At 49.2% G+C, this 115,343-nt stretch carries 102 protein-coding genes and 3 riboswitches (1 of these 105 running past the window's edge); of the genes, 59 read left to right on the top strand and 43 right to left on the bottom strand.

What is annotated here, in order from left to right:
• The first annotated feature begins 434 nt into the window (after positions 1–434).
• The 3 genes from AC58UW_RS25115 to AC58UW_RS25125 all read left to right on the top strand — a co-directional run bounded on the left by AC58UW_RS25115 (position 435) and on the right by AC58UW_RS25125 (position 3,334).
• On the top strand, positions 435–1,139 hold the full coding sequence (locus tag AC58UW_RS25115) for a response regulator transcription factor (RefSeq protein ID WP_497423307.1): 705 nt from the start codon (positions 435–437) through the stop codon (positions 1,137–1,139).
• Positions 1,133–2,527, top strand: coding sequence for a sensor histidine kinase (locus AC58UW_RS25120; protein WP_497423308.1), 1,395 nt, complete (start codon positions 1,133–1,135; stop codon positions 2,525–2,527). Before AC58UW_RS25115 ends, AC58UW_RS25120 begins: the two co-directional genes overlap by 7 nt.
• 87 nt (positions 2,528–2,614) lie before the next feature.
• Positions 2,615–3,334 (top strand): hypothetical protein, encoded by a 720-nt coding sequence (locus AC58UW_RS25125; RefSeq protein ID WP_497423309.1) that lies wholly within the window; start codon positions 2,615–2,617, stop codon positions 3,332–3,334.
• Between the two features lie 280 nt (positions 3,335–3,614).
• Here AC58UW_RS25125 and AC58UW_RS25130 read toward each other — a convergent pair whose 3' ends face one another.
• A complete protein-coding gene (locus AC58UW_RS25130; protein ID WP_497423310.1) occupies positions 3,615–4,724 on the bottom strand; it encodes a winged helix DNA-binding domain-containing protein in 1,110 nt (369 codons plus the stop codon).
• An 89-nt stretch (positions 4,725–4,813) separates the two neighbouring features.
• On the opposite strand from AC58UW_RS25130, the gene AC58UW_RS25135 reads away from it, so the two are divergent.
• Positions 4,814–5,308, top strand: coding sequence for a CBO0543 family protein (locus AC58UW_RS25135; protein ID WP_497423311.1), 495 nt, complete (start codon positions 4,814–4,816; stop codon positions 5,306–5,308).
• 73 nt (positions 5,309–5,381) lie between these two features.
• Here AC58UW_RS25135 and AC58UW_RS25140 read toward each other — a convergent pair whose 3' ends face one another.
• Together AC58UW_RS25140 and AC58UW_RS25145 are read right to left on the bottom strand one after the other, a co-directional pair.
• Positions 5,382–6,587, bottom strand: a complete 1,206-nt coding sequence (locus AC58UW_RS25140) for a glycosyltransferase family 4 protein (RefSeq protein WP_497423312.1) — start codon at positions 6,585–6,587, stop codon at positions 5,382–5,384.
• Positions 6,577–7,542, bottom strand: a complete 966-nt coding sequence (locus AC58UW_RS25145; protein ID WP_497423313.1) for a lysylphosphatidylglycerol synthase domain-containing protein — start codon at positions 7,540–7,542, stop codon at positions 6,577–6,579. Before AC58UW_RS25145 ends, AC58UW_RS25140 begins: the two co-directional genes overlap by 11 nt.
• Positions 7,543–7,731: 189 nt before the next feature.
• Here AC58UW_RS25145 and AC58UW_RS25150 point away from each other — a divergent pair, with 189 nt between their 5' ends.
• The gene (locus tag AC58UW_RS25150; protein WP_497423314.1) at positions 7,732–8,586 is read left to right on the top strand and encodes a DUF72 domain-containing protein; all 855 of its coding nucleotides are present in this window, start codon (positions 7,732–7,734) and stop codon (positions 8,584–8,586) included.
• Positions 8,587–8,656: 70 nt separating this feature from the next.
• Here AC58UW_RS25150 and AC58UW_RS25155 read toward each other — a convergent pair whose 3' ends face one another.
• Entirely contained in the window at positions 8,657–9,109 is a 453-nt protein-coding gene (locus AC58UW_RS25155) for a MarR family winged helix-turn-helix transcriptional regulator (RefSeq protein ID WP_497423315.1), read from the bottom strand.
• Positions 9,110–9,308: 199 nt separating this feature from the next.
• Here AC58UW_RS25155 and AC58UW_RS25160 point away from each other — a divergent pair, with 199 nt between their 5' ends.
• From AC58UW_RS25160 to AC58UW_RS25180, 5 genes are read left to right on the top strand one after another with little or no spacing between them, the layout of a single operon-like run.
• Positions 9,309–9,746: a MarR family winged helix-turn-helix transcriptional regulator gene (locus AC58UW_RS25160; RefSeq protein ID WP_497423316.1), complete on the top strand. Its 438-nt coding sequence runs from the start codon at positions 9,309–9,311 to the stop codon at positions 9,744–9,746.
• On the top strand, positions 9,743–10,402 hold the full coding sequence (locus tag AC58UW_RS25165; protein ID WP_497423317.1) for an HlyD family secretion protein: 660 nt from the start codon (positions 9,743–9,745) through the stop codon (positions 10,400–10,402). The genes AC58UW_RS25160 and AC58UW_RS25165 overlap by 4 nt, the downstream gene beginning before the upstream one ends.
• Positions 10,403–10,423: 21 nt before the next feature.
• A complete protein-coding gene (locus tag AC58UW_RS25170; protein ID WP_497423318.1) occupies positions 10,424–11,740 on the top strand; it encodes an efflux RND transporter periplasmic adaptor subunit in 1,317 nt (438 codons plus the stop codon).
• An 11-nt stretch (positions 11,741–11,751) separates the two neighbouring features.
• On the top strand, positions 11,752–13,317 hold the full coding sequence (locus AC58UW_RS25175; protein ID WP_497423319.1) for a DHA2 family efflux MFS transporter permease subunit: 1,566 nt from the start codon (positions 11,752–11,754) through the stop codon (positions 13,315–13,317).
• 47 nt (positions 13,318–13,364) lie between these two features.
• Entirely contained in the window at positions 13,365–15,710 is a 2,346-nt protein-coding gene (locus tag AC58UW_RS25180; RefSeq protein WP_497423320.1) for an S-layer homology domain-containing protein, read from the top strand.
• Between the two features lie 112 nt (positions 15,711–15,822).
• On the opposite strand, the gene dgoD is transcribed toward AC58UW_RS25180, so the two are convergent.
• The 10 genes from dgoD to AC58UW_RS25230 all read right to left on the bottom strand — a co-directional run bounded on the left by dgoD (position 15,823) and on the right by AC58UW_RS25230 (position 28,988).
• The gene (gene dgoD, locus AC58UW_RS25185; RefSeq protein WP_497423321.1) at positions 15,823–16,971 is read right to left on the bottom strand and encodes a galactonate dehydratase; all 1,149 of its coding nucleotides are present in this window, start codon (positions 16,969–16,971) and stop codon (positions 15,823–15,825) included.
• A 32-nt stretch (positions 16,972–17,003) separates the two neighbouring features.
• Positions 17,004–17,636 (bottom strand): bifunctional 4-hydroxy-2-oxoglutarate aldolase/2-dehydro-3-deoxy-phosphogluconate aldolase, encoded by a 633-nt coding sequence (locus tag AC58UW_RS25190; RefSeq protein ID WP_497423322.1) that lies wholly within the window; start codon positions 17,634–17,636, stop codon positions 17,004–17,006.
• 17 nt (positions 17,637–17,653) lie between these two features.
• Complete coding sequence (locus tag AC58UW_RS25195; RefSeq protein WP_497423323.1) at positions 17,654–19,270, bottom strand: response regulator; 1,617 nt, start codon at positions 19,268–19,270, stop codon at positions 17,654–17,656.
• Positions 19,267–21,027, bottom strand: coding sequence for a sensor histidine kinase (locus AC58UW_RS25200; RefSeq protein ID WP_497423324.1), 1,761 nt, complete (start codon positions 21,025–21,027; stop codon positions 19,267–19,269). The genes AC58UW_RS25195 and AC58UW_RS25200 overlap by 4 nt, the downstream gene beginning before the upstream one ends.
• A 117-nt stretch (positions 21,028–21,144) precedes the next feature.
• Positions 21,145–21,960, bottom strand: a complete 816-nt coding sequence (locus AC58UW_RS25205) for a carbohydrate ABC transporter permease (RefSeq protein WP_497423325.1) — start codon at positions 21,958–21,960, stop codon at positions 21,145–21,147.
• Positions 21,957–22,841 carry a carbohydrate ABC transporter permease gene (locus AC58UW_RS25210; RefSeq protein WP_497423326.1) on the bottom strand — a complete coding sequence of 295 codons (885 nt, stop codon included), beginning with the start codon at positions 22,839–22,841 and terminating at the stop codon, positions 21,957–21,959. Before AC58UW_RS25210 ends, AC58UW_RS25205 begins: the two co-directional genes overlap by 4 nt.
• A 93-nt stretch (positions 22,842–22,934) precedes the next feature.
• On the bottom strand, positions 22,935–24,284 hold the full coding sequence (locus AC58UW_RS25215) for an ABC transporter substrate-binding protein (protein WP_497423327.1): 1,350 nt from the start codon (positions 24,282–24,284) through the stop codon (positions 22,935–22,937).
• A gap of 695 nt (positions 24,285–24,979) precedes the next feature.
• On the bottom strand, positions 24,980–26,752 hold the full coding sequence (locus AC58UW_RS25220; protein WP_497423328.1) for an ABC transporter ATP-binding protein: 1,773 nt from the start codon (positions 26,750–26,752) through the stop codon (positions 24,980–24,982).
• Positions 26,745–28,508 (bottom strand): ABC transporter ATP-binding protein, encoded by a 1,764-nt coding sequence (locus tag AC58UW_RS25225; RefSeq protein WP_497423329.1) that lies wholly within the window; start codon positions 28,506–28,508, stop codon positions 26,745–26,747. Before AC58UW_RS25225 ends, AC58UW_RS25220 begins: the two co-directional genes overlap by 8 nt.
• 33 nt (positions 28,509–28,541) lie before the next feature.
• Complete coding sequence (locus tag AC58UW_RS25230) at positions 28,542–28,988, bottom strand: MarR family winged helix-turn-helix transcriptional regulator (RefSeq protein WP_497423330.1); 447 nt, start codon at positions 28,986–28,988, stop codon at positions 28,542–28,544.
• A gap of 373 nt (positions 28,989–29,361) precedes the next feature.
• On the opposite strand from AC58UW_RS25230, the gene AC58UW_RS25235 reads away from it, so the two are divergent.
• The 7 genes from AC58UW_RS25235 to AC58UW_RS25265 all read left to right on the top strand — a co-directional run bounded on the left by AC58UW_RS25235 (position 29,362) and on the right by AC58UW_RS25265 (position 37,473).
• Positions 29,362–29,724, top strand: a complete 363-nt coding sequence (locus tag AC58UW_RS25235) for a Na-translocating system protein MpsC family protein (RefSeq protein ID WP_161407062.1) — start codon at positions 29,362–29,364, stop codon at positions 29,722–29,724.
• Positions 29,725–29,737: 13 nt separating this feature from the next.
• Entirely contained in the window at positions 29,738–30,394 is a 657-nt protein-coding gene (locus AC58UW_RS25240; protein ID WP_497423331.1) for a hypothetical protein, read from the top strand.
• 467 nt (positions 30,395–30,861) lie between these two features.
• Positions 30,862–33,219 carry an FdhF/YdeP family oxidoreductase gene (locus tag AC58UW_RS25245; RefSeq protein WP_497423332.1) on the top strand — a complete coding sequence of 786 codons (2,358 nt, stop codon included), beginning with the start codon at positions 30,862–30,864 and terminating at the stop codon, positions 33,217–33,219.
• Positions 33,216–34,085, top strand: coding sequence for a formate dehydrogenase accessory sulfurtransferase FdhD (fdhD, locus tag AC58UW_RS25250; protein ID WP_497423333.1), 870 nt, complete (start codon positions 33,216–33,218; stop codon positions 34,083–34,085). The genes AC58UW_RS25245 and fdhD overlap by 4 nt, the downstream gene beginning before the upstream one ends.
• Before the next feature lie 95 nt (positions 34,086–34,180).
• Positions 34,181–36,691, top strand: a complete 2,511-nt coding sequence (locus tag AC58UW_RS25255; RefSeq protein ID WP_497423334.1) for a S1C family serine protease — start codon at positions 34,181–34,183, stop codon at positions 36,689–36,691.
• On the top strand, positions 36,688–37,152 hold the full coding sequence (locus tag AC58UW_RS25260) for a VanZ family protein (RefSeq protein WP_497423335.1): 465 nt from the start codon (positions 36,688–36,690) through the stop codon (positions 37,150–37,152). The genes AC58UW_RS25255 and AC58UW_RS25260 overlap by 4 nt, the downstream gene beginning before the upstream one ends.
• Before the next feature lie 66 nt (positions 37,153–37,218).
• A complete protein-coding gene (locus AC58UW_RS25265) occupies positions 37,219–37,473 on the top strand; it encodes a hypothetical protein (protein WP_497423336.1) in 255 nt (84 codons plus the stop codon).
• Between the two features lie 664 nt (positions 37,474–38,137).
• On the opposite strand, the gene AC58UW_RS25270 is transcribed toward AC58UW_RS25265, so the two are convergent.
• Complete coding sequence (locus AC58UW_RS25270) at positions 38,138–38,917, bottom strand: pirin family protein (protein ID WP_497423337.1); 780 nt, start codon at positions 38,915–38,917, stop codon at positions 38,138–38,140.
• A 163-nt stretch (positions 38,918–39,080) separates the two neighbouring features.
• Here AC58UW_RS25270 and AC58UW_RS25275 point away from each other — a divergent pair, with 163 nt between their 5' ends.
• The 3 genes from AC58UW_RS25275 to AC58UW_RS25285 all read left to right on the top strand — a co-directional run bounded on the left by AC58UW_RS25275 (position 39,081) and on the right by AC58UW_RS25285 (position 40,975).
• Complete coding sequence (locus tag AC58UW_RS25275) at positions 39,081–39,500, top strand: BlaI/MecI/CopY family transcriptional regulator (RefSeq protein WP_497423338.1); 420 nt, start codon at positions 39,081–39,083, stop codon at positions 39,498–39,500.
• Between the two features lie 2 nt (positions 39,501–39,502).
• Positions 39,503–40,345: a M56 family metallopeptidase gene (locus tag AC58UW_RS25280; RefSeq protein WP_497423339.1), complete on the top strand. Its 843-nt coding sequence runs from the start codon at positions 39,503–39,505 to the stop codon at positions 40,343–40,345.
• Between the two features lie 87 nt (positions 40,346–40,432).
• A complete protein-coding gene (locus AC58UW_RS25285) occupies positions 40,433–40,975 on the top strand; it encodes a DUF2231 domain-containing protein (RefSeq protein ID WP_497423340.1) in 543 nt (180 codons plus the stop codon).
• Positions 40,976–41,262: 287 nt separating this feature from the next.
• Here the strand turns inward: AC58UW_RS25285 and AC58UW_RS25290 are convergent, their stop codons facing one another.
• Positions 41,263–41,439 carry a hypothetical protein gene (locus AC58UW_RS25290; RefSeq protein ID WP_497423341.1) on the bottom strand — a complete coding sequence of 59 codons (177 nt, stop codon included), beginning with the start codon at positions 41,437–41,439 and terminating at the stop codon, positions 41,263–41,265.
• 537 nt (positions 41,440–41,976) lie between these two features.
• On the opposite strand from AC58UW_RS25290, the gene AC58UW_RS25295 reads away from it, so the two are divergent.
• From AC58UW_RS25295 to AC58UW_RS25305, 3 genes are all read left to right on the top strand, one after another.
• Positions 41,977–43,722, top strand: coding sequence for an ABC transporter ATP-binding protein (locus AC58UW_RS25295; protein WP_497423342.1), 1,746 nt, complete (start codon positions 41,977–41,979; stop codon positions 43,720–43,722).
• A 49-nt stretch (positions 43,723–43,771) separates the two neighbouring features.
• Positions 43,772–45,826 carry an ABC transporter ATP-binding protein gene (locus AC58UW_RS25300; protein WP_497423343.1) on the top strand — a complete coding sequence of 685 codons (2,055 nt, stop codon included), beginning with the start codon at positions 43,772–43,774 and terminating at the stop codon, positions 45,824–45,826.
• A gap of 353 nt (positions 45,827–46,179) precedes the next feature.
• Positions 46,180–46,491 carry a hypothetical protein gene (locus AC58UW_RS25305; protein WP_497423344.1) on the top strand — a complete coding sequence of 104 codons (312 nt, stop codon included), beginning with the start codon at positions 46,180–46,182 and terminating at the stop codon, positions 46,489–46,491.
• A 49-nt stretch (positions 46,492–46,540) separates the two neighbouring features.
• On the opposite strand, the gene AC58UW_RS25310 is transcribed toward AC58UW_RS25305, so the two are convergent.
• Positions 46,541–47,161 (bottom strand): NAD(P)-dependent oxidoreductase, encoded by a 621-nt coding sequence (locus AC58UW_RS25310; protein WP_497423345.1) that lies wholly within the window; start codon positions 47,159–47,161, stop codon positions 46,541–46,543.
• A gap of 154 nt (positions 47,162–47,315) precedes the next feature.
• Between AC58UW_RS25310 and AC58UW_RS25315 the strand changes: the two genes are divergently transcribed.
• The 3 genes from AC58UW_RS25315 (at position 47,316) to AC58UW_RS25325 (ending at position 51,268) form a co-directional block, all read left to right on the top strand.
• On the top strand, positions 47,316–47,801 hold the full coding sequence (locus AC58UW_RS25315; RefSeq protein ID WP_497423346.1) for a hypothetical protein: 486 nt from the start codon (positions 47,316–47,318) through the stop codon (positions 47,799–47,801).
• A 239-nt stretch (positions 47,802–48,040) separates the two neighbouring features.
• Positions 48,041–48,769, top strand: coding sequence for a 23S rRNA pseudouridine(2604) synthase RluF (gene rluF / locus AC58UW_RS25320; protein WP_497423347.1), 729 nt, complete (start codon positions 48,041–48,043; stop codon positions 48,767–48,769).
• A gap of 141 nt (positions 48,770–48,910) precedes the next feature.
• Complete coding sequence (locus tag AC58UW_RS25325) at positions 48,911–51,268, top strand: S-layer homology domain-containing protein (RefSeq protein ID WP_497423348.1); 2,358 nt, start codon at positions 48,911–48,913, stop codon at positions 51,266–51,268.
• 329 nt (positions 51,269–51,597) lie between these two features.
• Here AC58UW_RS25325 and AC58UW_RS25330 read toward each other — a convergent pair whose 3' ends face one another.
• Positions 51,598–51,759, bottom strand: coding sequence for a hypothetical protein (locus AC58UW_RS25330; RefSeq protein WP_497423349.1), 162 nt, complete (start codon positions 51,757–51,759; stop codon positions 51,598–51,600).
• A gap of 170 nt (positions 51,760–51,929) precedes the next feature.
• Between AC58UW_RS25330 and ilvA the strand changes: the two genes are divergently transcribed.
• From ilvA to AC58UW_RS25365, 7 genes are all read left to right on the top strand, one after another.
• Positions 51,930–53,186, top strand: a complete 1,257-nt coding sequence (ilvA, locus tag AC58UW_RS25335) for a threonine ammonia-lyase IlvA (protein WP_497423350.1) — start codon at positions 51,930–51,932, stop codon at positions 53,184–53,186.
• Between the two features lie 69 nt (positions 53,187–53,255).
• A riboswitch (cyclic di-GMP riboswitch) is annotated at positions 53,256–53,344 on the top strand.
• 85 nt (positions 53,345–53,429) lie between these two features.
• Positions 53,430–54,959: a putative bifunctional diguanylate cyclase/phosphodiesterase gene (locus tag AC58UW_RS25340; protein WP_497423351.1), complete on the top strand. Its 1,530-nt coding sequence runs from the start codon at positions 53,430–53,432 to the stop codon at positions 54,957–54,959.
• A gap of 266 nt (positions 54,960–55,225) precedes the next feature.
• Complete coding sequence (locus AC58UW_RS25345) at positions 55,226–56,296, top strand: BMP family lipoprotein (RefSeq protein ID WP_497423352.1); 1,071 nt, start codon at positions 55,226–55,228, stop codon at positions 56,294–56,296.
• A gap of 126 nt (positions 56,297–56,422) precedes the next feature.
• Positions 56,423–57,964, top strand: coding sequence for an ABC transporter ATP-binding protein (locus tag AC58UW_RS25350; protein WP_497423353.1), 1,542 nt, complete (start codon positions 56,423–56,425; stop codon positions 57,962–57,964).
• Positions 57,957–59,036: an ABC transporter permease gene (locus AC58UW_RS25355; protein ID WP_497423354.1), complete on the top strand. Its 1,080-nt coding sequence runs from the start codon at positions 57,957–57,959 to the stop codon at positions 59,034–59,036. Before AC58UW_RS25350 ends, AC58UW_RS25355 begins: the two co-directional genes overlap by 8 nt.
• Position 59,037: 1 nt before the next feature.
• A complete protein-coding gene (locus AC58UW_RS25360; protein ID WP_497423355.1) occupies positions 59,038–60,021 on the top strand; it encodes an ABC transporter permease in 984 nt (327 codons plus the stop codon).
• A gap of 82 nt (positions 60,022–60,103) precedes the next feature.
• A complete protein-coding gene (locus AC58UW_RS25365) occupies positions 60,104–60,271 on the top strand; it encodes a hypothetical protein (RefSeq protein ID WP_497423356.1) in 168 nt (55 codons plus the stop codon).
• Between the two features lie 88 nt (positions 60,272–60,359).
• On the opposite strand, the gene AC58UW_RS25370 is transcribed toward AC58UW_RS25365, so the two are convergent.
• The gene (locus AC58UW_RS25370) at positions 60,360–61,217 is read right to left on the bottom strand and encodes an AraC family ligand binding domain-containing protein (RefSeq protein WP_497423357.1); all 858 of its coding nucleotides are present in this window, start codon (positions 61,215–61,217) and stop codon (positions 60,360–60,362) included.
• A 200-nt stretch (positions 61,218–61,417) separates the two neighbouring features.
• On the opposite strand from AC58UW_RS25370, the gene AC58UW_RS25375 reads away from it, so the two are divergent.
• The 7 genes from AC58UW_RS25375 (at position 61,418) to AC58UW_RS25405 (ending at position 68,988) form a co-directional block, all read left to right on the top strand.
• On the top strand, positions 61,418–62,599 hold the full coding sequence (locus AC58UW_RS25375) for a galactokinase (RefSeq protein WP_497423358.1): 1,182 nt from the start codon (positions 61,418–61,420) through the stop codon (positions 62,597–62,599).
• Positions 62,600–63,586 (top strand): UDP-glucose 4-epimerase GalE, encoded by a 987-nt coding sequence (gene galE, locus AC58UW_RS25380; protein WP_497423359.1) that lies wholly within the window; start codon positions 62,600–62,602, stop codon positions 63,584–63,586. It abuts the gene before it with no gap.
• A 27-nt stretch (positions 63,587–63,613) separates the two neighbouring features.
• Positions 63,614–65,194 (top strand): UDP-glucose--hexose-1-phosphate uridylyltransferase, encoded by a 1,581-nt coding sequence (locus AC58UW_RS25385; RefSeq protein ID WP_497423360.1) that lies wholly within the window; start codon positions 63,614–63,616, stop codon positions 65,192–65,194.
• A 478-nt stretch (positions 65,195–65,672) separates the two neighbouring features.
• The gene (locus AC58UW_RS25390; RefSeq protein WP_497423361.1) at positions 65,673–66,665 is read left to right on the top strand and encodes an acrylyl-CoA reductase family protein; all 993 of its coding nucleotides are present in this window, start codon (positions 65,673–65,675) and stop codon (positions 66,663–66,665) included.
• Positions 66,666–66,706: 41 nt separating this feature from the next.
• Positions 66,707–67,564, top strand: a complete 858-nt coding sequence (locus AC58UW_RS25395; protein WP_497423362.1) for a carbon-nitrogen hydrolase family protein — start codon at positions 66,707–66,709, stop codon at positions 67,562–67,564.
• A 27-nt stretch (positions 67,565–67,591) separates the two neighbouring features.
• Positions 67,592–68,299, top strand: a complete 708-nt coding sequence (locus AC58UW_RS25400; RefSeq protein ID WP_497423363.1) for a GNAT family N-acetyltransferase — start codon at positions 67,592–67,594, stop codon at positions 68,297–68,299.
• Positions 68,300–68,316: 17 nt separating this feature from the next.
• Entirely contained in the window at positions 68,317–68,988 is a 672-nt protein-coding gene (locus AC58UW_RS25405; RefSeq protein WP_497423364.1) for a GNAT family N-acetyltransferase, read from the top strand.
• 59 nt (positions 68,989–69,047) lie between these two features.
• Here AC58UW_RS25405 and AC58UW_RS25410 read toward each other — a convergent pair whose 3' ends face one another.
• Positions 69,048–69,497, bottom strand: coding sequence for an SRPBCC domain-containing protein (locus tag AC58UW_RS25410; RefSeq protein WP_497423365.1), 450 nt, complete (start codon positions 69,495–69,497; stop codon positions 69,048–69,050).
• Between the two features lie 92 nt (positions 69,498–69,589).
• On the opposite strand from AC58UW_RS25410, the gene AC58UW_RS25415 reads away from it, so the two are divergent.
• Together AC58UW_RS25415 and AC58UW_RS25420 are read left to right on the top strand one after the other, a co-directional pair.
• Positions 69,590–70,393: a DUF6597 domain-containing transcriptional factor gene (locus AC58UW_RS25415; RefSeq protein ID WP_497423366.1), complete on the top strand. Its 804-nt coding sequence runs from the start codon at positions 69,590–69,592 to the stop codon at positions 70,391–70,393.
• Positions 70,394–70,413: 20 nt separating this feature from the next.
• Positions 70,414–70,557 carry a hypothetical protein gene (locus AC58UW_RS25420; protein WP_497423367.1) on the top strand — a complete coding sequence of 48 codons (144 nt, stop codon included), beginning with the start codon at positions 70,414–70,416 and terminating at the stop codon, positions 70,555–70,557.
• 132 nt (positions 70,558–70,689) lie between these two features.
• Here AC58UW_RS25420 and AC58UW_RS25425 read toward each other — a convergent pair whose 3' ends face one another.
• Complete coding sequence (locus AC58UW_RS25425; protein ID WP_497423368.1) at positions 70,690–70,914, bottom strand: sigmaY antisigma factor component; 225 nt, start codon at positions 70,912–70,914, stop codon at positions 70,690–70,692.
• 33 nt (positions 70,915–70,947) lie between these two features.
• On the bottom strand, positions 70,948–71,508 hold the full coding sequence (gene sigY, locus AC58UW_RS25430; protein ID WP_497423369.1) for an RNA polymerase sigma factor SigY: 561 nt from the start codon (positions 71,506–71,508) through the stop codon (positions 70,948–70,950).
• A gap of 158 nt (positions 71,509–71,666) precedes the next feature.
• Here sigY and AC58UW_RS25435 point away from each other — a divergent pair, with 158 nt between their 5' ends.
• Positions 71,667–72,566 carry a GNAT family N-acetyltransferase gene (locus AC58UW_RS25435; RefSeq protein ID WP_497423370.1) on the top strand — a complete coding sequence of 300 codons (900 nt, stop codon included), beginning with the start codon at positions 71,667–71,669 and terminating at the stop codon, positions 72,564–72,566.
• A gap of 304 nt (positions 72,567–72,870) precedes the next feature.
• On the opposite strand, the gene pyrH is transcribed toward AC58UW_RS25435, so the two are convergent.
• The 3 genes from pyrH to AC58UW_RS25450 all read right to left on the bottom strand — a co-directional run bounded on the left by pyrH (position 72,871) and on the right by AC58UW_RS25450 (position 78,200).
• Positions 72,871–73,611 carry a UMP kinase gene (gene pyrH, locus AC58UW_RS25440; protein ID WP_127456781.1) on the bottom strand — a complete coding sequence of 247 codons (741 nt, stop codon included), beginning with the start codon at positions 73,609–73,611 and terminating at the stop codon, positions 72,871–72,873.
• A gap of 226 nt (positions 73,612–73,837) precedes the next feature.
• On the bottom strand, positions 73,838–75,133 hold the full coding sequence (locus AC58UW_RS25445; RefSeq protein WP_497423417.1) for an MFS transporter: 1,296 nt from the start codon (positions 75,131–75,133) through the stop codon (positions 73,838–73,840).
• 184 nt (positions 75,134–75,317) lie between these two features.
• Positions 75,318–78,200: an ATP-binding protein gene (locus tag AC58UW_RS25450; protein ID WP_497423371.1), complete on the bottom strand. Its 2,883-nt coding sequence runs from the start codon at positions 78,198–78,200 to the stop codon at positions 75,318–75,320.
• Between the two features lie 216 nt (positions 78,201–78,416).
• Here AC58UW_RS25450 and AC58UW_RS25455 point away from each other — a divergent pair, with 216 nt between their 5' ends.
• Complete coding sequence (locus tag AC58UW_RS25455; RefSeq protein WP_497423372.1) at positions 78,417–79,604, top strand: EAL domain-containing protein; 1,188 nt, start codon at positions 78,417–78,419, stop codon at positions 79,602–79,604.
• 842 nt (positions 79,605–80,446) lie between these two features.
• On the opposite strand, the gene AC58UW_RS25460 is transcribed toward AC58UW_RS25455, so the two are convergent.
• Positions 80,447–83,320, bottom strand: coding sequence for a DEAD/DEAH box helicase (locus AC58UW_RS25460; protein WP_497423373.1), 2,874 nt, complete (start codon positions 83,318–83,320; stop codon positions 80,447–80,449).
• On the bottom strand, positions 83,308–84,900 hold the full coding sequence (locus AC58UW_RS25465; RefSeq protein ID WP_497423374.1) for an SWIM zinc finger family protein: 1,593 nt from the start codon (positions 84,898–84,900) through the stop codon (positions 83,308–83,310). Before AC58UW_RS25465 ends, AC58UW_RS25460 begins: the two co-directional genes overlap by 13 nt.
• A 191-nt stretch (positions 84,901–85,091) precedes the next feature.
• On the opposite strand from AC58UW_RS25465, the gene AC58UW_RS25470 reads away from it, so the two are divergent.
• The 3 genes from AC58UW_RS25470 to AC58UW_RS25480 are packed head-to-tail and all read left to right on the top strand — an operon-like array spanning position 85,092 to position 87,559.
• Entirely contained in the window at positions 85,092–85,385 is a 294-nt protein-coding gene (locus AC58UW_RS25470; RefSeq protein WP_497423375.1) for a hypothetical protein, read from the top strand.
• Between the two features lie 35 nt (positions 85,386–85,420).
• The gene (recQ, locus tag AC58UW_RS25475; protein ID WP_497423376.1) at positions 85,421–87,229 is read left to right on the top strand and encodes a DNA helicase RecQ; all 1,809 of its coding nucleotides are present in this window, start codon (positions 85,421–85,423) and stop codon (positions 87,227–87,229) included.
• A gap of 21 nt (positions 87,230–87,250) precedes the next feature.
• The gene (locus AC58UW_RS25480) at positions 87,251–87,559 is read left to right on the top strand and encodes a 4a-hydroxytetrahydrobiopterin dehydratase (protein WP_497423377.1); all 309 of its coding nucleotides are present in this window, start codon (positions 87,251–87,253) and stop codon (positions 87,557–87,559) included.
• Here AC58UW_RS25480 and AC58UW_RS25485 read toward each other — a convergent pair.
• The gene (locus tag AC58UW_RS25485) at positions 87,556–88,059 is read right to left on the bottom strand and encodes a GNAT family N-acetyltransferase (protein WP_497423378.1); all 504 of its coding nucleotides are present in this window, start codon (positions 88,057–88,059) and stop codon (positions 87,556–87,558) included. The genes AC58UW_RS25480 and AC58UW_RS25485 overlap by 4 nt on opposite strands.
• Positions 88,060–88,098: 39 nt before the next feature.
• On the opposite strand from AC58UW_RS25485, the gene AC58UW_RS25490 reads away from it, so the two are divergent.
• From AC58UW_RS25490 to AC58UW_RS25510, 5 genes are all read left to right on the top strand, one after another.
• Positions 88,099–88,767, top strand: a complete 669-nt coding sequence (locus AC58UW_RS25490) for a hypothetical protein (RefSeq protein ID WP_497423379.1) — start codon at positions 88,099–88,101, stop codon at positions 88,765–88,767.
• 59 nt (positions 88,768–88,826) lie between these two features.
• A complete protein-coding gene (locus tag AC58UW_RS25495; RefSeq protein WP_497423380.1) occupies positions 88,827–89,300 on the top strand; it encodes a GNAT family N-acetyltransferase in 474 nt (157 codons plus the stop codon).
• A gap of 476 nt (positions 89,301–89,776) precedes the next feature.
• Entirely contained in the window at positions 89,777–90,229 is a 453-nt protein-coding gene (locus AC58UW_RS25500) for a MarR family winged helix-turn-helix transcriptional regulator (protein WP_497423381.1), read from the top strand.
• Positions 90,222–91,724, top strand: coding sequence for a DHA2 family efflux MFS transporter permease subunit (locus AC58UW_RS25505; protein ID WP_497423382.1), 1,503 nt, complete (start codon positions 90,222–90,224; stop codon positions 91,722–91,724). The genes AC58UW_RS25500 and AC58UW_RS25505 overlap by 8 nt, the downstream gene beginning before the upstream one ends.
• Positions 91,725–92,089: 365 nt before the next feature.
• The gene (locus tag AC58UW_RS25510) at positions 92,090–92,929 is read left to right on the top strand and encodes a sulfurtransferase (RefSeq protein ID WP_497423418.1); all 840 of its coding nucleotides are present in this window, start codon (positions 92,090–92,092) and stop codon (positions 92,927–92,929) included.
• 224 nt (positions 92,930–93,153) lie between these two features.
• On the opposite strand, the gene AC58UW_RS25515 is transcribed toward AC58UW_RS25510, so the two are convergent.
• Positions 93,154–93,732 (bottom strand): TetR/AcrR family transcriptional regulator, encoded by a 579-nt coding sequence (locus AC58UW_RS25515; protein ID WP_497423383.1) that lies wholly within the window; start codon positions 93,730–93,732, stop codon positions 93,154–93,156.
• A gap of 375 nt (positions 93,733–94,107) precedes the next feature.
• On the opposite strand from AC58UW_RS25515, the gene AC58UW_RS25520 reads away from it, so the two are divergent.
• Positions 94,108–94,914, top strand: a complete 807-nt coding sequence (locus AC58UW_RS25520) for a VOC family protein (protein ID WP_497423384.1) — start codon at positions 94,108–94,110, stop codon at positions 94,912–94,914.
• A 65-nt stretch (positions 94,915–94,979) separates the two neighbouring features.
• On the opposite strand, the gene AC58UW_RS25525 is transcribed toward AC58UW_RS25520, so the two are convergent.
• Both AC58UW_RS25525 and AC58UW_RS25530 read right to left on the bottom strand, forming a co-directional pair.
• Positions 94,980–95,735, bottom strand: a complete 756-nt coding sequence (locus AC58UW_RS25525; RefSeq protein WP_497423385.1) for an exodeoxyribonuclease III — start codon at positions 95,733–95,735, stop codon at positions 94,980–94,982.
• A gap of 344 nt (positions 95,736–96,079) precedes the next feature.
• Positions 96,080–96,757: a hypothetical protein gene (locus AC58UW_RS25530; protein WP_497423386.1), complete on the bottom strand. Its 678-nt coding sequence runs from the start codon at positions 96,755–96,757 to the stop codon at positions 96,080–96,082.
• 224 nt (positions 96,758–96,981) lie between these two features.
• Between AC58UW_RS25530 and cysK the strand changes: the two genes are divergently transcribed.
• Positions 96,982–97,914, top strand: a complete 933-nt coding sequence (gene cysK / locus AC58UW_RS25535; protein WP_497423387.1) for a cysteine synthase A — start codon at positions 96,982–96,984, stop codon at positions 97,912–97,914.
• A gap of 67 nt (positions 97,915–97,981) precedes the next feature.
• Here cysK and AC58UW_RS25540 read toward each other — a convergent pair whose 3' ends face one another.
• From AC58UW_RS25540 to AC58UW_RS25560, 5 genes are all read right to left on the bottom strand, one after another.
• The gene (locus tag AC58UW_RS25540) at positions 97,982–99,835 is read right to left on the bottom strand and encodes a putative bifunctional diguanylate cyclase/phosphodiesterase (RefSeq protein ID WP_497423388.1); all 1,854 of its coding nucleotides are present in this window, start codon (positions 99,833–99,835) and stop codon (positions 97,982–97,984) included.
• 174 nt (positions 99,836–100,009) lie between these two features.
• Positions 100,010–101,539 (bottom strand): MDR family MFS transporter, encoded by a 1,530-nt coding sequence (locus tag AC58UW_RS25545; protein WP_497423389.1) that lies wholly within the window; start codon positions 101,537–101,539, stop codon positions 100,010–100,012.
• A 100-nt stretch (positions 101,540–101,639) separates the two neighbouring features.
• On the bottom strand, positions 101,640–102,146 hold the full coding sequence (locus tag AC58UW_RS25550; RefSeq protein WP_497423390.1) for a hypothetical protein: 507 nt from the start codon (positions 102,144–102,146) through the stop codon (positions 101,640–101,642).
• Positions 102,143–102,613, bottom strand: a complete 471-nt coding sequence (locus tag AC58UW_RS25555) for a hypothetical protein (protein WP_497423391.1) — start codon at positions 102,611–102,613, stop codon at positions 102,143–102,145. Before AC58UW_RS25555 ends, AC58UW_RS25550 begins: the two co-directional genes overlap by 4 nt.
• A gap of 87 nt (positions 102,614–102,700) precedes the next feature.
• Complete coding sequence (locus AC58UW_RS25560) at positions 102,701–103,480, bottom strand: lipase family protein (RefSeq protein ID WP_497423392.1); 780 nt, start codon at positions 103,478–103,480, stop codon at positions 102,701–102,703.
• Between the two features lie 136 nt (positions 103,481–103,616).
• On the opposite strand from AC58UW_RS25560, the gene AC58UW_RS25565 reads away from it, so the two are divergent.
• The 3 genes from AC58UW_RS25565 (at position 103,617) to AC58UW_RS25575 (ending at position 107,528) form a co-directional block, all read left to right on the top strand.
• Positions 103,617–105,332 carry an ABC transporter ATP-binding protein gene (locus AC58UW_RS25565; RefSeq protein ID WP_497423393.1) on the top strand — a complete coding sequence of 572 codons (1,716 nt, stop codon included), beginning with the start codon at positions 103,617–103,619 and terminating at the stop codon, positions 105,330–105,332.
• Positions 105,333–105,498: 166 nt separating this feature from the next.
• Positions 105,499–106,575, top strand: a complete 1,077-nt coding sequence (locus tag AC58UW_RS25570; protein WP_497423394.1) for an ABC transporter permease subunit — start codon at positions 105,499–105,501, stop codon at positions 106,573–106,575.
• Complete coding sequence (locus tag AC58UW_RS25575) at positions 106,572–107,528, top strand: hypothetical protein (RefSeq protein ID WP_497423395.1); 957 nt, start codon at positions 106,572–106,574, stop codon at positions 107,526–107,528. Before AC58UW_RS25570 ends, AC58UW_RS25575 begins: the two co-directional genes overlap by 4 nt.
• Before the next feature lie 138 nt (positions 107,529–107,666).
• On the opposite strand, the gene AC58UW_RS25580 is transcribed toward AC58UW_RS25575, so the two are convergent.
• Positions 107,667–108,242, bottom strand: coding sequence for a hypothetical protein (locus AC58UW_RS25580; RefSeq protein ID WP_497423396.1), 576 nt, complete (start codon positions 108,240–108,242; stop codon positions 107,667–107,669).
• Positions 108,243–108,440: 198 nt separating this feature from the next.
• Here AC58UW_RS25580 and AC58UW_RS25585 point away from each other — a divergent pair, with 198 nt between their 5' ends.
• Positions 108,441–109,334 carry a methyltransferase domain-containing protein gene (locus AC58UW_RS25585; protein ID WP_497423397.1) on the top strand — a complete coding sequence of 298 codons (894 nt, stop codon included), beginning with the start codon at positions 108,441–108,443 and terminating at the stop codon, positions 109,332–109,334.
• 37 nt (positions 109,335–109,371) lie between these two features.
• On the opposite strand, the gene AC58UW_RS25590 is transcribed toward AC58UW_RS25585, so the two are convergent.
• From AC58UW_RS25590 to AC58UW_RS25610, 5 genes are all read right to left on the bottom strand, one after another.
• Positions 109,372–109,692: a DMT family transporter gene (locus AC58UW_RS25590; protein ID WP_497423398.1), complete on the bottom strand. Its 321-nt coding sequence runs from the start codon at positions 109,690–109,692 to the stop codon at positions 109,372–109,374.
• Positions 109,693–109,781: 89 nt separating this feature from the next.
• Positions 109,782–109,884: riboswitch (guanidine-I (ykkC/yxkD leader) on the bottom strand.
• 67 nt (positions 109,885–109,951) lie between these two features.
• Positions 109,952–110,563: an MSMEG_1061 family FMN-dependent PPOX-type flavoprotein gene (locus AC58UW_RS25595; RefSeq protein ID WP_497423399.1), complete on the bottom strand. Its 612-nt coding sequence runs from the start codon at positions 110,561–110,563 to the stop codon at positions 109,952–109,954.
• A gap of 131 nt (positions 110,564–110,694) precedes the next feature.
• Entirely contained in the window at positions 110,695–111,168 is a 474-nt protein-coding gene (locus AC58UW_RS25600) for a C40 family peptidase (RefSeq protein WP_497423400.1), read from the bottom strand.
• Between the two features lie 3 nt (positions 111,169–111,171).
• Positions 111,172–111,310: riboswitch (cyclic di-AMP (ydaO/yuaA leader) on the bottom strand.
• Between the two features lie 167 nt (positions 111,311–111,477).
• Entirely contained in the window at positions 111,478–112,296 is an 819-nt protein-coding gene (locus AC58UW_RS25605) for a hypothetical protein (RefSeq protein WP_497423401.1), read from the bottom strand.
• Positions 112,297–112,353: 57 nt separating this feature from the next.
• Positions 112,354–114,309, bottom strand: coding sequence for a M1 family metallopeptidase (locus AC58UW_RS25610; protein WP_497423419.1), 1,956 nt, complete (start codon positions 114,307–114,309; stop codon positions 112,354–112,356).
• A gap of 251 nt (positions 114,310–114,560) precedes the next feature.
• Here AC58UW_RS25610 and AC58UW_RS25615 point away from each other — a divergent pair, with 251 nt between their 5' ends.
• Positions 114,561–115,052: a YwhD family protein gene (locus AC58UW_RS25615; RefSeq protein WP_497423420.1), complete on the top strand. Its 492-nt coding sequence runs from the start codon at positions 114,561–114,563 to the stop codon at positions 115,050–115,052.
• A gap of 182 nt (positions 115,053–115,234) precedes the next feature.
• On the opposite strand, the gene AC58UW_RS25620 is transcribed toward AC58UW_RS25615, so the two are convergent.
• A protein-coding gene (locus AC58UW_RS25620) for a transglycosylase domain-containing protein (protein ID WP_497423402.1) crosses the window boundary here: on the bottom strand, positions 115,235–115,343 show its 3' end. It continues 1,994 nt past the right edge of the window; 109 of the gene's 2,103 nt are visible here — the last part of the coding sequence; its start codon lies beyond the right edge, outside the window; the stop codon is at positions 115,235–115,237.

The raw sequence follows: 115,343 nt of genomic DNA on the forward strand, positions 1-115,343 counted from the left end.
GTCTCAGCGCCGAGAAGGTGGCAATAGTGAAGCGAGAGGACCCAAAAGGCCGTCTCGAATGAGAAAGCCATACGTGAAGGCTGGATGTTGGCGTGAGAGATCCGAAAAGGCTGTCTCAGCGCCGAGAAGGTGGCAATAGTGAAGCGAGAGGACCCAAAAGGCCGTCTCGAATGAGAAAGCCATACGTGAAGGCTGGATGTTGGCGTGAGAGATCCGAAAAGGCCGTCTCAGCGCCAAGAAGGTGGCGGTAGCGAAGCGAAACGGCTCAAAAGGCCGTCTTGAGCGAGGAAACCGCACGGGGAAGGAAGAAATGCAGAGCACATGAACCAAGCCTCGCCAGGAGTCATCCCGTATTTCCACGATTAATAAATTTTTTGTTCACAAATATCCAGTATGATGGTGTCATAGATTCTAAGTTCAGGGGAGTGTGCCTTGTGAAAACCGTTTTGGTGGTAGATGACGATTTAAATATTTGCCGCATTACGAAGCTATATTTAGAAAAAAGCGGCTATGCGGTGGTGACCGCAAATGACGGCGAGCAAGCGCTCACGCAGTTCGAAGAGCTGCAGCCCGACTTCATCGTGCTGGATATTATGCTGCCGAAGCGGGACGGCTGGTCCGTATGCCAGAAGATTCGCGCGATGAGCGACGTACCGATTCTGATGCTGACAGCCAGAGCTCACGTGGATGAGCGGATTGAAGGCTTGCAAATGGGCGCAGACGATTACTTGGTCAAGCCTTTTGACCCGAACGAGCTGGTCGCCCGCGTGACCACGATACTCCGTAGAACACTGATTCGAACGGAAGCGGCAGCTCCCTCAAATATGTATGAAGTCGGCAGTCTGCGTGTAGACGCCTTGTCCCACGATGTCACCGTTGAGGGTCAACTGGTCGCTTTGCCCAAAAAAGAGTACGAGCTCCTCCTGTTTTTCGTGCGCAATCCGAATCAAGTATTCACCCGCGAAGATCTCATCGCCAAGATATGGGGATGGGATTTCGAGGGGGAGGACCGTGTTGTTGACTTATACATCAAACGTCTAAGACAGAAGCTAACGGCACATACGGAAAGAAAAGTAGATTGGAACATCCGAACGGTATGGGGGATTGGCTACAAGTTCGAGGGGCCGGAGTCATGCTGAACTCTTTTTATCGCAAGCTATTATTTATTTACATGTCCATTACAGTTGTGTCCATTCTTGCTATTTCAGGGACCATAGGCTATTCCATGAAACAGAAGACGTATGACCGCAGTGAAACGCTCTTGTTGGAAAAAGTTGAACAAGTCGACGAGCTAGCGAAGGAGCTATTCGATGGTTCCACCTTGCTGAAGGATTTCCGTAAGCAAATAAGCGCCATAGAGAAATCGTCCAACGTTCGCGTCGCTCTGATTAAGCATCCAAAAGTAAATGTGGATAAAATCCAGTCTATCGGCGAGTCCCCGGCACGCAAGGAATGGCTGGACAAGGTGCTGGCAGGGAATCAGGTGACGGTACGGAGCAATTTTGCCCAAAATAGTACGGTGAAAATGTTGATTGTCGGTCGCCCTGTCATGTTGGAGAACCGCGTGGTTGGGGCTATTTTTCTATATACACCTATTATGAATATTCAAGGGACAATCAACGATATTAATCGGGCGATCTATGTCTCGGCGGTGTCGGTTGCGCTGCTGGCGATGGCTGTGCTGTACTTTGTCTCGCGGCATTTTGTGAAGCCGATTCAGCTCATGAGTAAGACAGCCGAGGCGCTGGCTTTGGGGGATTTTAGCGGAAGGGTCCCTGTTCGAGGAAAGGACGAGATTGCATCGCTGTCGGGATCGTTGAATCGTATGGCTGGCAAGCTGCAGAAGGTTGAAGAGGGGCGCAAAAGGTTTCTCTCTGAGATTTCACATGAGCTGCGGACACCGCTGACGACGATTCGGGCCTCCCTGCAGGGGATAACGGACGGTGTCGTAGAGCCGGAGGATGCCAAGGAGTTCATTCAAGTGTCTCTCCAAGAGACGCTGCGACTGAGCAGTTTGGTGGATGATTTGATGGAGCTGTCTTCTTTTGAGGAGAAGCAGGTGAAGTTGAGTTTTCAACCTATGGACGTATCCGATGTCATTGCTCATGTGGTCACGCAGCTGAAGATGAAAGCCAAGTCCAAGCAGATCGAACTGAGCTCGGAGGCCGAGATGCCGTATAGGGTGCAAGGGGATGCCGATCGGCTGAGGCAGGTTTTCATCAATTTGCTGGATAACGCGATTAATCATATCCCAGTTGGGTCAGAGGCGGGAATTCGGGTGAAAGCGGTCAGAAATGAGCGCTGGATCGAAGTCTGGGATAACGGTCAGGGGATCGCGCCTGAGAAGCTGCCGCATCTGTTTGATCGCTTCTATAAAGCGGATGAAAGCCGCAATCGCTCCGGCGCCGGTCTCGGATTGACGATCTGTAAACATATCATTGATGCCCATGGAGGCTCCATTCGCGTCGAATCGAAGCTTGGGGCGGGGACGGTTTTTAAAATATTTTTGCCAACTGTACAAGCTTAGCGCCATGACAAACTTATGACATAATTATCCGCTAAGATAGGGTTTGTAAGGTAAACATAACCATAGACCAATCGAGGAGTGATACTTATGTTGAAAAAATTAACAGGATTAGCTTTGGTAGGTGCAATCGCATTAACTGTTCCGGTGGCGGCTTTCGCAGCGGAATCGCAGAGCAGCACATTTCATCCGATCAAGCAATTATTACAGGATAAAGCACAAGCTTTTGGCATATCGACGGACGGTAAAACGAACAAACAGATCAAAGCTGAACTGAAAACGGCAAATACCGCTCAAAACACAGAGCGCTTGAATAAAGCCGCAGCAAAATTGGGTATTAGTACAGAAGGCAAAACTCCAGATCAGCTCAAAGCGGACATCCAAGCAGCCGTTCAGGTAAAATTGCAAGCGAAAGCGACTAAGCTCGGCATTAGCGCGGATGGGAAAACGAATAAAGAGTTGAGAGAGGCGCTGAAAGCGGCAGTACAAACGAAACTGCAAGCGAAAGCGACTAAACTCGGCATTAGCACAGAAGGCAAGACGAATAAAGAGATCAAAGCAGCGTTGAAAGCAGCGGAATTGACTAAACTGCAAGAAAAAGCAACTGCAGCGGGCATTGCAACGGACGGCAAAACAGCGAAAGAGATTCGTGCTGCGCTCAAAGCAGGCAAAGATGCGAAAAAATCCACAGCATTAAATAAAAGAGCTGAGAAACTGGGTATCTCTACGGATGGTAAAACAGCGGATCAAATTTTTGCGGAAGTGGAAAGCGCACTGAAAGCGAAATGGGCTGAAAAAGCAGCGAAATAGGCCACAGGAGAATACTAGCTAGCTAGGGGAACTACAGGGTCTTAATTGAGCCAATTGGGCTCTTTTCAGGGTGAGACGGAACTACAGGGCACTATTTGGCCCAAATAACTCGCATGTAGGCCGAATTTGATCGAATAGCGGAACGTAGTTCCCATCAACTTGAAGAATCACCCGTTTGTTGGAAAATAGAGGACCATAGTTCCTACTCGTTTAATACTCACTCACATAGCCCAGAGGGGCTGTCTCAAAGGTGGTTTCTGACCTTTTGAGGCAGCCTTTTTTAGTTATAGTGGATTTCCGTGGATTCAGCCTCAGGAAAATGAAAGGCGAAGAGCCCCTCCGCTTCCGCTTCAACATCAGCGCGCTCAGCGTCGGATATCTCCCGGAATAACGTGACCGTCAACACGGCCGCTTTTCGTTTATGCATCGCGATAGACCAAATGCCACTGACGAAACCGTCAACAAGCAGCGCGGCGCGTATGATGCCGTTGTCAGTAAACACACGCTGCTTCACCTCCTCCGCCATGATGCGCGAGCGATCATCGTAGGAGAGCAGCATGTTGTCGAACTCCCCCAAGAAGCGAGGGGGAGCAGGGGGGCTAGCGTCCGGCCGCGGCGCCTCCGGCAGGTCGAACAGCTCATTCCCCTGCTCGTCGCGGAAGGTGAGCAGGCTGGGGCGCAGCCGCTCCACGACCTCGCGCAGCCGAGTCAGCCCGGACCACACCTGCATATCCTTCACGGATGCAGGCCCAAATGCCGCCAAGTAGCGCAGCAACATGGCGTCCGCGCTGGCCTCCTCCGCTAGCGCGCAGCCAAGCCACGCCTCCGCGGTGGTATGGGCCGCCTGCCCGGAGGCGCCCCAGATGCCTCGCGGAGGCACCTGAACCAGCGGCAAGCGGCAGCGCACCGCTTGCGCCAAGGCCGTGGCGTCGCGCTGCGGCCACTGGGCTTCGAGGCGCTTGCCGAGCTCACCTAGCGTGAGCGGCTGCGCCTCGAGCAGCGCTCGCCCGGCCGCGGCGAGCGCATCCAGGTCTAGTTCGGCAAGCTTCTTGCCGAACGCGCCTTGCAAGCCGCGATCCTGCACGGCTTGCAGGATCGGGCGCAGCGTCACGCAGTCGTCTGCCGTGACGAGGTGGATCGTCGAGCGCATCATGGCGATGCGCACGATGCTTCGATCTAGGATGAGCTGCGACAGCTGCTCATGGTGAAAGCTTTGCAGGCGGGTCCACAACCCCACGTAGGGTGGGTTGGGGGCTTGTGCCTGCAGCCCGACTAGGTGCCGGACTGCCGCGAGGACGGGCATGTCCGATCGCCGCAGCAGGAACTGCCGGGCCAGGAGGGCTCGGTTGAGGTCGCGGCGGCTGAGGATTTTATCCGTATGATCAGTCATGTGAAGGCCCCCTATAGCGTTAACTTATTTGTATATAATTGTAAATTATTTGTATAATAGATACAACGCGAGAAGGAGACATGTTGTTTATGCATTTATTTGTGGCTATTTTCATTATTTGGGCGTCGTATCGATGGGGCGATTGGCGGAACTGGCAGAAGTATCAACCTACGATGATGTACTTCGCTATAGGTAATTTATTATACAATTATTTATGCGCTGAGCGTATGCTCTGGACGTTGACTCCGGACTGGTTCGGGGATACAAGTCTGACGGAATTGTTATATACCTTTATCATTTTCCCGGCTACAGCTTTGCTGTTTCTGACGAATTACCCGCAAGGCCGGCTGAAGGTCTTTTTTCACTATGTCCAGTGGGTGTTGATCTATGGCGGGGTAGAGTACATGTACTCTCTGACGGGTCGAATTGAGTACCAATACGGTTGGTCCTTAGGATGGTCGATCATTTTTAATATCATCATGTTTCCTATGCTCAAACTGTTTTCTGTAAAACCGCTGTTAGCGTATGGTTTTTCTGCGTTGTTGACGGTGTTTTGGATGAAAATGTTTTATGTTTCGTTTTAGAAGCCTTAGTTGTTCTAAACCATAAAAAAGGCTAGAAGCCACCTGAGGTGATTTCTAGCCTTTTTTGTAACCTCTAACGCATATCCTGCTTCATACGAGGCTGTTTCCTGACGAACTTGCTGTTGGGCCGAGGGGTTGCGCACAGCTCTTCCACGTATTGATCAAACGTCTCTGCGAGCACTTCATACTGGAACTCTATCTTCGCACGTTTATAGCCATCTGTTACTAAACGCTCTCTAATCGCCTGATCTTTTGCCAAAAGGACGATACTCTCTACAATTTCGGCATGTGAATCTGGATCAACGAGCAGCCCCGTCACCCCATCAAGCACCGCTTCCAAAGCCCCGCCGGACCTTCCGGCTATAACAGGCACTCCTGCCGAGGCTGCTTCCAAGTAGACGATTCCGAACCCTTCGGCATCCCCCTTCTCCAGCTCTCGGCACACCATAATAAACTGGTTTGCCAAACTGTAATACTCATTCATAATTTCACTTCCACGGATACTGCCAATGAACTTAACCGCATCCGCAACACCGTTCACCCGTACAAGCTGTTCGAGTCGTGCACGGTCGGGACCATCCCCGATAATCACATACACAGCATTGGGAATCTGCTTGAGGATTTCGGGCATGGCCTCAATGACGCGGTCCTGTCCTTTCCTCTCGACAAGTCGGCCCACAGATAAAATGACGTACTTATCTTCAAGTCCATGCCGCCCTATCAACTCTACATTTGCAGGACTCTGATCAAACTCGGCCTCCACGCCAGGATGCACAAGACTAATACGAGAAGGATTGACTCCATAACTTTCTACCAGTTTTTGGGTAAAAATACTATTGGTCAGTACACCGTCGGCATGAACTAATATTAGCTTGACGATCTGATTTAAGCCGAAGAACCGACGAAACATCAGCATATCCATGCCATGCGTGGAAATCACATAACGGCGCTTTCCGAATACTCGAAACAGCAGACCGATGAAACCGATAAGCACATATCCGTAGACGGTAACATCAGGTTCTTCCACCACCATCATTTTTCTCACATGACGGAAAAGTCGCCCCCAGCTCAAAATGTGTGCGCGCTCATTGCGCATGAATGCCCCACGCACTGTCCGAAAGGATTGTTTGCCATCGAAGGCTTCACTGCCCGGATACTCAGGAGCAAGAACGGTAATATCATGTTTCGTATGCTTGGAAAGGTTATAGTAATAACTTTGCATGCCACCAATTCCAGGAGGGAAAACACCAGCAACAAGTACGACTTTTTTACGATTCATAGCTTCTCACCTTTCGAGCTAGTCTGTAGGCCATTTGAATTAAGGTCCAGAATGTAATTTCAGCCATCATGTTCCATAACCGTGCTATGATCGAAATGTGCAATGCGGCCTCCGCACCTAGTTTATGCGATAAAAAGTAAACCAAGAAGCCCTCTCTAACACCAAGCCCACCGGGAAGCGGACTCAACAATCCGAGCAGCCAAGAGGTGGCGAAAGTACCAGCCGCATAGAAAACGCTAATTTGGCCGGCTCCGAAGCTGTTTGACAACATCCAGAAAGCGACCCCCATCACGAAATGGCTGCCTAGAAAACAAATAAAATAACCGAAAAATTGTTTGCGAGACAAGGTGGCTCCCGAACTTTTATTCGATGGGGAGTAGGCTGAATTAGTCATTCGCTGTAGCAGCCTTAGGAGCAACTTCCACCCAGAGACTTGGACGAATACTCGGCCTATCCAAGTTGTTATATTCGAATAATATATAAATACCGTGCCCGCAATAGCAGCAATGAATATGGAAATAGGAACTGACACAACGTCAAGGCTAAAAGCAAGTAGAAGGGCATACGAAAGCGCCGCGGACACCAAGAGAACGTTTTCGTAAACAATAGCTGCTAACTGTGCAGCAAGCGATACACCTGCCCTAGTCGCGAGTACGATGCGGCCCGCATAGTTCCAGAAGCCGCCAGGTATGTACTTAGCGAATTGCGAGTTAATAAAAATAAGCAAACCTGATAATAAATCTAGACTTGTATGATTGCTGGTTTTTGCTCCAACGGTATTAACAATGAGCACCCAGATACCCGCTTGCAGCATTAAAAATACGGTGAAAAGGACCATAGACACATAAAAACGGTAATCTGCATCCATCAGATAGGTTACCAAGTCCGCGGGCTTTAGCGCTAAGCTTCTATTGGCGAAATACAAAATGACCACCACGAGTAAGACTTTCAGCATCAAAGGAAACCATTTCCGTAGCACCTCCTGGCTTCACCGTCCCTTAAAATAACTTAATATGATTATATCATTATTAATTTATAATCATTTTTAATTTATGGAAAATCACCTCATTTGAAAGTTTCGATTTATAAATATATGCCGATAAAATATAGTAGGAGTAATAACTTTTTAAAGAGTGGTGGAGATATGATAGCAATCGGGCTTGCTGGTTGGGGAGACCATGACGAATTATATAAAACTGGAGTCAGACCGCAAGAAAAGCTAAAAGAATACAATAAATATTTTTCAGTTGTTGAGGTAGATAGCTCGTATTACGCCATTCATAAAGACAGTTTATATCATAGGTGGGTTTCAGACACTTCAAATAACTTTTCATTTTTGATAAAAGCTTATCAGGGCATGACCGGACATACGCGGCAGCATTATTCCGATGCAGAAACAGAAGAAATGTTTCGGAATTTTATTGAATCTATACAGCCGGTTATTGAAGCTAGTAAATTAAAAGCAGTTCTTTTCCAGTACCCTCCTTGGTTTGATTGCAATCGTGAGAATGTTAAACTGTTGCGATTAACAAAGGAAAGAATGGGTGATATTCCAGTAGCCCTTGAATTTCGTCATCAAAGTTGGTTTAGTGCTGAAATGGCAGATAAAACAATCTCCTATATGGTTGAAGAAGGCTGGATTCATAGTATCTGCGATGAGCCTCAAGTATTTCCTGGATCGATTCCGATCGTTTTAAGACCAACCAATGAAGCATTAACCATTGTTCGTTTTCATGGCAGAAATACTTCTGGTTGGACATCGAGCGGAACTACGAATTGGCGAGAAGTGCGATACCTCTATCGCTACAAGGAAGATGAATTGCTTGAGTGGAAAGAGTATCTGGTGAAGCTCGAGAAAGAATCAGACGAGGTTTGTGTGATTTTTAACAACAATTCTGGCGGGGATGCTGCTTCTAATGCTTTGCAAATGATGAATCTTTTGGGTATGGAGCAAAAAGAGTTGCCATCGCCACCTCAGCAAATGGATATGTTTGATTGAAGCTTTTAAATCTTCGCAAAATAAGAGGTCACCGGAGCTTTCTGGTGACCTCTTATTTTATTTGGCCCAACTAGGATTTGTTGGGTTCTTTTGCGCGTATTTCATTGATCGAGAGATTAAATTTTCTTAATAATTGTGCGAATGTTTGGCATTCGTCATCTGACCACTCTTTTAACACTTCTTTGAGTCTGACCGATCTTGCCTTTTTATACTCATCTAATTCATGTTTGCCCAAATCCGTTATTTGTAAGGTGTATGCTCTTCGGTCTTGTGGATCAGGGATTCTGTACACGTATTCTTTCTGTTCTAATGAAGCTGCTTGTCTACTGACAGTGGAGATGTCCAATTGGAATATATCCGCTAAGGCTTTTACGCCAGCGCAGCCATGAGCCGATATTTGGTGCAGCAAAAGATAAGCCGATCGATCGATATTTCCGAATTTTTTGTCAGATGACAAGGATGTGAGGCGCCGAACAAATATGGCCATTTCAAGTTCTATGATTTCCAATGCATCTATTTTCATACTGCTTCACCTCATTAGCTATATGACCTATGGTAACATACCCCACTCTAATTTTGAATCTGACATGAGGGTAGATTTGGATTGTTGACAACCACTTTTAAAGTTGTATAATACAACAATGTAGTTTGATGATACAACTTGTTTTTGAGGGAGTCAATGTCGGCTCTTCAAATTTATTTGTACGAAATGAGGTGTGTGGATGTATCTGGAGACGAACATTGCTAGACTTTTGAGGCAATTGACGAGATACCATAAAGATTCATTAGCTAGAAGGATTCATTGTTTGGGTTTAACACCTCCCCAATTCATGACGTTGCATCAAATTAAGAGGGAGCCGAAGACGATCGGGCAGATTGTCGACGCCGTTGATTTATCATACAGTACCGTCTCGGGAATCATTGATCGGCTTGAACGCGATGGTTGGATTGAACGTGTGAAAGACGAAGTAGATCGCCGCGTGACTTGGATTTATATGTCAGAGAAAAAGCTGGCAAGGTTTGAAGAAAATTCCTTATTTCAAGAAAGCAATTATTCTAAATTTTTAAATGGATTCTCAGAAGAAGAATTAGTAACCATTTATCATTCTTTCGATTTGATTACAAGACATCTGGAAAAGAAGGTTGAGGAGAAATTATGAAGCGTAAAGTAATGTTGTATATCATATTGACAGCTTTGGTCATCGTCGGTGGAGGAATCGGCGGTTATTTTTGGTATGAAGGCCAAAACTATCTTTCAACGGATGATTCCAGACTTGCCGGAGACATCTACAAAGTAATGCCGCGAATTACCGGAAAAGTGACTTCGCTGCAGGTTAATGAAGGGGATCATGTTCTGGCTGATCAGATTATTGGGCAGCAAGACAACAATAATTTGCCCACAAGCAGCCTTGATCAAGCGGCACTGCGGTCACCAATTGAAGGAACTGTCATTAAAACACTGGTTAAAGCCGGAGAAGTCTCCTCACCGGGGCAAACCGTAGCGATGGTTGTAGATACGAACAAATTGTATGTATCTGCTAATGTCGAGGAAACAGAGATCCATAAGGTCAAGGAAGGCGAAGTCGTAGAAATCAATTTGGATAATATTCCAGGCAAAGTGCTGCTAGGCAAAGTGAAAGAGATTAGTAAGGCCACTGCGTCGACCTTTTCGCTGCTTCCTTCTACCAATACCAGCGGGAATTTTACGAAAGTAACCCAACGTATCCCTATCAAAATCTCGATCGATGATAATCAAGGGCTTGATTTATCACCCGGAATTAGTACTTCGATCAAAATTCATTTGAAGGGCAACTAAAAGAAGAGGAGTTAGTCGACGATGAGTAAAAGAAATCAATTAATCGTTCCAGCGATTCTCATATTTGCGGCCATTGCAATCCTTCCTGGATGTGGCGCCAAAGTTTCAGGACAAGTGGATTCTACAGCCGTTCCGATCCAAGTTATCAAAGTGGGACAACCTGCATCTGCAGGCTTAAGCGGGAAAGTTATTCCCGATCAGGATATTAAAATAGTATCCAAAGTGGCTGGTAAAGTTGCCAGCGTAAATGTACAAGAAGGCAGTAAAGTCAAACAAGGCGATGTGCTGGTTCAACTGGAAACAAGTGATCTGACGCAACAAGTGAAGCAAGCTGAATCTGGTCTTCTTGCGGCGCAAGCGAAACTTGTGGATACGAAAGCCGGTGCCCGTTCCCAGGAAATTCAGGGACTGCAAAGCGCCGTCAACGCAGCTCAAGGGGCGTATCAACAAGCTACCGCGGCTATGGAGCAAGCCAAAGCAGGATTAGACCTGGCTACAAGCACTTATAATCGTTTAAGAAATGCATACGACAGCAATTCCGGTGTGACTCAAGAGGATTTGGATAAAGGAACACTTGATTATGAGAAGGCGAAAGCAGGCTCTGAACAAGCACAGGGTGCGCAAAAAGCGGCCCAAGCCCAGCTGCAAGGAGCAGAGGCTAAGCTGCAGTTGGCCAAAGTCGGGCCAACGGATAACACCATTTCAGCGCTTCAAGCGGATGTTGATCGTTTGAATGCAGGATTAGAGCTTGCTAACAGCGGATTGAGCAATGCCACGATTACGGCGCCAATAGATGGACTTATTGTTAAAAAAGGCATTTCGGTGGGTGAACTTGCTCAACCTGGTGTGCAGATCCTCTCTCTTGTGAATATGGATCAAGTTCAGGTGGAACTTAGCGTATCCGATAGCCAAATCACGCAAGTGAAGGCGGGCATGCAGGTCGACGTTACGATTCAAAACTTGCCGAATCAAACTTTTAAAGGTGAGATATCTTTCGTAAGCCCAGTTGCTAATGCAAACAGCAATACCTTCCCTGTCAAAGTGAAGGTTGACAATAAAGATGGTTTACTATTTGCAGGCATGGTGGCAGAAGTTAAACTGAACGCAGCTCAGGAGAGCCGTTTGGAAGTTCCGAAAAGCGCCGTTATTAAAAAAGATCAAAAAGACTATTTGTTCACAGTAAACGACAATACAGCCCACCTCGTTGAAGTAAAAACGGAGGAGAAAAACCAGGATTGGTTGTACGTGCTGCCTACCGATAAACTAAAAGCTAATGAACAAATTGTCGTGAATCCTGCAGATAAGGTTGTTGAAGGTACGAAGGTAAAAGCCGAATAGGAGGCGCAGCTATGGCCGATGCATCGGCAGTTAAACAACAAGAATCAGAAGGCTCCGGCAAAATGTGGCTGTCGCTTATCGCCATCGTCATGGGTACCTTCGTTGCCGTTTTGAACAGCAGCTTAATGAATGTAGCCATGAACAAATTCGTTGCTGTATTTGGCTCCGATATCAATACGATGCAGTGGGTCATTACGGGATATACCTTGGCATCTGCGATGGTTATTCCGATGAGCGGCTTTCTGGGTGCCAAATTCGGAAATAAAAATATATTTATCTACTCTGTAGCCGGGTTTACCTTGTTTTCCGTGGTTTGCGGTTTGGCTTGGAGCTCTAGTACGATGATCTTGTTCCGGATCATACAAGGATTTGCCGGTGGATTTATTATGCCAATCGGGATGTCAATTATTTATACCACGTTTCCCCGTGAGAAAACCGGTACGGCCATTGGCTTGTGGGGGGTAGCAGCAATGTGTGCTCCAGCACTCGGGCCGACGTTTGGTGGATATCTCATCCAGAATTACAGCTGGAGATTACTCTTTTTCATTAATGTACCTATTGGGATTCTTGCCGTCATACTTGGAAAGGTCCTGCTGAAAGAATCTCCGAGAAGACAAGGATTGAAATTCGACTTAACCGGGGCCATTCTGTCCATGCTCTTCTTCGGAAGTTTGCTTTTGGCGCTAAGTAAAGGGCAGCAGCAAGGATGGACTTCTTTATTCATCATTAGTTTGCTGTTTATTGCGTTCTTCAGCTTGCTGCTGCTGATCTGGGTGGAGCTCGGAGTCGAGCAGCCAGTGCTTGACTTGAAGCTTTTTAAAAATTTAAAATTTGCCATTAGTGTCATTGCGGGGAGCTTGGTCATGATGGGGATGATGGGCGGCACGTTCTTGACTCCGTTATATTTGCAAAATATTCAGGGGCTCTCCGCGATGCAGACCGGCCTTGTGATGATGCCTCAGTCCATTGCGATGGCACTAATGATGCCGATCAGTGGAAAACTGGCGGATAAATTCGGGATTGTCCCCTTGTGTATCACGGGTCTCACCATCCTGGGTGTCACTACACTCGATCTGCACCATCTCACGACGGATACGCCTAACCATTGGTTAAATACCATATTAACGATCCGCGGTATTGGAATCGGGCTTTGTATGATGCCACTGACCACTGCGGGAATGCGTGCGGTATCTCCACAGCAGGTCGGCAACGCCTCGCCGCTATCCAACGTAGTTCGTCAGGTTGCTGGTTCCCTAGGGATTGCCATGTTTACGGCGCTTATGAGCAACCGTCAAATTACTCACTATCAACACATCAGCGATAGTGTACCGGTTGATTCAGTTACAGCAAATAGTACGATATCCATGCTTTCAGGCTCGATTTATTCCTGGTCGGTGGATATGACAACAGCCTCAGGAACTGCGGCTACTTATCTAGCTGGGTTTATGCAAAAAGAGTCATTGGTCAGGTCAATCGCTGACACTTTCTATATTTCTGCGATTCCTGCTTTCATATGTATTCCTTTCGTCCTTTTCTTTATCCAAAGAAAAAAAGCGCCAACCGAAGTTAAAAAGTAATTGATATCTATCCTATTTCAACATCTAGCTTTTGAGAGGAGTACAAAATGAAGAAAAATTTATCCGTTATCGTGAGCACAGCTATGGCCCTTACTTTGTTTTCATCTGTAGCTCTAGGTGCGACTGCCCCTAAATCCTCTGCGGATTTCAGTGATTTAAATCAGCTTGATGCGGGGACCAAATCGAAGTTTGATGCGATGATTTCCGCAGGTATCTTTGATGGAGTAAGTAATGGCGTTTTTGGCCTTCATGATAAAATGAACCGTGCGCAATTCGCCAAAGTGGCAGCTCTAATCTTCGGATTGAAGGTAGATTCTTCTTTACAGGTATCTAGTTTCAGCGATGTGAGCCCTACAGATCCGGCTAACGGCTATGCCCTGCCTTACATCGAAGCGCTGAAAGCTGCTAACCTTACCGAGGGCTTCGGTCAAGGCACATACAACCCAGCAGGTGAAGTTACAAAAGAACAGCTAGCCGCATTCCTAATTCGGGGACTGAACAAGGATGCTGAAGCTAAAGGGACTGCAGCGGTAAATGATAGCACTGTTTCGAGTTGGGCCAAAGGCTATGCGGCTTTGGCTATTCAATTGAACTTGTTAGGGAACCAGGCTGACGGTACATTCGGGGGAATCCAACCTGCGACGCGCGATCTGTTGGTTACTTCTTCTTATGCAGCGAAGCAGCAATTTGCAGCTAACGGGGGGAATTCGTCCTCCGGCCAGCATACAGAAATCCATGCTGAGGATTTGAAAGCTTACAGTCTCCCAGGTGGTTCACAGGCTCAAGTCAAGAGTGTCCTGCAGGAAAAAACAACAGATGGTTGGAGAGTCGGAACTGTCGTTAAGCTGACCAATTCGTCCAATTCGACGATACGGATTCCCGATTATGAACTCCGTGTCAAAACGGCAGACGGCACGGACTATACGCTATTGCCAAGCGCAAGCAATGCTCGTTCGATTTTGCCGCAGAGCGATGTGACGCTTAGCTATATGACCGATATCAATGTAAAGTCGGACGTGAATTTGACAGATATCCTTTGGATCGATGTGAATCAAAAAGTATATCCTAAGCAGGAGACGCTGCTTGCAGATTCTCCCGTTAATTCGATTGTATGGCGCGGTAATGATGCTGTCATTAAGGACTCTGCTCTCTTGGGAGGGTGGGGAGCCACCTTCACCATTCCAGGTGTGACTTCATCTCTGAAATATTCCGCTACGAGTTTGTCCAAGCAGTTCACTGGGCAATCACCAACCTATATCGTACAGGTTAAAGTCCAGAATGCAGGTAGTTATGCAGAAACCGTTCCAGACTTTACGCTCAGCGGGAAATCGGATGGGCAATCTTTTATTGGTAAAAGAGTTGAAGAATCCCCGATAAGTCTCAATGCCGGCGAGCAGAAATATATTCATTTTGCGATTACCGCGGATACGAATGCGAAGTTGAATGCTTTCTATGTTCTTACGCCTGAAAGCTTCTTGAAACAAGGCCAGACAACACCGATTCAATATTACACAGGTCGCATCGGATTCGGACTTCCAGCTAATGGAGGAACAGATACAAGCACAGTCCCATCTGGAGGCAATTATACCTTTGGTACACCGATGGTATTCGAGCAAGGCAATGAGTTCATCAATCCCAATCTGGCTGTCTCACTGGAAGAATTGCATGTAACGAATAACGAAGAAACCGGAAATAAAACGGGCCTTGCTAAGTTCAAACTGATCAATAAAGGCGATAAGCCAATTCCAGTACCGGCTTTTGCCGCGGAATTAGCAGGGAAAGATGGCCACACCTACACAGGAAGCCGTCAAACCATGGGCACTTCGGATATTGCTCCCGGAACAGGAGTCGTAGTTAGCTATGGCTATACCATTCCATCGACTGACCAAAGTGAACAGTATATATTGAATGTGCAGGGAGTCCTGTCAGGGGCCGCACAAGGACAATCGGCTAATGGTTCTTCTACTTATAAATCTACGATTGCCAGCTATACTGTCAGCACGCAAAGCGATAATGATCATAACAATATATCTTTATATCCATTCAAGTTGAACATCAAAAGCTGGACATTATCTCAACTGACTATGACGACTCCGGCCATATCTTATATGTATAAATTAAGTTTAGATATGGACATTACACGTGATCCTGAAGTCCTTGTAGATAATAACTTCTCCAAATTGAAATTTGAATTGGTTGATGGTACTGGAAGTTCATTGGGCTCGAGTTCCTTCCCTTTCACCGGAACAAATCGTTTGGTGAGCGGTACTCAATCGCTGAGCTTCAGCAACTTGTCCCAAGACCAAATTAAAAATAATGTGTCCATCAGAGTCTACGAATTGGTGACTACACCAAATGGTGAAGTAGAGAGATTCATTGCAGAGTTGAAATAACACTTCCAAGCAATATATAAAAAAGGAGCCCGCAAACTTTGCGCGGCTCCTTTTTCGATATGTGCCTATTTTTTTCTCTCACGCAACGTTCAACCTTAGCTTTGGAAAGGGCCTACCACTCAGCCACCGTACCATCCGCTTGGCGCCAAACGGGATTCTTCCAATTGTGCCCGATAGCGGCCATCTCACGAACTTTCTCCTCGTTGATTTCGATGCCGAGACCCGGAGCGGTTAGATTTTTGACGAAGCCGTCTTCATATTGGAACACCGCCGGATCCTTCAAATAATCGAGCAGGTCGCTGCCCTGATTATAATGGATACCCAAGCTTTGCTCCTGTATGAAAGCGTTCGGGGAGCAGGTGTCAAGCTGCAAGCAGGATGCCAGAGCGATAGGGCCTAACGGGCAATGCGGCGCAACCGCAACGTCGTAGGCTTCTGCCATCGCGGCGATTTTGCGGGTCTCCAGAATGCCTCCAGCATGGGAAAGATCGGGCTGGATAATGTCCACATATCCTTGCGCCAACAGATCCTTGAAGCCCCAGCGCGTGTACATACGCTCGCCGGTTGCGATCGGGCATGAGGTATGGCGCGCGATCTCTTTAAGCGCTTCATTATTCTCCGGCAAGACAGGCTCTTCAATGAACATCGGACGGTAAGGCTCCAGTTCTTTGACGAGGATTTTGGCCATGGACTTATGGATGCGACCGTGGAAGTCGATGCCGATACCAACATCTCGGCCGACAGCCTCGCGGACAGCGGCAATGCGAGCGATAGCCTCGTCCACCTTGCTGAGCGAGTCGATGTAATGCATTTCCTCCGTGGCGTTCATCTTCACGGCTGTAAAGCCCGCGGCCACCTGCTGTTTGGCCGCCAGCCCGACGTCGCTCGGACGGTCGCCGCCTATCCATGAATAAACGCGTGTGCGCTCACGGCACGCACCGCCTAGCAAATCATAAATAGGGGCATTGTAGAATTTCCCCTTAATATCCCAAAGCGCTTGCTCGATCCCGGAGATCGCGCTTGTCAGGATAGGCCCTCCGCGATAGAAACCGCCGCGGTACAGCACCTGAAACATGTCTTCGATCCGCATCGGATCTTTGCCGATGATTTGTTCGCTCATTTCCATGACAGCGGCTGCGACGGTATCCGCTTTCCCCTCAACGATCGGCTCGCCCCATCCAGTAATGCCTTCATCGGTTTCGATTTTCAAAAACAACCATCTTGGCGGCACCTTAAACAGTTCTAACTTCGTAATCTTCATGGTCTATTTCCTCTCCCATAACTTAGAATGTCTTACTGGTTTACTGCCGCCATGAGCTGCTCGGCATATAGTGTAATCGCTTTATAATTCTCTCTTTGGATTTCGCTAATTGAAACCAAACTTCCTCCTACGCCGATAGAAAAAGCGCCTGCTTCGAGATAAGCGGCAGCATTGTCCTTCGTGATCCCGCCAACAGCGAGGAGGTTCACATCGTTCAGCGGCCCTTTTATCTCCTTCAGATAAGAAGGGCCAAGGCTAGAGCAGGGGAATAATTTCACGGTCGATGCGCCGAAGTTCATAGCTTGAACAATTTCAGTCGGGGTAAAGGCTCCTGGAATCGGAAGCACGCCGCTAGCCAAAGCCTTTTCAATCATACCCTGATCCACATTCGGGGAAATCAGGAACTGTGCGCCGGCCCTAATCGCTTCATCCGCATATGCGGCGTTCAGCACGGTTCCGGCACCAATCACCATGCGGCCATCATACTCTTTGCGCATCATCTGGATGATCTGCAGCGCATTCGGCGTATTCAGTGTCACTTCTGCCAGCTCGATACCGCCGGCAGCAAGCGCCTCAAACAGAGGCTGTGCCTGCGCGGACTCAATGCCGCGAATAATCGCAATGACTTTAGATTTTATTAGCTGCTGCAAAACATCTGAGCTCATTCACCACACCTCCGTTTCTAAGAATATTGATCGCGATACTCCTGTGGGGTCATGCCGTAATGCTTTTTGAAAGCATGATTGAAGGAGTGGGGACGTTGGTACCCGAGCTGTGTAGCAATTTCGTATATTTTATCGTGACCGTTCTTCAGCAAATAGGCGGCGCGATCCATCCGGACGCGGTTGACATAATCGCTGAGGTTATCGCCGGTTTCCAGCTTATAGATTTTAGACACGTACACGGGATGCAAAAAGACATGATCGGCAATGGATTGCAGCGAAACGTCACTGGCCAGATGCTGATCGATAAAGGATCTGATGTCATTAATCAGGGTGACTCTGCTGTTTTTCCGCTCCTGATCCATGTCTTCCCTCATCCGATGCAAGGAACGAATCGTCCATTCGCGCAGCTGGTTGACCGTACGAAAGGGGATGCCTTCGGTCATCCGGTCGTAATCACCGCCAATGAGCTGGTGCAGAGGCCGGCCATTTTTATGAGCAATATAGGCAAAGGCAGACGCTACAGAGAAGTAAACCTCCAGCAAATGCTCCTGCGATTCGGAGAATTTCGCCTCCATTTCGTCGAAAATCAGAGTCAGCTTATCCTCGGTATCCTCCCAACGGGCGGCTTCCAGAAGATGATTGAGCGTAGGCGGTTCATACAGTCTTTGGAGCGCTGAGAGCTCTGGCTGGACAGATTCATCCCCGAGCCGTATCAACAGCTCATGTTCGCTGCCAATTTGTTTGCGAAAAGCGCTCAAAGAGGCGTTGTACAGAGTTGTAATTTCACTGGGAAATGGTCCCCAACTGCTTAGCAGAATGGAGATTTTCCCTTTTAAATAGTTTTTTACAGCAGATTGCAGCACAGAGGCGGTTCGTTCGAGCCAAGAGGAGTCCTCTTGATCCGCAGTCAACGGCTTCTTTTTCATCACAAAAATCAAATAATCATGAGCATCCTTCGTATGCCAGCTATCAAATTTCTCCGCAAACAACTCCTCGACCATGTTGCTGATGGCATATTCCATAAGAGATAGGTGGCTCATATCGTACTCCAGAAAATCCGACTCCAGCCGAATCATCATCAGCACGCAGGGGTGCTCTTGGAAATCCGGAAGCTCCAGCATCTGCATTTTGTCCCGCAGGGATTGCTCAGAGAGCTTGCGCCCTTGGAGGAGGTCGCTCAGTAAGTTGCCGCGCAGCAAAGGGAGGTTCTCTTTGACCGTATAGCTAAGACGTTGCTTAGAAAAAACTTCCTGCCACTCGTTCTGAAGCTTCTCCATGACCCGACCGACAGCAGCTAGCAAATCCTGTTCGGTAACAGGCTTTAGCAAATAGTCTTCGGTTCCTTGGAGAATCGCTTCCTTGGCATAGTTGAAATCGGAGTAACCCGATAAGAGAATGCATTTTGTTTTCTGCCATCTGCGGTTAATTTCCGCAATAAGCTGCAGGCCGGATATCCCCGGCATCTGAATGTCGGTAAGGACGATATCGATGGAGAATTGCTCGAGCAGCTCTAACGCCTCTTTGCCTGAGTAAGCTTTGAACACCTGTTCAATCCCAAGGGATGCCCAGTCAATGGTGGCATGAAGCCGATCTACAACATGAGCCTCGTCATCGACGATCAAAAGTTGAATCATCGTTTGCTCTCCCCGTCAGCTTCTGGAAGGTTCATCTGCGCACAGCGCTTCCAAGTTAACACAGCCTTCAAGCCTCCTTTTTCACCGGGAAAGAAAGTAAGCCCTGATCCTTCTCCGAATTGGTAATACAGCCGGTGGTGGACATTCCAAGTGCCGCAGCCAATATCATCCGACATCGGTGAATGCAGCTGTTCCAGCAGCCTAGCTAGTCCCGCCTCGTTAAGCCCCGCGCCGTTATCTTCAACAATGACGCGGTTCCAGCTCTCATCCTGCTCACCGGTTATGGTGATACGGTCGCCTTCCACGCTGCGTTCGATGCCATGGAGGATAGCGTTCTCTACCAATGGCTGAAGGATCAGCCGGGGAACCCATTCTTCCAGCATGTTCGCGGGAACCGAGATATCATATTTCAGACGATGGATGCGCAGGTGCTGAATATTCAAGTAGTGGCCGACCAAGTCGAGCTCGTCTGCCAGCTTAACGGCTTGCTTCTCAACCCTGGTCGTATAGCGGTAGAATTCGGCCAAATTTTGCGCCATAGCCACGACAGACTCTTTGTCCTCCATCTCGGCTGAATTGATAATGAAAAACAAGGAGTTATACAGAAAGTGCGGATGAATTTGCGATTGCAGCTGCTTCAAGGTCGCCTCGCGGGACCGGATTTTCTCGGCATAAACATCTTCGACCAGCACTTGAATTTGTTCGGCCATTTCATTGAAACGTTGAATGAGAAAATCAAATTCATTCTTGGCCTTGTAGTGGATGCGGGCAGATAAATCACCGCGCTTCACCTTTTGCACACTTTGCATCATTTTACCAATCGGGATTTGCACATTCCGGTACAGCATGAAAGAAGCTAGCACGCTCATAACGAGTAGAAGCCCAATAGTGATGTAGAACAAATTACGCGTCATGGTAATGGGCGAGAGTATTTTCTCAACTGGCACATAATCCACTAAATACCAACCTAGCTGTGTGGACTTCACATAGCTAATCAAATACTGCTGGCGATTGATCTCAAACTGGATTTGACCGGAGTTGGGAAGGTCCGCATCTAGGGCAAGCCGCTCTCGAATTACATTCGTAATCTGCTGGTTGGAAGAGCTGTTCACAATCAAGGCGTTCCTGCCATCCACCAAAAAGGGATCGCTTCGTTTGTCCTGCTTGTACACGTCCATCAGATTCACCATGTTTTGAACGCTGAACCTTACTTGATAGAGCACATTTGCTTGATCTACCGTCTGTGCGCGAATCGGCTCGCTAATCTCTCGGATGAACGATCCAATCCCTTTGTCGCCTTCCCGTACCTCAAACGTCCAAGTGCGTTGAATGGCTCGATGCCAAGGCCATACATCAGTGCCGTTGACGAAAATACTGGAGGAAAGCACCTGCTTCCCCTTGGGGATAGCAACCGTGAGTTCATTTACCCAGCCGCTTGAGACACTTTGCAAGCTAAGCTTTTGAATCATACGCGACTGCTCTTTCAGCACATCATAGTCGGGTGAATCGCTGCGATTGATATATTCCCTCATATAAGGATCGCTCCCGAGAATGACGGGGGACATGGCAAGCCGCTCCACATCTGCATCCAGCTGATGCATGAAGAAGGAGAGCTGATTTAAATTCGACGATTGGATCTGATCCTGCACAACGTTGTTCGTAATCCGGTTCGTATAGCTGTACAGCAGCACGATAGGAATGAGCAATAAGATCAACATGATTAAGATTTTGCTAAAAATATTAAGTTTATAGGGCATGTCAAATCACCTTCCGGGTCATCTAAGCGTTATAACTTAGAGTATACGCCTACGAGAGAAGTCCTCCAAATGAATGGAACCTCTCTCGTAGTTGCATTCAGGGGTAACCCTTCAGGATTAACCTTTAACAGCACCTGCGGAAAGTCCGCTGACAACATAGCGCTGTGAGACTAAGGCGATGATTAGTACCGGAAGCGTAATGATGCATGCTGCAGCCATAAGAGCGCCCCAGTTGATTTCCGAATAAGACATGAAGTTGAATACGGCGATCGGCAGCGTCTTCGTTTTGTCCCCCGCAAGGATGACAGAGAACATGAAATTGTTCCACGAGAAGATAAAAGAAAGCAGAGATGCCGTGATGACACCAGGCCCGGAGATCGGCAGAATAATCCGCAAGAAAACCTGATGATGCGTACAGCCGTCAATAAGGCCGGATTCCTCAATTTCCGTCGGCAGCGCCTCGAAGAAGGAGATCATAATCCAGATAATGAAAGGCAGACCGACGAGCATATGACTTAAAATGAGTGCGGTATACGTGTCCACCAGATGGATTTTGGAGAATAAAATAAACCAAGGGATCAGGAACGTAATCCCTGGGATGATCCTCGCGACTAGAATGAGAAGCCCGAGCTTGTGAAGGTGATGCCTTGCAATGGCATAAGCGGCCGGAAGGCCTAGGATAAGGGAAAGCAGCGTCGAGCCGAAAGCAACGAGGAAGCTGTTCCAGATGAATTTCATGAAATCGTATTCCTTGAATACGCTGACATAGTTGTGAAAAGTCGGTTTGAAAATAAACAATTGGCCTGTCGACAAAATTTGCGATTGTGTTTTAAAGGAGGCGAGCAGCATCCAGACAAACGGGAATGCAAATACGATGAGCACAAGGAAGGTGAGCAGGGTTTGCAGGAACCGTGAACCTCTTTTTTTCTTCATGAAGTGGCTCCCTCCATTCGTTTACGCATCCAGATCATAAATAACGTGAGGCCCATCACCAACGCGAAGAAAATGACAAGCAGGGACGATGCCATACCGAGCTTAAAGTATTGGAAGCCGAGTACATAGCCGTAAAGATTGAGCGTCTCCGAAGCGAAGTTCGGTCCGCCTTGGGTTGTAGCGTAGATGATATCGAATGTTTTCAAAACATCGATTAAACGAAGCATAGCTGCCACGATTATTGTTGGTCTTAAAAGCGGAAGTGTGATCGAAACGAACTTTCTCCATGTGCTTGCGCCGTCTACATCAGCGGCTTCATAAGGATCTGTTGGCAGTGTAGCGAGCCCGGCCATAATGATGAGCGCGATCATCGGCGTCCATTCCCAGACATCTACGATGACCAGGGACGGAATGACTTGACTGGGAGAAGCCAGCCATAGCAGCGGTTCGAGTCCTAACGATTTGAGCATCATGTTGGCAACGCCGATTGTCGGCTCATAAATCAGCATCCAGACCAAGCCCATGGCAACGGGTGTTGCGACCATCGGGAGCAGGAAAACCGTTTTGACGAGATTCTTCCCGTGAAATTCTCTGGATAGGAGTAAAGCGATGGCGATGCCAAGGATAACCTCCAAAGCGAGTGCTGCAAAGGTAAAATAAAACGTCGAGCCTGCTGCATGCCAGAAGCGCTCGTCTTTTAATAAGGCCGTGTAGTTAGCTAAGCCCACCCATAGGGGAGGCGACGTAGCGGACATGCTCCATTCGTAGAAGCTGATGCGGACCGTGTAGATGATTGGAAACAGCATCATCAGCAGGACGAAGATGACGGCAGGAAGCGTGTAGATCCATTTTAAGTTGCGGTTAAACCAGCTGTATTGCACCTGAAGTCACCCTTTCTGATGGTTCGTATAGGAAGGAGCTGTATGAAAGGAAAAAGGGTCATCAGATGACCCTTTTCACCCTCAAACGCCTATTTATCTCGTTTTGTCTTTATCGATAATTGTTTGCAGCGCTTGATTAGCTTTATCTGCAACCGGCCCTATGTTGGTTTCGCCGGACATCACTTTTTGCACGATTTCGCCAACTGCATCACGGGCTTCACCTACACTGATAACCGTTGGACGGTCGTGGTCAACACCCGTTTTGGCGCTTTCCTTGATGATCGGAACTAGCTCCGCAGGGAATCCGGTCGTGCCTTCTGGTTTATCCCATACCGAAGCACGGGCGCCAGGGTTGCCTTTTTGCTGTGTTTTCAACACAACATCTTTGCTTGTTGCCCATTGGATGAAGGCCCAAGTCGCATCTTTATTGCCGGATTTGGCATTCATAGCAAGTCCCCAAGATGTGATGCTGTAAGGCTTGGAGCCCGCTTTGCCGCCAGGGAATACAGCGAATCCGACTTGATCCGCTACTTTGGATTTGGCTGGATCCGTTGCGTTCTGGTACAAGGAGTTAGCATCCGTCAGGAAAGCGACTTTTCCTTGTGCGAAAATACCAAAGGCCTGCGGCCAGGACATGTTAAGCACACCTGGAGGTGCGTAATCTTTAAGCAGCGTGCCGTAGGTCGTAAAGGCCTTAATCGCTTCAGGCGTATTGATGCTGGCTTTCTCGCCTGTCGTGAAGTCCGCACCTTCCGAGTACAGGAAGGACGAGACCTGCGTTACAAGAGGAGAACGCTGGCCCCTTGCGACGAATCCGTACATCTCGTTTTTCGGATCGTGCAGTTTTTTCACCGCAGCATTAAGCTCATCTAACGTTTTCGGTACGGCGATGCCTGCCTTTTGCAGCAAGTCCTTGCGGTAGTACAAAATCTCTTGCTCCGTAATAATCGGAATGCCCGCTAATTTGGACTCGACCGTTGTGGAGCCGATAGCTGATTTGGAGAAATCGTTAAAATCGTAATCCTTCGCTTTTTGAGCATAGTCATCCAAAGGTTGTACCCAACCGTTCTTGTAGAAAAGCTTGCCTTCCTGAAGCGGACGGTACATGAAAACGTCAGGCGTTGCAGAGCCAGATGTGAATTGAACCGTCAGCTTCTGCGTGAGCTGATCCTCGAAAAAGCTTTCGACATTCACTTTAATGCCTGTTTCCTTCTCAAAATCCGGCAGTAAGGGCTTAATGGCATCTGCCCAAGGGTGGTTGGCCGTTACGAGCGAGATCGTTTTACCTGCGTATGGCTTCGCGTTAGCGGTTGCAGCTGCACCGGCGCTTGGCGCAGTAGATGGCTGTGCCGTGTTTGCTGTATTGCCGCAGCCCGCTAATACCGCTACTGCCATTACAGCTATTGTGCCAACACCAATCCATTGCTTGAGTGATTTTTTCATCTAATATGTGACCTCCCATGTACTTAGAAATGACTGTGTTTACATCTCTAAGAGTACCTGAATCCTGTAGGGTGTAGATATAACTAAGATTTAAGATGCATAACTACGGCTGAAGGTAATTCGCGTTAGGGTAGGGTGCCCGAGTTTGATTTTCCAAAAACATCCTTGATCAAATGACGCGAAATAACGGTAAATTTCCATCTAATGCTGCTAACTCGCCTAAATGGGGGGCAACCTGGAGGGGCATCTGAGTAGCGCAAAACTGAAGCGGGGCACCTGAGTAGCGCAAACTGAAGCGAGGCAACTGAGTAGCGCAAAACTGAAGCGAGGCACCTAAGTGGCGCAAAACTGAAGCGAGGCACCTAAGTAGCGCAAAACTGAAGCGAGGCACCTAAGTAGATAGGTTACTTGTAATTAACGCCGATTTCTCCTGTTACTTTCCGCTACTGAGCGACTTTTTAGCAATTAACTCCATTTTCTACCGTTAATAACTGCACATATAGCCGATTTCGGGTAGCTACCTCCGATTTAGATGGAGTTTCTACTGTTAATCACCTTCCTGCGACCAAATAGCGCAGAATAACGGTAGATTTTCCATGTATTGCTGCTACTGAGCGTAACCTCGAGCATGGAGCATGGAAAGGGACACACTCCAAAACACAAAAAAGCCTTCCCCGCAAGGAAGGCTTTACCTATCAAAGCGAGCTAACCTGGCTGAATTGATTAGCATACAAGTCATAATAATGCCCGCGGAGCGCAAGCAGCTCCTCATGCGTGCCCCGTTCCACGATCTCGCCGCCGTGGATCACCAGAATCGCACTCGCTTCGCGAATCGTGCTAAGCCGGTGGGCGATCACGAAGCTCGTTCGCCCTTTCATCAGAACGCCCATCGCCTGCTGGATGTGCAGTTCCGTGCGCGTGTCGACGGAGCTCGTCGCCTCGTCGAGCACGAGAATCGCGGGGTCGGCGAGAATCGCCCGCGCGATCGTGAGCAGCTGCCGCTGGCCCTGACTCAGGTTGCCGCCTCCGGCGGTCAACATGGCGTCATAGCCGTTAGGCAGCTTGCGAATGAACCCGTCCGCGTTGGCAAGCCTCGCGGCGGTTTCCACTTCTTCGTCCGTCGCGTCCAGACGGCCGAAGCGGATATTTTCTCGGATCGTATCCGAGAAAAGGTACACATCCTGCAGCACGATGCCGAGGCGGCTGCGCAGACTGTCCTTATCGAGGCTGCGAATATCGCGGCCGTCGATGGTGATGGAGCCTTCGCCGACATCGTAGAAGCGGGTCAGCAGGTTGATGATCGTCGTTTTGCCGGCGCCCGTCGGGCCAACTAAAGCGATCAAATCGCCGGGCTCCGCGACGAACGTAACATCGTTTAGCGTAGGCACATCGTCGGTATAGCGGAAGGAGACGTTTTGAAAGACAACCTCGCCCTTAACCTCCTTTAGCTCTACAGCATTCGCCGCTGAATCGTATTCCGTCTCGCGATCCATCACTTCAAACACACGCTCGGCCCCCGCGATACCGGACTGAATCATATTATACTGATTCGCGAGATCGTTGATGGGGCGGCTGAACTGCCTGGAATAGTTGAGGAAGCTGATCACAACGCCAACCATCGTCCAACCTTTGAGCACCATCCAGCCGCCAATGGCAGCCAGCATGATGAAGCTGAAATGATTGATCATATTCATACTAGGTCCCATCATTCCCGATAGCTGCTGAGCGCCTGTACCGGCAGTGCGGAGCTGCTTGTTAATCGTACCCAGCTGGCGAACTGTCGCGGCTTCACGGCGAAACGTTTTGACGACCTTTTGACCAGAAATGGTTTCCTCAATTAAGCCATTGAGCTCGCCGAGCCGCTGCTGCTGTTCTTTGAACAGGCGCTGGGTATGCCTCGTAATCTGCTTCGTTGTGAATAGAACGATTGGAACCGTAATCAACGTAATGAGAGTAAGCCAGATATTCAAAGTAATCATCATGATAAAAGAACCGGCAATCATCACGATACTTGTAATGATCTGCGTTAAATTTTGACTGAGCGTAGTTGCTACATTATCGACGTCATTCGTCGTGCGACTCATAAGCTCACCGTGAGAGGTTTTGTCAAAATAACTAATCGGCAGCTTGTGGAGGTGGCGAAACAGATCCTGCCTCATTTCCCATACCGTCCGCTGAGATACCCCCGCCATGACATACGATTGAATCCATGTAGCCGCTCCGCTGAACAAATAACAGCCAAGCAAAAGGAGACAGAGTCCAAGCAAGCCGCTGCTGTCACGAGGTACGATGTAATCATCAATGGCGACGCCTATCAAATAAGGCCCGAGCAGTGCAAGTCCGCTGCCGAGGACCGTAAGGATAATAACAGTGAGCAGCCCTGTACGTTGATGCTGAAGATAACCCCACATGCGCAGGAGGGTCGCACCGATATGTCGGGCGCGCGGCGGTGTCTGCTTTTTAGCCATGAAGGGCAGTCTCCTTTCCTTGCTGCGAGCGGTAAATGTCTTGATAGATGGCGCTTGTCGTCAGCAGCTCCTCATGTGTTCCGCGTGCGGCGATGCGTCCTTCATCGAGAACAAGAATTTGATCGGCGTGCAGCACCGATGAGACGCGCTGCGCGATAATGATGCGCGTGCTGCCGGCCATCAAGTGCTGTAGGGAACGCTGGATGCGCTTCTCCGTGCCAAGATCAATGGCGCTGGTGCTGTCATCCAGCACAAGGAGCGGCGAGCGCAGGAGCAGAGCTCGGGCAATCGCTATGCGCTGTTTTTGACCGCCGGACAGATTCACGCCGCGCTGTCCCAGCTTCGCCTCGTATCCCTCAGGCAGCTGGCGAATGAAGCTATCCGCTTCCGCTGCCTTGGCGGCTGCTTCGATCTCGGCCTTAGAGGCCCCGGGCCTGCCGAAAAGAAGGTTCTCGCGTATCGTACCGCTAAACAAGATAGACTGCTGCAGGACGAATCCAATTTGGCTGCGCAGCTGTTCGACGGGTATCTCTTTAATATCAACGCCGCCCAAAAGAATGCGGCCTTTTGTTGCGTCATAGAGCCGTGGGATCAAGCTGACAAGCGTGGATTTACCGGAGCCGGTCGCTCCAAGAATCCCGATCGTTTGGCCTGGCAGCGCCTTGAAAGAGATGTCTTCGAGGACAGGCTGGTCGGGAGCCGAATCATACACGAAGGAGACATGCTCAAATTCCAACTCACAGCCTAGCATAGGTGAATTCATCTCCATTTGTACTCCATCTTCATTCCTCTCCTGCACGGGTTCATTCATATCAGGTTCGGTATCCAATACTTCACGGATTCGCTCAGCAGAAACTTCGGCGCGGGAAATATTCATCAGCGTATTGCTGATTGAAACCAGCGAAAAGAGTACTTGAGTGATATAGATGATAAAAGCGGCCAAGTCGCCAATTGCCATAGAGCCGCTCCAGGTCTGTCCGCCGCCGAACCATAGAACCGCAACAATACTTATGTTCAAAATTAATGTCATCAGCGGTCCGCTTGTAGCCAGGGCGCGGGCGGAGCTAAGACTTGCGTCCAGCAGGGCAGTGTTGGCTTTGCCGAAACGGGTTCGCTCGAAAGCGGCACGCACGAAAGCTTTGATCACCCGAATGCCTGAGGTGCTTTCCTGCATAACGGTGTTAACGCGATCGAGCCTCGCCTGCATCAACCGAAAGAGCGGTGTAGATCGTTTCATCAGCACATATAAAATAAGGAATTGAATCGGGACGACGGCCAGCAAAATCAAAGAAAGCCGCGGCGAAATCACAATCGCCATTATGATGCTGCCAATAAGCAGCGAAGCCTCGCGTACGAATTGACGCAGTAGAATTTGAAGGATGTTCAGCATTTGCATCACATCGCCGGTCAAGCGAGTTATCAGCGATCCGGTTGAAAAAGTATCCAACTGCCGGAACGAGAAGGACTGCACCTTCTCAAATACGCTGAGCCGCAGGTCAGCGCCGAAGTTCTGTGCAGCTTTCACTGTAAAAAACGTACAGCCCACCCCGCCGACAAGGCCGATGAAGGCAACGCCTAACATGCGCAAGCCCGTCGACCAAACCAGTGCGAGATTACCATCCGCAACGCCGTGATTCACAATGGCCGCCATCAGGCGGGGCTGAGTTAGATCCATCCAGACCTCCATCACCATCAACAAGGGGGCAAGCAAGGTGATCAGCCAATAAGGTTTAACAAATGATCGCAGTTTCCACATCGCAAGAAATCCTTTCTTTTGTTTGGTGGCTAACTAATTTTCTTCCTCTTTCGGGCGCAGATTCTCCTGCATTTGAAGCAGCAGACGGCGAAATAAGAGGATTTCCTCAGGCAGAAAATGCGAAAAGGTCAACTCATCCGTCGCCTTAATGGCTTGCTTGACATGGATGGTGACTTCCCTGCCTTTATCGGTTAAATAAACGCGTGTAACTCGCTGATCCGTAGGGTCAGGCCGGCGTTCTACAAGGCCTGTTTTCTCCATGCGGTCAACCATAACCGTTAATGTTGCGGGCTTATTGTGAATGCGCGCGGCAAGCTCGCGCTGACTGAGTCCGTCTTCGGCGGACAAGGCAAGGAGCAAAGGCGGTTGCCCGGGATAAACGTCATACGGATGAATGATTTGATCAATCGTACGGCGGTGCATTTTCAGCAAATGAGACATCATATGTGTGAGAGATTCTTGATTAGGGTGACGCGACAACGTTATATCCTCCCTTTTGTTAGGTGACTAATTAATATCTTAGATACGCAGCTCAATCCTGTCAATACACGATTTCACTTCTTCCTGCCTTGTAAAATGCTCTTTGCACGGCTCCACGCTTTTCAGGTATTGTATAGATAAGGTATAAAAGGAGAGTGGAAGGAATGACCGCTGCTATTATTTTGGGCGTAATTGCCCTTGTTATCATACTTGGAGCAACGTTCTGGGTAACGCGGAAGGCGTACTCCCGCAGATGGGATGAAGAGGAGCACGACTAACGGGGGAGTGGCCCCCCGTGCGCGTAGCCTCCCTCTAGTCAGGTATGCGCTTTCTTGCTATGATTGAAGGAGCAAACATAAAGGTGGCTGGCCGAATGAACCGAATGGAGGCCGAATTCAGTAACCTGGTCAAGGCTTATCGCAAAAGGCATATGGGCAAAGGGCCGGAGCGTGTGACGACGACTTTTTGCAAGTGCTGGGCGATCTGCGAGATGGCTGGCAACCTATCACCGGTGGAGAAGTTTATGGCGAAGACGGGCGATGGCAGACAAATGCTCCGCACGGCTCGCACGGAAATGGTCAAAGAGATGTATCGTGATCATCCCCCTGTGGAGATGGAGGAGCTGCTAGGCGCGAAATTCGTCCAACTGTTCGTTGACATCGACATTGAGCAGGATTTGGGGATGTCGGTATTCGTTTTTGATCAGGATCTGGAGAGGAAGTTTGGCGGGAAGTAGGCCGTGATCTGTCATGAGGAACCTTGTCAGACTGCGGACCGCAGAGCGTAGACGGCAGAGCGCAGACCGCAGAGCGCAGAGGGCAGACGGCAGAGCGCAGAGCGCAGAGCGCAGAGCACAGACCGCAGACGGCAGAGAGCAGAGCGCAGAGCGCAGACGGCAGACCGCAGAGCGCAGAGCGCAGACGGCAGACCGCAGAGCGCAGAGCGCAGACCGCAGAAGGCAGAGCGCAGACCGCAGACGGCAGACGGCAGACCGCAGACGGCAGACGGCAGACGGCAGACCGCAGACGGCAGACGGCAGACCGCAGACTGCAGACTGCAGAGAGCAGACACCAGACCGCAGAGCGCAGACGGCAGACGGCAGACTGCAGAGCGCAGACACCAGAGCGCAGACGGGCAGAGAGCAGACCGCAGAGCGCAGACGGCAGACGGCAGACGGCAGAGCGCAGAGCGCAGACACCAGAGCGCAGACGGGCAGAGAGCAGACCGCAGAGCGCAGACGGCAGACGGCAGACGGCAGACGGCAGACGGCAGACTGCAGAGCGCAGACACCAGACGGCAGAGCGCAGACCGCAGAGCGCAGACGGCAGACGGCAGACGGCAGACGGCAGACCGCAGAGCGCAGACACCAGACACCAGACCGCAAACACAGACCCCAGGCCTGCTAAAGCTGAACCTGTACAATCATGTAAAAAGTGCAGCAAAACATCGCAATTTTGCGATTTTGAGAGTGAATCGTGTATTATATACAGCAAAAATACGGATTGTAGCCACAAATAGAGCGTTGGCTCCAATTTTGATGTACTTTTTGCAGGATTCAATGTAAATAATACGTAGTCAGCCTAAATTTGATGTACTTTTTGCAGTTTGGGAGCGTGACTTCCATACATGGGCACCACAAAACGTCCGCCAATACAGACTCAAACGCAAAGGCAAGCATACCTCCCGAGGCAAGATTAGCTAAGAATGACATATACATAACAAAAGTGCATGGCACTTGGTAGCGAACCTGCCGGAGACTAACCACTGTAGAACATCGCTTGTGACTTTCTTGAAAAGGAGGTTTGCAGGGCGTGTTTTGCGGTGGTTTTTTGCATCATACCAATCCGATAACACAATAGAGGAGCTGCTTATCATGGGAAAAACGAAGCACACCGGGCCAATCAAGCTGCCCGCAAAGCCTGATCCGAAGCTGTGGGTCAGCAAAGTACCGTTCGGGCTGGGCAAAGTGAAGCCGCAGCATATTCGGGAAACAGCTAAGATTGCCTGGCAGAATCGAGATAATCTCCCTTATGCCTATCGGATATTGACACAAGGGGTGTGCGACGGGTGTGCACTGGGTGTGTCAGGGCTGTACGACCAGACGCTGGCGGGACCGCACCTCTGCACGACACGGCTGAACGTGCTTCGGCTGAATACGATGCCGGCAATCCGCGAGGAGCTGCTCCATGCGGATATCGACGAGCTGAGCCGCATGAGCAGCACGGAGCTAAGGCAGCTCGGTCGTATTCCCTATCCGCTCATACGCCGGCACGGGGAGCGGACATTCAGCCGCGTCACATGGGATGAGGCGCTGGACACCATCGCGGCGAAGGCGCGGGCGATTGACCCGAAGGGGATGGCCTTCTATCTGACGGCTAGAGGGATCACGAACGAGTCGTATTATGCAGCGGCCAAGGTGGCGAGGCTGCTAGGCACGAACAACATCGACAATGCCTCGCGCATCTGTCACTCGCCGTCGAAGACGGCCTTGAAGCGCTCCGTCGGCGTCGGTGCTTCAACATGTAATTACAAGGACTGGATCGGGACGGACGTCCTTGTGTTCTGGGGCAGTGTGGCCGCTAACAATCAGCCGGTCTCGACGAAGTATATGTATGCGGCCAAGCGCAAAGGGACGAAGATCATTGTCATTAACCCGTACTACGAGCCCTCCATGGAGCAGTACTGGATCCCTTCCATTCCCGAATCCGCGCTATTCGGGACCAAACTCGCCGACGATGTGTACCAAGTGAACATCGGCGGAGACATTGCCTTCATGAACGGCGTCATGAAGGAATGGTTCGAGATGGAGGAGGCCGTGCCCGGCTCCGCCATCGACCATGCGTTCGTGCAGGCGCACACGAACGGCTACGAGCAGCTGCGCGCCCACGTGGCGCAGCAGGACTGGACGACGCTGGAGCAGTCGTCCGGGCTTTCCCGCGAACGCATGCGCGAGTTCGCACAGCTGCTGGCGCGTGCCGCCTCCGCGGTTTTCGTGTGGAGCATGGGGCTCACACAGCACCGCTTCGGCACGGACAACATCTCGCAGGTGGCGAATCTCGCCCTCCTGCGGGGCTTTCTCGGCCGCGAGCACTGCGGGCTGATGCCCATCCGCGGCCACAGCGGCGTGCAGGGCTCCGGCGAAATGGGCGCGGACCCCTTCTCCTTGCCCGGCGGCGACATGAGCAGCGCCGCCGACCGCAGCCGCATCGAGCAGCTCTGGGGCTTCGCGCTGCCGAGCTGGCAGGGTGACATCGTCGGTGTCACCCTGGAGAACGCGCTCCTGCCCGAGGAACAGGAGCGGAAGCTTCGGCTGTTTTACACATCCGGAGGCAACTTCCTGGAGACGATGCCTCACCCGGCGTTCGTCCGTGAAGCCCTAACGGCTGTTGATATCCGTGTTCACCAGGACATCATCCTGAACACCTCCACGCTGCTGGATGCGCGGGAGGCTGTGGTGGTGCTGCCCGCGATGACGCGCTACGAGCAGCCCGGGGGAGGCACGTCCACCTCGACGGAACGGATGGTGTACTTCTCGCCCGAGATCGCCGGCCCGCGGATCGGCGAGGCCCGCGCGGAGTGGGCGATCTATGCCGATCTGGCCCGCCGCGTGAAGCCCGAGGCAGCCGCTCAGCATCTCGGCTGTGGCAGCGCCGAAGCCATTCGCGAGGAGATTGCTCTGGCCGCGCCAAGCTACAACGGCATTCAGCACCTGCGTGAGCGCGGTGATGTGTTTCAATACGGCGGCGCGTGGCTGTGCGAGGACGGCGTCTGTCCGACGCCGGATGGCCGCGGCGCGCTGCTGCCGATCGAGCTTCCGCAGCTGCGGAAGGCGGAGGGGCATTTTGCCGTGACGACACGGCGCGGCAAGCAGTTCAATTCGATGATCTACAGCGACATCGATCCGTTCAATGAAGCGGATCGCTACGATGTGCTGATCCATCCCGGGGATGCGGCGCCCCTTGCGCTAAGTGAAGGGGAGGCGATAGTGGTCTACAACCGGTTCGGCAGCATGCACGGCCGGGTCAAATTTGCCGAGATCAAAACCGGTAATATTGAAGTCCATTGGCCGGAAGGGAACAGCTTGATCCCGAAAGGCGTTTATGAGCCGCATGCCGGCATCCCCGAATACAATACAACGGTTATCGTGGAGAAGGCAGAAACGTACCATGCCCACAAAGACACACGATACGTCGAGAAACGGATTGAAGAGCTGGAGATCGAAGCGGGGTGAAGAAGACGATGGATAACGAGCAGGAACAGGTTGAATCTGTTGGCCATGCGGGGTCTGCAAAGTCAGCAGAGTCCGGGCTTTCTTCAACGACAACGTGGAACATTTATCGTTATAACGGCACGGAGATTCTCCCTCAAGAGGACACCATCGCGACAGAGACACCGTTAACGATCAAGGTGGATGGCGAGGAATTCGCAACGCTGGTGTACACACCAACGGATACGGTTGATTTGGTTACCGGCTTTCTTGCTTCCGAGGGTCTGATTCGATTCGTCGATCAGATCGAGTCGCTCACATTGGAGGTGGAACGCGGCTTCGCACATGTGAAGCTGCGGCATCTGCACCAGCTAAGCCGGCAGATGGTGTCCAAACGATTCATCGGCTCCTGCTGCGGCAAAAGCCGTCAGTTTTATTTTCACAATGACGCCCGTACGGCCAAAACGGTTCGCACAAATCTTCAGATTACCGTTCAGCAATGTTTTCATCTTATGAACCTGATGCAGGAGCAGTCGGCGGACTTTCGAGCTACGGGTGGGCTGCATAATGCAGCGCTGTGCACAGCGGATGAGCTTCTCTTGAGCAGGTCCGATATCGGTCGGCATAATGCTTTGGATAAAATTTACGGTCACTTGCTCAGGGGGCGAATATCCGTTCGAGATAAGGTGATTGCTTTTAGCGGGAGGGTCTCTTCCGAGGTTGTTCTTAAGGCTGCCAAAATCGGAGTCGGCATTTTGCTGTCGAAATCTGCCCCAACGGACTTGGCGCTTAGATTAGCGCAGGATCTAGGGATTACAGTCGTTGGTTTCATCCGAAGGGATCAATTAACCGTTTACACCCACCCGCAGCGCATAACGGAATGTCGATAAAGCCCCTTTTATGTGGGAAAATTTGTATTGTCTCTCTATCACAAATATGCTAGATTCTAGCTACTGTCATATATTGTTAAGAGAGGAAGACTGTCATGGGGAATTGGAATACAGTTGCTAAAAAAGGGGCAACAGCGTTACTGGCAGCCTTCTTGCTTGTTTCCCTGCAGGGGCCTTCGCGTTCGTATGCAGCCGAAATCAATGCCGAGGTTCCTAAGGTGATCGACAAAGCTTCACCATCCGTTGTTGCGATTATCGGCAAACCATCCTACGATTCAGATAAAGCATTAGAGAAAAATCGGTTTAATCTTGCACACGGTACAGGCGTGATCGTCGAATCCAATGGCGTCATCGTGACGAATGCGCATGTTGTCAAAGATATGAAAAATATCGTAGTCGTCACATCAGACGGCACTACGTATAACGGGCATGCAACGAATATCGATGAGGAGAGCGACTTGGCTTTGGTCAAAATCGAGGCCTCAGGCCTGTCGCCCGCGACGTTCGCTTCTTCCTCGGACATTAAAGTGGGAGAAACCGTCGCGGCTATTGGGACGCCGATTTCCTTCGCTTTGCGAAATTCCGTTACAGTAGGGATCGTCAGTGGCCTTGACCGCTCGGTGAGCTCGCAATATCAGCTCATTCAGACCGATGCGGCGATCAATCCTGGCAACAGCGGGGGCGCTTTGATTAACATGAAAGGTGAAGTTATCGGTATTAATACAATGAAATATGCCGATTTCGGGGTTGAAAATCTTGGCTTTGCCATTCCGGTGGACACCGTCAAATATGTGTTGAAGCATTTTCAATTGTACGGGAAAGTGAAACGCCCTTATTTGGGGCTGGAGCTTGAAGAAAGCTGGGAGGCCGTCGTTGGCTTACCTAGCTCCACAGGCCTTCGGGTTGCCTATGTCGACCCGGATTCACCAGCGGCAGCAGCCGGTATTGAGCAGGATGATCTGGTAGTTTCCATCGGTGCGAACAAAGTGAAGACGCTGGTCGATTACAATGAGGCCATTAAGAAGTATTTGCCGGATGAGAAAGTGGATATTACCTTTCAGTCAGAGGGGGCAGCCGTAACGAAGTCTGTCACGCTGGGTGAAGTGCTCCATCCCGAAACGAAGTGGAAGGAAGACGCAGAGGGGTTTGATTTGGACGCTGACCGCGGTAAAACAAAGATCGGCGACAGTCATTTCGGATGGTCGATGAAATACCCGGCAGGCTTAGTGAAAGGGCATCAGTCGGAGGAGGGAGATTCGGTTAGCTTCATGGATGCCAAAGGGGAGTTCTCCCTATCCATCCAAGTTGATAACGAGAGCGATGAGCTATCTCCGTCGGCGCTTTTGAACAAATTGACCGGCAGTGAAGAGGACGACTATGACGATTTGACGCCATCCACCATTCTGGAACGTCAATACGTGAAGCGCGAAGGCAGTCCGTTTGCCAAGATTGTCGGCCGCTCCGGGGACGAGGGCTATCTTCAAACCCGCGGTTACCTTCACCAAGGACGCTTATACAAAGTGCAATTATTTGTAACGAAAGATCACTATAACAACGATTTTAAACAAAATAGCTATAATGATCTGCTTGATTCCTTCAAACTTTCCTTTAATGCGCAGGATGAATCGCTTAAGGATATTTCGATTTATTCTAATGGCAACACCAACTATACGAATGAGTACGGCTTATCCTTTGCACTGCCCTCCAGCTGGCAGAAAAGCAGTTATTCCGGAAGTTCATCCTTCTTTAATGCGGATTATTCCGAATCGCTTCAAGTCCATGTTACCTCGGCTTCTTCCGGCGATACGCTAGCCGCGTGGTCTGATCGTGAACGCAAGCAGCTTGAAGCGCAATATGTGCAGAAATATCGTAAGATCGCCGATCCTGAGGAGCTTACTTTGGCTGGCGTTCCTGCTTTAAAGACAGCTCATGCAGAAACACTCGGCAACAAGTGGACCGCGGGATATTCCCTCTTTTTCATTAAGGATAAGTATAAGTACGAACTCGAAGTCAGCTATCCGCAGGATGAAGAGGGGGCTGAGTTGGATGATCTCATGCACACCTTGACCTCCACGATCGAAGTGGATAAAGACAACATGGATCAAGAACTTGGTTTCATTCAAGATCTGGACGAGCTGATCGATCCGAATCGTACCATTACCTATAAGAATGAGAAGTATAAATACACGCTGCAAATTCCAGAAATGTGGACAAGCAGCAAGTCATATGACAACAAAGATCAGGTGAGCAAATCCTTCCTGTTCACTGGGGGCTACTTGACGATCGACGCTGATACCAAAACTTCTTATGAAGATAGGATAAAAGAAGAAGACGCTGCGCAGAAGAAGAGTCATGATAGCGATAGTGAATATGCCTATACGGATGAGGAGACCACTGTACTAGGTGCTGTGAAGGCGAAGAAATACGAAGTTAAGTATGTCAGTGCCAAAGTTCCTTATAAGGAAACAACGTACATTTTCAGTCAAAATCAGATTTCCTATACCGTTACGCTGCGTATGGACGAAGCCGTTCGAACGGAGGCTAATGAAGCTCGGTTGAATAAAGCTTTTGCCTCTCTCAAGTTCTTGGATACGGTGAACAAATGAGGAAGAAGTTTGTCCGGCAGCTTGTGTGGTTGCTTTTTATCGGCTACACGAGTTGTTTGCTGTATTGGATGTTTGTGGGTTTCGGGCGCAGCGGGGGACATTTCGACTATAACTACAATGTAGTTCCATTCAGGACCATTGGGATGTATATCCGGCATGCCGATCTATTTCCAACGCGGACGTGGGTTATCAATTTATTTGGCAATGTAGGTGTCTTCATGCCGTACGGATGGATGCTGCCGTATTTGTTTAGGGCGGCGAGGCGGTACAGGGCGTTTCTACTGCTTTTTGGTTGTCCGCTGGTAGGCTTGGAATTGCTGCAGATGCTGCTCAAAGTGGGGAGCATGGATGTGGATGATTTGATTTTGAACGTTTTAGGGGCAAGTCTGGCCTACAGCATATTTGTGGTTTTCAAAAGACGGAATGCTTCCGACCAGGTTGAAATGAAATACAGGGTATAAAATGTGTCCAATTGCCTCAATATAGCCCTTGTAACGATTTCAATTTAAGGAGGCTCATTTTAAGCGATGACCAAGACCGATTCAAGTCTACAGTCACAGAATCCTATTTCTTCAGCACAAAATTCAGCCGACAATGTCCATCAAGCGGTGAATCATGCTCTGTCCCATCCGACACCTCAAACGCTGCAAGAGGCTCGGAATGCCATTGGCAAAGCCGAGAACTCACTAGATCAGGCAACTGATCAATCCGACGCGCCGGCCGTACAGCAAGCTGCTGAATCGCTCAGCGAGGACGAAGCTAGGCTTCAGTCGCTGGAATAAAATGAAAGGGGCTATCCCGTAAGTAGTTCAGCTACTTGGGGGTTAGCTCCTTTGTTTTTTGTGCAACTAATCGCTTGTGTGAGGGAGGAGGAGATGGATCTAGGCTGGGTTAGGGGGAACTACAGGGCGCTATTTCGGCTAAATGGGCAGTTTCTAGGGTTAGACGGAACTATAGGATCTTATTTTCTTTGAAATGGGCATATTTGGTGGCGAAAGGCTAAAATAGCGGATCTTAGTTCCCTTCCACTAGCCGATTGTGCGTTTACTCGAAGAATAAGGGATCGTAGTTCCCATTCAGGTGGTTTTTCGCTCACTGCTCACCGTACACTAGTCACACCTCGCCAATCCAGCGCTCCAGCTACTCCAGTCACCCAATCTACCTAGCCACCCAAGCCACCCCAGTCACCCAATCTACTCAAGCACACACCAGCTACCCCAGTCACCCAATCTACTCAAGCACACACCAGCTACCCCAGTCACCCAATCTACCAAGCCACCCAAGCCACCCAAGCCACCCAATCTACTCAAGCCACCAATCTACCAATCTACCCCAGCTACCCTTTCGCCCCAGCCAAGCCAAAAGAGGCCACCCGCCAAATCATTCCTGATCGTCGAATAGTCCCTCTATATGTTGACTCTGATCTCTCAACTTCAAATTCCCGTGTTATTTATGGTACAATGCGTACCCCGGATCTTCCGGCACCTCAATCGCGATGATGCGCAGACCATGCTCGCTATCTGCCTTCAACAACAGAGCCTCGTCCGCTTGTTTGTCATTTTGGACAACGACAAAATCCTTGTGGGACAAAGCCTGAGGCCCTTTGCCATCCGCGGCGGCTTCACTGCTGCCTTGTCCTCGGATAACAAGAAAAGCAAGTTGACGCTTCGGATCAAGCGTGTAGGTGAACGATGCACCCGGCTCAAGGCTCCAGTCGAACATGTTGGCATCTGTATCTAGGTGAATCGGAGTGTTTCTGCCAATAACGTTTTTCACCGTCACGCCATCCTGTTGAACGGCAGGGAATTGCTCATGTTCGTATTGATTGTAGGTGGCAGGCTTCTTCACCGATTGACTAAGATGAGGCTCGAACCAGATTTGCATGGCTTCAGTCCCCGAGGTGCGGAATGCTTCCGCGTGAGAGACGCCGGATCCGGCTTGAATGACTTGAGCGCCGCCGCTGGATACAGTCTCTAGAGAGCCGAGAGAATCGCGGTGTTCCACGAGACCTTCAATCACATAAGTGACAATTTCGAACGCTTTATGCGGGTGCATGTCGATCTCTGAAACATCGGTAGATTTGCCCCATGCCCAGTAAAATAAGGGACCTACACGATCTACAGCCGTTTTCTCTCTTGGAAAGCTGATGGCACGCTGCTCGATAAATTTGCCGCCGTCAAATGCGCCAACCCCCTGTTGGTCAGCCGAAAATACTTGTGTAAGCATAGGAATCGCTCCTTCACTTTAAATTATTTAATTACTTACTATATGTAAGTATTATAGATCTTTTTTAACGTTATGTAAAGTGAAAACACGACTCTTTAACAGCATATCTTGACTTCACTGTACGACTCCTACTACAATTTGTAGTGTAAGGAGTGTGCCTATCATGAAAATGCAAAATTTTAAATATGAAGGAAGCGGGCTTAACCGTTTTTTCGGTCCCTTAGAAGCCAAAATCATGGAGATTCTGTGGAACAGCACCGAGGAAATGACGATTAAAGACGTCCAACTGAAGCTCGATAAGGAGGCTAAAGCGATCAATTTCAACACCGTCATGACTGTCATGAACCGCTTGGTGGACAAAGGTATTTTGCAGAAAAAGGCGGTTGCCCGTTCGTACCAGTACAAGCCAGTTGTTACCAGAGAAGCATTCATGGAAACTCAGTCCAAAGAGCTCACGCTTGATCTGATTGAAGAGTTCGGCTCCTTAGCGGTGACTCACATGGTGGATGCACTGGATAAAGTAGATCCCGGACTGCTCGACCAACTGGAGCAAAAAATTAAAGAAATGAAAAAGGATCGATAACGATGATGGAAAAGCGATTGAAATGGCTGTATGCTGCTTCTTTAGCCTTGTCGGGGCTTGTCTTGGGACAAATGCTGCTTTTTGTAGGACAGCATCTCTTCAAATGGAATGCACGCTATAACATCTTTGATTTGTGCGTCATCTTATTTAAAAACCTTCATATACCTGCACCCATTGCATTTAATTTGGTAAATGTTTTGATCCTTTATACCCTTAGCGCTGTCCTTTTGTTGGTGGTGCGGCAAGCTTTCCAAGCCATGAAAGCGAAGAGGCTAGTTGACAGACATCAGGATGCTGCGCTCACCTTGCATTACCGCGGCATTTATCAGCTTGATGAGCATCAACTGCGAATTATTTCTTCCAAAGCTCCAACAGCGATGACGATAGGATTTCGGAAGCCGCAAATTATTCTATCAACCGGTTTGCTTGACATGTTGGATCCTACAGAGCTTCATGCCGTAATCGAACATGAAAAATGCCATATGAAGCATCGCGATCCACTTGCTATTTTCCTGCTTTCCGTCATCTCTAAGGCGCTCTGGTACCTCCCGGTATTTACATGGATGGCTGAGAAATACCCCATTATGATTGAACTTAGAGCAGACAAGTACGCTATTGGTCAAATGAACCATCCTGCGGATTTAGGCAGCGCTCTCCTCAAACTACTCAAACAACAAGCACCGACACCGAATCTATCCTTATCTCACGCCTCCTTTGCTGAAACATCAATGAATGTTCGAATCAAGCATATTCTCGACCCGCAAATGACCTTGTTTCTACCGTTGCCGCGTATTCGTATAGCGATATCTCTGTTGGTCTTTATCCTGCTGATGGGGCTCATTTAGAGCCCTGATTGGCATGGCTTGACTTTCCATTTATTTAACACTACACTTTGTAGTGTAGATAAATTAGATGAGTGAGGAGAGAGATTAATGGATTATATCTTGAAAAATCTACACTTCATAGTTACTCATGTCCCTATCGCACTTCTTATTTTCAGTTTTGTTTTTGATATGATTGCGATGATCATGAAAAAACGGGAGTGGCACTCTGCCGGTATGCTTTGCCTTGTTGTAGGTGCGCTTGGCGCGGTTGCGGCTGTCATGACAGGCCCGTCCCCATGGCGTAATCCTCTAGTTGTTCCTCATGAGTTCTATGCGAGATTGACGATGATTGCTGCGATTGTTCTTGCGGTTATCCGTGTGGGCTTGCTCATTTGGAAAAAGAAAGACGCCGGACGCAATCCGATGTATTTGATCGGCTCATTAGCGGCAGTAATCCTTGTCAGTTACACAGGTCATCTTGGCGGTCAAATGGTACATAGACCCATGAATGCACCTGCCATGGCACCAGCTGGCGGAAGTGGACAAGCGCCAGGTGGACAGGGTGCGCTGAGTGAACAGGGCACTGGAGCTCAAGGAGCTAAAGGGCCTACGGCGTCACCAACGACATCAGCTGCTCCTTCCAATAAATAAAAGTCTACGCAAACAACTTGAAAGGGAACTGAAGTCCGCTATCTAAGCCAGAGTGGATGCTTTTTTTATAGTGAGGGTAACTACAGGGTCTTATCGGCCCAGGCTTACCTGCATATGCTCAGTAATCGGCAAAATAAAGGACCATAGTTCCTCTTAATCTGCCAAATGGCTGCATTTGCTTAGAATAACGGATCATAGTTCACACTCAATAAACAAAGGGCTATCCATCGGGTCTATTCAGACCTTTTGAGATAGCCCTTTATTTTGCCTAAAAACGGTTATCCTCCTCATACTGGCTCGTCCAGCTCTAACTCCTCCAACGTAAACCGATTATCCCACAAAAAGACCATATCGTACTGCGTCGAATCGCGCGAAACAAACCGGGCAACGAGTGCAACGACGCCTCCAATGACGACTCCGAATGCGGCAATCCATCCTAACAATGCAAACACTTGATCGACCATGCCCATCCACTCCCCTGCGCGATATGAACTCTTATGCTATGAATATGCCGCGAGATTTTGAAACATGTGTGACAATTGCATAAGGGGAAAAATGCAACTATTCTGATCCGAAATAGACGGGGCAAGATAGTTCTTTTATAGTCTTTTTCTCCGATTGACAGAGGCTTGAAAAGGGTGTTAAGATCACCTCTGTAAGCGCAGTTATACAACTTTTGGAAATGAAAAAGGACGCAAGCAGGTTTGCGATAGAGAAGGAGGGTTTCAAGATGATTATGTTGATTCTAGATCCAAATGCACATCTTAAGCACAGAGATTTTGAACATACAAATTCATACGGAGTAACCCGCCTGTTAGCCGATACCCAAGCGCCTTAATGGTGTTTGTTCGGCTGCTGCAACCCCTTCACATACGCTGATGAAGAAAGCGCGGGTTACGAAGAAGTTCGTAACGAGCGCTTTTCTGTTTTTGAAAAGGCATATCGCTGCGTGCGGTGTGCCTTTTTGCGTGGATAAGTAAAGTAAAGGAGTGATGAAATCGATGTTTATCGTATTGAAAAAATTAGGCTGGTTCTTCCGCATGAATTGGAAGCGATATACGCTAGCGATTGGGCTGCTCATTATCGTCGGGATTATTGATGTGATACCTCCGAAGCTGATTGGCTACGCGATTGATGGTATACACATGGGGACTTTAACAGGCAACAAGCTGTTCCAGCTGCTCGCCTTCTGGGGAGCGTTAATTGTAGCCGGCTATGGATTGTCATATGTTTGGCTGTATCAACTGTTCGGGGGCGCTTTTGTTCTGGAGCGTGTGCTTCGCTCCCGTTTGATGCGGCAGCTGCTGCGCATGACGCCAACGTTTTATGAACGGAACCGTACCGGCGATCTCATGGCTAGAGCCACGAACGATCTGCAGGCGGTGTCGACTACAGCAGGTTTTGGGATTCTGACTTTCGTAGACTCAACGTTGTTCATGCTGACCATACTCAGCATGATGGGCTTCTTCATTAGCTGGAAGCTGACGCTTGCTTCAATCCTTCCGCTGCCTTTTATGGCGGCTGCGATCACAATCTACGGGGGACGCATCCACGAGAGGTTCATTCTCGCTCAGGATGCTTTCGGCCAAATGAATGACCGGGTGCTTGAAACGATCGCCGGCGTGCGCGTCATACGTGCTTTTGTACAAGAAAAAGCTAGCGAACAAAGCTTTAAAACGATGACAGACGATGTCTTTCGCAAAAATATTGCAGTTGCTCTTATCGACGCTCTTTTCGAACCGACGGTCAAAATTCTTGTCGGTATCTCCTATTTAATAGGGTTATGCTACGGCGGATACATGGTGTTTCATAGTGAATTAACGCTTGGGGAGCTCGTATCTTTCAATACGTTCCTTGGCATGCTGATTTGGCCGATGTTCGCAATCGGGGAGCTCATGAACATCATGCAGCGCGGTAATGCCTCCTTGGATCGGGTGAATGAGACGCTAGGTTATAAACCAGATGTCACAGACGAAGCGAATGCAACAACCATGCTGCTGCCGAATTCGATTAACTTCAATGAAGTAACTTTCCGCTATCCGTCCTCTTCCATTGACAATCTCGTCAATATCTCCTTTGACCTGAAGCGCGGTCAGACGCTCGGCATTGTAGGCCGAACAGGAAGCGGCAAAACAACACTGCTCAAACAGCTGCTGCGTGAATATCCGCTAGGGAAAGGCACGATCGCCCTCTCGGATACACCGATTGAGCAGTTGACGATCGACACCGTGCATGGGTGGATCGGGTATGTTCCACAGGAGCCGATTCTTTTCTCCAAAACGGTGAAGGAGAACATTATGTTCGGCGCCAGCCAAGGCACGGAAGAGCAGCTTATTCAAGCGCTTGAGCTGGCCGCTTTCCGCAAGGACGTCCAGTTCCTGCCGGAAGGCTTGGAAACCTTGGTTGGTGAGAAAGGCGTGGCACTATCCGGTGGTCAGAAACAGCGCGTATCTATCGCGCGGGCACTTTATGTGGATCCTGAAATTCTCATGCTGGATGACGCGCTATCTGCTGTGGACGCCAAGACAGAAGCCGAAATCATCCGCGGTATTCGCTCTGAGCGCGCCGGCAAAACGACACTCATCACAACGCACCGCTTGTCTGCGGTTCAACACGCTGATCGAATTATCGTGCTCGATGAAGGGTATATCGTGGAAGAAGGCACACATGAGGAACTTCTGGCGCTCGGTGGCTGGTATAAAGAGCAGTATGACCGTCAGCAGTTAGAAGAACAACAGGTTGGCTGAAGTTGAACGGACAAATAGATGATCTCATGAGAAGAAGGTGAAAACCCTAATGAAACAAACAAGTAAGCGATTATATCAATATGCAGCATTGTTTAAAAAACCTCTGCTGATTGCGCTGCTGTGCTTATCTGTCGCCGTTGCGACGGAGCTGGCAGGTCCTTTCATCGCCAAGAAGATGATTGACACGCACATCCTCGGCATTGAGAAGCCGTGGTTCGAGACCGTATCGGCGACGAAAACGGAGAACGCGGTTCCGATGAACGGAAGCTTTTACAAAAGGAGCGATCATTACGCAGTAGGGGAGCCGAAGGGGCAGGAGATTCGGATTCTGCAGGTGGGCACCCAATTTGTGTGGGTGGATCAGCCGCTTGTCTTTGACGGTGTCCGCAAGTTGACAGAAGATGGAAAGTTAACGATTACGCAGGGAACGGAGCAAGCGGAGTATCCGGCTAAAAAGCTCAGCGTACAGGAACTGTACACGTTCTATGAACCTGAATTTTTCAGTTTAATGAAGCTGGCGGGTCTATACTTCGTGTTAATTCTTATTGGCGCTGGTTTTACCTATGGTCAGCGGTATCTGCTGCAGTCTGCGGCGAATCGGATCATTCAGCGCATGCGGAGCGATGTGTTTGCGCAAATTCAGCGTCTGCCGATCAATTATTTTGACAATCAGCCAGCAGGTAAAATTGTTTCACGGATCACAAACGATACGGAGTCTGTCAAAGACCTGTACGTTCAGGTGTTAGCGAACTTTTTTACAGGTACGATTTATATCGTGGGTATTATTGTAGCGTTGTTTATCCTAGATTATCGTTTAGCTTTGTTCACGCTGCCGGTGCTTCCTCTGCTCTACGTGTGGATTATTGTTTACCGCAAATATGCCTCTCACTACAATCATGAAATTCGTGAACGGATCGGTTCCATCAACGGAATGATCAATGAGGCGATTCAAGGGATGACGATCATTCAAGCTTTCCGCAGGCAAAAAGAGACGACGCAAGAATTCGAGCAATTGAACGATGAATACACGCATTATCAAAACAAATTGCTCAGCCTCAACTCGCTGACCTCCCATAACCTAATGAACGTTGTGCGGAATTTGTTCTTCTTCGGTCTCATTTGGTATGTCGGCGGAAGCTCCATACATTCGTTAATCACGGTTGGTGTTCTTTACGCATTCGTCGATTACTTGAACCGCATGTTCCACCCTATGGTGGGGATAGTGAATCAGCTGCCTAACCTGGAACGGGCCATTGTGTCGGCTGATCGTGTATTTGAATTGTTGGATGAGCAGGGCATTCACGTGGCGACTGAGAAATCGGAGCGCTATCTGGGTAACGTGAAGTTTGAGCAGGTTCGTTTTGCTTACAAAGAAGGTGAAGATGTTCTGAAGGACATCACTTTCGAAGCCAAACAAGGGCAGACCGTTGCGCTAGTCGGGCACACCGGCTCGGGCAAAAGCTCCATCTTGAATTTGCTGTTCCGCTTCTACGATGTGAATAAGGGCCGCATCACGGTCGACGGCCGCGATGTGCGCGAGATGCCCAAACAGCTGCTTAGGCAGCATATGGGCATCGTGCTGCAAGACCCGTTCCTGTTCACAGGGACGATCGCATCCAACGTATCGTTGGATGATCCGTCCGTCACCCGGGAACGGGTCGAGGCGGCGCTGCGCGAAGTAGGCGCAACGGAAATGTTTCAAAGCCTGCCGCACGGCATCGACGAGCCTGTGATCGAGAAGGGCAGCACGCTGTCGGCTGGGCAGCGGCAGCTGATCTCGTTCGCCCGGGCGCTGGCGTTCGACCCGGCGATCTTGATCCTCGATGAGGCGACGGCCTCCATCGACACGGAGACCGAGGCCGTCATTCAGGCGGCGCTCGAGGTGCTGTCGAAGGGGCGGACCACCTTCATCATTGCCCACAGGCTGTCGACGATCAAGAACGCCGACCAAATTCTTGTGCTCGACCACGGCGAAATCGTCGAGCGTGGCAACCACGAGAAGCTGATGGCGCTCCTCGGGCGGTACTACCAGATGTACCAGCTGCAGCAAGGACATCCGGAGACGGCAGCCGCCGACGAGGACGGAGTGCGGAGCGTCTTGTAGGGCTGCTCTTCGGTACAGCCGCCGCTAACCATGCGTACACCTTGACCTCCCGCTCGATCGAGTCTTCATTGTATAATGTGCAATGAAAAAGCGTAGTACTTGTTACAACTCCGCTTTTCGTTGTACAAAATGCAGTCAACCCGGCGGCATAGTCCTCAATATGGCCGTTTCCCGCCTAAAATGTTGTACAAAGTACAACATACAGGCGTGCGTAGGTCTAATTACCGCCATAATGTTGCACAGTGTACAACATAGAAAAAACCGTCAGGCAACAATGCTGCCTAGGCGGTTTTTTTGTGCTGCCTATGCTACAATAACAATAGATAATTTTCTTGTTGAAATGGAGGGTCTATATGCGTTCTGATACACTTCGATTACTAAACTTGCTTCAACTGCTGTCGGAAATTGCGATTGCTGTGGGGTATTTGCTGGGTCTGATCCCATTCGTTTACCTGTGGTCCTACACGTGGGTGATCCCGCTCGTGTTTGTGAATTTGGTGTTTGCGATCCTTACCCGTAATGGAACAACGACAAAGACCGTGATTAACATTATTATGGCGTTTTTGAGTTTTATCCCTGTTGCGGGGTATTTGTTCCGCGTTGTGGGTATCGTGATTTCATGGATGAACATTGCTGCCTTATCCAAGGAAAGAAGCAGACGTTAATAATACTGAAAAAGGATGGTTGCCTCATTGGCATCCATCCTTTTTTGCGTTAGTAGGCTAATCCCACACGGCAGCCAACGTACTCGTCCGAAAGCGCAGCGCTGTAAGTAAAAGCTGCCGTATCGCCCACCGAGATAGACTTGCCGTCCTCCGGCAGGAAATCGCGTGCCACACGGTAGGTCCCGAGAGCCTCTCCGTCTGGCAAGTAGGTTGGGCAGACGACTGTCCACGCCAGGCTAGAAGCTTGCAGCAGCTCCCATGCCTTGCGATGCTCCTCGGCGGCTCTCGTAGAGGAACGCCTCGTATCTGGCGTCTCGTAGCGCAGCAGGCTAGGATGTTCTTGGCTTTGCAGGATACCGGCTGTGCCGATGGTGACGACCCGGTTTACGCCTTGAGACTTCATGGCTTCGATGAGAAGGGGTGTGGACTCCGTCAGTACCGTACCGCCATCGGTATTGAGGCAGCTGATGACGACGTCTACGCTCTCCAAGGAACGATGAATGTCTTCGGGATTGCACGCGTCACCTTGCAGCAAGGTAAGCAGTTCGGAGCGCTGGTTGACCTTTTGCGGATTGCGTACGAGTGCTGTTACTTTATGATTATCTGCCAAAGCTCGCGCTAGAACGCGAGTTCCGACTCTTCCTGTTGCTCCTAATAGTAGAAAATGCATGCTAACCTCCATGTTTCTATCGTTGTAGGTGCTATTATACGCTTCTTGTTTCCCTTAGAGAAATGGTCCTGGTAAGCCCGCTCGTGGTGCAGCTATTATCGTCGACACGCGTAAAAACGCTGTCACGACGGAAATCAGCAAAAATATTGCGAAGATGGTTGGGCCAAGCATTCCAATTCGTTTTATTACGGCTGGCATGTTCAGGCCGCAAGCGACATCAGCCCCAAGAAAGATCAAACGATTCAAGAAGCCGCCGGTTAAACGCTTTAACGCCTCGCAATTCCGCGGTAGAATTCGTCCAGTTCCAGGCGGTACGAGCATCGGCAGAGAAAATCGAGGAACAGGGACCTGCGGATTAATTACCATTCGAAACGGCCAGTTATTTATCTTGAGCAACAACCACGTGCTCATTACACAGAACAGATTCTCTGCGAACATCATTCAGCCGGGGGGCGCAGACGGAGGCACGCCTGTCACAGATCGGGTCGGTACGTCTGTTCAGTTTGTTCCGTTTAATTTATCGGGGCCTAACTTCATGGATGCCGCCATTGCACAGCCATTTACGAACAGCTTGCTGGATCCGAGATATTTAGTCAGTAACAGCGGGGTCAGGCACTTACAAAAGCGGCGCAGCCATTAACCCAGCTCCTAAAGGTAACTATGCTTATGCCCGTCCATTGACGGTGACACTACGTAAACTAGTACGTGTTGTTCGTGCTTTACCGAATAAATAACATATTTGAAGACCGCCCCCGTTCATAGAATGGAGGGCGATTTTCTTTTTGCTATTTGACACCTGACTTGAACGAAAGTAGCGAATCCAGCATAATAGGAGATATTAGTGAAATAGGATTACGGCACAGAAGGGATTCCCCAAGCATGAGAATCAATAAATTTATTAGTGAGACAGGAGTTTGCTCCAGACGGGAAGCGGACAAGTGGGTAGAAGCGAAGCGTGTTACGATCAACGGCGAGGTTGCCGGGCTAGGAAGTGTTGTAGGACCTGGCGACGAGGTTCGGATTGATGGTAAACCGATTGGCGAGAAGAAGGAGCATGTCTATATTGCGCTCAATAAACCAGTAGGAATCACCAGTACGACGGAAGCTCACATTAAAGGCAACATTGTCGATTTTGTTGGGCATTCGGAACGTATTTTCCCGATCGGCAGATTGGATAAAGATTCGGAAGGTCTCATTCTGTTAACGAATAACGGAGACATTGTGAATCAGATTCTGCGCGCAGAAAATAATCATGACAAAGAGTACATCGTGACGGTGAACCGGCCGATTACGCCGATGTTTCTGAAGGGGATGGCTAGTGGAGTCCGGATTCTGGGCACGGTAACCAAGCCATGTGAAATTTACCCGGTTGGCGATCGTGTTTTTCGAATTATCCTGACACAGGGGCTCAATCGGCAAATTCGCCGTATGTGCGAAGCGTTCGGGTATCGGGTGGTGCGCCTGCAGCGCGTTCGGATTATGCATATTCATCTGGGGAATTTGAAGGTTGGCAAATGGCGCGATTTGACGCAAGGCGAGATGATGGATCTCATGCTCACCCTTAGCAAAGAAAACGCCAAAGCGAGCAAGTCGCCAAACGGCATTTAAAGCAGCAGCACATGTTCACGCCACTTTAAGGGGGCTTGGAGATGTGTTTTTATTTTTTTGCGGGTTTAAAGCAACTTTTCCTTCGTTCCCAGCGTCAAGGATTATTATGGTAATTTTATTTTCAAAAGGAGGAAGAGGACTTTGAAATTAGTCAAACAAGCAGGAACGCTAGTACTAGCTTCGAGTTTACTGCTCACGGCTGCTCCAGCCGTTTGGGCAAGTGAGGTAAGTGTAGACAGCACAAGTATTGCACTGGCGGCCTATCCTGGCGTTATCGATGGCAAGATGTTAGATGCCAAAATAACGAAAGAACAAGCGTTGGAGCGGGCCAAAGCGTATATCACGCTGCCTGAAGGCTTCACATTTCAATCGATTAGTTTAAACGCTTACTATGGGATGAACGGCAGAAATATCCCTACGTGGAACATTAATTATGCGAAAAAGGTAAAAGATCAGAACTACGGTTACTTGAACGTATCGATTAATGGCCTGGACGGAACGCTAACGGCTTATTCGATGAATGACAGTGATCCAACTCATAAGCCAACGTATCCGCCGAAGGTTGATTTCGTTGCTGCCAAAGATGTCGCTTCCGCCTTTATTGCCAAAGTAAATCCAGACAAGCAGAAAGAGCTGATCTACGACGATTCGGAAGAAAAAGCGTTCCGCACTCCTCTGAATGGGAATTATCAGTACAACATCCGGTTCGACCGTTCGGTTGACGGCGTTCCTTTTGCTGCGAATGGTATTTCGGTAAGTGTGAATGGGGATGGTCAAGTTACGAATTATAACTTCAACTGGACGGATGACGTTACGTTCCAGCCGAATACCGGACCTATTACGAAAGAGAAGGCCGCTCAATTGTTCCACGACAAAGCGGATTTGTCGCTTCTCTACCAGATTCCATACGGCACCAAAGGCAAGAAATTACCGATTATTTCTTATATGATGGGAGCGTTTTCTCTTCATGCAGTAACCGGAGAATTATGGAATCCGGTTCCACATACGGAGGAATCCAAGCCGTTAACGGACAAACCGCTGGCTGAACGTCCAACTGCGGCCTTGAACCTGACCAAGGAAGAAGCTGTGAAGAAAGTGAGCACGGTGTTCAACCTTTCCTCGGACTATAAGCTCCAAGAAGCTACCTACAATGAAGGGACGAACCCTGAAACCGGGGAAACGAATTCGAATTGGAACTTAAGCTGGAACACTGTTTCTGAGAAGGACCCTACTGGCAAGATTATGGGAAGTGGTGCTTGGGCAAGTGTAAACAGCAAAACCGGAGAAATTACTAATTTTAATAGCTATGTGCCGTACAGCCCTGATAACAATAAGGACATCGAAGGCAAAATCTCCTTGGAGGATGCTGTAGCCAAAAGCGTAGACTTCGTGAAAAAGCAGATTCCATCTTATACCGATCAGTTGGTGCTCAATCAGCCATCCGCAAAGGATTATACGGAAGAGCAGCTGAAGCATATGCGGAATTGGGATATCCGCTTCAATCGCGTCATCGACGGTGTTCGTGCAGGAGGCGAGGCTGTGACGATCAGCATCGACCGTGTAACAGGTCAAATCATGAACTACCAATTCGGACTTAGCGACATGCCGTATCCGAAGGAGAAACCTGAGATTCTAGCCCTCGATAAGGCGAAAGAATTATGGCTTTCCCAATTCGACATTAAATTAAACTATGTGCTCGAATACGGCGGATACAATGGCGTATTGCCAATTGAAAAATATAGAGTAATGGTGGCTGCGGGAGAAATTCCTCCAACAGCAGCTGCAACCAACGCTAATGAAAAATTAGAAGCCAAGCTCGTCTACACGCTCATTCCCAAATTCAGCCGGGAACCGTACCTGCTTGATGCGCAAACTGGAAAATGGCGAAACAGCCAAACAGGCGAAGTCATGACCCTGGATAAAGTGACCGTCAGCGACATCGACAATCACTGGGCTAAGAACGAGCTTCAACTGATGCTGGACTATCAAGCACTGGATGTACAAGATGGCAAGGTCAACCCGGATCAACTGATTAAACGGGGCGAGTTGGTCAAAATGCTTGTCATCGCTATGAACGGCGGGAACGGCGGTATCTATTACGGAGCGGAACGCAAAGCCTCCTTTGCTGATGTGAGCAACGCTTCGCCTTATTTCGCCTATGTCGAGAATGCGGTTGATCGCGGTTTGCTGGATGTTGGCGCTGATTTCAACCCAGAGGCTACGCTGAGTCGCGAAGAGATGGCACAACTGATCGTCAAGGCGCTTGGGTACAAAAGCTTGGCGAAATTCGATGGCGTGTTCAACAGCCAATTCTCAGATGCCGCTGATGTTAAACAAGTGGGTACAGCAGCGATTGTGGTAGGGCTTAACATTATGTCCCTCAACGATGGCAAATTTGCGCCGCAGCAAGAAGTGTCAAGGGCGCAAGCAGCTAGCGCGTTTTACCGCTTCTTGCAGAAACGGGCGGAACTGCAAGATCAGCCACGTTATTACTACTAGGAGGCCGGCATAAAGTCGGGATGAAGTCAGCATCACTCAGCGAATGGGAACTATGGGGCGCTATTTGAACGAAATGAGCTCATTTCGAGGTTTGAGGGGAACTACAGGGCATTATTTGTCTCCAAACGCTCAATTTTAACGTGATAGGGACCAAATAGAGAACTGTAGTTCCCATTACTAGAGGAAGCGGCAGTTTTTCAAAAAATAGAGGACCATAGTTCCGACTGGTGCGAGATTCGTGTGGTCATTCATCGCATAAACTGAAAAGAGGCTACCTTACGGGTCATAAACCCACAAGATAGCCCCTTCTTCACGCGCTTATCCATGTTCTAAAACATTGGAAATACATATCGAACTAAGAAATATAGAACTCCGAAGATGATAATGATGTAAGCCGCATACTTAATGAAGGTGGAAGCTACTAAGCTGGAATCCGATTTCTTCTCCACATGGCGTTCTTCAATGTCAATATTACGTGGCTGAGTCGACATGATAATCACTCCTTATAAAGTATCTTGCTTCTTAATACCCGCCACAATTTGGAGTGAAACATCGCATTCATAAAATGTTCCAATAATATTTTCTTACAGGCGCTCTTCAGTATGCTACAATAATCTTTAAAATTTATTACGCATATTGAAGAGAAAGGAAGTAAGAGAAAATGGTTGTTTCCGGAAAAGTAGGTTTGGAAGAAATTATAAGGGCCAATCATGTGCTCAGCAAGGTGATAGAACCATCGCCTCTGCAACGCAATGAGCTGCTCTCTAACTTGTATGAATGTAACGTTTATTTGAAACGTGAAGATATGCAGGTCGTTCGATCTTTTAAAATTCGCGGGGCATACAATGTGATCCAAAGCTTAACGCCGGAAGAACGCGAAGCAGGTGTTGTGTGTGCAAGCGCCGGCAATCATGCTCAGGGCGTTGCTTACTCTTGTAAGCAGTTAGGGATTGAAGGGAAAATCTTCATGCCAACGACAACGCCAAGGCAAAAGATTTCGCAGGTGAAGTTATTTGGCGGATCTTTTGTGGAAGTGATTCTGACTGGGGATTCTTTCGATGATTCCTCCAATCACGCCAAGGCTTACTGCGCCAAAGAGAATAAAGTGTTTATTCACCCCTTTGATGATATTCGCACGATAGCGGGGCAAGGAACTGTCGGTCTGGAAATCATGAATCAAATGTCCGATACACCTGACTTTATCTTTGCAACCATCGGTGGCGGCGGTCTTGTAGCTGGTGTCGCTACTTATGTGGACAGCGTTTCTCCGCGTACTAAGATTATTGGCGTTGAGCCAGAAGGTGCCGCAAGTATGCAGGAGTCGCTCAAACAAGGGAAGGTCGTGACCTTGTCTACGATTGAGAAGTTTGTAGACGGCGCAGCTGTGAAGCAAGTAGGCGAGCTGACCTTTGAGATTTGCAAAGAAAAGCTGGACGATATCGTTGTTATCCCTTCAGGCAAGGAATGTACGACGATTCTGGAGCTTTACAATAACAATGCCATCGTTATCGAGCCTGCAGGCGCTCTGCCGGTTGCAGCGCTTGATGCTTACCGGGATCAAATTCGCGGCAAGAATGTCGTTTGTATCATCAGTGGTGGTAATAATGACATTGACCGGATGCAGCAAATTAAGGAAAGATCGCTCGTGTACGAGGGCTTGAAGCACTATTTTATCCTCAATTTCCCTCAGCGCGCAGGCGCTTTGCGTGAATTCTTAGAGGAAGTTCTGGGGCCGACCGACGATATTACCCGCTTTGAGTATACGAAAAAGAATAATCGGGATGATGCTCCAGCACTAGTCGGTATCGAGTTGAAAAACAAAGATGATTATGAGGGTCTTATTGAGCGCTTGTCCCGTAAGGACTATGGTTATATCGAAATAAATAAGGATCCCAAACTTTTTAATTTGCTAATTTAAGTGAAAATAGCCAGAGTAGAAATAATTGTGATATAGTTAATTAGTCCTGCTTTTTCTTTTTTTACCTGAATATTGTAAAGGCAAACTTGCCGAAAGGTAAGGACGCAAAGCTCCGGGTCTTAGGTTGCCGCCGCAACGATGATGGCTGGGCTGCCGACAGGAGCAATTTACCGATACAGGTATGCCTACGGCTATTCCAAATGGAATAGCCTTTTTTGATGACCGGAATGGAGGTTCCCCCCAATGAGAAGCCTTTTTTTAAAGTGGATTCAACAGACGAAAGCACAGGAACTCCGCTATTTGGGCATTCTGGGTTTCTTTCTGCTGACGGCCAATCTACTTGCCGCTGCTTCTTTTACGTTTACCCCGAAGATTCTGTTGTTCATCCTCATTCAAGCACTTATTTGCTTCTTCTTTGCCATTTGTATCCGTCACCTGCGTCTTAATGGAATCGAGCAGGAGGAGAAGAGTAAGCAGCTGGCCTATTTAGCCTACCATGATACATTAACGGGATTGCCGAATCGACGACTGTTTGAGGACCGCCTGAAGCGCGTACTCCTGCATGCTCAGCGCTATGACCAACTTGCGGCTGTTGTATTTCTCGACATGGACAGATTCAAGGAGGTCAATGATTCTTTAGGCCACGCCTCTGGAGATCAGCTTATTCGTCTGGCTGCTGAGAGATTGCTAGGCTGTCTGCGTGGATCGGATACGGTGTATCGGCAGGGCGGCGACGAGTTTATTATTTTGCTTGAATCTTTTACCAAACCAGAAGACGTCAGAGTAGTGGCTACGCGCATTCAAAGTGTTTTGGATGAACCCTTCGTCCTGGATGGAAAAACCATTACGATAACCGCTAGTATGGGGATTGCGTTATATCCGCTAGATGGCACTCGGCCCGAACAACTTCTTCAGCGTGCGGATGAAGCGATGTACGAGGCCAAAAACCATGAGAGTAATCGGTTTCAGTTCTATGCGCCGGACATTGATACGATGGTGAAGAGCAAAGCTCACATGGAGAACGAACTCCAGTTGGCTTTAGAGCATGAGCATTTTGAATTACGGTATCAGCCGCAATATGAAATCGCAGGCCGTAAGCTCATCGGCATGGAGGTCAGCCTTTACTGGGAGAAGGGGAGTAAGCAACTGCGCAAGCTCATGGATTGGCGGAAAGCAGCGGATGAGCTTGGATTCATGGTGCCTATCGGCAAATGGGCGTTTCAAACGGCGTGTAGACAGATGAGAGTCTGGCAGGACGCAGGCCAAGAGCCGCTTAGAATGACGTTCACGATTAAATCTACACAGTTTAAAGATGATCATTTCATTTCGTATATAGCTGATGTGCTGCAAGAAACAGGGATCGATCCTTGTTTGGTCGAGCTGGACCTTACGGAGAGCATCACGTCTTCCAACGTGCAAGAAGCGAGCAAGAAGTTGATGATGTTGAAAAAGCTTGGCGTGCGCATTGCTATGGATGACTTGTGTACGGGGCTATTTACACGAAGCGGGTTAGAGGGTATGCCGCTTGACAGTGTGAAACTGGACAGCACGCTAATCAGGGATCTTGTCGATGATGACGAGAACCAACTGCTGGCTGCTGCTATCGTCCGGATGGCTCACCGATTAGGGTTAAAATTAATCGCGAAAGGTGTCGAAACGGAAGAACAGTTCGAGTACCTGAAATTTCTGCAATGTACGGAGGTGCAAGGTAAACTGTTCAGCAGTCCGCTATCTCCCGACCAATTCCTGACATTGATGACCGAAAAAAATTAAAAATAGGTCATCTAGATTTTATTGACCGGCGGTAGTATAATAAATAATTGGGGCTTAAAACCTATATTGTGGGGCTTTACAAAAAGACCATGTCAACTTGGTTAACATCACGAATTATGCTCATTTACGGTGTGGATTGCTTTTCACTTATGTTTCGAAGTGATACACTCGGTCTATGATCAGACATACATAATTTAACTGAATTTGGTCAACCTAGAATGTGGGATTTAAGGTACAATTTTAAATTTATTTTGGGGGTAAAGATGATGAAAAAACTATTCACAACAGCGTTAATGGCTGTCACTGTTTCCGCGGTTGCATTAACAGGTTGCGGCGCCAAAAAAGAAGAAACAAAACCCGCCGCTTCCGCGTCTCCGGCTGCAAGTAGCGCAGCATCCGCAGCACCAAGCAACAACAGCGGTAAAGATTTCAAAATCGGCATGGTTACAGACATTGGCGGCGTAAACGATAAATCCTTTAACCAAAGCGCTTGGGAAGGCTTGCAACAACTGAAAAAGTCAACTGGCGTAAACGTTAAGAACTTGGAAAGTAAAAGCGATGCTGACTACACGCCTAACTTGAACCAATTCGTAAAAGACGGTTATAACCTGACTTGGGGTATTGGTTTCTTGATGGGTGACGCGCTTAAAACAGTTGCAACTCAAAACCCAAATGCTAAACTTGCGATCATTGATAACGTTGTAGAAGCTCCAAACGTAGAGTCCGTAACATTCTCCGAGCAAGAAGGTTCTTACCTTGTAGGTGTGGTTGCAGGTCTTACGACAAAATCCAACAAAATCGGTTTCGTTGGCGGTATCGACATCCCGGTTATCAAACGCTTTGAAGCTGGTTTCGTAGCCGGCGTGAAAGCAGTTAACCCTAATGCTAAAATTCAAATCAACTATACAGGTGCATTCGACAAGCCTGACCTTGGTAAAGCAGCGGCAGCAACGATCTACAATGATGGCGCAGACATCATTTTCCACGCAGCTGGCTCTACAGGTAACGGAGTATTCAACGAAGCAAAAGACCGTGCGAAAAACGGTAAAAAAGTGTGGGTTATCGGTGTAGATAAAGACCAATCCCTTGAGTTCGGCGATGAAGTGACACTGACTTCCATGTTGAAGCGTGTTGACAACGCGGTTGCTCGTGTTTCCAAAGACGTTATCGACAACAAATTCCAAGGCGGTAAAGTCGTTACACTTGGTCTGAAAGATGATGGTGTAGGTCTTCCTGAAACTTCCAAGAAAAACGTAACAGCTGACATCTTGAAAAAGGTTGATGAGTACAAAGCAAAAATCATCAGCGGCGAAATCAAAGTCCCTGAAAAACCATAATACGTGTATAATAGGCATAGCGGTTACGAACGATAGGTTTACTTTTGTTCAAACAAGGCTAGTTATAATAACTAGCCTTGTTCTTAGTTTAAAGGTATTAAAAAAATTGATCCTTAGGGTGATCTGATGAGTGAAGTAGTCCCTGTTGTTGAGCTTAACAACATTACGAAGAGGTTTCCGGGCATCGTGGCGAATGATGCGATCAGCTTGAAGCTGATGAAGGGTGAAATCCATGCCCTGCTGGGCGAAAATGGTGCGGGTAAATCCACACTGATGAATATTTTGTTCGGGCTGTATCAGCCGGACGAGGGTTTTATTAAAGTGCAAGGCAATGAGGTTTTTATTGATAGCCCGAATCGGGCGATTGAGCTGGGCATCGGGATGGTGCATCAGCATTTTAAGCTTGTACAGCCGTTTACCGTTACGGAGAACATTATTTTGGGCATGGAGCCGAAAAAAGGGCTGAATGTCGATATCAAAACAGCGCAAGACAAAGTGCGCAAGCTATCTGAGCAATATGGGCTTCGCGTTGATCCAAAAGCAAGAATTGAAGATATTTCCGTCGGCATGCAGCAACGCGTTGAAATATTGAAAACGCTATATCGCGGCGCTGATATTCTCATTTTTGACGAACCGACTGCTGTACTAACGCCGCAAGAAATTAGTGAATTGATGGTCATCATGCGCAATCTTGTGAAAGAGGGCAAATCCATCATTCTCATTACACATAAGCTGAAAGAAATTATGGAGATTGCTGATACCGTAACGATTATTCGCCGCGGGAAAGTGATTGGTTCTATCGCAAGCAAAGACGCGAATCCGCAAATTTTGGCTGAGAAAATGGTCGGGCGCGATGTCTCCTTTAAAGTGGAGAAGAAAGAAGCGAAGCTCGGAGAGCCTGTTCTTCAAGTTAATAACCTGGTTGTTCGAAATCAACAAGGGCTTGCTGCATTGAAAGAGCTCAATTTCGAGGTGAAAGCCGGAGAAATTCTGGGGATCGCCGGTGTAGATGGCAATGGACAGAGTGAATTGATCGAGGCGTTAACAGGGCTGCGATCCATTGATAGCGGACAAGTGCTGCTGGCGGGAAGCGACATCACGAACCACACGCCGAGAGAGATCTCGGAGGCAGGGTTGTCGCATATTCCGGAGGACAGGCATAAGCATGGACTCGTGCTCGATTTCTCCATGAGTGAAAACATGGTGCTGGAGACGTACTTCCATCCTGCCTATAACAAAGGGGGCTTCCTCAATTACGAAGCAATTGACCGCCATGCGGAAGCGCTGATTAAGCAGTTCGACGTAAGGACGCCAAGCATTTACAATAAGGCTCGCTCCTTGTCGGGAGGAAACCAACAAAAAGCAATTATTGCCAGGGAAATACACAAGAATCCAAACCTGCTGATTGCCGCTCAACCAACGCGTGGATTGGACGTAGGAGCGATTGAATTCGTACATCGCCAACTGATCGAGCAGCGGAACAAGGGCAAAGCGGTTTTGTTGATTTCTTTTGAGCTGGATGAAATTATGAACGTATCGGACCGTATTGCCGTTATCTACGAAGGACAGATTGTGGGAGAAGTGCTGCCGCAAGAGACGAACGATCAAGAGATCGGACTTCTGATGGCTGGCAGTAAGCGCACAGGGAAAGGAGCTGCTCATGAATAAAGTTGCTCGTATTTTTACAAGTGAATCAGCGGTGAATCCCATCGTTGCGATTGTGCTCGGGCTGTTATTCGGAGCGCTCGTCATGTTAGCAGGCGGCTATAATCCGATTGCTGCTTATGGGGCATTATTTTCCCGCGTTTTCGGAAATTCGTATGATATCGGGGAATCGATTCGTGCGATTACTCCTTTGATTTTGACGGGATTATCCGTTGCTTTTGCATTCCGTACAGGCCTTTTTAATATCGGAGCTGAGGGGCAGTTCGTCATGGGGATGACGGGGGCTACGTTTATCGGTGTGAAAGTGACAGGTCTTCCGTGGATTATTCACGCACCTTTGGCCGTTATCGTCGGAGCGCTTATTGGCGGGCTCTGGGGAGCTATCGCCGGCTATTTGAAAGCCAAACGCGGGGTTAATGAAGTTATTACAACGATCATGCTCAACTGGATCGCGTTATTCCTGTCGAACTATATCGTGAACACGTTCCTCTTAGAGCCGAAGCAGCAGCGTTCTTATATGATTCAGGACTCGGCTTCGCTTAGCATCACTTGGTTGTCGGACCTTATGAACCATGCCAGGATCCACTGGGGCACTGTGATTGCAATCCTTGCAGCAATCGTCTTTTATGTGATTCTTTGGAAAACAAGACAAGGCTACGAGCTGCGTGCCGTTGGCCATAATATTGATGCTGCGAAGTATGCGGGCATGAATGTGAATCGCAACATTATTAAAGCAATGTTTATCTCGGGTGTTTTTGCCGGTCTAGGCGGCGTATTTGAAATTCTGGGTGTGTTCCATTATCAGGTCGTTGCGGCAGGCACACCGGGTTACGGATTTGATGGCATCGCGGTATCCTTGCTGGGCGCTAACAATCCGATCGGGATTGTCCTTGGAGCCGCGCTATTCGGCGGATTATCCTACGGATCAGCGGGAATGAGCTTCGGGGCCGATGTGCCGCCGGAAATTATCCGCATCGTTATCGGCTCGGTGATCTTCTTCGTAGCCACACAAGGTATCGTTAAATGGGTGCTCATCCCGTTCTATAGCAAACGCAAGAAAGAGAGGGCGTCGTAACATGGACCTGCTCACAATGCTCAACGCGTTTTTCACGAAATTCAGTGAACTTATTAACACAACGCTCGTTTACTCCACGGCGCTGATCTTCGGAGCTCTAGCTGGTATTTTCTCGGAGCGCTCCGGCGTGGTCAACATCGGGATTGAGGGACTTATGGTCTCCGGGGCCTTCGCTTCTGCGGTTGGCGCTTATTATGCGGAAGAGGCCAACATGGGTGTTTGGTCTCCATGGATCGGCTTGCTAACGGCCATGGTGTTTGCACTGATCTTTGCGCTCATTCATGCGGTAGCGACAATTACCTTTAAAGCGAATCAAGTCATCAGCGGTGTCGTTATTAACTTCTTAGCTGCTGGCGTCACTTTGTTCCTGGTAAAAGTTCTCTTCAATGGCGCTGGGCAAACTGAAACGTTAAACGATGTATTTTCAAAATGGGAGTTTCCGCTTTTGTCGAAAATCCCGTATATCGGATATGCTTTATTTACCGCTTATCCGACTACCTATATTGCTCTAATTCTCGTTGCTGTTACGTACTATGTGCTGTTCAAGACACCATTCGGTCTGCGCCTTCGCTCCGTTGGTGAGCATCCGAGTGCTGCGGATACCGTTGGGATTAAGGTGAAGCGGGTTCGTTATATCGCTGTTTTGATCAGCGGTCTGCTTGGCGGCCTTGGCGGCGCAACCATCACATTGACGACAACAAGCGCCTTCTCGCATAACACGATTTCCGGCCAAGGCTTTATTGCGATGGCTGCGATGATCTTCGGCAAGTGGCATCCGTTTGGCGCTCTTGGCGCGGCTGTGTTCTTCGGTATGGCGCAGGCGCTCAACAACTTCATGCGGTTGTTCGATTTCTCCAAGAACATCCCGCAGGAGTTCCTCTACATGCTGCCTTATGTGTTAACGATCTTAGTACTGGCAGGCGCCGTAGGCCGGGCGAAAGCGCCATCGGCTCTTGGTGAGCCTTACGATCCGGGTAAACGATAAAACTATGAAGTGCACCTCTTAGAATAGACATTGGAAATACCCTTTGGGTAGATCCGATGAAATTCTAAGGGGTGTTTTTTGCATGTGGGGAACAAGGGGGCCTTATTTCAGGGGAATAGGCCGATTTGAAGGCATGGGCGGAACTACAGGGCCTTATACGCGCTCGAATCGGCTTAATTCCAGCCAAATGAGCGAAATAGAGGATCACAGTTCCCTGATTCGGGCAGAATGGTGGTTTCTTGGTGAATAGGGGACTGTAGTTCCCTTCCGCTGAAAGGGACTAGCTGGACTTGCGCCCACACAGCCCAAGTACCCCAACCAACCCTACTCGTGCACACTCACAAGGATTTGATTTGATTCCGGTACTCCGTCGGAGAAACGCCGTATAAGCGACGGAATTGTTTGGAAAAATATAACGGATCATAAAAGCCCACAGAGGCTGCGATCTGCTCGATCGTCAGCTCCAGCCGCTCGCGCAGCAGTTGGCGCGCTTTATCGACACGAAGCTTGAGGAGAAATGTGACAGGAGTGACCTTGGTGTGGCGCTTGAACAGGCGCGACAAATAGGCGCGGTTATAGCCCAAGCTCTCTGCCATCATTTCAATGGTAATCGGCTCGGCATATTGGGTGGACAAATAGTGAATAGCCTGCTGCACAATCCGGTCGCTCTCCGCCTCCGAGACGATGCCGGCTGTTGTGGAGGCAGATAGAGCTTCGCAATACTCGCCTAATAATAGGAGTAGATAACCGATGGATTTCAGCTTTGCGCTCACATTCTTGGCTCGTAAAGCTTGTTGAATATGGCGAAACAGCACAGGGATATGTCGATTGCGCTTGATGTGAAAGATAGGCTGCAGGGGATTAATGCCTGTAGAAGCTACCAAAGTTGGAGCTTGTTCGCCTGTAAAGGCAATCCAGCAGTAATGCCACGGATCATTTTCATCCGAAACATAGCTGATAAGCTGTTCTGGCTCAATGACGAAGCTGTCTCCCGCGCCTAGCGCATACTCTTCTCCCTGTGTGGAAAACACGCCTCTGCCTGAAATGACATAGTGAATTAAGTAGTAGTCGTATACTTTGGGGCCTAACCGATGTACAGGTTTCGTCTGACTCTCTCCAGCAAACAGCACAGTCAATGCGCTCTCTCCAGATGGTAGTGGATTCGAAACGACATAGTAGCTTTCCTGCTTGGGCATGACTTATCTTCAGCTCCGTTGGATGTGTCCTTATGGTCCTATTAATTTACCATACTTAGCAGCCAAGAAGAAAGTTTGAAATCACATTTTTCCATGTGAAAATAACATGCTTCCATAGCCAACAGTGCGTTCTTCTCTTATACTGAAGTTACAAACTTGCTCCTACATCAATCCTACAAAAAACTAAAGGCGGTGCCAGAATGGCAGATTTGCAAGCTTTAAAAGACACGTTTATTGAAATTTACGGGGAATCCGCAGCGCCAATTTCAGCGTTTCATGCTCCAGGCCGGGTTAACCTGATCGGTGAGCACACGGATTACAATGGCGGTTATGTATTCCCGGCGGCATTAACGTTCGGAACGACGCTGCTGATCCGTCCAAGACAAGACCGTGTCATCGGATTTGCATCGACCAATCTGGCGCTTCGCAAACAAATTTCCATAGATGACTTGACCTACCAAGAAGAAGATAATTGGATAAACTATCCGAAAGGTATCTTCGTCCACTTGGCTCAAGAAGGCATGCCAGCTACGAAAGGTTACGACCTTTTGTTCCACGGTGAAATTCCGAACGGCGCTGGACTCTCGTCCTCAGCTTCCATTGAAGTTGTAACGGCATATGCCCTTGAAACTCTTGAGAAATATCCAATTGATACCGTGAAGATTGCCCTTCTAGCGCAAAAAACAGAGAACCAATTCGTTGGCGTGAACTGTGGCATCATGGACCAATTCGCTGTAGCTAATGGGAAAAAGGATCATGCAATCCTGCTCATGTGCGATACGCTTGAGTATCGCCATGTACCATTCCATAGCGGCAGCTACAAGCTAGTGATCGGAAACACGAACAAACGCAGAGGTCTCGTCGACTCCGCTTACAATGAAAGAAGAAGCCAATGCGAGCAGGCGGTTGTTTACCTGCAAAAGCAGTTCCCGTCCATCACGCTGCTTGGACAGCTAAACCTGGATCAATTCAACGAATACAAGCATCTAATCCCGGACGAAACGGTTCGCCGCAGAGCGCAGCACGTTGTAGAAGAAATTGACCGTGTGCTCAAGTCCATCGAGGTTCTTGAACAAAATGATCTTGAAGCTTTTGGCAGGCTGATGGTTGGTTCCCACAACTCACTGCGTGATCTCTATGAAGTAACTGGTGTTGAGCTAGATACAATGGTTGCGGCAGCGTTGAAGGTTCCGGGAGTGCTAGGCTCGCGCATGACGGGTGCAGGCTTCGGAGGTTGTACGGTTTCCTTGGTTCACGAAGACAGCGTACAAACATTTATCGATCAAGTCGGCAAAGAATATACAGAAAAGACAGGTTTGACACCGAGCTTCTACGTATGTGATATCGGGAATGGCGTCGAACAGATCGGGGAGGTGTTATAAATGGCGATTCTAGTAACGGGCGGAGCCGGTTATATCGGTTCGCATGCAGTGGCTGAGCTGCTGGAAAAAGGGGAAGAGGTTGTTATTGTCGATAACTTGCAACAAGGGCACAGAGATGCTGTGCTTGGCGGCAAGCTGTATGTCGGCGATCTGCGTGACGGTGAGTTTCTGGATACTGTTTTTTCAGAAAACAGCATTGATGCCATCATCCATTTCGCAGCGAATTCGCTAGTTGGCGAGAGCATGACTAATCCTGCTAAATACTATCACAACAACGTGTACGGAACGCTCTGCTTGCTTGAAAAAATGAATCAATACGGCGTGAAAAATATCGTGTTCTCGTCGACAGCTGCTACCTATGGCGAGCCTGAGAACATTCCGATTCTGGAAAGCGACCGCACCCTGCCTACGAATACGTATGGCGAGACGAAGCTGGCGATGGAAAAAATGATGAAATGGTTCGACACGGCCCATGGCATCAAATATGTATCTCTTCGTTACTTTAATGCAGCGGGCGCACATGCCGGCGGCAAAATCGGCGAGGATCACAGCCCAGAGACGCACCTTATTCCAATCATTTTACAAGTAGCACTTGGTCAAAGAGCACATATCTCCATCTACGGAGACGATTATGCAACAGAAGACGGCACTTGCGTGCGCGACTACATTCACGTCAGCGACTTGGCTAGCGCCCATGTGCTAGCGGTAGAGAAGCTGCGCGGCGGAGCTGAAAGCAATATTTATAACCTGGGCAACGGCACAGGCTTCTCAGTTAAACAAGTGATCGATATCGCGCGCAAAGTAACGGGGCATGCAATTCCTGCTGTGATCGAGCCGCGGAGAGCAGGCGACCCTGCAACCTTGATTGCCTCGTCAGAGCGTGCAAGAACGGAGCTGGGCTGGAAGCCGAGCCGCGATTCCTTGGAATCCATCATTGAAAGTGCATGGAACTGGCACCAAAATAACCCGAGCGGTTACGCTGAGTAAGCTTGTTTAGAAAGGAATGTGGCACACATGGAACGGACAGTTGAAGCATCGCAGTTTACCGCATTGACCATAGAGAGGCTCCTTCAGTTTGCGAAGCAAAATGGACTCATTGAGCAGTTGGATGTCTATATTTCACGAAATGCTTTGCTAGATTTATTCGGGCTTGCTGAGCCTTATGCAGGAGAAGTGCCGGATGAGAAGTTAAGCAGCCCTGTAGCGCTGCTGGAAGAGCTGCTGGATGCAGCATATGAGGCAGGCCTCCTGGAAGAGAACACAGCCACGTACCGAGATCTGTTGGACGCACGGATTATGGGGCTGCTCATGCCTCGTCCTTCCGAGGTTGTGAATCAATTCTGGAACACAGCGAAGACCAATGGGGTAGAGGCAGCAACGAATTATTTTTATAAGCAATCTATTGATTCCAATTATATTCGGATGGATCGTATTCAGAAGAATGAATACTGGCTAGCGGGCACAGCGTACGGCGATCTTGAGATCACGATCAATCTCTCCAAACCGGAGAAGGATCCGAAGGAAATTGCCCTGCTCAAAACGCTGCCGCAAAGCAGCTACCCCGCATGCCTGCTCTGCGCAGACAACTTAGGCTATGCCGGACGTGTGAATCACCCGGCAAGACAGAACCTGCGATTCATTCCATTAGAGCTGGATAACGAGAAATGGTATTTGCAATACTCGCCTTACGTGTATTACAACGAGCACAGCATTATTTTCAATGAGAAACATATCCCGATGAAAACAACAGCGAATACGTTCTATCGTTTGCTCGATTTCATCGATCAATTCCCGCATTACTTCATCGGGTCCAACGCCGATCTGCCGATCGTGGGCGGTTCCATTCTGAACCATGACCACTTCCAGGGCGGACGCCATCAATTCCCGATGGAGAAAGCGCCGAGTGAGAAAACATTCGCGAACGCTGAGTTCGCTGGCGTGAAGGCCGCTATCGTGAAGTGGCCGATGTCGGTAATCCGCTTGAGCGGTCATAACAAGCAGCAGCTCTATAAGCTATCGAGCAAGCTGCTTGAAGACTGGCGCGCATACAGCGATGCGGAAGCAGACGTCCTCGCCTTCAGCGAGAAGGACGGACAGCGGATCCCGCATAACACGATTACCCCGATCGCCCGCAACAACGCACGGGGCGAGTACGAGCTTGACCTGGTGCTGCGGAACAACCGCACAAGTGAAGAGCATCCGGATGGTATCTTCCATCCGCACCAGAACTTGCACCACATCAAGAAGGAGAACATCGGCTTGATTGAGGTTATGGGGCTGGCGGTACTGCCAGGCCGTTTGCAGGAGGAGCTTGCGGATATCGCCAAGATCCTCACCGGCGAAGCCGACTTCGGCAGCGCAATCCGCGATGAGGCCTCTCATCCGCTGCATAAGCATGCGGCTTGGATTGAGGCGATGCTCGCGAAGCACGGCGCTGCGCTGACGGCAGACGGCGCGAAAGCGGTGCTGCAGGAGGAAGTCGGCAGCAAGTTCATGGACGTGCTGCTCGACGCGGGCGTGTTCAAGCGTGATGAAGCCGGGCAAGCGGCTTTTGATCGGTTTTTGAAAGCTGCGGGCTTTGCGCAGCAGCAATAAGAGGAGCTCCCTGGTCATAGGACCGGGGAGTTTTTTGCGAATTGTGGCGGGAGGAGGATCACTCCGCATGCCGTTAGGGGAACTACAGGGCGCTATTTCAATAGGAATAGCCCATTGAGCGGTGAGGGGGAACTACAGTCCACTATTTTGCCGATTTTAGTGGAACTAAGCTGATTCGAGCGTGATTAAGGTCCTGTAGTTCCGCCTGGACTTACAAATAAGCCTAAATTCCCGAAATAAGGTCCTGTAGTTCCCCTTTCGCAACCGCTCCCATAGAAGTTTCACCGAATCTACATTTCAGCAGGAGGAGTGCTATAAGTGCACGTGGGGTGGTATATTGTGCAGGCGGTACCAGTCTAGCGGTTTTGGTGAAGCATCAACCCTTTGAATACTGGACACGATTTTAGTAAACTTAATAGGTAGTAGATGGAAAATTCACTTGATCGAATCCTATGAGGACCGAGGAGGCTAAACCAGCATGGATAGCTTTAAGGCGTTGGTGGTGGAGAAGACAGAGGAACGTTTTTCCGCCCAAGTGAAAGAGCTGCGAATGGAAGATTTACCACCGGGTGAAGTGACGATACGCGTGCGCTACTCGGGTATTAACTATAAAGATGCGTTGGCCTGCAGTCCGAACGGGCGCGTTGTCCGCAAGTACCCTATTGTGCCCGGCATCGATCTGGCCGGTACGGTGGCCGCTTCGTCTGACCCGCGCTTTCGCGAGGGCGATGAGGTGCTGGTGACCAGCTATGAGCTGGGAACGGGGCATTACGGCGGGTTTAGCGCCTACGCGCGCGTTCCAGCCGACTGGGTTGTGCCGCTGCCGAAGGGGCTGTCCCACAAAGAGTCCATGATACTGGGGACGGCTGGTTTTACGGCAGCATTATCGATACAGCGCATGGAGGAGAACGGGCTGAGCATGGAGAAGGGCCCTGTGCTCGTTCGCGGCGCCACCGGGGGGGTAGGCAGTAACAGCGTATCGATGCTGGCCGCGCTCGGTTACGAGGTGGAAGCCAGTACGGGCAAGTCCGCCGACCATGCGTATTTGCTCGATTTGGGGGCCAAGCGTGTCGTAACCCGGGAGGAACTATCCCCGTCCGTCAGGAAGCCGCTGGATAAGGAATATTGGGCTGGCTGTGTCGACCCCGTTGGAGGAGACTCGCTTGCCTATGTGCTGAGCCGAATGAAGTACGGCGGATCCATAGCGGTGAGCGGAGTGACCGGTGGCGGTGAATTTGCCGCGACGGTGTTTCCTTTTATACTGCGAGGCGTGAATCTATTGGGTATTGATTCGGTGCTCTGCCCCTCCGATATTCGGAGGCCTTTGTGGGAGCGGATGGCTGGGGAATTGAAACCGCGGCTGCTTGAGCGGATGGTGTACAAAGAAGTGACATTGGATGGGGCTGCCCAGGCGACGCAAGAGGTTTTGGACGGGAAAGTTAGAGGGCGAGTGCTTGTTAGCTTGTTGTAACTCTGGCATACAGTAACGATGATAAGTTGGGAGAGATGACGTTGAAAATAAGGGTTTCGGCGGTGCAGTACCATTTGCACTCGATACATAACTTTGAGGAGTTCGCTGCGCAGGTGGAGCATTATGTGAAGGTGGCTCAGGAGTTTGAGGCTGACTTTGTGCTGTTTCCTGAGCTGTTTACGACACAGTTGATGTCCATTGGCGATGAACACGGGAAAGCACTGCCGATTGAGGCGTTGCCGTCGTATACGGAGGATTATCGGAGGCTTTTTCAAGGGCTGGCGAAGCAAACGGGCATGCACCTCATTGGCGGTACGCACATTACCTCTGAGGAGGGTAAGCTGTATAACACGGCCTTTTTATTTTATCCGGATGGGCGTATAGGGGAGCAGAAAAAGCTGCATATTACCCCGACCGAGGTGAAGGAATGGAATATGGGGGCTGGGGATTCGCTGCAGGTTTTCGACACGGAGAAAGGCCGCATCGCGATACTCGTCTGCTATGACGTGGAATTCCCGGAGATCGTCCGAATGGCTAGAGCCCGCGGCGCTGATGTGCTGTTTGCTCCTTCCTGTACGGATGACCGGCATGGGTTTCACCGAGTGCGCTACACGTGCCATGCTCGTACAATCGAGAATCAAATCTACGTCGTCACGACGGGCACGGTCGGCGCTCTGCCAACAGTTGATTTCATGAGGGCAAACTTCGGGCAGGCCGCGGTGCTAACCCCGAATGATGTGCCTTTTCCGCCAAAAGGCATTATGGTTGAAGGCGAAATCAACGGTGACATGGTGGTCACGGCTGATTTGGATCTGGATTTGCTGACCCTCGTCCGCGAAAAAGGCTCTGTCACCACATGGCGCGACCGCAGGACGGATCTGTACACCGATTGGTCCTAATTAGGGCGAGGGGGTATACATCGTAGCATGAGTAGCATGAAGGATAACCAATCGCACAAATTTTACGCTAAAAAGCTGTACGTCTTCGACGGCGACAAGCCCGCTCAGGCAGTCATACGCAATTATGAAAAAGCGGATATTGGCGCGCTGATTCGTGTTCAGCAGGAAAGCTTTCCACCGCCTTTTCCGTCAGAGTTATGGTGGAATGAGGAGCAGCTTACGGAGCATGTCACACGATTCCCGCAAGGCGCACTCTGTGTTGAGGTGGAGGGGAAGATTGTTGGCTCCATCACGGGGCTGCTTGTCAACTATGACGAAGCGCATGCCGCTGATCATAGCTGGTCGACGCTAACAGACGATGGCTACATCCGCACGCACCAGCCAAACGGCGATACGCTGTATATTGTGGATATCTGCGTGATGCCCGCATACCGCAAGTTCGGCCTTGGCAAATGGATGATGCAGTCCATGTATGAAGTGGTCGTGCATTTGGGGCTGCGCAGACTGCTCGGAGGAGGGCGCATGCCGGGGTACCACCGGCGTGCCGAAGCGATGACCGCAGAGGAGTATGCGAAGGCGGTCATGGCAGGGACCTGCAAGGACCCGGTTATTACATTCCTGCTGCGCTGCGGGAGAACGCCGGTGAAAGTTGTACCGGATTATTTGCAGGATGAGGAATCATTGAACTATGCGCTTTTGATGGAATGGCGGAATCCATTTCGAATTAGGACGTAAAGGAGCTTGAGGAACTAATGGAATACATACGGATAACAAGTATTGACAACCCTTTGTTTCGTGCGATGCATGATCTGATGAAAGAGGTATTCCCGCCGGAAGAAGTGCTGGAATATTCTCTGTGGAAAGAGCCATTGGAGGACCCGGGTATTCGGGTGTTCGTTGCTGTGCACGAAGGGAAGGTCGTTGGCACGACAGAGTACCGCTATTATGGGGATTTTCAAGTGGCGATGACGGACTTCACGATCATTGGTCAAGCGGGACTTGGCATTGGCCGTTTCCTGGCGCGCAAACGCTGGAATGACCTAGAAGCTTTAGCAGCCGAGTCGGGTAAGCCGATGCTGGGGATGTTTGCTGAGATTTATGATCCCTATCGGATCGAAGGACATGCGTTCGGCGGCGTGAAGCCGATGGACCCTTACGTGCGGCGAGAAGTCTTGTCGCATCTCGGTTACAAGCGAATTGATTTCCGATATGTACATCCTTCTTGGGAAAACAATGGGGAAGCGGTGGAGGAACTGGATCTTTGTTTCCTTCCGACAGATGAACACATGACACAGCTTGATGCGGCGATTGTCGTGGCGTTCTTGAAGCGTTACTATGCCGTTCTGGCGAATAAACCGCAAGCTTGGCATGCTATGGTTAAGGGGCTAGAGGGGAAAGTATCGCTGGCACTTTTACCTTTATAAGTGAAAAGGCTATCTCAGGGTTCGGGTAGTTAATCTCCCCCTCTGAGATAGCCGCTAATTTACCAACCGAAGTCTAACGTTTTGCCAGTCTCCGCAAGTGTCTTAATATTGCTTAGAATCATCCACCAGCTTTCCCTTGTTCTCTCGAAGCTCGGGTGATTTGGTGTCCATTGATCATTGATGAGCGTCATTTTCGTGCAGCTGCCGACCGTCTCCAAGGTAAAGGTCATCCTCGACTCAAAATCTCCATGATTCGGGTTGTAGGAAGGACCAGCATGCTCGATACAGGAGAGAAGTTTCTCCGGTTCATAGGCCAGAATCGTGCCGTACACATGCACCGTTTCATCGCCGTCATTGCCGGGTCCTATGTATCTGAACTCAGAGCCAATCTCGAACGTAGACTCCAGCACGCTGCCGAAGAAAATTTTGCGCGTCCCCTCCGGAGTCACTAGAATATCCCACACTTCTTTGCAAGTTGCACCAATGTAAAATTCATATCTTAATTCCAATTTAAACTCACTCCCTCGTTATGTGTTAAGCTCATCATATAGGTTTGTACGTTCCGAGTATTGTAAAAACGCGACAAGGAGTGATTGACGTCATGTCAGACCTCATCAAGCCCAGTCTAGGAATCATGAATCTGCAACAAACTGCACAGAAATTTCAACTTTCCAGGCTTGCACCCTCGGACGATTTGGCCTTTTTCATTCGCCATTATTGGATTGTCCAGTGGGATTTAAGAGGCCAGGAGCCTTATATCCAGCACGTGATCCCGAATCCCTGCGTCAATCTGATCGTTGAACCCGGCCGAACGGCCATATACGGTCCGGGAAAAGAGAAATACGGCCACTACCTGGAGGGCCACGGATGCGTTTTTGGCGTGAAATTTAAGCCTGGCGGTTTCTATCCGTTCTTCAAGCAGTCAGTTTCCGGTATGCAAACCAGCCCGCTGAGCGTTCAGAGCGTATTTGATAATGTCGACACGCCCACGTTAGAGGCCGACATGTTTGCGCAGGAAGATGAACAGCAAATGGTTGCGCTAATCGAGCAAATGATTCGGCCCAAGCTGCCGGAACAAGATGCGCAGGTAGCTTTTATCAATGAAATCATTAATTATATTAACGAGCAGCCGGAGATCACGAAGGTAGACAGTCTCTGTGAGCACTTCCACGTGAACAAAAGGACGCTGCAGCGCCTTTTCGACCACTACGTAGGCGTTACGCCGAAGTGGGTCATTAAGCTGGCCCGCATCCAGAATGCGGCGGAGATGACGGATGTGAGCGTGAGGCCGAACTGGTCCAAGCTGTCGATGGATCTGGGCTATCACGATCAGTCGCATTTTATTAAGGATTTCAAGTCCATTATTGGCCAGACACCGGATGAATATGCCCGGCAGGCGCTGTAACATAGAGAAGAGCCGGCCCCTTGGAGGGGCTGGCTCTTCTTGGTGTTCTTGCTCTTCTTGCTTATCTGTACGCCATCGCTCAGTTAGATGGAAAATCTACCGTTAATCTGCGCGGCTCGGTGACAGGGAATGAAATAGCGGTAGAAACTCCAGCTAAATCGTAAGTCGTCACCCGAAATCTGCTGGAAATGGTGAAATTAGCGGTAGAAATTCCAGTTGATTTGCCAAAAGTGGATCAATTGCGGAAAATAGCAGGAGTAATCGGCGTTAATCACAAGTAGGCGGCCTACAAAAGCTCAATTCCCCCTGCGCGAGAAGCTGCGGTGAATCTTACGTACCGCAAACAGATACACGATGAGCGGTGTCGGCGCCTGAAGGATGCCCCAGATCCCCCAAAACCAAGGGTATCGAGCACTTCTTTTGCGTGCATCTATGAACAACCACGTGCTTTGCAAGAGCAGAATAAGGGCAAGGCCAATCCAAGCCCATAAAGGGAGTACATCCCAATTTTCACGATTCATGTGAATCCACCTGCTTTCGAAGGAGTAGCCAAGCTAGCGGCGCAATGATCGCCAAGGCTTGGAAGGTAACAAAGGTAACCGGTTGCGCAAAGCGCTATGCACCCTCGATTTGACGGTCCCTTCCGCGATGGCAAGGATTGTGCCGATTTCTTCGTAGGTGTAGCCATAGTAATGCTTGAGAATAACCGGAATGCGGCTTTCCTCCGGCATCTCAGCCAAAGTGTTCAGCACATCGGGCCAAGCCTCGTTCTGGCTTTCGGCATGCCACTGCATCTGACGCAGAGCCCCAGCCTGCTGCTGCTCCTGCCACTTCTTTTCGCGTTTGCGCGGCCTCGCCTGATCAATCATCAATCGAGTGGCTATCGTGATCAGCCAAGAGGAGAACTTGGATTTCGCGTTGTATAGCTGTATTTTTTCGATGCATCGAATCATGGTATCTTGCGTCAGGTCCTCCGCCATGGATGGATTCAGCGTTATTTTCAACAAATATTTGTAAACAAACTCATAATGCTGCTGTAACAGCCGGGACAGAGCGGTGCGATCTCCCCGCGTTGCCCGATCAAGTAAGTCTTGCTCTTCCAAGTCAAGGGTCACCCTCTCTGCCTGAATGCTTAGATAGTACGAACAATAAGGATCAATCGTTCACGGTGCACGAAACTTTATGTAAAATTATTTATTAGCTTACCACGCCGAAGAGCAGACATGTATAATGACAGTAGGCAAGCAAGTCAGTGTGTATGGAGGGCAATCTATTGAAACAAGGCATATTCGCAAGAGCAGGACTGTCACCGCAGGAGCTGGAAGAAGTTAGGGAACTATGGGAGGCTTGTAACAGCCATGACCATATTGAGATAAAGCTAAACTGGGGGACATTATCGGATCGTCCGCCAGGCGTGACGAATGACTTTTTATTTTACCGGGATGACCGGATTGTCGGTTTTTTGGCGATATATTGCTTTCTATCCACGGAAGTGGAAATTAGCGGAATGGTGCATCCAGAGGCGCGGAACCAGGGTATTTTTGGCGAGTTGGTCCAGACGGCACTGGAAACGTGCAGACGCAGAGGAGTACCGAAGGCGATTTTCATCAATGAGCGGGGATCGGCGAGCGGGAAAGCTTTTTTGACGAAGCTCGGCGCGGAATATCGTTTCTCCGAATACGTGATGGAGCTTGAAGAGGGGGCTGAAGGCGCGCCGCAAACCGGTGAACAACCGCTCACGCTGCGTTCCGCCAATGTGCAGGATACAGAGCTGCTCGTTCAACTTAATATGTCCGGCTTCAACATGTCGGAGGCTGATACGAGAGAATACGTTAACCAAACGATTTCCGGTGACAAAGAACGAACCTGGATCGCAGAGCTCGGGCAAGGTGAACAGCAAGAGCCGATTGGTAAAATCGGAGCCATGATTGGGGCAGATGCCAGCGGATTCATCTATGGCTTTTGCGTACTGCCGGAGCGTCGAGGCCACGGTTATGGACGCCAGATTTTGAGTCAGACCATCAAGGAGCTTAAGCAGAAGCATCAGGCGGGTATGATCAAGCTCGAAGTTTCCGTCGAAAATGAGAAGGCGCTGGGTCTGTATGAATCTTGCGGCTTTAGAACGAAGAACGCGAATGATTATTACGTGCTTATGGTAGGCCAAAACGAGTAAATAAAGAAGGATAGAGCGACAGCTGTAAACTGTTCTCTATCCTTTTTCATGTCTTGCGCCTAGGGGGCGGAACTACAGGGCGTTAATTCGTCGAAAATAGGCGGTTGAGCTAGTGTGAGGGAACTATGATCCGCTATTTCGCCATTTTATGCTGAAAATAGCGGATTAGGGTGAAATAAGAGCCTGCAGTTCCCTCAATCGCCAGAATCATCGCTTTTCGCCTAGATAGCGCCCTTTAGTTCCTCTATTAAGGGTCATTTCCCCTGACGGGCTGCATGGTTACCTCACAGTACCGCTAGGGCAGTTACCCTTGCTGATAAATGAGCTCCGAGGAACCGCTGATGATCGTACCTGTATTTTGCCCTGCACATATTTCTTTCATGGATCCGGGTTTGTCGAAATTGAACACATGGATGGGAATGTGATAATCCCGCGCCAGAATAAAGGCAGATTGATCCATGACCTTCAGATTGTGGTGGATGACGTCGTTGTAGTGGAGAGATTTGTATTGGAGGGCCTCTTTATGATGTTTAGGATCTTTGTCGAACACGCCGTCAACGCCCTGCTTCGCAACGAGGATGGCTTCACAGTTCACTTCGATAGCTCTTTGGACCGAAGGGTAGTCCGTCGTGACGAACGGCTGTCCATTGCCCCCTGCAAAAATAACGATGTACCCTTTTTCCAAATGATGAATGGCTCTAAGCCGAATAAAAGGCTCTGCCACGGAAGCGATCGGAATTGCCGTCATGACGCGTACTTCCGCGTCGGTCTTCGCCTTCAGCACACCGCGCAGCATCAAGCTGTTGATGACGGTAGCGAGAGTTCCGATATTGTCAGCCTCCGCTTTCTCAATGCCCCAGCTCTCGCCCATATTGCCGCGGAAAATATTGCCCCCGCCAATCACAAGACACACTTCAACACCTAGCTGAACGACTGTCATAATTTCATTGGCAATATGATCCAGTTGTTTAGGATCGAAACCGAACTCGCTTTCTCCCGCAACAGCCCCGCCGCTTAACTTAATGAGGACTCGTTTGTACCGCATATGGATCTCTCCTCCCTTGATACAATTGGTATCCCTATCCTTGTTTCAAAATCAACGCTGCCCGTTAAATAGGACAGCTTCTGAGCGAAAAAAAACACTAAAGCAGCGAATGCTTTAGTGTCTAATAGGAATGAGAAATAGGAGAAGATGCTGTTTCTGGTTGACCACAGGACCCTTCATACCCCTCACACCCTTCCGCTTATGATTAAAAGTTATTGTACACGAACTAAGTGGAAGATTGCAATTTCTGCGGAACTCGCATGTGCACGATGAGTCCGATAATGACTAGCAGCAGAAGCGAGCCAAGGGCGACGCGACTAGCCAAATTCCCCGTGGAGGCGAGCGCCAAGGTGATGGACCCGTACAGCGCAGGCCCAACAATGGAGGATACTTTGCCTGAGAAAGCGAATAGGCCGAAAAACTGGCCGCGCTTCTCCGCAGGCGTCAATTGCACGATCATCGTCCGAGACGTTACCCACATGGCGCCCATCGATACGCCATAGAGACTGCCGGCAACCCAGAACAGGCTTTGGCTGGTTGCTAAGGCTGCAATGGCAATCGCGACGATTAGAACGAAGGCAACAATGGTTACGGCTTTTTTAGGCCCGACATTGCGAGTGACATAGCCGAAGAGGAAAGAGCCGATAATGCTCGATACGGTCGAAACCAAGTAGAGCAGAATGAATTGCCCCGTTGTGAAACCCATCACCGTATTCGCATAAATCGCCATGACAGCTATTGCAGTGGCAATGGCATCGTTAAAGAAAAAGTAAGCAATCATGAACAGGAAAGCGGCACGATACTTTCGCGCCTCCTTGAATGTAGCCCAGATCTCGCGGTAGCCGCTTAGGAGCGATTTTTTCTCGCTAACCGGTTTTAGCGGCTTCTCTTTATAGAGAAACAGAATCGGCAGGGAGAATAGTAAGAACATAAGCGCGCTAGGAATAAACGTATTTTCAAAATGATTGCCATTAATTAAAGGGAAAACGACTAGGCCGACTAGCGTCCCTACATATCCAACGGCTACGCCTACACCGGAAATGATGGGGATCTCACGCTCGCTGCCCAAATCCGAAATCATGGAATCATAGAAGATTAAGCTGGAGTTATAAAAGAATTTGGCAACCATGAAGAAGAAAATCACACCTAGAATCGAGGTGTTAAGTCCCATCCACTGTTGATCGGTATGCCAGATGGCCGAAGCGCCCATGAGCAGCGTCGCCGCGATGGCAATCAAGGTAAAGGGGACAAGGTAGGCCTTCTTTTTGCCGGTACGATCAATCCATACCCCGAATAAAGGGGACAGCAGGACGAGAAATAAGCTGGATAAGGCATTGGAGTAAGTGATGAAGGTGCTGGCTATCTGATTCAGCTCTTCACTTTTTCCTAAAGTTTCTTTTAGATAAAAAGGGTAAAAGACCGTCACGATATTGGAGGAAAAGATGGTGTTTGCGAAATCGTACATGGCCCAGGCAAAAATCGGTAAGGAGAAAAACAGCGTCCAAGCGCTGCGTGGTTGCATGAGATTGGAAGCGGGTTCAAGCTTTGCCACCAGGGTCACCCTTTCCTATAGGAATGTATTCGGTTTTCACTAGTATATTGGCTGCCGGGCAGAGAAATCCCTGTCGGTTTACAATAAAAAAATCTCCCCGCCCCAAGTGAGAGGAGGAGAGATGTTAAATTAGCTAAGTAGAAATGAGGTGCTGCTAGGCGTCTGATGTTGGCTTCTTAATTTCAACCTCAATCATATCCATATTCTCCTTCATCTCAACCACGTCGATGCCGTTGCGCTGCAAGGTAGTAGAAAGAGAATCTTTGTCCTGAGCCGGGAATACGTACGCATTGCTTTTCTTATTATCGAGTAAATTTTTGGCTACCTGGACTAGACGCTCCATGGAGAAAGGTTTTTTGAGATATTTCTGAATTTCTTTCTCATGGAAATCATGCGGTTGATCCAGCGCTGTAGAGACAATAACCGGAGTCTGATAGTACATGGGATGTCTGGATAAGTCGGAAATGAAATCCCATCCGTTCTTTACGCCTTCAAGATGGATATCGACGATGAACAGAATCGGTTCACCTTTGCAGCGGTTCAAAGCGATAATCCCTTCTTCGGCAGAACGCAACTGAATGGAAGGAAGATCCAGTTTATTCAAGGCGATTTGTATAAGCTTGGCGAGGTCGTCATCATCTTCGAAAATAACGATTTTCCCCTCCATGGAAGATAGCTGATACTGATCAAATTCAATCCGGAAGGTAGTGCCGGCACCCATTTGAGATTCATAGGAGATCTGTCCGCTGTGCCCTTCCACAATCTCTTTCACAATGGCTAAGCCTAAGCCGGTTCCGCCGATTTGTCGGCGGTCCGAGTTATCGACACGGAAGAATTTGGAGAACATTTGACCATGCGCTTCCTCAGGAATGCCGAGCCCGTAGTCCTGTATGGCGGCAACAATTTTACCGTTCTCAGCAGATAAATAAATGTCAATGCGCTCCGCACCCGGAGAGTACTTAATCGCGTTGCTGATCAGATTGTGGAATACTTGCCGAATCCGATCCGCATCTGCCCGCACCCATAATTCCGGCTCCTGCTGATGGATGACGATACTGTGGTTCTGCTTATCCTGCCACTGATCAACGATATCCTGTACGGTCGGCACCAAATTGATGGGGGAGAAGTGATATAACTGCCGCCCGGACTCCATGCGCTGTAAATCAAGGAAATCATTGATTAAGTTCGAGAGGCGATGAGCTTCTTTATATATGGTTTCCATGTATTTCTTCTGTTTGTCTTGCGGCAGCTCGCGATGCAGCAGAATCTCTATGAAGCCAAGCACACTCGCCAAAGGAGTTCGCAGCTCATGAGAGACGATGGAAATGAACTCATTTTTCATTTCATCAACGCGCTCTTCTTCCGTCCGGTCACGGAAAACGAAGAGGTAACCCTGCTGCTCCGTATCTTCGCTGACGACAGTCGCATAAAGCTCGGCATGCTGGGGCTGATCATCGAGCACAAAGCCAAAGCGCTGTGTCAGATGCGTATGCGCGCCGTTAATCAGTGCCTCGATGGAAGAGGCTGCGCCGAAGAAGCTCGGCGTATCGGCAGCGATCGCGTGGCAGCTAGCCACCAAATTCTCGCCGATGCGTGCATTTAGGCCAAAATAGCGGCTCATCCGATGATTGGCGAAAAGAATGGTCCCCTCGGAGTCGCACATCATCATGCCTTCGTGCGCCGATTCCAAAATATTCTGAATCAAGTCGCGCTGTCCTTCAATTAACAGCTTCTCGGCGATTAGCTCGTCGTTCAATTCCGCCAAATGGGCGGCTTGCTTCACTCTCTCGTCATTCATCACTTGTGCAAAGAACTCCAAGCCGAACTGACGGACCAAGCCTTTCGTCAGGCGCTGGTTGTTCTCCTGGAACACGGAGCTTTGGTAGCTCGTCAGGAGCAGGAAGCCGATGACCGTCTGTTTGTCATCAAGAAGAGGAACGTAGTGATCGACGGCGTGCATCATCCCGCCATGTACACCCTTTTCATGCCCAGATACATCACGTGTGTGGACCAGATTCGTGCCTTCTTCAAAAACACGCCTAGCCGGTCCATATAATTCATTCTGATGAACCTGAATATGTTCCTTCGGATACCCGATAGAATGAATGACCTCGTAGGTGGAATCGCCATTGCCAGATTCACGTTTCATAACAACGAGAGCTGCGTCCTGCAGCAGGGAATTCAGTAGAGCAGGCAGCGTGTGCTTCAAGAAATCCTTGAGCTCCACGTAGCCGGTAAGCTTCTCTTGGTAGGAAGAAATCAGCTCCAGATCCTGTTCTCTTTCGGACAGCTTGGCCAAAGTAATCTGCTGCTCTTCCTGCTGTGCAATGATCTCCTCATTCTGCGTTTCGAGGCTTTCGGCCATATACCGATAGGTTTCCTCGCTTTTACGAAGCTCCTCTTCGGCATGAATAGCCCGGAATGAGATGAAGATAGACATCACGCCTGCGATGAGTGCAATAATGCCTCCAACCATGGTGATGGTACGAGAGGTTTGGCCGGCTTTGAGTGATGAATTGTAGGCGTCTTCTGTAATTTGCACAATCGTCTTCTCGATACTCGTATGGATGATACGGTAACGATCCATCATCGTTTTGCCTGAGGCAATCCGAGTTCTGGCCTCTTCCGTTTTACCCGCACGAATAAGTTCTAACTGGCTGTCAAAGAAGCGTTGCAGGTTGGTGATGGCCGGTATAGCTTGTGTATCCATGATGAGCTGGAGAGTCGGGTACTTTTTATCATAAATACGGATGTTGTCCAGATCTTCTTCCAGCTGTTTTTTGCCTGCGGTATATGGGTCCAAATATTGCTCATTGCCCGTTAACTCATAACCGCGAATGCTGGTTTCCTGATTGATCAGGTCGGTCAGCAGGCTGTTCGTCGTTTTGGAGATCGGAATGGCATCATTCACGATCGCATCGCTCTCACTTTCCATGTTACGGGAAGCAATATAGTTCGACACACTGACAAAAGCAAGTAATGCCACGATTAAAATAACGTATAGCATGGAGATTCGCGATCTCGTGAATGTTTTCATTGCCACTTGGTCACCTGGATTCTACATAGAATAATTGAATGGGATTTCGCTTAAAATTCGACAAGACTCAACAATATTCCTTTAAAAATCAATCATGTTATGTTTTCTTCCATGAATTCGTTGCAAGAAGCGACAATGTCGTTTACAATACTATACATTACGTAGTTTATGTGACATTTAAGAACATGAAGGTTTCACATGAGGAGGGCGCACACCGTGCAGGTTAAAGACAGCAGGATTCCGCTGAGACATGAAGTACGTCCATTCTTCCAGCCTATACTCTCTCTTCAGACGCAGGAAATCATCGGCTATGAGACGTTGGGAAGGCGAATTAGGGAGGATATTGTCGAAAGCTTGGGACCTTTTTTCAAAAATCCTGACATTCCGGAAGATGTGCAGCTTCTCATTGATCGACACTTAAGGGAGCGGGCTATTGAACAGCTTGCCTCTACGCAAGATGAAAGTTTATTATTTATTAACTTAAAGCCCTCATGGATCTATCGGACCTATAAACGCACAGGCGTGCTGCCGACGATTGAACTATTGCGGAAATATGATATAAATCCTGCGCGTATCGTGATTGAAGTTACCGAAGAAGAGTTCACAGGAAAGCTGCAGGAGCTTACCCAAATTGTAGAGTTATATCGGCAATTCGGCTGTATCATCGCGATAGACGATGTGGGCAGCGGGTTTAGCAACTTCGATCGCATCGCCAGTTTGCAGCCCAAAATATTGAAAATCGATCTTAATATACTGAAAAAAAGCGCGATTCATGCGGGTTACAAAGCCTTGATGCAATCTTTTTCCATCTTAGCGGCCCAAATGGGCGCGTCCCTGCTCGTGGAAGGCATTGAAACGAAGCAAGAACTGCACAGCGCGCTGCAAGTGGGTGCGAGGTATGTGCAAGGTTATCTCTTTTCCAAAGCAGAGCCGTATTTGCAGCATAAGGATGTTTTTAAACCCATGCTTAAAGAAGAGATGGGCCTCTTTAGCCAAGGGGAATTTCAGCGGAACAGTCATCTCTCTGCCATTCATCAAGGCTTGGAAGCACTCAGCCAATCGACCATTCGTATTGTGACGGCGGAAGACGCGGATCAGCTTATAGAGCATACGACCAATACCGTGACTGATAATTGTATACGGATCTACATATGCATGGAGGATGGCTATCAAATTTCTTCCAACTACATTCGCAAAGATAACGCTTGGAACCGAGAAGAGAGCTATCGCGGAGCGAACTGGACGTGGCGTCCGTATTTCATCTCCAGCATTCTCATGATGAACCTGCAAAAGCAAGGGATCTTATCGCAAATGTACACAGATCTAGATACCTCGCATCAGATTCAGACCTATTCCTGCACATTGGGTGATGGGTATTATTTGTTTTTGGATTTGCTGATATAGGCGCAAGTTACAAATATACGAAAAGGCTGTCCTCAAGGTAGATTGCTCTCCTTGAGGACAGCCTTTTGTGATTAATAGGGAAGAGCAGAGAGGCGACAGGGGAGTATAAGGTTCAGTGGGAATATAGCGGAGTATGACAGAGAACCAGATGAGGTGCATTAGAAGGACGACAGAAGAACAAGAGAAGGACAAGAGAAGGACAAGAGAAGGACCTCTCCTCTTCTAACCCTTTGTCTTCGTTGTATAAAGTACAACTTAAAGAAGAATTATGTTTTGTTATCCTGCAGTTCATTGTACAAAGTACAATCAATTTGATATATATCACTCGAAAACAGCGAATCCTAGCGCAGAACGTTGCGCTTTATGCAACATAGAGCCGAATAGAGGAACATTTACAGCAATATGATTGTACAAAGTACAACATAGAAAAGACCGTCAGGCATTTTGCACTTTGCCTAGACGGTCTTGTGTGGGCATGAGAATGGGAAGCAAGAAAAGACACATAAACTGCGTGGGCTTCTCCCTCACTGTTAAGGGTACTACAGGGCGCTATTTTACCGACAATAGCCATCTGAGCGAAAATCGGGGAACTATGATCCTCTATTTTGTCATTTTCGGTTAGAAAAGGGCTCATTTGGCTGAAATAAGGCCCCGTAGTTCCCCTAAACTGTGAAAACTCCATTTTTGGCCTAAATAGAGACCTGTAGTTCCCTTATACTGCCTCAAACTAGCGCCACACTGGGTCCACTCGGTTATGACTGCTGCTGCATCTACGTCGTTTACTGGACTACCGCGCATACGCATCTACCGCATCCTAAAGCACCCAGCTCAGCCGCGCCCACCTAAGCTTCGACCCACTCGCGCCGCAGCGAGAACAAGTCGCGCAGCTCGTCAGTCGACAGCTCGGTGATCCAGTTCTCGCCGGAGCCGACGATCTGCTGGCTGAGGCCGAGCTTGCGTTCGATCATCTCGTCGATGCGCTCTTCAAGCGTGCCGAGCGTGACGAACTTGTGCACCTGCACATGGCGCGTCTGCCCAATGCGGAAGGCGCGGTCCGTCGCTTGGTTCTCGACGGCGGGATTCCACCAGCGATCATAGTGGAACACATGATTCGCCGCCGTCAGATTCAGCCCGATGCCGCCGGCTTTCAGCGAAAGAATAAACACATTTCGCTTCTCATTTGCCGGCCGGTCATCGGTGTCTTGGAAGTGCGCGATCATCTCATCGCGCCCCGTTTTGGTTGTTCCTCCATGCAGGAACAACACGGTCTCGCCAAGCTCCTGCTGCAGCACATGCTGAAGCAGGTTGCCGGTCTCGACAAACTGCGTGAAGATCAAGCATTTGTCACCTTCCTGGCGCAGCTCCTGCACCATCTCAAGCAGGCGCTCCAGCTTGTTCGAGCGTCCGCTCCATGGGGCGGACAGCCCTTCCTTCAGCAGCAAGGCAGGGTGGTTGCACACCTGCTTGAGCTTCGTCAGCGCAGCGAGGATGAGCCCGCGCCGTTCCATCGCGGAGAGCGTATCCAGCCGGTCGAACATGTCTTGGATGTAGTTTTCGTACAACGAGCCTTGTTCGGCGGTGAGTGAGATGAACGTTTTGGATTCGTTCTTTTCCGGCAGATCCAGCTGAATAGCGGGATCTTTCTTCTCGCGGCGCAGCAGGAAAGGGCGGATCAACTTTTGAACCTTGTTGATAATCTCAGGATCGCGCGTCTTCTCGATCGCATTCACATAGCGATGCGTAAACTCGCGTACCGTGCCCAGATAACCGGGATTCGCGAAGTCGAAGATCGACCACAGCTCTGTGAGCCGATTCTCAATCGGAGTACCCGTCAAGGCAATGCGATGGAAACCATTCAAACGGCGAATCGCTGAGGCTTGCTTGGTATAAGCGTTTTTTATATTTTGCGCTTCGTCTAGACAGATGGAGTTCCAGGCGATTTCGCCTAACTCAGCTTCATCCAGATGAGACAGCGTATAGGAAGTTAACACTAAATCCACCTTGCCGACGGCTTGCGTGAAGGCATCTCCCTTGAACCGTTGAGGCCCGTAGTGCAGATGTACCTTGAGTGAAGGGGCGAAGCGCTTCAGCTCCATCTGCCAGTTGCCGAGGACTGAGGTTGGGCAGATCAACAGAGAAGGTTCAGCAGGCTGCTCGGTCTCTTTAACCGTCAGCAGGTAGGTGATCCACTGGATCGTTTTACCGAGACCCATATCATCGGCCAAACAGCCGCCAAGGCCGAAACGGCGCAAGAACAACAGCCAAGAGATGCCGTCCACCTGATAGTGGCGCAGCGAACCTTGGAAGCTCGGCGGCGGTTCCATGGTAGGAATCGCCGCCGTTTGCGTGAGCTGATCGACCATATGGCCCAACTGCTCGTTCAGCTCGACTTCCATCTCGATGTAACGCATCGCGTCGGGATCATCTTCCGAAGGCAGCAGTCCGGCTGCATCGCCAGCGAAGTGCAGCTCTAGCACATCGCGGAAAGAGAGGCCCTGCTTCTTCTGGACCTGCTTCATGATTTGCTCGACCTGCGCCATGAACTTCGGATCGAGCTGAATCCAATTGCCGCGAATCTGGATCAGCTTGCGTTTTTCTTCCAGCAGCAGACGGAATTCTTCCTCCGTCAGCTCCAGATCACCAACAGCCAGCTTCCAGTCGAACTGCATCAGCTGGGTCAGCCCGAACATGGTCTCCCGTCCTGAGCCGACGGAAGACTTGATCTTCGCGCGCAGCTTCGGCTTCATCTTGCGGATGCGCTCCCACCAGGCCGGCAGGAACACACTGGTCCCGGCCTCCACGAGCCGTACGCTTCCCTCTGCGAGGAAGCGCCATGCCTCTTCCTCCGTCAGCGTCTGACGGAGGGTGCCATCTCCCGCATCCAGCCAAGGCAGGATGCGCAGCCATTTGGTCGCGTCACGTTCGACGCGGCTCAGCTCTGGCTGCCACGCCTCCGGCAATGGCAGCTCGCCCGCCACCGGCTCGCCGGTTGGCGTCACCGTGCGCAGCACGTCCGGCGCAAGCCGGTCCTGCAGCAGCACGCGCAGCTGCCAGCCCGCGCCGTGCGCCAGGTCCGGCTCTGCGAGCTGCAAGCACGTGCGCATCGGCGACCGGTCTTGGCGCCAGCCGATGGCGACGAGCCAGTCTTCCTCGTCGAGCCAGAGATCAGAGGCGATTTCACCTCGCCGCATGAGCGGATACGCGGACTCCAGCTTGCGCAGATTGTCCTTCATAATGCCGTCCGCGTCCACCCATTCGGGGATGAGCGCGTGAATCCAGCGGGAAACGGCCGGTGATTCCAGAGCCTGCAAAGCCTCCGGAAGCTGCAGCTTCCAGCCAATTTCGCCAGCCTTCCATTTCTCGTAATCCGGCATGAAGCTTCCGGAGGCTAATGCTTCGCGAACCGCAGGCGCTAAGCTGATGAAATCCGCGGAGTCCTGATGCCAGCTTAGCTGTAGATGCTGCACAGGCTGTGGATCGCTGAAGTAATCGAGCGCTTCAAGTGGCTGCAGCTCAATGCCTTCGCGATTTTGCCATTCGCTTGGTTCCATGAAGGTGCCATAGAAGGAAGCGCGGTGCCAGGCAAAGAGCATATTTTTCAAATCAAGGGCGTCCCAAATGCCGCCGTTCTCGCGGGATCCCCATAGAAACAAGGAGCCGCTGGGGAGGGAGCTTACATGAACCGTCAGCGCGCTGGTTTCGATCATCGAATCCATTTTCCTTTCTTGAGCTCTTCTTGGAAGGCACGCAAGCGTGAGAATTTATCCGCTAAACGATACACATAGTGCTCCCAGCGATCGTTCTGGCCTAATTGTTTGTAAATGCTGTGCAGCTTCTTCAGAAGTCGGACAGCCGTTTTGTAGGAAGCTCTATTTTTCTCCAAAACCGCACGTTCCGCCGCTTGATGATACAGTGGAAGGAGCAAAGCCGCATCGTGTTCTTCAATCGCTTTCAGCTCCAGCGTGTATAGATTCAGTGGCGAAATACGGTTCGCTAGCTGCAAATCCACCCATTGCCGATACCTTTTGGTCTGCAGCAAATAGGCTGTGTAATAGTAATAGGAGCGAGGCAGCAGGGATTCCATGACCTGTACCCATTCGCTGTCGGAATCCAGGTGCTTAGTGGTGTCAAGCCAATATTGGCAAAAGGTCCGGAAATCATCGTGATTGGCCTGTGCAATCGACTTGAACAACCAGCGGAGCCAGACCAGCATATCATTCCACTGCTTATCGTTGTAATAATAATTCAGGTACAGGAAGTAATCCTTCGCATGGGGATGAGCCAAGAGCTCAAGCAGCTTGAAGGCACTGTCCGTATCACCCTGAATAATGTGAAAATGAGCTCTAGCCGCAATCAGCGCATCCTTCTTCTTAGCAAGCTGGTCCTTTTTGGACAGAAGGGCATCGAGACGTTGAATCTCCTCTTTCTGCGCGGATTTCTGGGCTGACAGCTTCCACCAGATGAACCGATACACGAAAAGCCAGTCAATCGGGCTGTCTTTCCCTTGCAGCGCGAATTCACCGAGCATTTTGAGCGTTGCCATCATGTGTTTGGGTTCAGCCGCGAAGGAGGCGTTCAGATCCATCCCTTGGGCAAGCTGGGTAAGCTTATCCTCGCAGTTTTTTGCGGCGATTTTGCACCCGTTTTCGTGGTAATAAGACAAATAGGAGCTTTTGGTTTCTTGATAAAATTGTTCGATCTTACGCATCATGAAAAGTACGATATGAAGCATATAGATTTCGCGCATCGAGCTTTTCCACTCAGCTGCAAAACCTGGAAGAGACTCTAACGCAGAGTCATAAAACGTTTCAATGGAGTGCTGATGCGAGATCGAGAACCCATGAAATCTTCCTTCGAAAAAACGATGCCAATCAGCAGGCAAAGCCGCTTCTTCGGGTTTATTGGCCTTGGCGGCTTCCTTGCGTTCCTGTGCTGGGGAAGTACCCCGCAGTGGTTTCTTGCGAGCGAATATTTGTTGCTTTAACTGTTGCAGCAGTAGTTCCGGCCGCCCATAAGGGGCATATAAGCTGAAGAACGTAGCACCGATATGCTGGCAAAAGCCATCGAAGGAGCAGCTGCATGAGCTGTCCTGAAAATGTTCTAAATTGACCGTCGTGTTGTGCAGTCTCTTGCCTGCAACTGTCGACTGAATGCTTGTGCCCTTCAGATCGACATCCGCCACACGACCTTTATGATAGTACTCCCACCCCTGCTCCAGTACGGCAGCATCGAAATGCAGCGGGATTTGCTTAATTAGGTAGTTCATTCGATTTTTGGGAATCTGCAGTTTCAGCATGTGTGCTTTCCTACCCTCCGAGCGGTACATTCCTTCTTCCATAGTAACAGATTTTTTCCGAAATTGCCCATTTCCACAGTTTATGCCAAAGGGTATTTTTTTATCCGGGGTAAAAACGGTTAACCCTGCATTCCTGCCTATAATATGATAAAGTGAAGCTAGAAGGTTAGCTACCGAAGGGAGACATTACAATGGGCATAAAATTCGGAAGAGAATATAAGGATATTGTCACTGATTTCGTACGCGGCATTGAGATGGTTAACGGCTTCTATGAGCTGCTAGATATGAGTGCGGACGACTGGCAGGGACTTGAGCAGGATGAACAGGAAGAGTGCCTGCGTACGCTGGCTGACGATATTTTTTACGGATTAGGCAACAGTCCTGTGATGCAAATCGGCGCAGGCTCGGTTCGCCATGATCCGAGTAATCACGTGTTGAAGGTGCACGACGGGGAAAAGCTGGTTTCCGTCATTTATTTGGTCTGATTTTTGAGTGAGCTATAGAAAGGTGTATAAAAGCTATGCTGGATGGGGCAAGGAAGGTTTTACAACAAGTATACGGATACCCCGAATTCCGCGAGGGGCAGAAAAATATTATTACCAACCTGCTTGAGGGGAAAGATACGCTTGGCATTATGCCGACGGGCGGCGGTAAGTCGATCTGCTATCAGGTTCCTGCGATGCTGATGGAGGGTGTGACCCTCGTCATCTCCCCGCTAATTTCCCTGATGAAGGACCAGGTAGATGCTCTCGGCGTGCTAGGAGTTCCAGCGACGTTCATTAACAGTACGCTGGAAGCCAGAGAAGTGGAACAGCGGATGCAAGGCGCGATGCAGGGCAAATATAAGCTGCTGTATATCGCGCCCGAGCGGCTGGAGTCAGAGCGGTTCCGCGCGCGGATGTCGGCGCTGAATCTGCCCTTTGTGGCCATTGATGAGGCGCACTGCGTATCCCAATGGGGCCATGATTTCCGGCCCAGCTATGTCTCTATTGCTCCCTTTATTCGCGAGCTTCCGAATCGTCCGATCGTAGCGGCCTTTACCGCTACAGCGACAGCCGAGGTGACCGCAGATATTGCAAGGCTGCTGGACCTGTCAGAGGCGGGCATCTTCGTGAACGGCTTCTCACGGGATAATTTGGAGCTGACGATTCTTAGAGGAGAGAATAAGCGGGATTACATTCACAATTACGTGAAAGAGCATACGCACCAACCGGGTATTATCTATGCTGCCACCCGCAAGGATGTGGAGGAGCTGTACGAGTCTTTGCGGAAAAAAGGCTACGCCGCAGGCAAGTACCACGCCGGTTTAACGGACGATGAGCGCTCCTACATGCAGGAAGCTTTTCTCTATGATGACATTCGGGTAATGATTGCCACGAATGCCTTCGGGATGGGGATCGATAAGTCGAACGTGCGCTATGTCATTCACTACAATATGCCGAAAAATATGGAGGCTTATTACCAAGAGGCTGGTCGCGCAGGACGTGACGGGGAGCCGAGCGAATGCATTCTGCTGTTTAGCGCGCAAGATATTATGACGCAGAAGTTCCTCATTGAGCAGAACCAGCTTTCGCCTGAGCGCAAAGCAAATGAGTACAAAAAGCTGCAGACGATGATCGATTACTGCTATTCGCCAAGATGTCTGCGGAACGTCATTCTGCACTATTTTGATGAAACCAATATCAAAGACACCTGCGGCAACTGCAGCTCCTGCAAAGACGACCGCGATACCGTGGATATTACCGTTGAAGCGCAGAAAATCTTCTCCTGCATCCGTCGCATGAACGAACGTTTCGGGATTTCGATGGTTGCGTCTGTCCTCAAGGGCTCGAAGGCGAAGAAAATTGTCGAATATCGGTTCGATCGATTGCCGACGCATGGCATTATGCGGGATCTGCCGGAAAAAGAGATTTCCGATCTGATCAATGTATTGATCTCGGAAGGATTCTTGCAGTTGTCCGAGGGCCAGTACCCGGTGGTTAGGTTAATGCAGCCTGCAGCGGAGGTGCTTCAAGGGAAGCTGCCTGTATACCAAAAGGTGCGCAAACAGCAGGTCAAAGCCGCTGCTATCGACAATACCTTGTTCGAGCAGCTGCGTCTGCTTCGCCGGGAAATTGCTGCACGCGAGAAAGTGCCGCCGTATATTATTTTCTCTGACAGTACGCTTCGTGAGATGAGTGAAAGCTGCCCGACCTCGGAATCCGCCATGCTGCGGATCAAAGGTGTCGGTGAAGTCAAATACCGCAACTACGGGAAGCCCTTCCTTGATCTGCTTCGCACGTATGCGGGAGAGAGCGAGACAGAGGCTGTCGCTTATGATTTTGAGTAAGGCTGGAAGGAGTGGAAGTGCGTGAAGCTTGAGATTAGTGACATTGATCAGAGGCTCGGGACGCTCACCGGTTGGACGACAGACGATCATAAATGGATCATGCGGAAATACCGTTTTGCGGAATTCATGCAGGGCATTACCTTTGTGAATCATGTCGCGCGTATCGCTGAAGCTGATAACCACCATCCCATGATTGCCATCGATTACAAAATGGTTACACTGCGGCTAACGTCTTGGCATGCAGGCGGGTTGACAGAGCTTGATTTTCAATCGGCTGCTAAGTTTGATCAAGCTTTTGAAGAGGTTTCTGCGGGTGCTGGGGGCGCTTAATTGCGTGAGATCTCGTCGTATACCATGCAATGAAAATTCGACATGCCCGTAGGCGTCTGTTTTTCATATGTGTCCGTGATGGTAAAGCCGGCACGCTCATAAGTACGGATTGCGCGCTCATTCCAAGCGAGCACTTCAAGGTCGATCTCTTGCCCAGGGGCGTGCCTCAGAGCTTCACGGGTAAGGAGCTGCACGAATTGGACGCCAATTCCGCTTCCTTTTCCGCAGAGATCTGGACGGAGTCCCAGACCTAAGCGCGTGACGCCGACAATCGGGAAGAACTGAACGAAGCCGGATAGTACGCCATTGGTATCGACGACGGCTCGGTACTGTTCAGCCCGAATGTGCGGGTCAGCGAATTCGGCTTGCTCCCGGAGCATGGTTTTCCAAGATGGCCAATTGTATAGCTCATAGGGAGACGGATATTTCCACGTACACAACTCCTCGCATTGCGCGTTAGTTAGCGGTACAACTCGCCAGGGTAAGCTTGCATTTACCACGTTTATTATCACCTTTTCATTTATTGGTTGGAGGATCGCATGGGTTGGCTTGTACATATTCCAATTACTACATGTATTCTGTTTTCTATGCTCATGTTGGGCTTACATACATTTCGGATTTCTGTGAATAAGAAATGGCCGCTTGTGCTCATCTTCACTTTTGGTATCTCCTGTCTGGTCGAGCTATTTACGTTCGTAGTGGACACGAAATCTTGGAGTCCTATGCTTGCTATTGTACTAGAAGCCATCTGCGTTCACTATTTATTACGATTGCGCAAGCTTCATGCGCTTATGATTGTATTGCTTGGGGCGGTTGGCTATACGATTTATTTAGCCATTGTATTATTTACTGTATCGGTAGTAACGGATGTTCCCGTTTACGACTATTTTGACAGGCTGGACTCCTGGTATCGTCCTCTGAAAATCTATGCTGCACTGCTTGCGTGCCTGACGGCATTGCTCTTGAACAAAAACCGGTTAGGTTTTACGATGCGTCTTGAGCGACATGCCAAGTATGCTAATCAAGCGTGGCGTCCCCGGAATCATGTGTTTTTTCCCGCTCTTTTAACTGCTTTTGTTTTATTCTCTTCCGCTTATTATGGGGTATCTATGCATGTGACGTCCATTTTCTATTGGGCTGCAGGGTTTTGCCTAGTGTTAGCCTGGCTGATTTACCTGCTGTACCGCAAGGAGATGGATGAGCAGTGAAAGACAGATTTTGGGTACAATAAAGATAACGATTTTATTTGGATGAGGAGGTCATATCTATGACCCAAGTTACCGTTCGTGAGGCTGTTATACAAGATATTTCCCAGTTAAAAACGTTAATGCTCGCTTATATTGTGGACTTTTACCAGTATCGCCAGCCAGAGGACGAGAAGCTGAACGGATTGATTCACCACCTGTTGGAGCAAAAGGACGGCATCCAATTCGTAGCGGAAACGGAAGAGGGGAAGTTGGTTGGTTTTGCGACCTTGTATTTTACCTTTAGTACGCTGCGTGCCTCCAAAATAGCGGTTCTGAACGATCTCTATGTGATTGAAGCTGAACGCGGTCAAGGAGCGGCTGCGAAACTTTTTGCAGCTTGCAAAGGATACGCGGCCAGACATGGTTATGCGAACTTAACGTGGACCACGGCCAAGGATAACCTCCGTGCGCAGGCATTTTACGATAAAGTGGGCGGAGATCGCAGCGATTGGCTCACGTATTCCGTGAATCCTACGATTGGTATCGGGGATTAATCTTTTAGAGTGCTGCCTAGGGAACTACAGTCCGCTATTCGCAAGATAGTTGGCCCTTTGATGGATCTAGGGGAACTGTGATCCGCTATTTCACCGAATTTGGCGGAAGTGCGTGGTTTATTGGCAAATAGGGTCCTCTCGTTCCGCTTGGATCGCGGAATGCGTTCGAACTGCATAAATAGAGGAACGTAGTTCCGCCTTCAGCTCCACGCTCATCTCGGTTTGTGGGAATTGTGACCTGCCAGACATCTCGACCTCTCCACCTTTCCGCCTTCACCTCCATCTCTCATCTTGAGGGATTGGAGGTTTTTTTGCATCGTCTAGTTGACGAGGTTGGATTTTCAAATCGCTTTCATAATGTTTGCGTAATCACAAATACTAAAGAAGTCCTTGATGAGTACATATATAAAAATTGACATATCATCGAGATTGGATCATACTATTATTTCGTATACGAAATAATTAAGGAGGTACCTTTGGACGATCAGCAGCGTGTAATACAAATCTTCCATACCTATCGGGAAGTCAATCAAGCTTTTTATCAAGTTATGACGAAAGTAGCTCAACGTCATGGTCTGACGCCGCTCCAGCTCATCGTACTTCGCATACTGGAAGAGTTTCCCGGGATTAGACTGATGGAGCTTTCCGAGAAACTCAAACTTGGGAACAGTACATCAAGCGGCATTGTCGATCGGATGGTCAAATCAGGTTTAGTCACGCGTGAACGCACCGAGTCAGATCGCCGAGCGATGACGCTGAGGCTATCGGACAAAGGAGCCGCACTTTGGAATGAGTCTAATGTTACACGCATGGCGATGCTTCGTCCTTTGCTTGGCTTATCTGAGGAAGATGAAGAGCAGCTCCATCGGGTTCAAAATAAGATTTTAACGATTTTAAAGAACATAGGTGAGGATGATCTCAATGACTAGCATGGTTAATGCAACATTACGCAAGGGACCCATCATGGCCTCGTTGCTTATTGCCGCATTCGTGGCGTTATTAAGTCAAACCGTTTTAAATGTAGCTCTGCCCAAAATGATGATTGATCTAAATGTGAATGAAAGCACGATTCAGTGGCTCTCCAACGGGTATATGCTCATGAATGGCGTTCTCGTTCCAATCAGTGCCTATCTCATTAACCGTTTCACAACCCGCAGGTTATTCCTAGTAGCTTCATCTCTATTTGCTCTTGGGACGATTATTTGTGCATTATCTGGGAATTTCAGCTGGCTTTTAGGCGGCAGACTTGTCCAGGCAGTTGGCGCAGGGGTTCTTATGCCGCTTATGTCTGTTGTAGTTCTGACAATTTTCCCTGTCGCTGAGCGCGGTAAAGCAATGGGCATGATGGGGATCGCGATGATTTTTGCTCCGGCGATTGGACCGACGATGTCCGGCTGGATCGTGGAGCACTACCATTGGCATGTTCTGTTTTATATCATTCTGCCCCTGGCTATCTTTGCCGTAATCTTCGGGGCGTTCTCTATGAAGGATGTTATCAAAACATCTAATCCAAACCTAGATGTGTTGGGAGTTATTTTTTCTACACTTGGTTTTGGCGGTATTCTCTACGGGTTCAGTGCCGCGGGGTCTGACGGGTGGGGAAGCGCAGATGTTGTCGTTTGTCTCGTCGTAGGTGGTATCTCCTTGCTGCTCTTTGTCCTACGTTCGATCATGGGTAAGACGCCGTTACTTGAATTCCGAGTTTTCAAATATTCGATGTTCTCACTAACAACGCTTATTAACGCAATCATCACGATGGCCATGTTCTCGGGGATGATCCTGCTCCCTATCTTTCTGCAAAACATTAGGGGCTTTACACCGCTTGAATCCGGTTTGCTCTTGCTGCCGGGAGCCATCCTGATGGGGATTATGTCTCCGATTACGGGCATGATTTTCGATAAAATAGGTGCTCGGTGGTTGGCGGTCATCGGCTTAATTATCACAACCATCACAACTTATGAGTTCAGTCAGCTTACCGCGGATTCGACTTACAATCATTTAATGCTGGTATATACCTTGCGGATGTTTGGGATGTCTATGCTTATGATGCCAATTCAGACAGCTGGTATGAACCAACTGCCGCGAAGCTTGAATGCGCATGGATCAGCGATGTCGCAGACGCTTCGTAACGTATCAGGAGCGCTTGGAACGGCGCTTCTCGTCACATTCATGACGAACAAAGCAGCTTCTCATGCCAAAGAGCTCATCATCTCGGGCAGAATCGATCCGAGCGACAAAGCCAAAATGGCGGAAGTTACGCAGGCAGCAACGATCTACGGGATCAACCACTCCTTCGTTATCGCTACATGGCTGAGTGTTGCTGCGCTTGTGCTTGCCTTCTTCATCCGTAAGGTAAAACCGCATGAGGATTCAAGGGAGGCTACTACAACTGCACAAGTCTCCGCTTTGTTTGAGGATGAATGAGGAAGGGCTAGATTCATGGCTATGTTGTACTTAGTGCAACATAAAAGGAGTCTGAGCCCTATAATCCGACCGCTCATTGTATAAAGTACAACCATTTCAACTAGAATGGCCCTAAATCAGCAGGTTTCAGCCCGCTATGTTGTAATAAATACAACATAGCGTAGGGGGAGTCCTGATAGCAGCCAGTATGGTTGTATCGAATACAACATAGAAGACCGTCAGGCTTATCGCCTCGACGGTCTTTTTCGTAAATCTTTGAATGATCCCAAGCTAGTCTCAAACATAACTTCCGCAAGCAACACTTTTACGATAAAATAAGTGGAGGTAACTGGAATTAATTGCAGGTAGGGAAGGTGGCAGAATCTGTGGAAAATATCGTAAGTCAATCGTGGCTGCTTGGGCAGCTGGGCGAAGCTAATATCGTCATTGCGGATTGCCGTTTTGCGTTAGGACAACCTGAATCTGGCAGAAATCATTATGAGCAAGATCATATAACGGGAGCTGTATACGTAGATCTGGAGAAGGACTTATCCGGTGCTATTATGGCGCATGGAGGCAGGCACCCGCTCCCTGATCTCGGTGCATTCTCCATCCTCGTGGGCAGCCTCGGGATCGATAGCACCAAGACCGTCGTCGCTTACGACGATCAAGGCGGGGCCATGGCTTCGCGCCTATGGTGGATGCTGAAATTCCTCGGACACTCCGAGGTATATGTGCTAGATCAAGGGTATACCGCTTGGAAAGCGGCGGGCTACCCCGTCACGGATGAAGTGTCCGCCCCGTATCCGCGGACCTTCTCACCGAAGGTGCAGCGTACCATGCTGGCTTCCATGGATGAGGTCAAGGATAAGCTGGGTCGCCCGGGCGTCGTGCTCGTGGACTCGCGTGAGGAGCGTCGCTACCTCGGCTTGGAAGAGCCGATCGACCCTGTGGCCGGTCATATTCCCGGCGCGCGGAACTACTTCTGGAAAGGCGTGCTCGGCGCTGACGGCGCTTGGTTGACGGCCGCGAAGCAGGAGCAGCATTTTGCCAGCTTGCGCGATGCCGATGAAATCATCGTCTACTGCGGCTCCGGCGTGACGGCTTGCCCGAACGTGCTGGGCCTGAGCGAAGCGGGTTTTGACAACGTGAAGCTCTACAGCGGAAGTTGGAGCGACTGGATCAGTTGGGAAGACAACCCCGTGGCGACGGGGGAGGAAGAATAGCAAGCGTAGCCTAGTGCGACGCGGGCTTGAGGGGCTGTGACAGACTGCTGATGAGCAGTCTGTCACAGCTTTTCTGTTTTGACGATTGGAGCACACGGGAAGCCAGTCCCCCGGAGAAGGCTCTGGTCTTCCGCAGGTTAAACTCCACGTGATTCAGCGAAAATCAATAAGCCCGATTCCAATGAAGAGGAATCAGGCTTATTCCTTTTTTTTATTCCACCGTATCATACTGCCGCGACGCGATGGCTGTTGATCAGTGTTTTGGCTGCGACAGAGAACGACTCAGGGTTGAAATCAGCTTTGTTCATATAAGCTACCATGGCAGCGCCGCTCCATAACATACGAATCTGATCGGAGAGATCACGGGGATTGGCGAGCCCTGCTTCTTCGGCTAATAAAGCTAATTCGCGCCAGATGTCGCTTCTGCTCTCTAGTGCTTTGACATGATTGGGGTGCTCGGTTTCAGGGAATTCCACAATCGTATTCATGAAGGCGCAGCCCCGATAATTAGGACGTTTCATACGTTCAGCTAAATAGTCCATCAAAAAAAGGAGTTGCTCCAGACTGGACCCCGGACGCTCCTGCCGTGCATGTTCGATATTCGCCAGGGATCTGAGACGATGCAGCTCCAGGTAGGCAGCTACCAGATCATCCTTGGTCGCGAAGCTTCGATAGAAGCTGGCCTTGGCGACATTGGATTCATGAATAATCCGATCGATGCCGACCGCGCGCACACCCTCAAGATAAAACAACTCGTCGGCAACTCGTAAAATGCGCTCTTTCGCGGTTACTTTCTTTTCCATTTGCGCTTCACCGCCCCAAAAATAGTAGGTTTATATTATATTAAACGGATTCATATGAGACAGGTCTGTCTATATTATTTTAAATAAGAACACAATTGCTGTCAACATGATTAGGATTCTCAGCTAGTCGTAGGCCGTGAGAATGGATGGCCGTAATGGACACTCATCAGTCTTATTGTTGCCTTGCCAGTTCACCTTATTCGTCAACAGATTAGGCGCCGAACCGCTGCTGTCCGCGTACGCGCTGCTAAGCGTGGTCGGTTATCTACGGCGATAAAAAATGGATCAAACTGCCCTCTACGGGGGCGGTTTTTTTGCATATGTTGTTTCATATAGATGTATTGGAGTCTACCATACTGTGGAGGAGTCCCGACGATGATCACACATTTTGCTAAGTTAGAACTGAACACCGTATCCATTCAAGGCGTGAAACAATTTTATTGCAACCAGCTGCATTTTCCGGTCAGTTTTGAATCTGCGGATGAAATACATTTTCAACCTTCCGAGCACTGTACTTTGGTTTTTAAAGAGGCTGACCAGCCATTGAATCCTGTTCATTATGCCTTTGAGATTCCGCTCACGGCATTTGATGACGTAGTGAGCCTTCTTCAAGGGGCCGGGGTAACGCTGCTTCATTGGCCTGACGGCAGGCGGGTCGATGAGTCCGAAACAGGCAAAAATGTTTATTTTCGGGACGGCGACGGCAATTTGCTGGAGATTATCGCGCATGCCTATGTGCAAGAAGGAGTACTTCCTCCAAGCGGTTATCTAAAGATACTGTATCTGAGAGAGGTTGGTCTCCCAGTTGACGACGTGATTGCATTCAGAGAGCTGCTTGTGGAACTATTTGACTGTAAGTTGGATACCGTTCTTGACAATTTCACTTTTGCCATCGGGGGAACTGCGCATGTTGTCGTTGTTTCGAAAAAGAGAAAATGGCTTCCAATAGCCATGACTGCTTTGCAACCTGCTATGATCATTACCATTGGGGCGCCATGTGCCCAGGTATTAAACGTGATCAGTAACAATTTAGCGGGTAAAAGCATCCCGTACACCCAAGAAAATGATAGGCTTCATTTTAAAATAGGAGAATATAGCTTTCATTTACAAGTTACGGATTTCCCAGAGAACATACCGGCGCTATTGCAGTTGCCTTACTCTCGTCGCCCAGATTATTCTTAGGTAAAAAAAGCGTTCCCCCACCGGATGGTGAGAGAACGCTTATGGTGTTTTAACTTTGTAACTGGTTAAAAGGCCACTTCCAAACGAACAGGGCAATGATCGCTGCCCAATGTTTGGAAGTCGATGTCGGCGGCGACGATGTTGGAACTCAGCCTTGCCGAAGCGATAAAATAGTCAATGCGCCATCCGACATTCCGTGCTCGCACGCCGGGCATATTGGACCACCAGCTGTATACGTCGGTCCGATCCGGGTAGAGATGACGGAAGGTGTCGATGAAACCAGCCTCCAGCAGCTCGGTCATTTTCCCGCGCTCCTCTAGGGTGAAGCCGGAGTTGTTGTGGTTGCCCTTGGCGTTTTTTAAGTCGATCTCATGATGAGCGACATTCAGATCGCCGCAGGCGATAACCGGCTTCTTCGCATCCAGCTGCGCGAGATAGCTGCGAAAGCGATCCTCCCATTCCAGGCGGTAGTCCAGCCTAGAGAGATCACGTTTGGCGTTCGGAGTATACACCGTCACTAGGTAAAAGTCTTCGAACTCGAGCGTGATGATCCGGCCCTCAGGTTCTTCATCTTCCTCCATGCCATAGCGCACGGAAAGCGGCTCGAGCTTGGTGAAAACGGCTGTGCCGGAGTAGCCTTTTTTGACAGCGTAATTCCAGTACTGCTTGTAGTCCTCGCCGAGTTCGAGGGCGATTTGTCCCTCTTGCAGCTTCGTCTCTTGCACACAGATCATATCGGCATCTGTCTCCTTGACATAATCTACGAAGCCTTTATTCACGCATGCGCGCAAGCCATTCACATTCCACGATACCAGTTTCATTCGTCAATTTCTCCTAACGCTCGCAATGATTTCTCCTATTAGTGTAACATAAGATCACTTTTGCTACATTAGTGAGCGGGTTTCAACCCGCACCTGCACCTGCACCCGCACCCGCACCCGCACCTGTCATTGGATGAAATCCAACGAAAGGCAAACATTCACCCCCAAAATGGCCATCCCATTGGATGATTTCCAATGAAGGCTCCCTCAACCCCCCTTGTTACCCCAAATGCAAGTGACCCCATTGGATTCTGTCCAATGAAATCACACATTTGGCCTCTCACGCAGCCTCTCCATTGGATTTCGTCCAATGGAAACTCCCCCAAAGGAGGCTTACGAAGCATCTATATGCATAGATGCCCCCAAGATCCCTCCTTCAGCTCGTAAGTGCGGATGCTATTCCCCGTAGCAACGGGAGACAAGCATCCCTTCTCAACCAAGCCGCGCAGCCACTTGCGCGCAGTGCGAAAATCAACGTCCAATTGCTGAATGACATCCTGCGGGCGTATTGCCCGACCGAGCATCCAGGCCAGCCGCAACACTTCCATCTCCATCATCTGATCAGCTGATCTGGAGGTAATTGCACCGTTTCGGAGCATGCAAGGTCCGACAACCATCTGTAGAAGCATCCGGCATACCTCGGGACGGCCCTGGATGTCGTCGAATGAGAAGTGCATCATTTTCCAGCCCATAGCAGTCAAAAAAGTTTCGCGATTCAGCGCATAGCTGAATTTCTCGCGATCCATATCCTTGACATGGCTCTGAAAGCCATCACATTCAATACCAAATTTCCCAAAAGGCGTGATGTAAGCAAAATCGAGAAACTGGGATTTACGGTTCCAATCGTAGATTTCATACTCGGGGTGAAGGTTGTCGAAATGTCCGAACAACGGCGCCCACACCTGCTGAAGAAAAAGCTTCTCCGCATACGCATGTCCCCTCAATAACCGCCCCTTCTGTTCGCCGCTCCGAAGAGCTGCGTGGTTCGTAATAAATGAAGCATGTAGCAATTCAAAATCCAATTCCCAAACCTCCTCCTGTGCAAATAAAATAGAAAAACGCCCTTGCACCGCGAGGCGAAAGGACGTTCTTCGTCTAGATAAGAATATCAATTCCTCATATATAAGAAAATATCTTACTCCCTTATCAACATTACTGATTTCATTTTTCGCCACTTCCAAGCTATACTTTTCTTATCCAAGTAAGTTCATAGGTTTAATAATTAGAGAAGGCGAGGTCATACGAGATGGCGACCATATACAATAATTTGACAGAGCTAATCGGCAATACGCCGCTGCTAGAGCTCTGGAATTACAATAAACGGCAGGGCTTAGAAGCCAAGATAATGGCGAAGTTGGAATATTTTAATCCGGCCGGAAGTGTCAAAGATCGTATCGCTTTCGCCATGATCAAAGAAGCCGAGAAAGCCGGTAAACTAACACCAGACACCGTTATTATAGAGCCAACCAGCGGAAATACTGGGATAGGGCTTGCATTCGCCGCTGCGGCATTAGGGTACCGCTTAGTCATTACGATTCCGGAATCGTTCAGTATTGAACGAAGGAAATTACTGAAGGCGCTGGGTGCCGAAGTTGTACTCACGCCTGCTTCTGAAGGAATGATGGGGGCGATGAAGAAAGCAGAGGAGCTGGCAGCAGAGTTACCCAATGCCTACATCCCACAGCAATTCAGCAATCCAGCTAACCCTGAGGTGCATAGAAAGACGACAGCTGAGGAGATTTGGCGGGATACAAACGGAAATGTCGATATTTTCGTTGCTGGTGTGGGTTCGGGCGGGACGATCACCGGTGTGGGGGATGTTTTGAAGAAAAGGAATCCATCCGTGCAAGTCATCGCCGTAGAGCCAGCCAATTCACCAGTACTACTTGGTGGCCCGCGTGGCGCGCACCAGATTCAAGGCATTGGCGCCGGCTTCGTGCCAGATAATTATGACCGCTCCGTTGTCGACGAAATCGTTAGCGTATCCGACGAGGATGCCTTTGCTACCGCTCGCGCGCTGGCGAAGACGGAGGGACTGCTGGTCGGCATCTCCTCGGGAGCGGCGGCTTATGCGGCAACGGAGATTGCCAAGCGGCCGGAGAACAAAGGGAAGACCATCGTGGTCATCCTGCCGGATACCGGAGAGCGGTATTTATCTACGCCACTTTTTGACGAGTAATCGAGGTCTGATCTCAATTTAAAAAAAGACCGCTCCCGGTTATCGGTTATAGGGCGGTCTTTTGGCGCTAGGCTTGAACCAGCGCGTGGAAAGCCTGATGTTCAGGCAGAGGTTTGCTGAAATAGTACCCCTGTACGAAATCACAGCCGACCGCTTGCAGTATGAGCAGCTGTTCCTGCTTCTCTACGCCTTCGGCGACGACCTCTTTATCAATTCGCTGAACGAGTGTGATGATCGACTCCATAATCACCCGATCTACGGTTGAATCGTCAATATGATCAATGAAGGACTTATCAATTTTGATAATATCTGCCGGCAATTGCTTGATATAACTGAGGGAAGAGAAGCCCTTGCCGAAATCGTCGAGCGCGATGCGCACCCCTTTATCCCTTAGGAAGTTCAGGTGGTTGGTGGATGTTTCAATAGATTGAATGAGCAGGGTCTCCGTGAGCTCGAGCACAAGGTGGCGTGGGTCCAGCCCAGTCTCCGCTAAGATGGCCATAACCTGATCCGCAAAATCATACTGCATCAACTGTAGCGCAGAGATATTGACGGATATGGTAAAAGACATCTGTGAGGCAATCTGCCACTTTTTAGCTGTATGACAAGCTGTTTGCAGCACCCAGTAACCGATCGGCACAATGAGCCCGGTCTCTTCGGCCAGTTGAATCCATTCACTTGGGGGAATGTACACCCCATCCGGCTGCTGCCATCGCAGCAAAGCCTCGTACCCTTTGACCTCACCGCTAGGCACATGGATTTGCTTCTGAAAATGCAGAGTGAACTGATTCTGTGCCAAGGCTCCCTGCAGCGCATCTTCCAGCTTCCGCTTATAGAGCTGATCCAATCGCATCGTTTCATCAAAAATCCGGAACTGATGCTTCCCGCCGGCTTTGGCCTTACGCATAGCGACATCGGCGCACTTGAGCAGCTGCTCGGCAGTTTGCCCATGATCCGGATACAAGGCGACGCCCATACTCACTTTGAGCGGAAAGGAAACGCCAGCGACTTGAAAAGGGGATTGGCAAGCTTTCCAAATGGCATGAACCGTGCTAATGAAATCCGTATCATTGTCGCCTACTTCCAAAATGAGGTTAAACTCATCTCCCCCTGATCGGGAAACATGCATGCCGGGAGTAAACGTATGTACCATTTTACGGGCAAAAAATCGCAAATATTGGTCACCTGTGGCATACCCCACAGAATCATTAATCATTTGAAAGTTATCAATGTTAACCCAGATTACACAAACTCGGCCATTAGCAGCACCTGCTTGCTGGATCGCATGCTCTAAGTGTTCATAAGCGGAAAATCGATTCGGTAGCAGGGTTAAACTATCGGTGGAGGCCATATGCTTGATTTGCTCGGCTTTATCCAGCGTGTCTTTCTGCAACGTGAAGAAGCGTTCCATGAGCTTTCTGTTATTGCTGGAAACCAGGAGCAAGCTGATGATAATGAGCAGTGACCACGTAAGAATGCCTGTTAGTATTTGAGACGACAGTTCGAAGCTCTTGGCTTCTACAAATAAGAAGAAGTAGGCGTCCGCTGCCAAAACAAGTGAAATGGCGACAAACATCACCTTTCTGCGCATAAAAACTGCGGCTACAACGACGATGTAAATACTGCTGAATGTATTCGTTACCGCAGGTACAAACATCATTAAAAGAATTGTATTGAGAAACTGTCCCCCAATTGGGATATAGCCGATCCAGCCGGAATCCTTGTGATAGGAATAGAAGATGACATAAGTGGAAAGGGTCAGGACATTGGCGGCAACCATATACAAAAAATGGGGAGCAGTTAACCCGAGCTTCAAGTAGGCAAAAGTGATGACTAGGATGATAATTGTGAAATTTAGCAGCAATAATCGCAAGGCAATCGTATTTCTCTGACAGCGATTCTCGCTTATTAAAAGATCCATTTGTATAAATGCCCCTATCAAAATTAGTCTTCTGTAGGTTCGTGTCGAATGGTTAGTGATCCTGTTGAAAATTGTAAATTAAAACTAGATTTTTGTAAACCTTTGCCAGAAAACTGAGCGGATAATAAAAAATCCCCATCCAGCTCAATGTTGAGCGGAAGGGGACCTTTTATTTTAATGGGATGCGGTGTAAGCCTCTGTATGGCGCTCAATTTCAAATTTCTCTCTGCTCATTGTGAAAGCGGCAGCTAAAGCAAGTACGGCGGGGATAAGCCCCCAAGCAAACGTAGTCGCGATAGACGATGACAGACCATCGGAAATTTGACCGAGAACTCCTGCTGGAACTTGGGTGCGGGTTGCTGGATCGAGCAGCGCATGCGGATCTTTGACGTCGAAACCTTGCGGTAAAGCGGAAGCGCCGCTGCCTGAGAAAGCATCCGCTAAGTGCTTCGTCAGCGAATGGCTTTGAATAATACCGAAGACGGTAATGCCAATCGTCATACCCAGTGAGCGGAGGAAATTCAGCGTGGAACTAGCTGCTCCCCGCCTAGTGGCTGGTACCGAATGAATGGCGGCGTTGCTCAGAACCGAGAAGGAAGCGCCAATCCCAAGACCTACTAGGATCATGTAGAGGGTGATGGTCAAGCGCGTTGACTCTGGTGTTAACGTCATCAGCAGAGCCATTCCCGCCACAAGCAGCACGAGGGTTGAGATGAGAATAGCGCGATACGTAAACTTGCTGATCAGGAAGCCTCCAGCCGTAGCGGTAACGACGGTTCCCAGCATCATCGGCAGCAGCACAAGCCCGGAATTAGTGGCGCTCCCGCCAAGTACGCCTTGAATAAAGATCGGAATATACACAGATGCCGTGATGAAGGCGGCGCCACTTAACATCGCTATCGCATTGCTTGCTGCATATAGACGGTCACGGAACATACCGAAGGAAATAATCGGTTCTTCCGCCCGAGTTTCCGCGTAGATGAATAAAATGGTGAGCAAGGCAAAACCGGCGAATAGTCCAAGAATGGGAGCCGAATTCCAGGCATATTGCTTCCCGCCAAGCTCCATAGCGAACATGAGACAGACGATTGCCCCTACAAGCGTGAAAGCACCGGTCCAATCGATACGCTGCTTAACGTGCTGAAGGGATTCCTTATAGAAAATGGCGACCATCAGGAAGGCAATGAGACCTAGTGGAAGATTAATATAGAAGATCCACTCCCATTTCACGTAATCGGTCATATATGCGCCAAGCAGTGGTCCGAAAATGCTGGACATGCCGAAAACCGCGCCGAATAGTCCCATTAATTTGCCACGGCTTTCAGGTTTAACGGCATCGAACATAATCGTGAAGGCAATAGGGACCAAAGCCCCTCCGCCAATCCCCTGAATAGCGCGATAGATGCTTAACTGTACGATGGAAGTGGCCGTTCCGCAGAGAGCAGAGCCTAGCATAAAGACTACGATGCCGAAGATGAAAAAACGTTTGCGCCCATACATATCCGAGAGCTTGCCGAAGATGGGCATTCCCGCCATTTCAGCGACCATATAGGCGGATGTGACCCACACGAATTTATCCAGTCCTCCGAGGTCTGCGATAATAGAGCCCATAGCTGTTGCGACGATGGTATTGTCCATGGAAGCCATGAGAATAGCGAGCAGTAATCCGGCTATAACGATGCCGGTTTGGTTCATTGATTTCATCAAGTGATCATTTCCCTTCTATGATTAATTGGTATATCTGGATTATAAACAAGTAACCCTGACAAGAGTCTGTCAGGGTTGATTGACGCATTTTATATTTTCATTCACTCTGCTTTTGATCATCGAGCAGTGTCTGAAACAGCAAATAATGAATCGACTGCAGAAACAAGTAAATAGGGATGGAGAACATGAGCTGGTACCCATGTTTATAATGAAAGACTCCGACCAGTAAGCTGAGCCATTCAATGCCTACACTTAGGAGCGACCAGATTACTATGTAAGGAATGAGATAAAAACCTTTTAGACCGAGCCATTTGGATAGGTAAATAAAGTGGTAACCAAAGGGAGCGTACATCGCATAGGAAAATATATCGAACAACTGATGCTTGGAACTATCTCCGATGTCGTAGAAATCAAAGGGAGGAATGCCAATCGTCTGATCAAAAATAAGACCAAATACGATCCCGATCAGCAAAGTGAACAAGGTCTGTACAGGGGTGAACCTTTTGGGTAATACCAGAATCATTACCAGGCCAAGAACAGTCATGGCGATGACAAACCACTCATTTGCGTTGAAATGGCTGTCGTAGGTGATCTCCTCATTCATGCGGACCTCTCCTTCCGCGTCACATGCAGCAGCCAACGACCTAGACAATACGTCACAATCATCATGATCAGCAGCGTAATACTATCATAGTAGAGGTTCCATGTCAGATTAATTATGGCAGCTGTCTTCTTGAGAATCAGGCAGCATATAAGGAGAAAGATGAAGCTATAGAGGGAAATAAGCACTTTAATGAGAACTCTAGAAGCTGTGAGATACACATTGGCAAAAGTAAGAAAAGTAAAGCAGTATATGAAATCCCGATATAGGATCACGGTAAGGAACTCAGGGACTTGCGTGCTAAAGCGGTACAAGCTTAGATTATTACTGAATAATGCCATGCGATTGATGTCAATGATGGACAAAACCATGTAAAGCAGCACATTCGTCATGAGCGGAAGTTTTTTGGGCAGAGTGACTAACACATGTATGCAATACCAAGTTAAAACCAGAAAAAATACCAGGTTCAAGGCTGAGCTCCCCTTTTGTATGAAAATAAGCATCAACCTCTATCCTTGCCGTTATTGAGTTGTTTAAACCTTGCGGGTATGCACGGGTCACGGGCAAAATCCTGGTGTTCGACTTTGTAATTGTTCGGCATAGCGGGGATCAAGCTTCGCCAACTCGGTGAAATAGCCGCTAATCGCATGGTTCGCGGACATGGAGCCAGCTTGGTAGGTGAGTTCGACACCTTTTTTGACATGCAGGTAGTGATAGACTTGGTCAGTTCGGGGAGACCTATAGATGAAGGGCGGAAGCTCAGGGACGAAGTCATTGGTATTGTAAATGCGATAATGTGGTCCGGTTCTGCGGTTGAAGAGACTGGCGAAATCTGGGTTTCCGACGCGCGGTGAACCATAAGTATAAATAGAAGGTTCCTTAAACTTCGTGTTAGTCGTCAGATCAACGGCGCACAAGTTCGCGAGACATCCTCCAAGACTGTGTCCTGTGAGGTAGAGTGTTTTACGAGGAGAAAGCTTGGACATGGCGGTTATAATCTGTTTGCGGGCGCTGATGTAGATATCGAGAAAGCCTTTGTGGACAAGGCCTCCGTCTTTGGCGTAGGGGAATGCTGTCTGTCTGGCTATAGCATCGGAGATCCAATCGGACGTCGAACGTGTGCCTCTAAAAACAATCACAATCTGCCTGTCAGACTCAGCAATAAAACCGAATAGCTCTTTATCGCTAAAGGCTGAGGTTGCCGTAAAGGAGGAAACCATCCGATAATTGCGGGGTAAAATGACGTTTTCAGGACCTTTCTCAAGCTGCCCGTAGCTCTGACTGCACATAGCGGCAAGGAAGATCGCGGTTCGTGTGTCCAATGAGTTGATTAGCATTGTCAGTTCCTCCACACACAGAATGCTGTTCAACTATATATATGAAAATTATGGACAGCTGTCTTCCGGTAACCGCCTATTTTTTTCCTCATTCATTTTCTTTGATGTATAATAGTCGATGGAGGTGTGAATTAACGTGTTGAAACGTTTCTTTTCGTACTATAGGCCTTATAAGCACTTATTTATTTTGGATTTTACTTGCGCGGTTGTGGCTGGGCTTCTGGAGCTTGGTTTTCCGTTAGCTGTCAATCAAGTGGTCGATAAATTACTGCCTGCCGGGAATTGGGCTTGGATTCTATGGGCTTGTGCAGGGCTGCTTGCCGTTTACGGACTGAACACAGTGCTGAATTTCATCGTCACGTATTGGGGTCATAAGCTGGGAATTAATATCGAGACGGATATGCGGAAAAAAATGTTCGACCATCTACAGAAGCTTTCCTTCCGGTTCTATGACAATAACAAAACAGGTCAATTGATGTCGCGTATGGCGAACGATTTGCTAGAGATTGGCGAAGTGGCGCATCATGGTCCCGAGGATTTATTTATTGCGGTAATGACGCTAATCGGCGCGCTTCTGCTGATGCTGAGTATTAATGTGAAGTTGGCGCTGCTAACCTTCGTGATTGTACCTGTGCTGCTCTGGATCGCCGTGTATTTTAATCAAAAAATGACGAAGACATTTCGCCGGATGATGGGCGATCTAGCCGATATTAATGCTAGAGTCGAAGATAACATTGGCGGCATTCGTGTCGTTCAAGCTTTTGCGAACGAGTCTTACGAGAAGAAGCTCTTTGAGGTTAACAATGGGCGGTTCCGCATAACCAAGCTGCTTTCGTATAAAATCATGGCATGGAATGTCTCCTTAAGTTATATTCTCATGCGTTTGGTGACGGTGTTCGTGTTGATTTGCGGAACTTGGTTCGTGATTGATAAGCAAATTTCCTATGGGGAATTTATTGCGTTCGTTCTATTGACGAATGTGTTTCTGGGTCCAATCCAGAAAATTAATAACGTCATTGAGAGCTATCCCAAAGGGATTGCCGGGTTTAAGCGGTATTGCGAAGTCATGGACACAGAGACCGAAGTGTCTGATCGGCCTGACGCCGTGAAGGTTGACCATCTGGAAGGCCAAATTACATTCGATTCTGTCTCCTTTGGGTACGGGCAGGAAGCCCGGGTTTTGAATCATATTTCCTTATCCATCCGGGCAGGGGAAACCGTTGCTTTCGTGGGTCCTTCCGGTGCAGGCAAGACGACGATATGCAGCTTGCTGCCGAGATTTTACGATGTCAATGAAGGCAGCATTTCCATTGACGGCATGGATATACGCGGTATCCAGTTGGAGTCGCTGCGCCGCCAGATTGGCATCGTGCAGCAGGATGTGTTCTTGTTCTCCGGCACCCTGCGGGAGAACATTGCTTACGGCAAGCTAGGCGCGTCGGATGCCGAGATCTGGGAAGCTGCACGGCGTGCGCAGCTGGAAGGATACATTCAGTCCCAGCCGAAGGGGCTGGACACGGTTGTTGGCGAGCGCGGCGTCAAGCTCTCGGGCGGACAGAAGCAGCGCCTTGCGATCGCGCGGATGTTCCTGAAGAATCCGCCGATTCTCATCCTCGATGAGGCGACGTCGGCGCTCGACACCGAGACCGAGGCGGCGATTCAGCAGTCCTTGGCCGAGCTGTCGCAGGGCCGGACCACGCTTGTGATCGCCCATCGGCTAGCGACGATCAAGAATGCAGACCGCATCGTCGTCGTGACGGAGCAGGGCATTACCGAGCAAGGCGCTCACGAGGAGCTTATTGCAGTAGGCGGCGTTTACAGCCGTCTGCACCAAGCGCAGTTTAGCTCGTGAACGAGCAGAGTCTGATGAATCCTGGCAGCAATCTTAGTGATCGCGTGCCAGGTTTTTTTGTTTTGCGAGCTGGTTGATCTAAAATGGATAGTGCTCCCAAATGAATCATGGTAAACTATGAAATAGTTATCTACCAACGGTGAATAATAGAACGGGGTGACCGGTTTTGAAGTCAACGATTCGGTGGCTGTTACTCGGGATGTTTACACTTGTGTGCATCTTCTTTCTGAGCAACATCCGAAATGCATTCTTGTCTACCCAGCCAGATCAAATTCGGGTCACGCTCGGACCGGATACAAGCATTCAGAAAATAAGTGAACAACTGCCTGGAAGCCGCGTACTTAATGACAAAACAGGTCTGCTGGCCGTTCCCTATGGCAAGTCGTGGGACTACGTCGGCAAGTCGTTGACGATCAAAGGTATTTACCGTGCGTCAGCTGTTCCATTGGAGCGTCCTATCATTTCATGGCGGTATTATGGTTATTCGGTGAAAGAGCAAGTCCAAGGCTTCTTCCATGGAGATTTCGGTAAATTCCGCAGTCCGTACAACCGCAATGAAATTTCTGTGATCGGAGAGCTTCCGACTATGCTGCTTCGCACGTGTACGTATTTCATCCCTGGGTTGCTGATGGCAATTGTGCTAAGCATGCTCATGGCGATGTCTGCCTCATTGTGGCGCAGATTAGGCGTTGTACTAGATGGTGCACAGGCTCTGCTAGTGGGCTTACCCGATTTTTTCTTAATTGTACTTATTCAATTAGGTGCGATCTATGCGACGAAGCTTCTGGGACATTACGTCCTGCTCATTGTACAAGTCGGTGACAAAACGCCTTTTCTTATCCCCTTTCTCACTATCGCGCTGATTCCGTCAGTTACGATTTACGGTACGATGCGCGTCGCCATTGCGCGAGAGCTGGGTCAGGACTATGTCGTTACCGCACAAGCCAAAGGGTTGACCCGTGGAGAGGTGCTGATCTCTCATGTACTGCGTAATGTCATGCTCGATTTGCTCTCGATCTTGCCGAAGGCGACCACACTGGCACTGGCGAGTATGGCTGTTGCGGAAGCGATCTGCGGCATTTTTGGCCTGGGAGGCTTCATTACTTCGCCTGCCATGCAAAGCGTCACATCGATGTCAGTCATTTGCATGTCGCTGGTGCTGCTCGCGATGGCTTTTCACGTGCTGTATGCCTTGCTGCGTAAAAGGTTTGTCGTTCGCACAGGGGAGGTCGTCTCACGATGATTAAACGCTCATCAAGCGCATTTTACATCTCAATTGCGCTTATCGTGCTTATTCTCCTTGTTGCGATATTCGGCACATGGCTGAAGCCACACGGCATCGCGCCGGAGGACAAAATCAACATGATTCAATATGAACAAGACGGGAAAACACGCTACAACATTCCACCGTTCTCGCCGAACAGCACGTTCCTGCTCGGAACGGATCACCGGGGCTTTGATATGCTGAGCCTGCTGCTTAATGGATTGAAATACACGTTGGGGACGACTTTAGCTTTAACGCTGCTTCGTTTTGTAATTGCGCTGCCTTGGGGATTGTGGAGCGGGACCACTGGCAGAGGGTGGGGTGTTCTAAAGGCTATGCAGTGGGTAGTCGCATCCGTACCGGCTTTTGTATTTCTATTTCCGCCACTCGCTGGGATGTATTTCGGGTTGAGGCTGGATCAGTGGGTGAAGGCGGATGCGCACTATAAGATGCTCTACTCCGCCACCTTCGTCATTCTCGTCACGTTCATCGGCGTATTTCCGCTAGCGCATCAGATAGCCGAACGTACACGCTATTATAATGATAAGTTATTTATTGAAGCATCGCGTTTAATGGGAGGCTCTGTTCTTCATCGCACAGTCCGGCATTTAATTCCCTGCATGAGGAATGAAATGACGTTCATGTTCCTTAGCGAATTCATGCAAGTGCTTTTCCTGCTGGGTCAATTGGCCGTCTTTAATATCGTACTCGGAGGTACTGAAACAATTGGCGACAGCGACGCTGGCTACTCCATTACAATCACAACATCGGGGGAATGGTTGTCTCTTATCGCCTACGGCTCCAGGTACATTAGGCTGCATCCTTGGATTATTTTGAGCGTAGGTACCAGCTTCGCCCTGTTATTCCTCTCGTTGCAGTTCTTCTTAAGCCAATTGAAACGCCGCTACGGGGGCGAACGGCAGTTGATGTAGAAAAAGGTCGGGTTCCATCCACGGATGGTGGCCCGACCTTTTTCAGTAGATAAGAATTTACTCTTGCTTCGCTCTGCCTTGACAAACGCGCTCGTCCCAAAAGGAAGATGAAGTCGTTTATCCTTGTGTGCTAACCCGCTATTGCAAGGAGCTGAGTCGGAAATCGAGTCTAGCGGCAACGCCTGCAGGCATTTGCGCACTGCGCGGTCCGCCAAAGTTAAAGGCGATGATGACGATATCATTGCGTCCGCGTCTTACAAATCGGCGAATGTCGAAAGTACGGCCAGGGTTGTAGAAAGAAGGTGTATTCTGCGGTCCGTCAAAGAGGAGCGGCACGCCGTTGATGATGACTACGGCATAATTGTCGACAGATAGGAAGAGAGAAGCGCCGAGAATGGCTCTATTTTGAGCAAGCGTGAAGCGTGTCGAAATAATGGCATTCTCACTGTTTAAGTTCCCAGAGTACCAAACGTAGTTGGCATTAGGAACGGACACCCACGCTGGGTCGCGCGGTATGATTTGCGCATTGAACCACGAATTGTCGGTTCCGATCGAAACTGTGCGTTGGCTCAGAAAGCGGCCCGTTCCGGGCTTATGGTACTTTCTAAGTTGCGTGCGGTACAGCAGCATGGCTTTGCTTCTTGGCAGCCCTGCGCTCTTGGGGAGCCGAACAATTCTGCTCGGTTTTCCAGCAATACGTTTTTTTGAAATCATTTCTCCATCTCCTATCAACATATGAATATACTTGCTTTGTATTCTATGTTTACTAGAGCGATTTGCGAGGGTTAGTGGCTAGTATTTCAATTTCAAGCAGCCTAAATTTCTCTGCGAAATGAAAGTAGCGCAATTAATGTGTTTGAATGACATATAATATATGTTAAAATGATGAAAATGCAAAGGAGGATTCTCCAAATGGATGACAAGAACGATAAAACCAAAAGACTTTCCGTCTACTTACCTGAAAAGGTGAAGACTGATCTGGAGCGCATGGCTGAGGAGACGGGCTTGTCTATGACGCAGCTTATTGTGATGGCGACGCATGGTCTACTGGCGAATTATGCCTCGCAGGGCGGAGCTATTTTTGCCGACTTATTGGCAGTTAAACAGCGGGTCGTTCACGAAGTGACGGATCGGCAGCGGCTTTTGCGTGAAGAGAAAGAAGGCATGCAGGATTATTATGGAGCGCGAGCGGCGGAATATGAACGGATTTACGCGCGCGAGGATACGGATTATCAGCAAGAACTTGCGATGCTGGCGGATATCGTGCAGAAGCAGGTAACTGGGAGCCGTGTTCTGGAGGTGGCTTGCGGTACTGGATATTGGACACAGTTCATGGCGGAAACGGCCAAACACATCGTTGGTGTGGACGTTCGACCAGAGGTGCTGCGAATTGCTGAATCTAAGTCCTGGCCGCTTCATAATACTTCGTTCGTGGAAGGGGACGCCTACCGGCTATCTGAGGTAAAAGGGGACTTTGACTACGGTCTCGCCAACTTCTGGTTTTCGCATATTCCGAAAAATCGCCTGGATTCCTTTCTGCAAGGATTCCACGAGCGGCTTGGACGAGGGGCCTGCGTTTTTATGGCGGATAATGTGTACGTGCCGGGAAGAGGCGGCGAGCTGATTACGAGTGAACATAGCGAAGATACGTACAAAAGAAGGGAGCTGGCCGATGGCTCCAAGCATGAAATTATTAAAAACTACTATTCGTACGAAGAGTTGAATGAAATCTTTAAGCCGCTGTCGGAGAATCTGCGCATATTTGTTGGCAGCTCTTTCTGGTATGTTAGTTACATAGTGGCTTAGGAAATCTTCGGCCAAAGTGAAGTGACAAACGGTAGGCTTAATGTCCGGATGTGAACTTAAGGCCGAGAACGCCGACGAGAATGAGGATCATGAATAGGATACGCAGTAAACTAACAGGCTCATTCAGAAATAGGGTGCCGATAATAATCGCACCTACAGCGCCAATCCCCGTCAAAGCCGCGTAGGCTGTGCCGATGGGAAGAGTTTTCGTAGCTGCTGCCAGAAAATAAAAGCTGATGATCATGCCGACAATGGTGATGCTGGATGGAATCAGTCGTGTAAAACCATTAGAAAACTTCAATGAGATCGCCCAAACGACTTCAAAAACACCTGCAATGACGAGATATAACCATGCCATCTTGAATCACTCCTTTAAAAAGTAAACGAATATGCCCTTAGATCGCGGCAAAAAAGAAAAAGCCTGGAAGCAATATCGCTGCGCGATAAGACTCCCGGGCTTTTTCCCCTCCGTGATCACAGCGTATCCGCTGTGTGTTTTCTCTCGGACCAGACTGACGCTGCAGCGCCACGGAACCCTAGAAACATGATGCCGTCATTATAGGACGTCTTACATGCTATGTCAAGTTACACCTTTTGGAATAAGGGTGATACTTGCCCTATTCCTTCAGCTCGATGCCATTCCGAGCGACGTGAGCACGGAACATGGCCATGCTGTCCGGGTGCTCCTGCGCTGGCAGCCAAGCGTCTTGCTCCCAAACCTTGGATAGCTTGAGGGCGCGGCTGCAGTGAACGAAGCATTCCTGCACTTCAACGCCAACCGCGACAACAGGGAGCTTGCCGCCAAGCTGCATACTTTCCAGCAGCTGCTCATCCTGCGTCAGCCAAGCGCGCCCGTTAATCCGCAGCACGGTTTCGACGCCGGGGATGACGAACACCATGCCGACTTGGGGATTGTCGAGCAAATTTTGCATAGAGTCGATGCGGCGATTCCCAAGCCGTTCTGGATAGATCAGACGCTGATCATCCAGAACACGGACGAAGCCCGGATGGTCGCCGCGCGGAGAGACATCGCAAAGACCCTCTTTATTTGATGTGGATAAGAAAAATAAAGGGGATTTAGCCAAAAAAGCGCGTATATGATCGTCGATGCTGGAGATGACTTTATTCTGGACGGCAGCGTGTGGTTCACCAACACGGGGCCTTAACTCCTCAAGGGACTGAATAATACCAGGGAATGGCGGTTTGTCGTTTCCGCTTGTTAGCGACATGATTCGTGTCCTTTCTCGAAGCCGTAGGACTTCTGACAAATTTGTTACCACAAGAAATGAATAAAAGCCCTGAAAAGCGGGCTCATTCGAGCTAACGCTGGTCTGGGCTTTATTCATGATGAACAAGAAAATTACTTGGATTCAGCAGTTAGTTGATTGTAGATATCATCCCACAGAACACGTCTAGCGGATACATACCTTTTCGCATAGTAGGATTGGCTGAGCTTGTTGATCACAATGCCTTCATTGGAAGCAGAGTGAATGAATTCACCGTTTCCAAGGTAGATGCCAACGTGAGAAACGCCTTTGCCCCCTGTGTCGAAGAACACAAGATCACCTTTACGAAGATCACTTTTGTCGATCCAGTAGCCCTCTTTATTTTGAGCTGCTGAACTATGAGGAAGGTCAATGCCGAATTTATTGAACACGTACGCGGTGAAACCAGAGCAATCAAAGCCTCTTGTTGTCGTTCCCGCATCGCGGTACGGTGTTCCGATCAATTCGTTAACCGTTGTGTCCAATGTGGATTCTGCTGCAGACACACTCCCTAAAGCTACACTCAAAAACAAAACAAGACTAAAAAAAAGAGCAACAACCTTTTTCAACTGCTTGTCTCCTTCCGGTGCCTACGAGGTTAGCTGGAGGGTTCGGTTGAAGGTTCCCTATGATCCCTGTCTTGCAAGATCAATTCACCCGGAGTGGTTCCCCCGTTTCCCCAAGAAATGAGGAATTCGGCATGAAATATTTGGTTTTTTAAGGCTAGTTACTTAATTCGTCATAAACATCGAAATTCCTCCTTTTTCGTGCAATATGGTCTGAAAAAATGTGTAAAGGTTCGCTTTACAGACAAAAAAACCCCCTTTTGCAAGGGGATTGAACAATTCTAAACCATTTTTGGTTTAATTTATTATTTTTTATCGTCCCATTTTGGCGGAAAGAAGCTGAAATTGGGAGGTGATGGACCACATTTGCATGAAAATATGGAAGAGCGGGAAAAGCTGATAAATGATTAGCGCTACCAGACCTGCCCAGATATAGGTCGTTGTGACTGTAATCCCTGCCAAAAGTCCTGAACTGAGGACAAGTATTAGGGAAAGGCCGATAATCGGAAGCGAATACCGCATGAACGTTATCACCGTGGATAGAATGCCGAGCTGCGCAGCAATGGCGAACTGCACGTACATAAAAAGCAGATGCAGCAAGAATCCATATACCAGCATACCGATTAACCAAGGCAATAAGTCGAGAGAGGCTTGTTCATAAGATGTGCTGTGAGCGAGCACCTTCTGCGCTTTGGGCAGCACCCAGATGAGAGGCAGCAGTGACAAGACGATTCGGATCATATATGCGGCGAAGAAGGGGAGCGTGAGTTCCTTGATGCCGCGGACGAAGCGATAGCCGGCATTTTGATCAGAGTGTGTGAGCGAATAGTAGACGCCGCTGTTCAGCATAGGGGTGAGCAGCATGCGAGCTAGGAGCAAGGCAGCCAGCCACAACAAGTAGGAATGGCTAAGATCCGTTTTGAATAACTGGAACTGACTTTCGGCTAGAAAAAGCTGGAGGGCTTCCTTCGGCTGGTCACCGCCGGGAAAGCGGTGCATGAGAGGGACTAGCACCCCTTGTACAAGCTTATAAAGCAGCATACCCCAACACATTTGGTACATGAATATGACAATCGTGGCGAAGGGTTGCCGTAGAGCCGCCCTGAAGCCGGATTTAAGATAAGTTGTCACGGGTGTCCCTCCTAAGCGTTGTTTGCTGAAGGCAAACTTGCCTTGTAGAGTGGGCGCCTACCAGGCCACCCACCCGAAAATAGCTTGCAGGAATTGAACAATGCCAAGATTTAGGCGGAGCTTCCACTTGGTATCTACTTCTGCTTGCATGTAGTTATTAATATGCTTGTTCTCAAGAATGAGCGAGTAGCTCGGATCGATGCGAACCCAGTCTACAGGCGTCGTATGGGTTAGTTTGTATTCAATGCTGCTCTCTTTGCCGTCCCATGTTTTGTCGAGCACCGTGCCATCAGCGAAATGAAACTGGATCGGCACCTCAGGCGAATTTCCGCCGCGCTTGGAGATGAGGATCGTGCTCTCGTAAGGGCCAGCACCTTTGCTGCCTGCAGCTTTCACATGGATGCTCTCAATCGAGTAATCAATCATCTTCGAGCCGTAAACATATTCATTGAAGAAGTCGTCCCACTTCATTTTGGATACATCCTCGACAACGTTTTGAAAGTCTTTGGTGGAAGGATGCTTGAATTGCCACTTTTGAAAATAGGTGCGCATGATTCGATCCATGGTCTTGATGCCGACCTGCTTCTCAATCGCTTTCAGCACAAGTTTGCCTCTTGTATACACATTTTCTGCGTATTGATCATGTCCGGTATAGGCCCAAGCATTTTGCCGCAGGGCATCCGGAGAAGTAATGTAGCTGGACTCGACAGGTAAATTCGGTTTCGCTCCGAAATCGGCTTCCATCACCTTATCCTCGGCATAGGAGGTAAAGCCCTCATCCAGCCAAGCTTCTTCGAACTCATTGCTCGCCACGAGGCCGTAGAAATATTGGTGTCCGATCTCATGTACAACAACGCGTTCCAATTCCTGATCCGGCGTTTTGTCGTCCGCGCCCCAAGCCGTTATGAGCGTAGGATATTCCATCCCGCCTGCTCCGTTGCCTCCGGGGGGAGGTACGACGATGGACAAGGTCGAGTAAGGATACGATCCGTACCACTGACTATAGCGGGATAGCGCTTTTTTGGCAGCATACATATAACGGTCCTTCAATTCCTGATGGTTGGGATCAAGATAGAGCTTGATCTTCACTCCGGGTATTTGCGGCGTAGAGAAAGGTTCTTCCACATACACGAAGTGAGGTGAAGCAGACCATGCGAAATCATGCACATCATCGGCATAAAATTGATACGTCTTCATGCCATTCTCCGTCACAGCAGGTTTCACAGGAAAACCGGTCGCGGCAACCGTGTAGTTCGCCGGAACTTGAATTTTCACGTCATACAAGCCAAAGTCCGCATAAAACTCCGAATTCCCATGATATTGGTGGAGATTCCAGCCAGGCTCGGTGCGTCCCCTTGTGCCGGCCCGTTCATAAGCGGCAACCTTTGGGAACCATTGCCCAGCCATCACGAAGTCGTCCACATAGCCCATTCGGGCAAAGGCTTCAGGCAGCTTGACGAGAAACTCCGTTTTGAGGGAGACTCGTTCACCGGCTCCTACGGGCTTCGACAGCGGTATTTTGAGCAGCGTATGGTCGTCCTTATTGCCGTCATCGGGCTGCACAAACGCCATGCGTGGCGTGAGGTCCTCGCCGTCAGCCGTTTTTACGGAAAGCAAGTCCATCCAGCCGGTACTATCGGCTGTAGCTTCATCTTGCCTAAGCTTACCGCCGGACTCCCGCATAAACGTGGTTTTCTTAGATGCGAATGCATTTGGATATAAATGCAGATAAATTTCTTGCACAGGAACCGTTCCCGGGTTTTCCCACGATAACGCTTGCTGCCCTTTGAGCTGCCTCGTTTCCGGCGTGTAGGCAACATTCATGTGATACTCCGCAATGCGGTAGCTCAGCGGTTCCTGCGTTTGTTTGTCCGAAGATTTGCCGCGATCCGCAGGCTGCATGTCCGGCGCCGGAGCTGACGGTTCCTCCTTAGAGACGACGGGCACCGTCAGTTTACTTGCAGATGGGAGCAAAGTTTCAGACAGCAAGACAGTGCCTGCTGCAAGGAGCATGACAACGAACCATTGTAGCTTTCGGTTTTTGAATAAAACACTCAATAGATTCACCCCGCCTAACAAGCATCTACAGCATGTATATGTAGACAACCTAGGGAATATTTCTGTGAGTGGAAAAGATTTGTTAACACGACTGAAAGTGGGCTCTTACCAAGTCCCGGTTCGCTGCTCTTGTTCTCATGGAGTACTTTAGCTACAATGAAAGCAAAGGTGTCATTTTAACATTACGATGAGTGGAAGGTGCAACGATGGAAGCGGATAAAAAGAAGCTGGCCTTAAATATAGTAAGCTCCAAAGTCAATCACAAAGGATTCGGCGCTGGAGCAATCGATCTTAGCAATGTATCAGGGGTCATTATCGATGGAGATGAAGCCTACCTTGATGAAGGCACACTGCATGCTAAGAGTAAAATCGAGAAGGGAATTAAATTCTCGACGAACAAAGAGGATGTGCCGAACGGACGTAAGGCGTGGATCGTCTGGGTGGCTGTGGACCGCACCGAAGAAGGAGCATACTATGCTGGCATGGCGGCTTGCGAGATGCTGATCGATACGGAGGCGCGCAGAGGCTGGAAAATTCTAGCTGATCATGTGAACAAGATGGACGGTGCCATGAAGCGTAAATTTATTCTAGAAGGCTTGTCCGACAGCGAGCGAGCAGCCCTGAAGAAACAGCTAATTAGCCACAACGAAGAATGGTGGAACCGCTCGGATGATGTGCTGAAAGATGCTCTTTCTTAATCGTACCAAGGCATTATTTGAGATTATGAACATTATGTGTCATCCATTGTTACGCCAAGGTGAACCGAGTATACTAGACCCTAGTGTATGTTACCTCATATACTAGGACAGCAAAAAGGCAGACTAAGACGCGCTTAGTTCTGCCTTTTTGTGTTCTCTGAAAGCCGCGCGGGGACTGGGAATCAGTCGTTCCACCAGCGTTTGATATCGTTCCACCAAGAGCCGTTTTGACCTTTTGGCGCGTCCTTTTTATCATCACCCGAAGCAGGCTTGGCGGGTTTGCCCGTACAG

This window comes from Paenibacillus sp. J22R160 (genome assembly GCF_059692135.1).

Bases quoted from the DNA above. Each gene is read 5' to 3' on its own strand.
- AC58UW_RS25190 (WP_497423322.1), bottom strand. From the start codon at position 17,636: ATGAGCTCAGATGTTTTGCAGCAGCTAATAAAATCTAAAGTCATTGCG.
- AC58UW_RS25560 (WP_497423392.1), bottom strand. From the start codon at position 103,480: ATGCTAATCAACTCATTGGACACACGAACCGCGATCTTCCTTGCCGCT.
- AC58UW_RS25450 (WP_497423371.1), bottom strand. From the start codon at position 78,200: ATGAAAACATTCACGAGATCGCGAATCTCCATGCTATACGTTATTTTA.
- AC58UW_RS25135 (WP_497423311.1), top strand. From the start codon at position 4,814: ATGCATTTATTTGTGGCTATTTTCATTATTTGGGCGTCGTATCGATGG.
- AC58UW_RS25385 (WP_497423360.1), top strand. From the start codon at position 63,614: ATGGAACGGACAGTTGAAGCATCGCAGTTTACCGCATTGACCATAGAG.
- AC58UW_RS25370 (WP_497423357.1), bottom strand. From the start codon at position 61,217: ATGCCCAAGCAGGAAAGCTACTATGTCGTTTCGAATCCACTACCATCT.
- AC58UW_RS25275 (WP_497423338.1), top strand. From the start codon at position 39,081: ATGAAAATGCAAAATTTTAAATATGAAGGAAGCGGGCTTAACCGTTTT.
- ilvA (WP_497423350.1), top strand. From the start codon at position 51,930: ATGGTTGTTTCCGGAAAAGTAGGTTTGGAAGAAATTATAAGGGCCAAT.
- AC58UW_RS25165 (WP_497423317.1), top strand. From the start codon at position 9,743: ATGAAGCGTAAAGTAATGTTGTATATCATATTGACAGCTTTGGTCATC.
- AC58UW_RS25615 (WP_497423420.1), top strand. From the start codon at position 114,561: ATGGAAGCGGATAAAAAGAAGCTGGCCTTAAATATAGTAAGCTCCAAA.
- AC58UW_RS25360 (WP_497423355.1), top strand. From the start codon at position 59,038: ATGGACCTGCTCACAATGCTCAACGCGTTTTTCACGAAATTCAGTGAA.
- AC58UW_RS25240 (WP_497423331.1), top strand. From the start codon at position 29,738: ATGAGGAACCTTGTCAGACTGCGGACCGCAGAGCGTAGACGGCAGAGC.
- AC58UW_RS25610 (WP_497423419.1), bottom strand. From the start codon at position 114,309: ATGCTCCTTGCAGCAGGCACTGTCTTGCTGTCTGAAACTTTGCTCCCA.
- AC58UW_RS25465 (WP_497423374.1), bottom strand. From the start codon at position 84,900: ATGCTGAAACTGCAGATTCCCAAAAATCGAATGAACTACCTAATTAAG.
- AC58UW_RS25575 (WP_497423395.1), top strand. From the start codon at position 106,572: ATGATTAAACGCTCATCAAGCGCATTTTACATCTCAATTGCGCTTATC.
- AC58UW_RS25375 (WP_497423358.1), top strand. From the start codon at position 61,418: ATGGCAGATTTGCAAGCTTTAAAAGACACGTTTATTGAAATTTACGGG.
- AC58UW_RS25525 (WP_497423385.1), bottom strand. From the start codon at position 95,735: ATGAAACTGGTATCGTGGAATGTGAATGGCTTGCGCGCATGCGTGAAT.
- recQ (WP_497423376.1), top strand. From the start codon at position 85,421: ATGCTGGATGGGGCAAGGAAGGTTTTACAACAAGTATACGGATACCCC.
- AC58UW_RS25265 (WP_497423336.1), top strand. From the start codon at position 37,219: ATGACCAAGACCGATTCAAGTCTACAGTCACAGAATCCTATTTCTTCA.
- AC58UW_RS25205 (WP_497423325.1), bottom strand. From the start codon at position 21,960: ATGAAGAAAAAAAGAGGTTCACGGTTCCTGCAAACCCTGCTCACCTTC.
- pyrH (WP_127456781.1), bottom strand. From the start codon at position 73,611: ATGCGGTACAAACGAGTCCTCATTAAGTTAAGCGGCGGGGCTGTTGCG.
- AC58UW_RS25255 (WP_497423334.1), top strand. From the start codon at position 34,181: ATGGGGAATTGGAATACAGTTGCTAAAAAAGGGGCAACAGCGTTACTG.
- AC58UW_RS25505 (WP_497423382.1), top strand. From the start codon at position 90,222: ATGACTAGCATGGTTAATGCAACATTACGCAAGGGACCCATCATGGCC.
- AC58UW_RS25390 (WP_497423361.1), top strand. From the start codon at position 65,673: ATGGATAGCTTTAAGGCGTTGGTGGTGGAGAAGACAGAGGAACGTTTT.
- AC58UW_RS25315 (WP_497423346.1), top strand. From the start codon at position 47,316: ATGGTTGGGCCAAGCATTCCAATTCGTTTTATTACGGCTGGCATGTTC.
- AC58UW_RS25310 (WP_497423345.1), bottom strand. From the start codon at position 47,161: ATGCATTTTCTACTATTAGGAGCAACAGGAAGAGTCGGAACTCGCGTT.
- AC58UW_RS25305 (WP_497423344.1), top strand. From the start codon at position 46,180: ATGCGTTCTGATACACTTCGATTACTAAACTTGCTTCAACTGCTGTCG.
- AC58UW_RS25330 (WP_497423349.1), bottom strand. From the start codon at position 51,759: ATGTCGACTCAGCCACGTAATATTGACATTGAAGAACGCCATGTGGAG.
- cysK (WP_497423387.1), top strand. From the start codon at position 96,982: ATGGCGACCATATACAATAATTTGACAGAGCTAATCGGCAATACGCCG.
- AC58UW_RS25280 (WP_497423339.1), top strand. From the start codon at position 39,503: ATGATGGAAAAGCGATTGAAATGGCTGTATGCTGCTTCTTTAGCCTTG.
- AC58UW_RS25195 (WP_497423323.1), bottom strand. From the start codon at position 19,270: ATGATTCAACTTTTGATCGTCGATGACGAGGCTCATGTTGTAGATCGG.
- AC58UW_RS25585 (WP_497423397.1), top strand. From the start codon at position 108,441: ATGGATGACAAGAACGATAAAACCAAAAGACTTTCCGTCTACTTACCT.
- AC58UW_RS25460 (WP_497423373.1), bottom strand. From the start codon at position 83,320: ATGGATTCGATGATCGAAACCAGCGCGCTGACGGTTCATGTAAGCTCC.
- AC58UW_RS25545 (WP_497423389.1), bottom strand. From the start codon at position 101,539: ATGAAATCAATGAACCAAACCGGCATCGTTATAGCCGGATTACTGCTC.
- AC58UW_RS25295 (WP_497423342.1), top strand. From the start codon at position 41,977: ATGTTTATCGTATTGAAAAAATTAGGCTGGTTCTTCCGCATGAATTGG.
- AC58UW_RS25150 (WP_497423314.1), top strand. From the start codon at position 7,732: ATGATAGCAATCGGGCTTGCTGGTTGGGGAGACCATGACGAATTATAT.
- AC58UW_RS25490 (WP_497423379.1), top strand. From the start codon at position 88,099: ATGGGTTGGCTTGTACATATTCCAATTACTACATGTATTCTGTTTTCT.
- dgoD (WP_497423321.1), bottom strand. From the start codon at position 16,971: ATGAAGATTACGAAGTTAGAACTGTTTAAGGTGCCGCCAAGATGGTTG.
- AC58UW_RS25175 (WP_497423319.1), top strand. From the start codon at position 11,752: ATGGCCGATGCATCGGCAGTTAAACAACAAGAATCAGAAGGCTCCGGC.
- AC58UW_RS25245 (WP_497423332.1), top strand. From the start codon at position 30,862: ATGGGAAAAACGAAGCACACCGGGCCAATCAAGCTGCCCGCAAAGCCT.
- AC58UW_RS25550 (WP_497423390.1), bottom strand. From the start codon at position 102,146: ATGAATGAGGAGATCACCTACGACAGCCATTTCAACGCAAATGAGTGG.
- AC58UW_RS25365 (WP_497423356.1), top strand. From the start codon at position 60,104: ATGTGGGGAACAAGGGGGCCTTATTTCAGGGGAATAGGCCGATTTGAA.
- AC58UW_RS25355 (WP_497423354.1), top strand. From the start codon at position 57,957: ATGAATAAAGTTGCTCGTATTTTTACAAGTGAATCAGCGGTGAATCCC.
- AC58UW_RS25130 (WP_497423310.1), bottom strand. From the start codon at position 4,724: ATGACTGATCATACGGATAAAATCCTCAGCCGCCGCGACCTCAACCGA.
- AC58UW_RS25155 (WP_497423315.1), bottom strand. From the start codon at position 9,109: ATGAAAATAGATGCATTGGAAATCATAGAACTTGAAATGGCCATATTT.
- AC58UW_RS25350 (WP_497423353.1), top strand. From the start codon at position 56,423: ATGAGTGAAGTAGTCCCTGTTGTTGAGCTTAACAACATTACGAAGAGG.
- AC58UW_RS25405 (WP_497423364.1), top strand. From the start codon at position 68,317: ATGGAATACATACGGATAACAAGTATTGACAACCCTTTGTTTCGTGCG.
- AC58UW_RS25290 (WP_497423341.1), bottom strand. From the start codon at position 41,439: ATGGTCGATCAAGTGTTTGCATTGTTAGGATGGATTGCCGCATTCGGA.
- AC58UW_RS25580 (WP_497423396.1), bottom strand. From the start codon at position 108,242: ATGATTTCAAAAAAACGTATTGCTGGAAAACCGAGCAGAATTGTTCGG.
- AC58UW_RS25225 (WP_497423329.1), bottom strand. From the start codon at position 28,508: ATGTGGAAACTGCGATCATTTGTTAAACCTTATTGGCTGATCACCTTG.
- galE (WP_497423359.1), top strand. From the start codon at position 62,600: ATGGCGATTCTAGTAACGGGCGGAGCCGGTTATATCGGTTCGCATGCA.
- AC58UW_RS25200 (WP_497423324.1), bottom strand. From the start codon at position 21,027: ATGCCCTATAAACTTAATATTTTTAGCAAAATCTTAATCATGTTGATC.
- AC58UW_RS25145 (WP_497423313.1), bottom strand. From the start codon at position 7,542: ATGCTGAAAGTCTTACTCGTGGTGGTCATTTTGTATTTCGCCAATAGA.
- AC58UW_RS25125 (WP_497423309.1), top strand. From the start codon at position 2,615: ATGTTGAAAAAATTAACAGGATTAGCTTTGGTAGGTGCAATCGCATTA.
- AC58UW_RS25300 (WP_497423343.1), top strand. From the start codon at position 43,772: ATGAAACAAACAAGTAAGCGATTATATCAATATGCAGCATTGTTTAAA.
- AC58UW_RS25415 (WP_497423366.1), top strand. From the start codon at position 69,590: ATGTCAGACCTCATCAAGCCCAGTCTAGGAATCATGAATCTGCAACAA.
- rluF (WP_497423347.1), top strand. From the start codon at position 48,041: ATGAGAATCAATAAATTTATTAGTGAGACAGGAGTTTGCTCCAGACGG.
- AC58UW_RS25285 (WP_497423340.1), top strand. From the start codon at position 40,433: ATGGATTATATCTTGAAAAATCTACACTTCATAGTTACTCATGTCCCT.
- AC58UW_RS25170 (WP_497423318.1), top strand. From the start codon at position 10,424: ATGAGTAAAAGAAATCAATTAATCGTTCCAGCGATTCTCATATTTGCG.
- AC58UW_RS25540 (WP_497423388.1), bottom strand. From the start codon at position 99,835: ATGGATCTTTTAATAAGCGAGAATCGCTGTCAGAGAAATACGATTGCC.
- AC58UW_RS25470 (WP_497423375.1), top strand. From the start codon at position 85,092: ATGGGCATAAAATTCGGAAGAGAATATAAGGATATTGTCACTGATTTC.
- AC58UW_RS25590 (WP_497423398.1), bottom strand. From the start codon at position 109,692: ATGGCATGGTTATATCTCGTCATTGCAGGTGTTTTTGAAGTCGTTTGG.
- AC58UW_RS25400 (WP_497423363.1), top strand. From the start codon at position 67,592: ATGAGTAGCATGAAGGATAACCAATCGCACAAATTTTACGCTAAAAAG.
- AC58UW_RS25235 (WP_161407062.1), top strand. From the start codon at position 29,362: ATGAACCGAATGGAGGCCGAATTCAGTAACCTGGTCAAGGCTTATCGC.
- AC58UW_RS25270 (WP_497423337.1), bottom strand. From the start codon at position 38,917: ATGCTTACACAAGTATTTTCGGCTGACCAACAGGGGGTTGGCGCATTT.
- AC58UW_RS25160 (WP_497423316.1), top strand. From the start codon at position 9,309: ATGTATCTGGAGACGAACATTGCTAGACTTTTGAGGCAATTGACGAGA.
- AC58UW_RS25515 (WP_497423383.1), bottom strand. From the start codon at position 93,732: ATGGAAAAGAAAGTAACCGCGAAAGAGCGCATTTTACGAGTTGCCGAC.
- AC58UW_RS25120 (WP_497423308.1), top strand. From the start codon at position 1,133: ATGCTGAACTCTTTTTATCGCAAGCTATTATTTATTTACATGTCCATT.
- AC58UW_RS25220 (WP_497423328.1), bottom strand. From the start codon at position 26,752: ATGGCTAAAAAGCAGACACCGCCGCGCGCCCGACATATCGGTGCGACC.
- AC58UW_RS25180 (WP_497423320.1), top strand. From the start codon at position 13,365: ATGAAGAAAAATTTATCCGTTATCGTGAGCACAGCTATGGCCCTTACT.
- AC58UW_RS25495 (WP_497423380.1), top strand. From the start codon at position 88,827: ATGACCCAAGTTACCGTTCGTGAGGCTGTTATACAAGATATTTCCCAG.
- AC58UW_RS25345 (WP_497423352.1), top strand. From the start codon at position 55,226: ATGAAAAAACTATTCACAACAGCGTTAATGGCTGTCACTGTTTCCGCG.
- AC58UW_RS25520 (WP_497423384.1), top strand. From the start codon at position 94,108: ATGATCACACATTTTGCTAAGTTAGAACTGAACACCGTATCCATTCAA.
- AC58UW_RS25595 (WP_497423399.1), bottom strand. From the start codon at position 110,563: ATGTCGCTAACAAGCGGAAACGACAAACCGCCATTCCCTGGTATTATT.
- AC58UW_RS25445 (WP_497423417.1), bottom strand. From the start codon at position 75,133: ATGCAACCACGCAGCGCTTGGACGCTGTTTTTCTCCTTACCGATTTTT.
- AC58UW_RS25260 (WP_497423335.1), top strand. From the start codon at position 36,688: ATGAGGAAGAAGTTTGTCCGGCAGCTTGTGTGGTTGCTTTTTATCGGC.
- AC58UW_RS25215 (WP_497423327.1), bottom strand. From the start codon at position 24,284: ATGAAAAAATCACTCAAGCAATGGATTGGTGTTGGCACAATAGCTGTA.
- AC58UW_RS25340 (WP_497423351.1), top strand. From the start codon at position 53,430: ATGAGAAGCCTTTTTTTAAAGTGGATTCAACAGACGAAAGCACAGGAA.
- AC58UW_RS25140 (WP_497423312.1), bottom strand. From the start codon at position 6,587: ATGAATCGTAAAAAAGTCGTACTTGTTGCTGGTGTTTTCCCTCCTGGA.
- AC58UW_RS25425 (WP_497423368.1), bottom strand. From the start codon at position 70,914: ATGAATCGTGAAAATTGGGATGTACTCCCTTTATGGGCTTGGATTGGC.